At 39.0% G+C, this 115,343-nt stretch carries 98 protein-coding genes and 3 tRNA genes (2 of these 101 cut by a window edge); 33 read left to right on the top strand and 68 right to left on the bottom strand.

All coding sequences use genetic code 11. The annotated features are described in order from the left end of the window. Positions 1 to 140: the beginning of an RNA polymerase sigma factor RpoD/SigA gene (locus ACJJVM_RS04075; RefSeq protein ID WP_298352042.1), read on the bottom strand. 724 nt of this gene lie to the left of the window's left edge; only the first 140 of its 864 coding nucleotides appear in the window; the start codon lies at positions 138 to 140; the stop codon falls past the left edge of the window. Between the two features lie 317 nt (positions 141 to 457). Here ACJJVM_RS04075 and ACJJVM_RS04070 point away from each other — a divergent pair, with 317 nt between their 5' ends. The 3 genes from ACJJVM_RS04070 (at position 458) to ACJJVM_RS04060 (ending at position 2,979) form a co-directional block, all read left to right on the top strand. Then, complete coding sequence (locus tag ACJJVM_RS04070; RefSeq protein ID WP_035327726.1) at positions 458 to 739, top strand: twin-arginine translocase TatA/TatE family subunit; 282 nt, start codon at positions 458 to 460, stop codon at positions 737 to 739. After that, positions 740 to 1,297, top strand: a complete 558-nt coding sequence (locus ACJJVM_RS04065; protein ID WP_405210895.1) for a phosphatase PAP2 family protein — start codon at positions 740 to 742, stop codon at positions 1,295 to 1,297. It begins immediately after the preceding gene. Between the two features lie 137 nt (positions 1,298 to 1,434). Beyond that, positions 1,435 to 2,979 (top strand): S8 family peptidase, encoded by a 1,545-nt coding sequence (locus tag ACJJVM_RS04060; protein ID WP_405210894.1) that lies wholly within the window; start codon positions 1,435 to 1,437, stop codon positions 2,977 to 2,979. Positions 2,980 to 3,089: 110 nt separating this feature from the next. Here ACJJVM_RS04060 and ACJJVM_RS04055 read toward each other — a convergent pair whose 3' ends face one another. The 9 genes from ACJJVM_RS04055 to kynU form a co-directional block, all read right to left on the bottom strand. After that, positions 3,090 to 3,731, bottom strand: a complete 642-nt coding sequence (locus ACJJVM_RS04055) for an O-methyltransferase (RefSeq protein ID WP_405210893.1) — start codon at positions 3,729 to 3,731, stop codon at positions 3,090 to 3,092. Positions 3,732 to 3,797: 66 nt separating this feature from the next. Beyond that, positions 3,798 to 4,889, bottom strand: coding sequence for an amidohydrolase family protein (locus ACJJVM_RS04050; protein WP_405210892.1), 1,092 nt, complete (start codon positions 4,887 to 4,889; stop codon positions 3,798 to 3,800). Positions 4,890 to 4,968: 79 nt separating this feature from the next. Next, complete coding sequence (locus ACJJVM_RS04045; RefSeq protein WP_298328686.1) at positions 4,969 to 5,430, bottom strand: DUF1648 domain-containing protein; 462 nt, start codon at positions 5,428 to 5,430, stop codon at positions 4,969 to 4,971. Further along, complete coding sequence (locus tag ACJJVM_RS04040) at positions 5,431 to 6,210, bottom strand: SDR family oxidoreductase (RefSeq protein ID WP_298352060.1); 780 nt, start codon at positions 6,208 to 6,210, stop codon at positions 5,431 to 5,433. A gap of 58 nt (positions 6,211 to 6,268) precedes the next feature. After that, a complete protein-coding gene (locus ACJJVM_RS04035; protein WP_405210891.1) occupies positions 6,269 to 7,711 on the bottom strand; it encodes an aldehyde dehydrogenase in 1,443 nt (480 codons plus the stop codon). Beyond that, positions 7,712 to 8,158: a RidA family protein gene (locus tag ACJJVM_RS04030; protein WP_035336030.1), complete on the bottom strand. Its 447-nt coding sequence runs from the start codon at positions 8,156 to 8,158 to the stop codon at positions 7,712 to 7,714. It abuts the gene before it with no gap. A gap of 15 nt (positions 8,159 to 8,173) precedes the next feature. After that, complete coding sequence (locus ACJJVM_RS04025) at positions 8,174 to 9,574, bottom strand: FAD-dependent oxidoreductase (protein ID WP_405210890.1); 1,401 nt, start codon at positions 9,572 to 9,574, stop codon at positions 8,174 to 8,176. A gap of 50 nt (positions 9,575 to 9,624) precedes the next feature. Next, entirely contained in the window at positions 9,625 to 10,242 is a 618-nt protein-coding gene (locus ACJJVM_RS04020) for an FMN-binding negative transcriptional regulator (RefSeq protein ID WP_405210889.1), read from the bottom strand. Continuing rightward, a complete protein-coding gene (gene kynU / locus ACJJVM_RS04015) occupies positions 10,242 to 11,504 on the bottom strand; it encodes a kynureninase (protein WP_405212172.1) in 1,263 nt (420 codons plus the stop codon). Before kynU ends, ACJJVM_RS04020 begins: the two co-directional genes overlap by 1 nt. Before the next feature lie 185 nt (positions 11,505 to 11,689). On the opposite strand from kynU, the gene ACJJVM_RS04010 reads away from it, so the two are divergent. From ACJJVM_RS04010 to ACJJVM_RS04000, 3 genes are all read left to right on the top strand, one after another. After that, positions 11,690 to 12,313, top strand: a complete 624-nt coding sequence (locus ACJJVM_RS04010; protein ID WP_405210888.1) for a hypothetical protein — start codon at positions 11,690 to 11,692, stop codon at positions 12,311 to 12,313. 123 nt (positions 12,314 to 12,436) lie between these two features. Continuing rightward, positions 12,437 to 13,594, top strand: a complete 1,158-nt coding sequence (locus ACJJVM_RS04005; protein ID WP_405210887.1) for an MFS transporter — start codon at positions 12,437 to 12,439, stop codon at positions 13,592 to 13,594. Positions 13,595 to 13,684: 90 nt separating this feature from the next. Next, positions 13,685 to 14,326 (top strand): 7-carboxy-7-deazaguanine synthase QueE, encoded by a 642-nt coding sequence (locus tag ACJJVM_RS04000; RefSeq protein ID WP_035336039.1) that lies wholly within the window; start codon positions 13,685 to 13,687, stop codon positions 14,324 to 14,326. Positions 14,327 to 14,545: 219 nt separating this feature from the next. Here the strand turns inward: ACJJVM_RS04000 and secDF are convergent, their stop codons facing one another. The 9 genes from secDF to murC all read right to left on the bottom strand — a co-directional run bounded on the left by secDF (position 14,546) and on the right by murC (position 28,327). Next, a complete protein-coding gene (gene secDF, locus ACJJVM_RS03995; RefSeq protein WP_405210886.1) occupies positions 14,546 to 17,527 on the bottom strand; it encodes a protein translocase subunit SecDF in 2,982 nt (993 codons plus the stop codon). Positions 17,528 to 17,687: 160 nt separating this feature from the next. After that, the gene (locus ACJJVM_RS03990; protein WP_405210885.1) at positions 17,688 to 18,281 is read right to left on the bottom strand and encodes a hypothetical protein; all 594 of its coding nucleotides are present in this window, start codon (positions 18,279 to 18,281) and stop codon (positions 17,688 to 17,690) included. 165 nt (positions 18,282 to 18,446) lie between these two features. Then, the gene (locus ACJJVM_RS03985; protein ID WP_405210884.1) at positions 18,447 to 19,355 is read right to left on the bottom strand and encodes a SecDF P1 head subdomain-containing protein; all 909 of its coding nucleotides are present in this window, start codon (positions 19,353 to 19,355) and stop codon (positions 18,447 to 18,449) included. Positions 19,356 to 19,473: 118 nt separating this feature from the next. After that, positions 19,474 to 20,400: a malate dehydrogenase gene (gene mdh, locus ACJJVM_RS03980; RefSeq protein WP_405210883.1), complete on the bottom strand. Its 927-nt coding sequence runs from the start codon at positions 20,398 to 20,400 to the stop codon at positions 19,474 to 19,476. A 682-nt stretch (positions 20,401 to 21,082) separates the two neighbouring features. Beyond that, positions 21,083 to 22,087 (bottom strand): DUF6588 family protein, encoded by a 1,005-nt coding sequence (locus tag ACJJVM_RS03975; RefSeq protein WP_405210882.1) that lies wholly within the window; start codon positions 22,085 to 22,087, stop codon positions 21,083 to 21,085. 133 nt (positions 22,088 to 22,220) lie between these two features. Further along, a complete protein-coding gene (gene gyrB, locus ACJJVM_RS03970; RefSeq protein ID WP_298352104.1) occupies positions 22,221 to 24,164 on the bottom strand; it encodes a DNA topoisomerase (ATP-hydrolyzing) subunit B in 1,944 nt (647 codons plus the stop codon). Between the two features lie 195 nt (positions 24,165 to 24,359). Continuing rightward, positions 24,360 to 25,496: a DinB family protein gene (locus ACJJVM_RS03965; RefSeq protein WP_405210881.1), complete on the bottom strand. Its 1,137-nt coding sequence runs from the start codon at positions 25,494 to 25,496 to the stop codon at positions 24,360 to 24,362. A gap of 80 nt (positions 25,497 to 25,576) precedes the next feature. Next, complete coding sequence (locus ACJJVM_RS03960) at positions 25,577 to 26,923, bottom strand: hypothetical protein (protein WP_405210880.1); 1,347 nt, start codon at positions 26,921 to 26,923, stop codon at positions 25,577 to 25,579. Between the two features lie 51 nt (positions 26,924 to 26,974). After that, the gene (murC, locus tag ACJJVM_RS03955; RefSeq protein WP_405210879.1) at positions 26,975 to 28,327 is read right to left on the bottom strand and encodes a UDP-N-acetylmuramate--L-alanine ligase; all 1,353 of its coding nucleotides are present in this window, start codon (positions 28,325 to 28,327) and stop codon (positions 26,975 to 26,977) included. 263 nt (positions 28,328 to 28,590) lie between these two features. Here murC and ftsY point away from each other — a divergent pair, with 263 nt between their 5' ends. Beyond that, the gene (gene ftsY / locus ACJJVM_RS03950) at positions 28,591 to 29,544 is read left to right on the top strand and encodes a signal recognition particle-docking protein FtsY (RefSeq protein WP_035327777.1); all 954 of its coding nucleotides are present in this window, start codon (positions 28,591 to 28,593) and stop codon (positions 29,542 to 29,544) included. A 13-nt stretch (positions 29,545 to 29,557) separates the two neighbouring features. Next, a complete protein-coding gene (locus ACJJVM_RS03945; protein ID WP_405210878.1) occupies positions 29,558 to 29,890 on the top strand; it encodes a hypothetical protein in 333 nt (110 codons plus the stop codon). 8 nt (positions 29,891 to 29,898) lie between these two features. Here the strand turns inward: ACJJVM_RS03945 and ACJJVM_RS03940 are convergent, their stop codons facing one another. After that, on the bottom strand, positions 29,899 to 31,023 hold the full coding sequence (locus tag ACJJVM_RS03940) for a serine hydrolase domain-containing protein (protein WP_405210877.1): 1,125 nt from the start codon (positions 31,021 to 31,023) through the stop codon (positions 29,899 to 29,901). Positions 31,024 to 31,182: 159 nt separating this feature from the next. On the opposite strand from ACJJVM_RS03940, the gene rimO reads away from it, so the two are divergent. Together rimO and ACJJVM_RS03930 are read left to right on the top strand one after the other, a co-directional pair. Continuing rightward, positions 31,183 to 32,541 carry a 30S ribosomal protein S12 methylthiotransferase RimO gene (rimO, locus tag ACJJVM_RS03935; protein WP_405210876.1) on the top strand — a complete coding sequence of 453 codons (1,359 nt, stop codon included), beginning with the start codon at positions 31,183 to 31,185 and terminating at the stop codon, positions 32,539 to 32,541. A gap of 108 nt (positions 32,542 to 32,649) precedes the next feature. Then, a complete protein-coding gene (locus ACJJVM_RS03930; RefSeq protein WP_405210875.1) occupies positions 32,650 to 33,894 on the top strand; it encodes a hypothetical protein in 1,245 nt (414 codons plus the stop codon). A gap of 200 nt (positions 33,895 to 34,094) precedes the next feature. Here ACJJVM_RS03930 and ACJJVM_RS03925 read toward each other — a convergent pair whose 3' ends face one another. Beyond that, positions 34,095 to 36,584, bottom strand: a complete 2,490-nt coding sequence (locus ACJJVM_RS03925) for a M14 family metallopeptidase (protein ID WP_405210874.1) — start codon at positions 36,582 to 36,584, stop codon at positions 34,095 to 34,097. A 121-nt stretch (positions 36,585 to 36,705) separates the two neighbouring features. Here ACJJVM_RS03925 and bshC point away from each other — a divergent pair, with 121 nt between their 5' ends. Then, positions 36,706 to 38,301, top strand: coding sequence for a bacillithiol biosynthesis cysteine-adding enzyme BshC (gene bshC, locus ACJJVM_RS03920; protein WP_405210873.1), 1,596 nt, complete (start codon positions 36,706 to 36,708; stop codon positions 38,299 to 38,301). Between the two features lie 8 nt (positions 38,302 to 38,309). On the opposite strand, the gene ACJJVM_RS03915 is transcribed toward bshC, so the two are convergent. After that, the gene (locus tag ACJJVM_RS03915; RefSeq protein ID WP_405210872.1) at positions 38,310 to 39,800 is read right to left on the bottom strand and encodes a hypothetical protein; all 1,491 of its coding nucleotides are present in this window, start codon (positions 39,798 to 39,800) and stop codon (positions 38,310 to 38,312) included. An 83-nt stretch (positions 39,801 to 39,883) separates the two neighbouring features. Further along, a complete protein-coding gene (locus ACJJVM_RS03910) occupies positions 39,884 to 40,342 on the bottom strand; it encodes a tRNA (cytidine(34)-2'-O)-methyltransferase (RefSeq protein WP_405212171.1) in 459 nt (152 codons plus the stop codon). A 149-nt stretch (positions 40,343 to 40,491) separates the two neighbouring features. On the opposite strand from ACJJVM_RS03910, the gene ACJJVM_RS03905 reads away from it, so the two are divergent. Together ACJJVM_RS03905 and ACJJVM_RS03900 are read left to right on the top strand one after the other, a co-directional pair. Next, entirely contained in the window at positions 40,492 to 41,640 is a 1,149-nt protein-coding gene (locus ACJJVM_RS03905; protein WP_405210871.1) for a BamA/TamA family outer membrane protein, read from the top strand. Between the two features lie 87 nt (positions 41,641 to 41,727). Next, positions 41,728 to 43,053: a M24 family metallopeptidase gene (locus ACJJVM_RS03900; protein ID WP_405210870.1), complete on the top strand. Its 1,326-nt coding sequence runs from the start codon at positions 41,728 to 41,730 to the stop codon at positions 43,051 to 43,053. 1 nt (position 43,054) lies between these two features. Here ACJJVM_RS03900 and ACJJVM_RS03895 read toward each other — a convergent pair whose 3' ends face one another. The 9 genes from ACJJVM_RS03895 to ACJJVM_RS03855 form a co-directional block, all read right to left on the bottom strand. Further along, positions 43,055 to 44,071: a glycosyltransferase family 2 protein gene (locus tag ACJJVM_RS03895; RefSeq protein ID WP_405210869.1), complete on the bottom strand. Its 1,017-nt coding sequence runs from the start codon at positions 44,069 to 44,071 to the stop codon at positions 43,055 to 43,057. Then, complete coding sequence (locus ACJJVM_RS03890; RefSeq protein ID WP_405210868.1) at positions 44,062 to 45,054, bottom strand: NAD-dependent epimerase/dehydratase family protein; 993 nt, start codon at positions 45,052 to 45,054, stop codon at positions 44,062 to 44,064. The genes ACJJVM_RS03895 and ACJJVM_RS03890 overlap by 10 nt, the downstream gene beginning before the upstream one ends. Positions 45,055 to 45,144: 90 nt before the next feature. Beyond that, on the bottom strand, positions 45,145 to 45,612 hold the full coding sequence (locus ACJJVM_RS03885) for a sterol desaturase family protein (RefSeq protein ID WP_035336074.1): 468 nt from the start codon (positions 45,610 to 45,612) through the stop codon (positions 45,145 to 45,147). 17 nt (positions 45,613 to 45,629) lie between these two features. Beyond that, positions 45,630 to 46,469: a phytoene/squalene synthase family protein gene (locus ACJJVM_RS03880; protein WP_035336076.1), complete on the bottom strand. Its 840-nt coding sequence runs from the start codon at positions 46,467 to 46,469 to the stop codon at positions 45,630 to 45,632. Next, positions 46,469 to 47,929: a phytoene desaturase family protein gene (locus tag ACJJVM_RS03875; RefSeq protein WP_405210867.1), complete on the bottom strand. Its 1,461-nt coding sequence runs from the start codon at positions 47,927 to 47,929 to the stop codon at positions 46,469 to 46,471. Before ACJJVM_RS03875 ends, ACJJVM_RS03880 begins: the two co-directional genes overlap by 1 nt. Continuing rightward, complete coding sequence (locus ACJJVM_RS03870; protein WP_299148112.1) at positions 47,922 to 48,851, bottom strand: MerR family transcriptional regulator; 930 nt, start codon at positions 48,849 to 48,851, stop codon at positions 47,922 to 47,924. The genes ACJJVM_RS03875 and ACJJVM_RS03870 overlap by 8 nt, the downstream gene beginning before the upstream one ends. A gap of 222 nt (positions 48,852 to 49,073) precedes the next feature. Further along, a tRNA-Leu gene (locus tag ACJJVM_RS03865) sits at positions 49,074 to 49,156 on the bottom strand. A 144-nt stretch (positions 49,157 to 49,300) separates the two neighbouring features. Beyond that, positions 49,301 to 49,373, bottom strand: a tRNA-Lys gene (locus ACJJVM_RS03860). Positions 49,374 to 49,509: 136 nt separating this feature from the next. After that, positions 49,510 to 49,582 (bottom strand) — tRNA-Lys (locus ACJJVM_RS03855). Positions 49,583 to 49,702: 120 nt separating this feature from the next. Here ACJJVM_RS03855 and ACJJVM_RS03850 point away from each other — a divergent pair. Then, a complete protein-coding gene (locus ACJJVM_RS03850; RefSeq protein WP_405210866.1) occupies positions 49,703 to 50,224 on the top strand; it encodes a shikimate kinase in 522 nt (173 codons plus the stop codon). On the opposite strand, the gene ACJJVM_RS03845 is transcribed toward ACJJVM_RS03850, so the two are convergent. After that, the gene (locus tag ACJJVM_RS03845) at positions 50,216 to 50,719 is read right to left on the bottom strand and encodes a phosphoribosyltransferase family protein (protein ID WP_298352168.1); all 504 of its coding nucleotides are present in this window, start codon (positions 50,717 to 50,719) and stop codon (positions 50,216 to 50,218) included. The two genes, ACJJVM_RS03850 and ACJJVM_RS03845, sit on opposite strands and share 9 nt — an antisense overlap. Before the next feature lie 41 nt (positions 50,720 to 50,760). Further along, the gene (locus tag ACJJVM_RS03840) at positions 50,761 to 51,156 is read right to left on the bottom strand and encodes an RNA-binding S4 domain-containing protein (RefSeq protein ID WP_298352171.1); all 396 of its coding nucleotides are present in this window, start codon (positions 51,154 to 51,156) and stop codon (positions 50,761 to 50,763) included. 89 nt (positions 51,157 to 51,245) lie between these two features. Between ACJJVM_RS03840 and ACJJVM_RS03835 the strand changes: the two genes are divergently transcribed. After that, the gene (locus ACJJVM_RS03835; RefSeq protein ID WP_298352174.1) at positions 51,246 to 52,313 is read left to right on the top strand and encodes a hypothetical protein; all 1,068 of its coding nucleotides are present in this window, start codon (positions 51,246 to 51,248) and stop codon (positions 52,311 to 52,313) included. A gap of 72 nt (positions 52,314 to 52,385) precedes the next feature. Here ACJJVM_RS03835 and xylA read toward each other — a convergent pair whose 3' ends face one another. From xylA to pyrE, 7 genes are all read right to left on the bottom strand, one after another. After that, entirely contained in the window at positions 52,386 to 53,696 is a 1,311-nt protein-coding gene (gene xylA / locus ACJJVM_RS03830; protein WP_405210865.1) for a xylose isomerase, read from the bottom strand. Between the two features lie 3 nt (positions 53,697 to 53,699). Continuing rightward, positions 53,700 to 55,184 (bottom strand): xylulokinase, encoded by a 1,485-nt coding sequence (locus ACJJVM_RS03825; RefSeq protein ID WP_405210864.1) that lies wholly within the window; start codon positions 55,182 to 55,184, stop codon positions 53,700 to 53,702. 150 nt (positions 55,185 to 55,334) lie between these two features. Further along, on the bottom strand, positions 55,335 to 55,958 hold the full coding sequence (locus ACJJVM_RS03820; protein WP_405210863.1) for a porin family protein: 624 nt from the start codon (positions 55,956 to 55,958) through the stop codon (positions 55,335 to 55,337). Between the two features lie 98 nt (positions 55,959 to 56,056). Continuing rightward, positions 56,057 to 57,010, bottom strand: a complete 954-nt coding sequence (locus tag ACJJVM_RS03815; RefSeq protein WP_405210862.1) for a transketolase family protein — start codon at positions 57,008 to 57,010, stop codon at positions 56,057 to 56,059. Between the two features lie 47 nt (positions 57,011 to 57,057). Beyond that, positions 57,058 to 57,903: a transketolase gene (locus tag ACJJVM_RS03810; RefSeq protein WP_405210861.1), complete on the bottom strand. Its 846-nt coding sequence runs from the start codon at positions 57,901 to 57,903 to the stop codon at positions 57,058 to 57,060. 112 nt (positions 57,904 to 58,015) lie between these two features. Then, positions 58,016 to 58,408, bottom strand: a complete 393-nt coding sequence (locus ACJJVM_RS03805) for an orotate phosphoribosyltransferase (RefSeq protein WP_038599884.1) — start codon at positions 58,406 to 58,408, stop codon at positions 58,016 to 58,018. A 23-nt stretch (positions 58,409 to 58,431) separates the two neighbouring features. After that, positions 58,432 to 59,070, bottom strand: coding sequence for an orotate phosphoribosyltransferase (gene pyrE, locus ACJJVM_RS03800; RefSeq protein WP_035327849.1), 639 nt, complete (start codon positions 59,068 to 59,070; stop codon positions 58,432 to 58,434). Positions 59,071 to 59,077: 7 nt separating this feature from the next. On the opposite strand from pyrE, the gene ACJJVM_RS03795 reads away from it, so the two are divergent. Next, complete coding sequence (locus ACJJVM_RS03795; RefSeq protein WP_299148126.1) at positions 59,078 to 59,701, top strand: NUDIX hydrolase; 624 nt, start codon at positions 59,078 to 59,080, stop codon at positions 59,699 to 59,701. Here ACJJVM_RS03795 and ACJJVM_RS03790 read toward each other — a convergent pair. The 3 genes from ACJJVM_RS03790 to ACJJVM_RS03780 all read right to left on the bottom strand — a co-directional run bounded on the left by ACJJVM_RS03790 (position 59,669) and on the right by ACJJVM_RS03780 (position 75,598). After that, a complete protein-coding gene (locus ACJJVM_RS03790; protein WP_405210860.1) occupies positions 59,669 to 61,420 on the bottom strand; it encodes a M14 family metallopeptidase in 1,752 nt (583 codons plus the stop codon). The genes ACJJVM_RS03795 and ACJJVM_RS03790 overlap by 33 nt on opposite strands. A 98-nt stretch (positions 61,421 to 61,518) precedes the next feature. Continuing rightward, entirely contained in the window at positions 61,519 to 74,538 is a 13,020-nt protein-coding gene (locus ACJJVM_RS03785) for an HYR domain-containing protein (protein WP_405210859.1), read from the bottom strand. Positions 74,539 to 74,935: 397 nt separating this feature from the next. Next, complete coding sequence (locus ACJJVM_RS03780; RefSeq protein ID WP_405210858.1) at positions 74,936 to 75,598, bottom strand: uracil-DNA glycosylase family protein; 663 nt, start codon at positions 75,596 to 75,598, stop codon at positions 74,936 to 74,938. A 41-nt stretch (positions 75,599 to 75,639) separates the two neighbouring features. Here ACJJVM_RS03780 and ACJJVM_RS03775 point away from each other — a divergent pair, with 41 nt between their 5' ends. Next, complete coding sequence (locus tag ACJJVM_RS03775) at positions 75,640 to 75,759, top strand: 30S ribosomal protein THX (protein WP_035327856.1); 120 nt, start codon at positions 75,640 to 75,642, stop codon at positions 75,757 to 75,759. On the opposite strand, the gene ACJJVM_RS03770 is transcribed toward ACJJVM_RS03775, so the two are convergent. The 4 genes from ACJJVM_RS03770 to ACJJVM_RS03755 all read right to left on the bottom strand — a co-directional run bounded on the left by ACJJVM_RS03770 (position 75,756) and on the right by ACJJVM_RS03755 (position 78,983). Further along, complete coding sequence (locus tag ACJJVM_RS03770) at positions 75,756 to 76,238, bottom strand: hypothetical protein (RefSeq protein ID WP_405210857.1); 483 nt, start codon at positions 76,236 to 76,238, stop codon at positions 75,756 to 75,758. The two genes, ACJJVM_RS03775 and ACJJVM_RS03770, sit on opposite strands and share 4 nt — an antisense overlap. Positions 76,239 to 76,241: 3 nt before the next feature. Then, positions 76,242 to 77,006: a peroxide stress protein YaaA gene (gene yaaA, locus ACJJVM_RS03765; RefSeq protein ID WP_038599903.1), complete on the bottom strand. Its 765-nt coding sequence runs from the start codon at positions 77,004 to 77,006 to the stop codon at positions 76,242 to 76,244. Between the two features lie 336 nt (positions 77,007 to 77,342). Beyond that, a complete protein-coding gene (locus ACJJVM_RS03760; protein ID WP_038599909.1) occupies positions 77,343 to 78,386 on the bottom strand; it encodes an RluA family pseudouridine synthase in 1,044 nt (347 codons plus the stop codon). A 3-nt stretch (positions 78,387 to 78,389) separates the two neighbouring features. After that, positions 78,390 to 78,983, bottom strand: a complete 594-nt coding sequence (locus tag ACJJVM_RS03755; protein WP_035327865.1) for a PASTA domain-containing protein — start codon at positions 78,981 to 78,983, stop codon at positions 78,390 to 78,392. 79 nt (positions 78,984 to 79,062) lie between these two features. Between ACJJVM_RS03755 and ACJJVM_RS03750 the strand changes: the two genes are divergently transcribed. Next, a complete protein-coding gene (locus ACJJVM_RS03750) occupies positions 79,063 to 80,109 on the top strand; it encodes a D-alanine--D-alanine ligase (protein ID WP_405212170.1) in 1,047 nt (348 codons plus the stop codon). A 62-nt stretch (positions 80,110 to 80,171) separates the two neighbouring features. Then, positions 80,172 to 80,669: a pantetheine-phosphate adenylyltransferase gene (gene coaD, locus ACJJVM_RS03745; protein WP_375253482.1), complete on the top strand. Its 498-nt coding sequence runs from the start codon at positions 80,172 to 80,174 to the stop codon at positions 80,667 to 80,669. A 76-nt stretch (positions 80,670 to 80,745) separates the two neighbouring features. Here coaD and ACJJVM_RS03740 read toward each other — a convergent pair whose 3' ends face one another. The 12 genes from ACJJVM_RS03740 to ACJJVM_RS03685 all read right to left on the bottom strand — a co-directional run bounded on the left by ACJJVM_RS03740 (position 80,746) and on the right by ACJJVM_RS03685 (position 89,571). Continuing rightward, on the bottom strand, positions 80,746 to 80,886 hold the full coding sequence (locus ACJJVM_RS03740) for a hypothetical protein (protein WP_157496178.1): 141 nt from the start codon (positions 80,884 to 80,886) through the stop codon (positions 80,746 to 80,748). A gap of 78 nt (positions 80,887 to 80,964) precedes the next feature. After that, positions 80,965 to 81,726 carry a tryptophan synthase subunit alpha gene (gene trpA / locus ACJJVM_RS03735; RefSeq protein WP_405210856.1) on the bottom strand — a complete coding sequence of 254 codons (762 nt, stop codon included), beginning with the start codon at positions 81,724 to 81,726 and terminating at the stop codon, positions 80,965 to 80,967. A gap of 77 nt (positions 81,727 to 81,803) precedes the next feature. Next, positions 81,804 to 83,003 (bottom strand): tryptophan synthase subunit beta, encoded by a 1,200-nt coding sequence (gene trpB / locus ACJJVM_RS03730; RefSeq protein ID WP_405210855.1) that lies wholly within the window; start codon positions 83,001 to 83,003, stop codon positions 81,804 to 81,806. Beyond that, positions 83,000 to 83,608 (bottom strand): phosphoribosylanthranilate isomerase, encoded by a 609-nt coding sequence (locus ACJJVM_RS03725; RefSeq protein ID WP_405210854.1) that lies wholly within the window; start codon positions 83,606 to 83,608, stop codon positions 83,000 to 83,002. The genes trpB and ACJJVM_RS03725 overlap by 4 nt, the downstream gene beginning before the upstream one ends. 17 nt (positions 83,609 to 83,625) lie before the next feature. After that, on the bottom strand, positions 83,626 to 84,015 hold the full coding sequence (locus tag ACJJVM_RS03720; RefSeq protein WP_405210853.1) for a hypothetical protein: 390 nt from the start codon (positions 84,013 to 84,015) through the stop codon (positions 83,626 to 83,628). Next, on the bottom strand, positions 84,015 to 84,794 hold the full coding sequence (gene trpC / locus ACJJVM_RS03715) for an indole-3-glycerol phosphate synthase TrpC (protein WP_405210852.1): 780 nt from the start codon (positions 84,792 to 84,794) through the stop codon (positions 84,015 to 84,017). The genes ACJJVM_RS03720 and trpC overlap by 1 nt, the downstream gene beginning before the upstream one ends. A gap of 1 nt (position 84,795) precedes the next feature. After that, the gene (trpD, locus tag ACJJVM_RS03710) at positions 84,796 to 85,788 is read right to left on the bottom strand and encodes an anthranilate phosphoribosyltransferase (protein WP_405210851.1); all 993 of its coding nucleotides are present in this window, start codon (positions 85,786 to 85,788) and stop codon (positions 84,796 to 84,798) included. Continuing rightward, positions 85,788 to 86,309, bottom strand: a complete 522-nt coding sequence (locus tag ACJJVM_RS03705; RefSeq protein ID WP_299148148.1) for a hypothetical protein — start codon at positions 86,307 to 86,309, stop codon at positions 85,788 to 85,790. The genes trpD and ACJJVM_RS03705 overlap by 1 nt, the downstream gene beginning before the upstream one ends. A gap of 11 nt (positions 86,310 to 86,320) precedes the next feature. Next, positions 86,321 to 86,890 (bottom strand): anthranilate synthase component II, encoded by a 570-nt coding sequence (locus ACJJVM_RS03700; RefSeq protein WP_405210850.1) that lies wholly within the window; start codon positions 86,888 to 86,890, stop codon positions 86,321 to 86,323. Between the two features lie 3 nt (positions 86,891 to 86,893). Beyond that, positions 86,894 to 88,291: an anthranilate synthase component I family protein gene (locus tag ACJJVM_RS03695; protein ID WP_405210849.1), complete on the bottom strand. Its 1,398-nt coding sequence runs from the start codon at positions 88,289 to 88,291 to the stop codon at positions 86,894 to 86,896. 241 nt (positions 88,292 to 88,532) lie between these two features. Further along, complete coding sequence (locus ACJJVM_RS03690; protein WP_298352246.1) at positions 88,533 to 89,105, bottom strand: YceI family protein; 573 nt, start codon at positions 89,103 to 89,105, stop codon at positions 88,533 to 88,535. A gap of 4 nt (positions 89,106 to 89,109) precedes the next feature. Further along, positions 89,110 to 89,571, bottom strand: a complete 462-nt coding sequence (locus ACJJVM_RS03685) for a MarR family winged helix-turn-helix transcriptional regulator (RefSeq protein WP_405210848.1) — start codon at positions 89,569 to 89,571, stop codon at positions 89,110 to 89,112. Positions 89,572 to 89,738: 167 nt separating this feature from the next. On the opposite strand from ACJJVM_RS03685, the gene ACJJVM_RS03680 reads away from it, so the two are divergent. From ACJJVM_RS03680 to ACJJVM_RS03665, 4 genes are all read left to right on the top strand, one after another. Continuing rightward, a complete protein-coding gene (locus ACJJVM_RS03680) occupies positions 89,739 to 90,242 on the top strand; it encodes a redoxin domain-containing protein (protein ID WP_405210847.1) in 504 nt (167 codons plus the stop codon). A gap of 2 nt (positions 90,243 to 90,244) precedes the next feature. Further along, a complete protein-coding gene (locus ACJJVM_RS03675) occupies positions 90,245 to 90,868 on the top strand; it encodes a thioredoxin family protein (RefSeq protein WP_405210846.1) in 624 nt (207 codons plus the stop codon). A 167-nt stretch (positions 90,869 to 91,035) separates the two neighbouring features. Further along, positions 91,036 to 91,341 (top strand): rhodanese-like domain-containing protein, encoded by a 306-nt coding sequence (locus tag ACJJVM_RS03670; protein ID WP_298352257.1) that lies wholly within the window; start codon positions 91,036 to 91,038, stop codon positions 91,339 to 91,341. A 3-nt stretch (positions 91,342 to 91,344) separates the two neighbouring features. Continuing rightward, a complete protein-coding gene (locus ACJJVM_RS03665) occupies positions 91,345 to 91,788 on the top strand; it encodes a rhodanese-like domain-containing protein (protein WP_405210845.1) in 444 nt (147 codons plus the stop codon). An 82-nt stretch (positions 91,789 to 91,870) separates the two neighbouring features. Here ACJJVM_RS03665 and ACJJVM_RS03660 read toward each other — a convergent pair whose 3' ends face one another. Both ACJJVM_RS03660 and ACJJVM_RS03655 read right to left on the bottom strand, forming a co-directional pair. Then, complete coding sequence (locus ACJJVM_RS03660) at positions 91,871 to 93,691, bottom strand: cytochrome c peroxidase (protein ID WP_405210844.1); 1,821 nt, start codon at positions 93,689 to 93,691, stop codon at positions 91,871 to 91,873. Between the two features lie 82 nt (positions 93,692 to 93,773). Then, positions 93,774 to 95,360 (bottom strand): hypothetical protein, encoded by a 1,587-nt coding sequence (locus ACJJVM_RS03655; protein WP_405210843.1) that lies wholly within the window; start codon positions 95,358 to 95,360, stop codon positions 93,774 to 93,776. A 360-nt stretch (positions 95,361 to 95,720) separates the two neighbouring features. Between ACJJVM_RS03655 and ACJJVM_RS03650 the strand changes: the two genes are divergently transcribed. From ACJJVM_RS03650 to ACJJVM_RS03610, 9 genes are all read left to right on the top strand, one after another. Continuing rightward, complete coding sequence (locus ACJJVM_RS03650) at positions 95,721 to 96,167, top strand: Na(+)-translocating NADH-quinone reductase subunit F (RefSeq protein WP_405210842.1); 447 nt, start codon at positions 95,721 to 95,723, stop codon at positions 96,165 to 96,167. 229 nt (positions 96,168 to 96,396) lie between these two features. Continuing rightward, entirely contained in the window at positions 96,397 to 98,031 is a 1,635-nt protein-coding gene (locus ACJJVM_RS03645; RefSeq protein WP_035327914.1) for a TldD/PmbA family protein, read from the top strand. 24 nt (positions 98,032 to 98,055) lie between these two features. Next, entirely contained in the window at positions 98,056 to 99,372 is a 1,317-nt protein-coding gene (locus ACJJVM_RS03640) for a TldD/PmbA family protein (protein ID WP_298352276.1), read from the top strand. A 119-nt stretch (positions 99,373 to 99,491) separates the two neighbouring features. Next, entirely contained in the window at positions 99,492 to 100,112 is a 621-nt protein-coding gene (locus ACJJVM_RS03635) for a DUF4159 domain-containing protein (RefSeq protein ID WP_038599958.1), read from the top strand. A gap of 61 nt (positions 100,113 to 100,173) precedes the next feature. Beyond that, positions 100,174 to 101,175 carry an AAA family ATPase gene (locus ACJJVM_RS03630; RefSeq protein ID WP_405210841.1) on the top strand — a complete coding sequence of 334 codons (1,002 nt, stop codon included), beginning with the start codon at positions 100,174 to 100,176 and terminating at the stop codon, positions 101,173 to 101,175. Positions 101,176 to 101,180: 5 nt separating this feature from the next. Continuing rightward, positions 101,181 to 102,077: a DUF58 domain-containing protein gene (locus tag ACJJVM_RS03625; protein ID WP_405210840.1), complete on the top strand. Its 897-nt coding sequence runs from the start codon at positions 101,181 to 101,183 to the stop codon at positions 102,075 to 102,077. 1 nt (position 102,078) lies between these two features. Beyond that, positions 102,079 to 103,362 carry a BatA domain-containing protein gene (locus ACJJVM_RS03620; protein ID WP_405210839.1) on the top strand — a complete coding sequence of 428 codons (1,284 nt, stop codon included), beginning with the start codon at positions 102,079 to 102,081 and terminating at the stop codon, positions 103,360 to 103,362. Further along, positions 103,362 to 105,599, top strand: a complete 2,238-nt coding sequence (locus ACJJVM_RS03615) for a tryptophan-rich sensory protein (protein WP_405210838.1) — start codon at positions 103,362 to 103,364, stop codon at positions 105,597 to 105,599. The genes ACJJVM_RS03620 and ACJJVM_RS03615 overlap by 1 nt, the downstream gene beginning before the upstream one ends. Continuing rightward, the gene (locus tag ACJJVM_RS03610; protein WP_405210837.1) at positions 105,592 to 107,343 is read left to right on the top strand and encodes a hypothetical protein; all 1,752 of its coding nucleotides are present in this window, start codon (positions 105,592 to 105,594) and stop codon (positions 107,341 to 107,343) included. Before ACJJVM_RS03615 ends, ACJJVM_RS03610 begins: the two co-directional genes overlap by 8 nt. Before the next feature lie 4 nt (positions 107,344 to 107,347). On the opposite strand, the gene ACJJVM_RS03605 is transcribed toward ACJJVM_RS03610, so the two are convergent. The 6 genes from ACJJVM_RS03605 to ACJJVM_RS03580 form a co-directional block, all read right to left on the bottom strand. Then, positions 107,348 to 108,115, bottom strand: a complete 768-nt coding sequence (locus ACJJVM_RS03605) for a TrkA C-terminal domain-containing protein (RefSeq protein ID WP_299148176.1) — start codon at positions 108,113 to 108,115, stop codon at positions 107,348 to 107,350. A gap of 75 nt (positions 108,116 to 108,190) precedes the next feature. Beyond that, positions 108,191 to 108,895, bottom strand: a complete 705-nt coding sequence (locus tag ACJJVM_RS03600) for a ZIP family metal transporter (RefSeq protein WP_038599977.1) — start codon at positions 108,893 to 108,895, stop codon at positions 108,191 to 108,193. A gap of 12 nt (positions 108,896 to 108,907) precedes the next feature. Beyond that, the gene (locus ACJJVM_RS03595; RefSeq protein WP_299148180.1) at positions 108,908 to 110,164 is read right to left on the bottom strand and encodes a sodium:proton antiporter; all 1,257 of its coding nucleotides are present in this window, start codon (positions 110,162 to 110,164) and stop codon (positions 108,908 to 108,910) included. After that, complete coding sequence (locus ACJJVM_RS03590; RefSeq protein ID WP_405210836.1) at positions 110,161 to 111,039, bottom strand: aldose 1-epimerase family protein; 879 nt, start codon at positions 111,037 to 111,039, stop codon at positions 110,161 to 110,163. The genes ACJJVM_RS03595 and ACJJVM_RS03590 overlap by 4 nt, the downstream gene beginning before the upstream one ends. An 819-nt stretch (positions 111,040 to 111,858) precedes the next feature. Beyond that, complete coding sequence (locus ACJJVM_RS03585) at positions 111,859 to 112,374, bottom strand: PepSY domain-containing protein (RefSeq protein ID WP_298352313.1); 516 nt, start codon at positions 112,372 to 112,374, stop codon at positions 111,859 to 111,861. A 286-nt stretch (positions 112,375 to 112,660) separates the two neighbouring features. Beyond that, complete coding sequence (locus ACJJVM_RS03580) at positions 112,661 to 113,224, bottom strand: DUF6642 family protein (RefSeq protein WP_405212169.1); 564 nt, start codon at positions 113,222 to 113,224, stop codon at positions 112,661 to 112,663. 395 nt (positions 113,225 to 113,619) lie between these two features. On the opposite strand from ACJJVM_RS03580, the gene ACJJVM_RS03575 reads away from it, so the two are divergent. After that, positions 113,620 to 115,343 carry the 5' end (the start) of a PAS domain S-box protein gene (locus ACJJVM_RS03575; RefSeq protein ID WP_405210835.1) on the top strand. It continues 1,927 nt past the right edge of the window, so only the first 1,724 of its 3,651 coding nucleotides appear in the window; it begins with the start codon at positions 113,620 to 113,622; the stop codon falls past the right edge of the window.

Raw genomic sequence — 115,343 nt, 5'->3', positions numbered from 1 at the left:
TCACCCGCTTTTATACGTTGTGCGAGTTCTACCTCCTCTTCTGCAGTGATAAGATCTACTTTACCTATCTCTTGAAGGTACTTATCTAGTGAAGCGGTCTCGCGGTTAGTAACCTGCTTGGTGATTTTAAGCTGTCTCATAGGGCTGAAATAAACTTGGGTTGACGTTTGTCTATTATACGAGGCAAAGTTGCAAAATGTTACAAAAATCTTAAAGTTTTTTTTAATTGATTTTTTAGTTATAGCTTAAGCAACTTTTTTAAAATCATTAATGTGTTGATTTTAAGTATGTTGGGTTTTTATAGTTTGTGATTTAAGCAGGTAGACTCTATGCTTTGGTTAATAAAGTATGAAAATCTGATTACGCTTTCGCGAAAGCGTAAAACACATCGTTAATGTGCTCAATAATATTATATAAAGTTTTTAAACCATATTGCTATTAAATATCTTTGTAGTCTATGATAAGTTTACCTCTATTTATTTCTGGTACCGAGATTGCCTTCATTATTTTTATAGTGATTATGGTTTTTGGTGCAGATAAAGTTCCAGAAATCGCACGTGGTTTAGGGAAAGGTATGCGTCAAATTAAAGACGCTACAAATGATATCAAATCTGAAATAACTAAAACTGCAGAGCGTAACGATATAGATCTTGATGTGACTAAGGATATCAAGAAAGAAATAGATAAGGCAAAGGAAGATATAAACGACATCACTGGCCCTATTAAAAGATCGCTCTAGATGTGGGAACAACTCCAGCAATGGGATAGGTCACTATTTATATATCTTAATAGTCTGGGTATAGAAAAATATGACGCCTTCTGGATTTTTGTGACTAAGATTGAGCACTGGACACCGCTATACATTCTCTTTTTCATTCTCTTTTTTATAGTATACACACGCCGTAAGGCATTTATAGGTGTAGGTATTACACTCGTAGTTTTTGCTGTAACTCTTGGTCTGACGGAAATTGTAAAAAATACAGTAGGTAGACTAAGGCCTAATAATAATACAGAGCTCGCAGAGCTTATACGAGTATTACAAACTCCGGGTAACTTTAGTTTTTTCTCTGGTCACGCAGCGGTCTCATTTGCAATGACCACATTTGTTGTACTAGCATTGCGGTCAAGATTTAAATGGGTGTACGTATTTTATATCTGGCCACTACTTTTTATTATGAGTCGCATTCTTGTGGGGGTACATTATCCTGGTGACATATTAGTAGGGGCACTTGTGGGGACTACTATAGGTTTCTATTTTTGGAAATATTTAGGTAAGCAGGTACTTCAAAAGGCTTAAATTAAACATAAGCATAGCTTGTTGATAAAAGCGTATTCTTCAAAATTTTATGTAAAATTTTACGAATTTAATATTATGCACGCATAATTATTAAAATTTTAATACATTGAGGCAGTTTTAACACAAACCCAATCAATATGAAGAAAACAAGCTCCCTAGTATTAGGAATGTGCCTTCTTGCGGCATTCTCTTGTACAAAAGATCAAGATGAAGCGTCAGACCTTATTACAGAAAATGTAGAAGTAAACCTTCAAGATTCAGACGCGTTTTTAACTATCGAAGAGATTAACGCCTTAATCAACCAGTCATTTTATGAAAAACAATCATTCTCTTGGAGTGAAGTCCCGGCCAATGTCCTTTGGAGTGCCACAGTGCACGGAGGTAAAGTTCTTACCATAGGTTATGGTGAAAAAGGTGAAAGCTTTAGAACAGAAAAAAACGATCGCCTTGATGCCACAAGGCTCAGTCTTATGGATCTGGTTCAAAGTAGTGAGCAAGTTGCCAAAAAAGACTTCAGAGTAAAAGAAGATGAGGTTCTTAATGTCGTAGATCTTGAGGTCACAAAGCTGGAAACTATAAGAGAGCTGCTAGCCTCAGATGGAGTGAGGTATTTAGAACCTAACGGTTATTCTTATTACGACATCACTACTCCACAGGGAGCAAAGCCGGCGCCTACCCAAACACGCAGTGCAGGTTGTGATACTAGTGGCAGTAGCCTTAATAGTGCAGATTATAGAAGTATATGGCCTGGAGCACTAGTACCTTGGACGTTTGATCGTCACAATATAGCTAGCGCTTGGGGGCGCTCTCGTGGTGCAGGTATTACAATAGGTATTATAGATACTGGTCTTTCACCTAACCAGCCATTGCTAGGTAACAGTTTTGGAGATGGAGCTTCTATAAATGGAAGAACGGTAGAAAAATATGGAACTTATATAGACTCTGCCTGGTGGTGGTCTAATAATCTAGATGGACCAAATGACCGTTGTGGTCACGGTACAAGTATGGCAGGAGTCGCTGCCGGACCTCGCAATAATGATGGCCTTCCTTCTGGAGTAGCTTATGATGCAAATCTTGTAATGTATAGAGGAACATCTGATGTTGTTCTTAATGATTATCACGAGCGCAAGGGGGTGTCTAACGCATTACGAGCACTTGCAGATAGGAGTGATGTAGACATTATCTCAATGTCTATAGGTTACCCTTGGAGTATAGGTAATGTAAGAGATGCTGTGCGTTATGCATATAGTCGTGGCAAACTCATATTTGCTGCTGGTGGTACAAGTACGAGTGCTACAAACTGGTATCCAGTTATTTTTCCAGCAAGTATGTCTGAGGCTGTCGCAGTGACAGGGGTGACAGATTGGTCTGGAGGTTATAGAGAGTGTGACGTTTGTCACGATGGTAGTGAGATACAGTTTACAATTGTGATGGAGCGCGATAGTAATGATAATAGAACAACACCAGTGATAGGTTTCAATCAGGGGCAACGTGATTATGTAGGTGGCTCATCTGTAGCTACAGCAACTATGGCGGGAGTAGCCGCAATGGTTTGGTCAAAATACCCTAACTGGTCAAGACAGCAGGTTCTTAATAGACTACGCCAGTCATCAGACTTATATGGTAATACGAGTAGTAAGTACGGTTATGGTAATATAGATGCCTATCAAGCTGTGCAGTAAATAGGATGTTTTTTAAATTAGTAAGGTCTCATTGTAACCATCAATGAGACCTTTTTTTATGATGTTTAGAATTACGCTTTCGCGAAAGCGTAATTAAAACGAGTAATACACTACTTCACACGACTCACCGTAAGCCCATCTCTTATAGGTAATAGAACGGTCTCTAGACGTTTGTCTTCATTGAGTAGCTTGTTATACTCCAGTAACACTTTAGTGTCTATGTCTTTCTCATTAAGTGATTCAACCACTTTGCCGCTCCAGAGCACATTATCAGAAAGGATAATGCCACCCTTGCTCATCTTATCAATAATCACATTATAGTAATTAATGTAGTTGCGTTTATCTGCATCTATAAAAACGAGGTCAAAAGTAGTGTCAATGGTTGGAATGATATCTAACGCTTTACCGAGGTGCTGTGTAATTTGTGATCCGTAAGGCGAAGCGTCAAAATGCTTGCGCTGGAAGTCTACAAGTTCTTCCTTAATATCTATGGTGTGTAGAGAGCCTTCTTGTTGTAAACCTTCGGCGAGACATAAGCCAGAGTAGCCTGTAAAAGTACCTATCTCAAGAATGTTTTTTGGGTTTACTAGCTTGCTTATCATACTAAGCACTCTACCTTGGTAGGCACCAGAAAGCATACGTGGTTGTAGTATCTTTTGGTAGGTTTCCTTTGTAAGCGCTTTGAGATGAGCAGGTTCTTGCGCCGAGTGGGCAACCACATAATCATCAAGTTCCTCTGGTAAAAAATGCATTATAAATAAGTTTGAAAGGGCAAAATTACCCATCGTTTTTGAGATAGGTCTAGGTAATGCAATAATTTATTTTTCGCCTAATATTCTTTTCCTGAAAGCTTCCTTGCGCTTCTCATCATCTCCATATAGCCAGCGCACAACATTATCATCCCATATCTGGTCATACTCCTTAGCATTAATAATCTCGCGTTCTAAAGCAAGATCTAATATCTTACCAGGATAACTACTCTGGTTATCGCTTTCCATCTCACCCAGCGGGTATGGATCATCAAGTCCCATAACCACCTGCTTGCTTCCTTGGTTTTCTATTACCATTTTAAGCGAATTTGTATCGTGTACTAGGGTGTCAAAAAAGATATTAGGATGTCCCACAGATTTACGTGGGTGTGTTTTTCCTTCAAAAAGATCTGGCCTTCCGTCAAAACCTTGTATACGTCTCCCTAGATTTATTTGTGCTAGTTGGCCACCGTGTGCAAAGCATACACGCATACCTGGATACTTATCTGCATAGCCATTAAGCGTAAGAAAGTGGTAGGCATCTGCACATTGTGCAAGCATCCAGATGAGGTGAAAACGCCAGTTTGTATTCTGCAGTTTTATAAACTTCTCACCATCGTACGGGTGAATCTCTACTGCGAGATTATACTTGCTTGCAAGTTCAAAAATAGGTTCATTTTCTTCATCAAAAATACATCGCCACGTCCCGATGGTATCCATATAGTGTGTAGGCAAGCATAGTAAATCCATACCTAGCACTTCTACACATCGCTCTATCTCCCATAATGCTCCACGCACAAACCCTGGGTGTACCACAAAACCAGTAGTAAATTTATCTGGGTGATCTTGTTGCACTCGCGCATTAAAGTCATTTTGAAACTTAAGTGCTTGCTTCATTTCCTCTAGACGCAGTCCGTTTCCATAAAGTTGCGAGAGGTTAAGTACCACCGCGTGGTCTACCTTGTTGCGTTCCATCCACTCCAGTTTTTCGTGCAAGAAAAAACTAGAATCTGTCACAGGTCTGCTCCAGTCTTTTTGGAGCATAAACTTTCGGTCTTTGTCTACCCAAAAAATCCCTTTGTCTTTCATAAACTGAGGGATCTCCTCTGGATAGGGAAGTAGGTGAGAGTGGCCGTTTATACGAAGTTTTTTATGTGACATATTGAGTATGCTTTCGCGAAAGCGTACTACGCAATCGCTGTTGTGTTTTTAAAAATACAATTATTATACGAGTACCGCCTTACTCTTTTACCTTCTTGAGTTGTATATAATATAAGACGAGTAGTATAATAAAACCGCCAAAGGTTGCAACCAAAAAATAACTGCTTAATCCCGTCTGTTTACCCACGGCAACTGCCATAGATTGATATACCAACCACCCAAAAAGAAGGGTGCAATATAGCGCCATTTGTGACATAAAGGTTTTTGTAACGGTAACCTGTGCCTCATTTTTAACCCCTTGTTTATGCTTGTTAATCTTTATAGACTTGCCTGTCATAAACTGGAATAGTAAGATAAGTAAGACGCTAAGTGCGGGTAAGATAAAAAGTTCATTTTTTGAACCATATCTATCTACCACCCCAGTCGCATCAAAGTGCATAGGTACCTCGTCTGGAATATCCCCATAATGTATCAGAATCATCGCAAAGGTAACTCCCGCTACGAGCCAACTTAGTATCCAGAAAATCTTTTTAATATCCATCTACAAGCTTTTTGTGCGCCCTCCATCTACTGGGACATTTATTCCATTAATAAATGAAGCGGCTTCACTAGCAAGAAAAACGATTGCATTTGCTACCTCTTCTGGCTTTGCAAAACGTTTTGCTGGTGAAGCGTTTGCCATAGTTTGTGATACCTCTTCTATAGATTTCCCAGTCTTTTTTGCCTTGTTTTCTATAATCTCAGAGAGTCTGCCAGTGGCGGTTGCGCCAGGAAGTACGTTGTTTACGGTGATGCCGTATTGCCCTAGTTCATTTGCCATCGTTTTACTCCAGTTTGCCACGGCACCACGTATGGTGTTACTCACACCTAGCCCATCTAGCGGTTGCTTTACCGAGGTAGAGATCACGTTAATAATGCGTCCATATCCTTCGGCTTTCATTCCGGGAAGTACTGTTTGTGTTAATAGGTGATTGGTTTGTAGGTGTTGTGTAAACGCTTTCGCGAAAGCGGTAACATCTGCATCCACTATTGGTCCACCTGGAGGGCCACCTGTGTTATTGATTAATATGTGATATACATTGCCCGTTGCCGAAACAGCAGCTGCCACCTCCTGCGGATTTGTAAAATCTGCCACCACATAGCTGTGTTTTTGTGAACCGTTATTAGGTAACTGCGTGATTACGGTTTTGAGCTTTTCTTCTGTACGAGCGGCAAGGGTTACGTTTGCACCTTCTTCTGCTAGACCCATTGCGGTTGCTAGTCCGATCCCTGCTGTAGAGCCACAGACGAGTGCATTTTTATTAGTTAGGTTTAGTTTCATAGTATGTGATTGCGAGCGTAGCGAACTAATCTGTTCGAGTGAGCTCTAATTTTATTTTCTAATTATATTTTATACAAACATTCTTTGCTTCAGTAAAAAATCGGAGCGCTTCAAAACCACCTTCACGACCCACGCCGCTAGCTTTCACTCCGCCAAAGGGTGTGCGCAAATCTCGATTCATCCACGTATTCACCCAGACAATACCAGCTTCAAGTGCATTGCTTAAACGCATTGTTCTGTCAAGTTGTTGAGTCCAAACTGTTGCAGAGAGTCCGTATTTTGTTCCGTTTGCTAGTGCAAGGGCTTCTTCTTCGGTGTCAAAAGGCATTATGGTCACCACAGGTCCAAAAATCTCTTCTTGGTTAAGTTTGCAGTTATTACTGTCCACCTCAATAACCGTAGGTTCTAAGTAATAGCCATTCTCATATCCTGCAACGGTTACTCGCTTACCACCATAAAGGACAGTACCTCCGTAAGTCTGTGCGTTATTAATGTAGTCTTCTACTTTCTCAAGGTGTGATTTTGATACGAGAGCTCCAAGGTTTGTTTTCCCTTGTGATGGATGGCCCACGACTAACTCCTTGACTTTTGAAATGAAATCACTTTTAAATCGGTCATAAATAGATCGCTCTACAAAAATGCGACTCCCACAGAGACAGATTTGCCCTTGATTTGCAAAGGAGCTTCTCACGGTTGTGGCAAGCATATCTTCATAATTACAATCGGCAAAAATGAGGTTTGGGTTTTTACCACCTAGCTCTAGTGATAATTTTTTAAACATAGGTGCACACGTCTTTGCGAGATGCGCTCCCGTTTTTGTGCCTCCCGTAAAGCTTATCGCCTTGATATCTTTATGTTCTAAAATTGCTTGTCCTGTTGTGTGTCCTAATCCGTGTACAATATTGAGAACACCAGGAGGAAGCCCGGCCTCTGTACAAATCTCACCTAGCAGATAAGCCGTCATAGGAGTGATTTCACTAGGTTTTGCAATCACACAATTACCAGCGGCTATTGCGGGAGCGATTTTCCAGGTAAAGAGATACAGTGGTAAATTCCACGGACTTATGCATCCCACAACACCTATGGGTTTACGCAGGGTAAAATTCATTGCGTTCATTCCCACACTCTCGTGACTCTCTGCCGAAAACTGAGTGATTGCATTTGCAAAAAACCGAAAGTTACTCGCCGCCCTTGGGATATCTACAGCCATTGCTAGTGATACCGGTTTCCCATTATCGCGACTTTCGGCTAGCGCAAGTTCTTCAAGTCTAGCTTCAATGCCACTTGCGATGTTCATCAAGATGCGACTGCGCTCATCAAGTGTGGTGCTAGACCACTGTGGGAATGCCGCTTTCGCGAAAGCAGTAGCCTCCTCAATATCTTGCGCACTACTATTAGGGGTCTGACCATATACCTCACCAGAAGCTGGCTCATAATTGTCTAACCAATCATTTGATGCTGGATTTTTATAGTCGCCGTTTATGTAGTTTTTGATGTTCATCTATTCCGGCTTATAAGCCATTACCTTAATCTCGACCACCAGATGCGGATGTGGTAGCTGGTGTACGGCTACGGTGGTTCTTGCAGGGCCAGTTTCTTTATTAAAAAACTCTCCGTAGGCTTCGTTGTAACCGCCAAAATCATTCATATTTACAAGAAACGACGTAACATCTACCACATCTTCCATCGTGGCATTTGCGGTTGCAAGTGTTTTCTTGATGTTTTCTAGCACGGCTCTGGTTTGCTCTTTGATATCTAGATGCATTGTGCCCATCTCGTCTATCACGTGCACGCCGGCAAAGGTGTTATCTGCCTTGCGGCTGCTCGTGCCCGAGACAAATAGAAAGTCTCCAGCTCTTTTAATATGAGGATAAGCTCCTCTAGGTGTCACTTTCTTTTCATTAAAAGGATCGCCTTGTAAACGTAGGTCTAAATCTTTATCACTCATAAGTATATGATTTTGTTATATGTTTCCGGCTATGGCATCGTCGTGCAAGATGTCTTCTGTAGCCTGTTGTACTTTTTTTAATTTCGCTTTAAGCGAAAGAGAATCAGGTAGCAATCCGTCATCCAGTAGGTTTAAAATAGCCTTGTTTTGTGCTCTACCGCGCGTCATTGCCTCTTTGTATCCTATCGCCTCGTTAAAAGTTACTAAACTATATTTTGAGTAATACTCCTTTGGGAATTCTTTCTCAAATTGTGTCTCTAGCTTTCTCTTTTCTTGAAACATAGGGTGAGCCGTGTGTTCTTTCATCTCGTGAAAGTTATCTACCGCAAGGTCTGCAATGGCATCTGTATCTGGTTTTCTGGTTTTTTCAAATTCTTTGAAAACTTTCTCCCATCCTTGATCGCCAAATGTATCGAGCGTCTCGTCAAAAACTACCACATCTTCAAAACTAGCATTCATCCCTTGTCCATAAAATGGAACAATGGCGTGTGCCGCATCTCCTAGGATGCACGTTTTTCCAAAGGCGCTCCACGGGTGGCATTTTATAGTACCTAGCGGCCCTACAGGATTTTCTTCATATTCTTTTACCAGTTCTGGCATCATAGGGATAGCGTCTGGAAACTGTCTTGTAAAGTATTCTGTAATTGCAGCTGGGCTATCTAGAGATGCAAAACTATCTGGAGCATCTTCATAATCTATAAATAGCGTTACGGTAAAACTCCCATCTAGGTTAGGCAAAGCAATAATCATATCACGACCACGTGGCCAGATGTGTAAGGCATTTTTTTCAGTTCGGTAACCGCCATTTTCGGCAGGAGGGAAGGTGAGTTCCTTATAACCGTGACCTAAGTAATCTTGCGAGAAGCTGAATAAAAAGTCGCGACTCATATACATACTCTTACGCACTGCAGATCCTGCACCATCTGCTCCTAGAATAATATCTGCAGTGATGGTTTGCTCTTCTTTTGTGTGATAATCTGTAAAGGTTGCCGTAGCATTTTTAAGATCTACGTTTGTACACGCCTGGTTAAATTGTACTTGTAAGGTATCATACTCATCTGCCGCATTGAGTAGCATAATGTTGAGGTCTGTACGTGAGATAGAATTTATGTATTCATCTGTACGTCCAGAATACGGACTAAAAAGGGTGTTACTTTCTTTGTCGTGCAACATCCTTCCATTCATAGGGATACACAAATCTTTTACTCGATCCTCAAGACCTACAAGGCGTATTCCCTTTAAACCTCTATCTGATAAAGCGAGATTTATACTTCTACCGGCATCTTGATGTACGGCTCTTAGGTCTGGACGCTTTTCCATCAAGGTGATTTTATAACCACGTTGCGCCATACGTAAGGCTAGAAGCGAACCGCAAAGCCCAGCGCCTATAATGAGTATGTGTTCTTGTTTTGCCATATTATATTGTGAGTACTAGTGTGATTTCTCCGTTAGTACTGTTTGAATTTTTATTTATTTCTCAAGCACTCCATTTCGTCTGCGACGGCTTTGTCGTTTGGAGTTCCATTTTCGCGTAAGCTAGATACTACAGCAGCGTGATTTTTGTCATTTCTGTTTTGTGACATCTTTTTTACAGCTTCAATACTCGTGATCTCAATCTCAAATGCCACGACGCCGTTTATTTGTCGCAATGTTTTTTCAGAAAGCGTATCCATATCTATTGGATTTTTTTGCGGAGCTTCATACTTATCCATCAATGCTTTGATGGATTTATAAGTGCCTTCCTTATCTAGTAAACGCACAATACCTCTCACTTGTACGGCCGTATAGTTCCAAGTGGATACTTCTTCAAAGTCGTACCAACTAGCCGAAATATAACTGTGAGGTCCATTAAAAATACAGAGCGCCTCTGCGCCATTTTTGAGGTGAGCAACTTGCTCATTCATTTTTGAGATGTGTGCGTGTATGATTTCGGTGCCGTCTGGGCGTTTTGATAATTCTAAAGGGATGTGTGTCGCACACGATTTTCCATCAAGATTTGTGACAAGGATCCCAAAAGCATTCTCTTTTAAGAAACTGCGTATCTCTTCTGGGTTTTCATTTTTATAAATCTCAGGGATATACATTACAGTATCTTTTTGAGTCGTTCTACCATTTCAAATACGTCTTGATAACTATTGTAAAGCGGTGCTGGAGCGACGCGTATTACATCTGGCTCACGCCAGTCTGAGATGACTCCTGCTTCGGTTAGTTTTTTGTGTAAACTCTTATCGGCATTTTTTACTTGAATACTTAGTTGGCACCCACGTTGCGCTGGATCGCTAGGTGTAATGATAGCAATGTGCTCATTGTTGAGTTCGTTTACTAAGAACTCCAGGTAACCAGTGAGTTTTTCAGATTTTGCACGTATGTTGCTCATACCAGCTTCCTCAAAAATATCTAAGCTCGCTTTTACAGCTGCCATACTGAGGATAGGAGGATTTGATAATTGCCAGCCTTCGGCAGTTGGAATTGGGTCAAAGCCTTTGCGCATATTAAAGCGTGTGTCCTTATTTTGTCCCCACCAGCCCGTAAAGCGCTGTATGTTTTTATCTGTATGGTGGCGCTCGTGTACAAAGCATCCACCTAGACTTCCTGGGCCGCTGTTGAGGTATTTATAAGTACACCACACGGCAAAATCTGCACCGCTCTCGTGTAAGTCTGGCATAATATTACCCACGCCGTGTGCAAGGTCAAAGCCTACTTTGCTGCCGTTGTTGTGACCTAAATCAGTGATTTTTTTAATAGGGTAGCACTGCCCAGAATAATAGTTTGTGTTACCAATTAAAAGAAGCGCAACGCCGTCGCCGTGTTCTTTTACAAGTGCTTCTAGGTCTTCATAACGGCATAATTCTTCTCCTTCTCGAGGTTGCCAAAGTATAAGGCTCGTCTCTGGATCGTATCCACGCTGGCGTATCTGACTTTCTACCGCATACTTATCTGATGGGAAAGCATCGCTTTCTATAATTATTTTATGACGTGATGGCGTAGGATTGTAAAACGAAACCATCATCAAGTGAAGGTTTGTCGTGAGGGTATTCATTATCACTACCTCACTCGGTTTTGCACCTACAATGTGTGCCATAGGTTTTGCGAGTTCCTCGTGATAAGACATCCACGGAGTTTCTTCTTTAAAATGCCCTTCAACACCCAGATCTGCCCAGTCATTGAGTTCTTGCTCGATGTATTGTGCGACAGATTTTGGCTGGCAGCCTAGACTGTTTCCGCAGAGGTAGATAAGTTCGTTATCCTCTTTGTCTACTGGTATGTAGAAGTGATTACGGTACTCTTTAAGGGGATCTTTTTCGTCTTGCGCTTTCGCGAAAGCGAGATTATTTTCATACACCATATATGCTGTTTTCTTGAAGAACTGTTGCTTGTCTAAAAATAATGATTTTAAGGGAGAAAATGTCTTTACAAGCATATGAAGCAGCGCAAATGTTCAGCACATTTAAATTGTAATATGTAACGGGGTTTTTCTTACGTTGAGAGCGGAGGTTATTTATATTTGTGGACCATTTAATAATAAACTTTATGAAAAAACTAGTTGTACTACTTTTACTAATTGCAGGTTGCTACACACAGGTTACTGCACAAGAAAAAGAAAAATTTAGATTTGATATACGCCTTGGTTATGCTGCCGGTAATGAATATGGAGATGGTGTCTTATTTAATCTGGAACCTAAATGGTCAATAGATGAAAAGATAAATGTAGGTTTTAGAATAGGTGGTGCGGCACTTGCCGAGTTAACAAGTCCTTCTAATGGAATTGAAGCTTTTGAAACAGATGTCGTTACTGTTTATGGATCATACCTAGGTACAATAGATTATTACTTTTACCATAAAGATGGGTCACCTTTTGCAGTATTTGGTGGTGCCGGGATAGGATATGTTTCTAGTGCAAACGTAATCGCAGATTTTGATGAATATGACGATGCAAATAATATTGAAACCGATAATGGTCTAGGTGGGATGTTGCGAGTAGGTTTTGACTACTTTAAGTTTAGACTTGCTGCAGAGTATAATTTTGCGCCTGAAGGTCAATTACGTGACCTTAATAATAATGAGTTTAGTGCTGTAAAGAATGGGTACTTTGGTATCTCTTTAGGATTTTATTTTGGTGGTGGAAAATGGAAAAATGTAACAGTTCAAGAGTAAATATTACTGACATACTATAATAAAAAGGTCTCTCAATATGGGAGACCTTTTTATTATAAAACGTTTGCGCACAAAATCTTGCGCTATTGTGGTTTGAGTTATAAGATGATTTACTTTTGAGAGATGAACTCTCTGTTTCTCATACTATCAAGAAAAAGATACTTTGCACCCGCTTGGGTTTTTGCTTCACTCAATATTATGATAGGTACTTGGGTGCTTTACATCCCGAGAGTAAAAGAAAAGCTAGGAATAGATGATGGAGAGTTAGGCGTAGCTTTATTCTGTATGGGGTTAGGAAGTCTCGTGTCGCTCACGGTGGCCTCTCGAGTTATAAAGCGAGTGGGAGTAGGGGCATCTACAGTAGTAGGTGTTATTATCTTCTCACTATTGTTTATAATGCCATTACTTGCTCCATCTTATGCACTTTTGTGTGTTTCCTTGTTTTCTGTAGGGCTATTTTCTTGTTTTACAGATATAGCAATGAATGCGCTCGTCTCAGATATTGAAACCGAAGATGATGTGCATATTATGAGTTCTTCTCACGGTTTCTTTTCTATAGGAGGAGCAATTGCCGCAGTGATAGGTTATTTTATAATAGACCTTGTTAAGGTGCCTGTTTATCACGGTATGGGAGCTGCAATTCTGGTCATTGTCACAAATTTGTGGCTTTGCAAAAGTTATATAGCTCATAGAACCCCTATAGATGATAGTCACGGGACACTTAATTTCAATTTACTCAAACCGCTGCTAGGTCTTACCATTATAGCTCTTGTAATTATGGGAAGTGAAGGCGCCATTGAGCAGTGGAGTAAGCTCTATCTAGAAGATATTGTGCAAGTAGCTACAGAAAAAACTGCAGGAATGGGGTTTTTGCTTTTCTCACTGTTTATGGCCATAGGGCGTTTCTTTGGTGATGGGGTGAGTAAGCGTTTTGGGTCCTTCAAAATTATCATAGGTGGAGCTCTTCTTGCGGTTGTAGGCTACCTAGCGGTACTCTCAGCTAGTACCTATGTCACTCTTGTAGGTTTTGCAATTATAGGGCTCGGCTTTTCTGTGATTATTCCTGAGTTGCTTAGACTCGCAGGGAAAGCAAAAGGAGTAAACAGCGCAGACGGTATTTCTTTTGTTGCGGGAGCTGGTTTTATAGGGTTTCTTGCGAGTCCACCATTGGTGGGGTTTTTGGCAGATTTTTCAAGTCTCAAGCTGAGCTTTACGGTGCTAGGTGGTGGAGCATTACTAGCGATGATTATTGGGATTACGCTTTCGCGAAAGCGTAATTAACTCCAACTATAGCTACACGTATGTTAAGGTAAAGTAGACAGTTATTGTAAATAGTTTTAAATCTAGTAGTATTATCTATCTTTGCACGCTATGACAAAACAGGCCCTAGATTCATTACAAGCACAAATAGACCTTGGTGAGATGCTTCCGCTTATGGAGGAATTTTATACCATACAAGGAGAAGGATTCCATAAAGGAACAGCAGCTTACTTTATACGAGTAGGTGGTTGTGACGTGGGATGTCACTGGTGTGATGTGAAGGAAAGTTGGGATGCTGCAATACACCCTCCTACAAATGCAAATACCATTGCCGAAAATGCTGCAAAGTACTCAGATACTATTGTGGTGACGGGTGGTGAGCCGCTTATGTGGGATATGAACCCGCTTACTAAAAAATTAAAGTCACTAGGACTTACAACTCACATAGAAACTTCTGGTGCCTACCAGCTTTCTGGTGATTGGGACTGGATATGTCTTTCTCCCAAAAAACGTATGCTACCTACGCAGTCTGTACTAGAAAAAGCAAACGAACTGAAGGTGATTATCTTTAATAAGTCAGATTTTGACTTTGCAGAGAAGCACGCCGCACAAGTGGGTGAGGACTGTATTTTGTACTTACAACCAGAATGGTCTGTGCGTGATAAAATGGTGCCACTCATTGTAGATTATGTGATGAAAAACCCAAAGTGGAAGGTGAGCTTACAGACACATAAGTATTTAAATATACCATAGTAGGCTTAAAGCTTTAGGCGATATGCCATAAGCCAGTGATACTTTTACGGAGATGATGAAGTTGGTAGCTCAACAGTTTCTGTACTTCTTTGTTAAAAATTTCATCGTCAAATATCCAGCAACTTTATATTTGCTAACAGCTAATTTTCGCGAAAGAACATAAAAAAATCCGCTACTTCTCAGTAGCGGATTTTTTGATTTATTGAGTTTCTTAGAAGCTTATGCTTCTACTTCTTCCTCTTCTTTTTCTTCCTTTAATCCTTTCTTCTGTACTGTGTCAAACATTACAGGAGTTGCGATAAATAGTGAAGAATATGTACCTACGATTACACCTACAATAAGTGCAAACATTAATCCTCTAATAGATGGAGCTCCTAAGAAGAAGATCGCTAGAAGTACGATTAACGTAGTTACAGACGTATTAAGTGTACGGCTTAATGTACTGTTAAGTGCTTGGTTAATTAATTTACCAAATCCTCTAGTAGAACCGTGCTCTTTAATGTACTCACGTATACGGTCAAAAACTACCACGGTATCATTCAGAGAGTACCCAATTACGGTAAGAATAGCCGCAATAAAGTTTTGATCTACCTCCATATCAAATGGCATTATGTTTTTGAATATTGCAAATACACCTAGTACTAACAATACATCGTGGAAAACTGCAGCTACAGCTCCAAGAGAGAATTGCCATCTACGGAAACGTAATAAGATGTATAAGAATACCACAATTAATGAACCGATTACGGCAAAAAGTGCTCCTTTCTTAATATCATCTGCAATAGTAGGACCTACCATATAGTATTCCATTTTACCTACCTGCTTATCATCTGTAGACTTTGCAAAAGCTGCATAGCTCATACCGCTAGGTAAGAATGGTGTAAGTGATGTAAATAGTTGTTGCTCAACCTGAGCATCTATATCTGTACCTGTCTCATCGATACGGTACTTTGTAGTAATCTTTAATTGATTATCTGCTCCAAAAGTTTTTACATCTGCACTTCCAAAATCTGCAACAAGTGCATCTTCTACTTCTTGTGCATTCATAGGTTGGTCAAAACGTACTGTGTACGTACGACCTCCTACAAAGTCAATACCTGCGTCAAGACCTCCTGTTAATAAAGCAGCAAGACCTCCTACGATAAGTACTCCAGAGATAGCGTAAGCAATTTTACGTTTTCCTAAGAAGTCTACATTGTTATTTACAAATAGATTCTTAGTCATACCTGTAGCAAACTCTAGAGACTTTCCGTTTTTACCGTATCCATCTATAAATAGACGTGTGATAAAGATTGCACAGAAAAGTGATGTTGCAATACCTATCATAAGTGTAGTTGCAAATCCTTGTACCGGTCCTGTTCCAAATAAGAAAAGGATAAGTGCCGTTAAGAACGTCGTAATGTTTGCATCAAGAATAGATGAAAGTGCATTGTTAAAACCGTCTTTAATAGCATCTTTTTGAGACTTCCCTTTGCGTATCTCTTCTTTAATACGCTCAAAGATAAGTACGTTTGCATCCACAGACATACCTATAGTAAGTACGATACCCGCAATACCAGGAAGTGTAAGTACAGCTCCAAGACCTGCAAGTACTCCAAAGATGAAAAGGATGTTTACTACAAGTGCGATATCTGCAAATCCTCCGGCTTTACCGTAGTAAAATACCATCCAGATAAGTACTAGTGAAAGTGCGATTAAGAATGATAAGATACCAGAGTTAATAGCCTCTTGACCTAATGATGGTCCTATTTCTTCTGCTTGAATAATCTTAGCAGATGCAGGAAGTTTACCTGCGTTTAATACTGTTGCAAGATCTTGTGCGCTTGCTACCGTAAAGTTACCAGAGATCTCTGTGCTACCTCCTTTAATCTCTTGACGAGCTGTTGCTGCAGAGTAAACATTACCATCTAGTGCAATAGCGATAGCATTTCCTTTTTGAGCAACCTCACGAGTAAGTTTTGCCCACTGGTTAACCCCTTGTCCTTCAAAATCAAGACCTACAGCAGGTTGTTGTGTTTGTGTAAATTGCTGGCGTGAGTCGTTTACAACATCTCCGTCCATATAAGGTGCTCCCTGTCTGTTAGACTCAAGTGCATAAAGACCTACGATGTCTGCTCCTTCTTCTTCTGGCACACCCCAAGCAAACTTCGCATAACGTAAAGACGCTGGGCGCTGCTTGATAACTGCTGGGTTTCTTAAGTAAGAGTTGATTGTTGCTGTGTCTTTTACAGCAGCAAATCCTACAGTAGGTACTTGGCTAAACTGTACAGCTTGCTGGTTTGGGCTAAATATTTTAAATAGTGGTCCAAAATCTTGCTCCTCTTCTTCTTCATCTACATCTTTAAGTAGATCAGATACATTATCATCTAGTGTGCTGTCTTGAGCAACTGCAGCTTCTTTTTTCTCAGATGCAGCAACAAGAGTTCTTAGTGTCTCATTTGCTCCTATAAGGTAGTTAAGAGCTTCACCAGCATAGTGAGTTGTGTAAAACTCAAGTTGTGCTGTCTTTTCAAGAAGACCTCTTACACGATCAATATCTTTTGCTCCTGGAAGCTCAACAAGTATACGCCCATTATCTCCTAGAGACTGGATGTTAGGTTGTGTAACTCCAAACTTATCAATACGATTACGTAATGTTTCAAAAGCAGACCCTACAGTCTCTGTAATTTCACCTTCAAGAACTGTAGCAACTTCAGAGTTGCTCATTCCTGTGTTTACTTTGTCTTCTAGAACAACATTTGCAAAGATATCTGGAGAGGCTAGTTGCCCACCCTGCTTTTCAAATTCTGTTACAAAATCTTCAAAGTAAGTGTTTTGACTATCTTTTTGTGCCTCATCTGTAGCATCTAGTGCTGCGATAAATGCCGGGTCTGTACTGTTGTTAGAAAGACCACCTAAGATATCACGTATAGATATCTGAAGTATCACGTTGATACCCCCTTTAAGATCCAGACCTTTGTTAAGCTCTTTCTCTTTTGCATCATTATAAGTGATGCCAGCAAAGATAGGATTTGCTCCTATGCTGTCTAAGTACGTGCGCTCTATGAGATCTTGTGCATCTGCATCTGTAGGCGCTTGTGCAACGGCATATGCCTTTGCTTCGTCTTCTGTTTTGTTTGTTAAATACGTAAATGATAGTTGGTATAAACATACCAGACCAAAAATTAACGCAAAAACTCTAATGAGTCCTTTGTTTTGCATTTTGCTTTGTTTGAGTTCAGAAAAAGAGTTTTTGTAAACTGCAATTTCTGAAAGTTGATAAATAATTAATTGATAATAATTGCCACTTCTGGGTGTTGAAGCAGCGTTGTGGATATTACAACTAGCCGCTGGCTAGACTGTATATATCTAGGTGAAGTTGTTAAGAAATAGGTCCAGCACGCACTTGTGGTATGCGGTACTGAATATTTTCTAATGCGATAGCATTGTACCTATAAAGAGTATAGGTTGTGTGTGTGTTACTATTTTCTACTTTTACTTGCTGGTTATTAAACGCAGCATAGGTATCAAAGCTTGTAGCACGTGTGGTCTCAGACTTAGGCTCAATAATATGACCCGCTGGACCGTCAAAATCGCTGGTGTCTTGTATTTTGTAAATATCTAGCTTATAGTAGTCTGCGCCATCATCAGTAGGGTAGTGGTCAGGAGTAGTCGTATATGCTTGACTGTTACTTGTTTCGCTAAAAATTTCTTGAATCTCAGATACCTCTAGATCACTGTAGTAGCTCAGTTTTAGTGTTCCATCTATAAGCTTTTCAACTTTGATGTTGCTTACGTCTACATTTTCTAGTTTGCTCTTTACAAGTGCAATTGCATCTTGAGTGTTATGTACATTGTTTTGAGAAGTAGCAAATTTTATGAGAATCTCTTGGTTAGGTACAGTATTTTGCTCCAAGCTTATTCCTAAAATAGCTAGGGCAATAATAAATGTATATAAGTACCACTTGTTTCTCACAAATTGATGTTTATTCATCAAGCGACAAATATAATATTCTCAGGCTAAGTACCCAATGTTTTAAAGACTACTTATTAGTTAATTAAAACGGCTTGTAGACTCCTATCTGCTAGTAGTTTTAGGTGTTACGCTTTCGCGAAAGCGTATGTAGTAGTTTAATAATCTTTAGTCACCATTTGTAATAAATGATGTGATTTCCAGCTGCGGTATCACCCCTGTAGAAATTACTTGTGTAAGGTTGTGCGCGCTTTCTACGGTGAAGTTACCGCTTATTTCGGTTTGTCCACCAGTTATAGGTTGGTTTGCCATAGGTGCTGCATATACTTGATTATCTATCACAATGGCTATTGCAAATCTATCTCTAGCCGCTCTTGTGGTGAGGGTTTCCCACGCTGTAGCAGCTGTATCTGTCATTGCAATGTTTATTGTGGGCTCTCCTACTTGAGAAAAAGATTGTGTGGAGCGTGTTATAAAATTACCGTGCATCGCCGGTTTTCCTGATGAGTCCAGTATGAGTGCATAAAGTGTTATCACACCATTAGTTTCTGGTATACCCCAGGCAAATGTGACATTGAGATTTTCTTTTTGTAGTGCTACCTTTACCTTTTCTGAGTGTAGTGTGCGGTTTACAAGTGCTGTATCCTTTACGTTACTTAATCCTATATATGTTGGATTGTTAGGTAATCCTGCCACAAACACTTCTTTAAAATGTTTGATACTGTAGTCTCTTTCAGGGTCTAGTTCCTCATTATATAAATCGATTATGGAGGGCATTATCTGTTTTATAGATGCGGTCTCGTAGAAGGCAACAGCGCCCGGAGTTTTTAGAAGGGTTCTTATATGTTCTTCTGTTGTTTTAGTTTTTAAACTAATATACGCTTGATTATTACCTACGGCTTCAATCTTAATAGCCTTACTAGATGGGGCTAGTCTATTTTTTATAGCTTCTAGATGGTGCACTGTGAGTGCTTGCGCTGGTGAGGAGACTTCAATTTTAAAGCTATTTTTGGGTTTGAAACTTATACAGGATGCTAAGCTTAGAAGTACGTATAAAAGCGATAATTGTATTTTCATAAAATAATTTCTAAACCGAAGATATATAATAATGAGCGGATTACGCTTTCGCGAAAGCGTAAAAAAAACCTGCTACATTTAAGTAACAGGCTTTTTGTATCGAGTTATGTAGGCTGTATTATAGCTCTAATAATCCGTTAGTTTTCTTAACGCCCTCTGCACTTTCTGCAAGGTGTGCTTTTTCTGCATCGTCAAGTTTGATCTCTACTATTTTTTCGATTCCGTTTTTACCTAGTACTACTGGTACACCGATACAAAGATCAGAAAGACCGTACTCACCATCTAGTAGTGTAGAACAAGGGAATATTTTCTTTTGGTCACAAGCAATTGCTTGTACAAGACCAGATACTGCTGCACCTGGTGCATACCAAGCAGAAGTTCCGAGAAGTTTAGTAAGTGTTGCTCCACCTACTTTAGTATCTTCTTTTACTTGAGTAAGACGCTCGTCAGAAATAAATTCTGATACAGGTACACTGTTGCGAGTTGCAAGACGTGTAAGTGGTACCATTCCTTTATCTGAGTGTCCACCTATTACCATACCGTCTACATCTGAGATAGGAGCTTCTAGAGCTTCGGCAAGACGGTACTTAAAACGAGCACTGTCAAGAGCACCACCCATACCGATGATACGGTTTTTAGGTAGTCCAGTTACTTTGTGAGCTAGGTAAGTCATTGTATCCATAGGATTAGATACTACGATAAGGATCACGTTAGGAGACTCTTTTACAAGACTAGCAGCAACGCTTTTTACGATACCTGCGTTAATACCTATAAGTTCTTCACGAGTCATACCTGGCTTACGAGGTATACCAGAAGTAATTACCGCGATATCACTACCAGCAGTTTTTGAGTAATCACCAGTAGTACCTGTGATTTTTGTATCAAAACCGTTTAAAGAAGCTGTTTGCATTAAATCCATTGCTTTACCCTCGGCAAAACCTTCTTTAATGTCTACTAATACTACTTCACTAGCAAAATCTTTTATTGCGATGTATTCTGCACAGCTGGCACCTACGGCTCCAGCACCTACTACGGTAACTTTCATTGGATATAATTTTTAATATTTATGTTGATTTATAAAGCTTTTCACGGCTGCTACGAAAATACGATATATCCCTCTTTTTATGTAACCTATCGTAATAAAACTGTCTTAAGATATTTCAAAAAAAAATCCCTGTCGCTACAAGTAGTGACAGGGATATAACAAGCTTGAATTCACAATCCAAATGAATCAAATATTATGTTGCTTGTTTTTTTAAACCATTTCAAATACCCAACTTAGAATAGTTTAATAATCAACGTATGATTACGCTGGTGTAAATGTAAGACGACTTTAGAAAAGCGATTGCTTGTTAATACAAACCAGCTTCAAACTTACTTAAATGTGTTTTTAATCGATTAAATATGTATTTTATCGATTAAAAATTTGATTTTAGTCGATAATGTGCATCTCTTGTAAGTAGGCGGTTTTAAAAAAAAATCCCCACTATTAGATAGCGAGGATTTAAGTATGACTAAATTCTTTAAAATTAAACCCCTACATCTAATCATAAGAAAATAGCGATTAGTGCAGAACACTAATCATATACGGGTGCAATTTAAATATTTCTTAAACCTCAAAACATTACGGGATTAAAATCATACCCTCATAATTCTTTTGTGTATTTAATCGATTATAAAGTGTTTTTAGACGATGTTTTTTAAAGTAAGGTTGAGTCATAACGTATTTATAATCTGTAGAGAATTCCTATGTTAGAATTTGTAAATCTCCCTACCGTTAAGATGTGAGATAAGCTCCACTTTGAGAAATGATAGCTCACCCCAATCTCACCTCTTATAGCGATTTTTTGAGTATCAATTTTTTCTACTAGCTGATTTAAAATAGATAAGAACTGACTTTCTTGACCATTGAGCGAAAAATCATAATTGCTCACTGTTATTCCTAAGTTACCCATAAACTCAAATTTCTTATGTCTCTTCGAGGTTATAAATTGAAAAAGCATCGAATTTGAAGCTATATCCATACCATCTACTTCTAGAAGGGGAGTTGTCTCTGCGTCATCTGGATTGTCTATAGTAAAAGCATCTAATTTTATTCTTAAGTCAAACCGAGCGTATGAAGCAGCAATAGCATACTGCAGTGATTCTGAATTTTCTTGTTGAGAGCTGTATTGATTGAGGTTGTGTTTAACGCCTATACCATAAATATTATATGCAGCGTCTTCAATGGGTATTCTAGGGGAATAACGTAGAGTGATCTCTGTCTTTTTCCATAGACCTATAGAGGTCTGTAAAAAGGGGTGGAAAAGCACACTTTGTTGTACACCTTCAAAAGCTTGTAATTCATTAGGTTCATCGCCTATGGTAAAATCAAAAAACGTAGAAGTCTCACCACCTAATGCACTCGGTATGATAGCACTGCTCGAACCGTCACGAATGACGAAATTATTGAAATCCGAATTTGAGACTTCAAAACTACGCTTATTATTGGGAGTAAATAGCGTATTAAAGTGCAAAGAAATTTTGGTTTCGAATAATCCTAATGAGCGGGCATTATCTACCCAAGCTGCAGAAGATTGAAATGAGCTTGCCTCTGCACCGGGTGTAATAAAACCTTCAGAAATATAAACTAGGTCTTGTACTGTGTTTTCTACATCTTCAAAAACAGATTGGGCTTGAAGCGAAGTGCAAATAATTAAATTGAAAATGCAAAGGAGTAGTTTTAGTTTCATAATCATATAGGTTTCAGTAGGAATATGGGAAAATACTATTTATCAAACTATTAGAGAATTGGTAATGCTATTTAAAATAAAAAAAGGCTCTAAACCTAAGTTTAGAGCCTTTTACGTATATAATTAAGAGTGTTTAAGCGTCTATGTTTGCATAGATAGCATTCTTCTCGATAAACTCACGGCGAGGTGGTACCTCGTCACCCATAAGCATAGAGAATATTCTATCTGCCTCTGTACCATTATCTATGGCAACCTGGCGTAGCGTTCTAAACTCAGGATTCATAGTTGTATCCCAAAGCTGCTCTGCATTCATCTCTCCAAGACCTTTGTATCGCTGTATAGATACACCTTGATTCCCTAATCTATCTGCTATCGCATCACGTTCTTTATCATCCCAAGCATATTGCTTTTTCTGACCTTTTTTAACCAAGTATAATGGTGGTGTTGCGATGTATACAAAACCTTTTTCTACTAGCTCTCTCATATAACGGAAGAAGAAAGTAAGAATAAGAGTAGAAATGTGACTACCATCTACATCGGCATCACACATAATAACTACTTTGTGATATCTAAGTTTTGAAAGGTTAAGTGCTTTACTATCTTCCTCCGTACCTATAGTTACACCAAGAGCGGTGAAGATATTTTTAATCTCTTCGTTTTCAAAAACTTTATGCTGCATTGCTTTCTCAACGTTCAAGATCTTACCACGTAGTGGTAAAATGGCTTGAAACTCACGGTCACGACCTTGCTTAGCCGTTCCACCTGCCGAGTCTCCCTCAACAAGAAATACTTCACAAACTGCAGGATCTGTTTCAGAACAGTCAGATAATTTTCCAGGTAAACCACCTATACTCATCACCGTCTTACGTTGCACCATCTCACGCGCTTTCTTTGCTGCGTGACGAGCTTGAGCTGCAAGAATTACCTTTTGAACAATGGTCTTAGCATCATTCGGGTTTTCTTCCATATAGATCTCAATCATCTCTGCCACTGCTTGAGATACTGCAGATGTAACCTCACGGTTACCTAGTTTTGTTTTAGTTTGCCCTTCAAATTGTGGCTCACTAACCTTTACAGAAATAATAGCTGTAAGACCCTCACGGAAATCATCTCCCGCAATGTCAAACTTAAGTTTATCTAGCATTCCAGAGGCATCTGCAAATTTCTTGAGTGATCCCGTAAGACCACGACGAAAACCTGCAAGGTGTGTTCCTCCTTCGTGTGTGTTAATGTTGTTTACATATGAGTGTAAGTTCTCTGCATAGCTATCATTATAAATCATAGCCACTTCTACAGGGACACCATTTTTCTCTCCCTCCATAGAGATAACGTTCCCTATAATAGGGTTACGGTTACCATCTAAGAAACGTACAAATTCTGAAAGACCTTCATTAGAGTGAAAAGTTTCATTTTCAAACTCACCATCTTCTTTCTTATTTCGCTTGTCTGTAAGTGTTACAGTGATACCTTTATTAAGGTAAGCCAGTTCTCTTAATCTTGAAGCAAGCGTGTCATAATTGTACTCTGTAGTTTGCTGGAAGATAGAATCATCTGGAGTAAAGGTAACTTCGGTACCTGTAAAATCTGTATCACCTATAGCTTTTACTGGGTATAATGCTTTACCACGTTCATACTCTTGCTCCCATACTTTACCTTCTTTATAAACCGTAGCTTTAAGATGGTTAGAAAGTGCATTCACACAAGATACACCTACCCCGTGTAGACCACCAGAAACCTTATAAGAGTCTTTGTCAAATTTACCACCGGCACCTATCTTAGTCATTACTACTTGTAATGCAGATACGCCTTCTTTTTTATGAATCCCTACAGGGATACCACGACCATTATCTCGTACCGTGATTGAGTTATCCTCGTTAATAGTAACATCTATAGCGTCACAGTAACCTCCCATAGCCTCATCAATAGAGTTGTCTACCACCTCATATACTAAGTGGTGCAAACCTCTAACTCCTACATCTCCAATATACATCGAAGGACGCATACGTACGTGCTCCATTCCCTCAAGGGCCTGAATACTATCTGCCGAATATTGCTTTTTATTAGCGTCGTCGCTCATATTATAATTCTTAAAATATTGTCTAAAAACAAATATAAAGAAAGGGTCTCCAGAAAGGTCTTAAAAACCCTCGAAAACCCTTGAAGTTATTAACATTTTGTGGAAAAATACAAGCCTCTTTTTAGCGTAATTTGTGAGGTGCATTTTTACGCTTTCGCGAAAGCGGAATTATGATCTTTAAATATCTATAAAGCTTTAATTTTTCATCTCAGTTGGCGCATTGATCTCTGCCTCTGGCGGAATGCGTTTTGCAAGAAATAAAACCTGACCTAAGTGACTCGACTGGTGTTCCATTACGTGAAACCAGGCGTAGTAATTATTCATCCCATAACTAGGTACTTCTTCAAGAAGCCACTCGTCACTTGCAGACTTAAAAAGGGCTTTAGTGCGCTCTCTAACTTTTGTAAACTCCTCTAGATAATAGCTCACAGGCTTGCCTTTAAACTCCTCTTGAGCCTTTTTACCTAAGTCTAAGGCTAGTCCCCACTTTTTGGCTTCCTCTTCATTAAAGCCTCTGTTTTCAAATGTTCTTACTTGGTAAAATGCCTCTGCTGCAGCTAGGTGCATTACGAGTGCACCTATGCGATTTGCATTCTCATCGTGTAGATGATCTATCTCGTGCTGAGACATTCCTTTTACTCTATACTCAACTCGCTCTTTCAAATCATCTAGCATTGATATTAAAACACCTAGCTGTGGAGCATAACCATCTTCAGATTTAATTTCGGCTGGGCCAAAGTCCATAGTTTCGGTACCTTCTCCTGTTATCATCAGGGAGTGTGCTCCGGAAAAAGCATCGCTAGATGATTCTAGTGTGTACTCTAGTACAGAACTGCTGTTTGTGCCGCCTATACCTTCTGCCCAAGAATCTATTTTCTCTCCCTTTGCTGTTTTTTCAAAGTCGGCATTTCCTAGTGGAAAACCTGTCATTATGCCGTTACTGTCCTCTATTTGTAAAGAGAAGTTATCAAAATAGAACGTTCCATCAGATAGCATCAAACCACCTATAAGTAATCGTTCTGCATTTTTACCTATGGTTCCTTCAATGGTATATTCTTTCCACTCTGGATCTCTGATAGGTCTATCACCCATATTATCAAAAAAGCCGTTCTCATTATTCTTCATATCTACTCTGGCCCATAGTCCTGCCCAAGCTGTGGAGTCTGCAATTTCTGCCTTTACAGCTGCTTTAAGAATAAATTTGCGCTCCTGGTCCATACTCATATCTATAGATTGAGAAAAGGCCGTCCAGCTGTTTGATACTTGAGATTGCTGAGCTTTTGCAATAAATGCGCAGCAGAGTAATACGATAAGAGTTGGAATAAATTTCATTGGATTGACTTGATTGAGTTCTTACTGGCTTTATTAGTAGCAAGATAGGGGTTTTGTTACAAAATGATATGTTTGAAAAATCAATGATTAATCAGTACATCTTTGTAAATCATAGGATATTTGGATTTTGCAGAAGCATCATCTCTTAGTTGAGGATGATTATTGTAATCAGTTCTCAACTTATAGATAGCTTTTTTGTAACCTATCATAAATTCTAAATATTCTTCTACTGAAATATCTTGGTTAATGGAAAATACAAACGCAGTATTACTTTGTGCGCCTTCATAGATATATGAGAATATCGAATCTTCGATGGATGTCTTAGTGTTTTTAAATGAAGCAATATTTAAAGTGTCTACGTTTTTATCTAGTATAAATTCTTCAAAAAATCGGGGTGGTGGTGGAGGGGGAGGATAGTCCTTTGAGTTAGACCATTTGTTATAAAGTTCTTTAGATAATACAATATGACGTTTGTAATAAGTTTCTAATAGTGTCCCAGAGTTTGTAATTGTAATTAATATATTATTTGCATTGATTAATAGAAGTTTGTCAAATAATGTGTCTAGTTTATTCCATTTGATAGATTTATCAATATAGAAAACAGCATCATATCTATAATGAGATTGTTTAGATTCTAGGATAGACATCTGGACGTCGTGATAAGTCAAGAAACGATCCCATCCAAAAAATTTGATACTATCATTCTTCTCTGTGACTTTAAATCTAATTTGATTCTGATGTGAATCCATAAATATGTCTTCACTATACTCGATCTCAAGTTTAAATTCTGGAATATTTGCAAATGATCCAGTTATAGCTTGAAGATTGCCTTGCTTATCATAAGTTTTTACGTTACTCAAAGCGATGATAAATACTAGTAGACTCAGTATAGCAAAGTGAATACTCATTTTTGCGATTGTATACCCTTTTAAAAATCTCCTTAGACTTTTTACTTGGTCAAAGAATAAAACTATGGGTAATAATGCTATTGCATAAGCAAACTCCTTAAATACTATGGAACTGTGGGATATTATAATGCTTCCTATTGTGAGGACTAAAATCTTTAAAATCCAGAATATTGCAGTTGGGGTAAGAGCACTTTGGTCATTTATAATTCTCCTTCCAGCTTTTCTTTTTTGACTATTTCTGTCAGTTCCAGAAAAAATAAAAGCTATGCTAATTGTGTTTCCTAGCGCGACAGAAATTGAAGAAAAGAATAGCGCAATATAATTCCGTGTATCTGTATCTAGAGTATTATCTGCGTTATATACAAATGCTAAGTGTACGCTTCTCAGGAGTATAAAAAGATACTGCAAGAAGTAATAGAAGATAACAGCGGTTAAAATCCCTAAAACAATACCTAATAAGAATTTTCTTTTTGAGAATTCTTGTAGCGTTATTTTATGAAGAAATTTCTTTGAACCCAAATGTGTGTTGCTAGATTGTGTCCTAAGTTGGTAGTGATAAACTTGTAATTGTTACACCATCCCCTTAACCTCCTCAAAATCTAAGCCGCCATAATTCCCACTACTCATAAGCAGTATGGCTTTATTTTTAAGCTCTTGTTCAAATAGAAATGCTTTAAAATCTGCGGGGTCTGTAAATATGGTAAGGTCATCACGTTTAAATGCTGCTGCGATTTGCTGCGCTGTGATAGGTTCTAATTTTTTGATTTCGACAGCCTTTGGTGAGTAAAAAACCACCGCCACATCTGCAGCATCTAGTGCTCCTTGATATTCGCTTAAAAACTCAGGATTAAGACTGCTGTAAGTATGAAGCTCTAGGCAGGCTACAACAGTACGGTCACCATATTGTTCTTTTACGGCGCTTGTAGTTGCAGCTACTTTAGAAGGACTATGCGCAAAGTCTTTGTAAATAACCGTGTTTTTACTTTTGGCGATAAGTTCTAGTCGCTTGCTGGCTCCTGTAAAGGTTGAGATGGCTTCATAAAAATCTTCTTCTACAACACCCATATGCTGGCAGATCCATTTGGCACCGGCTAGGTTATTGAGATTATGTTTCCCAAAAACTTCTATAGGCATCGCACCATCTGGAGTTTCTAGTAGGGTCTCACCATCCTCTACCGTGTACTCAGGTGTTTGGTAAGGATATTTTTTAATGTGAGCAGTGGCATTCTCTACTACTTTTACCACATTTTCATCTTCGGTATTGTACACCATTGCACCACCGTTTGTCATTGAGTCTACAAAAATCTGAAACTGCTCCACATAATTGTCAAACGTGGGAAAGACATTAATATGATCCCAAGCAATACCGCTTAGTAGAGCAATATTAGGCTTGTATAAGTGAAATTTTGGTCTGCGATCTATAGGGCTACTCAGATACTCATCACCTTCTAGCACCATAAAATCTGCATCATCTGTCATTCTCACCATCGTGTCAAAGCCTTCTAGCTGTGCACCCACCATATAATCTACCTCTTTATCCCAGTAATGCATCACGTGCAGTATCATAGAGGTGATGGTGGTTTTACCGTGAGATCCTCCTATAACGACCCTAGTTTTGTCTTTTGCACGCTCATATAGATATTCTGGATATGAGTAAATGTTGAGACCTAGTTCTTGTGCTTTGAGTAGCTCTGGGTTGTCTTCTTTTGCGTGCATTCCTAAAATAACAGCATCGAGGTCGCTTGTTATTTTTTCTGGAAACCAGCCAAATGCTTCAGGTAATAGTCCATATTTTTCAAGTCGAGATTTTGACGGATCAAAAATCGTGTCGTCACTACCTGTTACGGTCTCCCCTTTGTGATGTAAAGCAAGTGCTAGATTGTGCATTGCGGCTCCACCTATGGCTATAAAATGAATGTTCATATGTTGTAAAAGTCTTTATCGTAAAAATAAGATTTCGATTCCAAATGTGCGAGTATTATAAGTTCTATTTTGAGTGTGAGTACGCTTTCGCGAAAGCGTAACAAAAACACTGTTACGACTGCAAAAAGGCGTTTGTTTATGCAGAAATATTGACTCTCTGCGAGTTGTCTGTACTGACATAACGACATTCTCAGTAAAAGGCACTATTTTTGTCTAACCGATACCAACGTTCTGCTTACGGAACACAGAAAACGCACAACCAAATGAGTTTCTTCAAGAAAATATTTTCAAAAGAAAAAAAAGAAACCCTTGATAAAGGGCTAGAGAAAACAAAAACGAGCTTCTTTGATAAGATGAGCAAGGCAGTTGCCGGAAAGTCTAAGGTAGATGATGATGTACTTGATAATCTTGAAGAAGTGCTTGTTACCAGTGATGTGGGTGTAAAAACCACGCTTAAAGTAATCACGCGTATAGAAGAGCGTGTGGCCAAAGATAAGTATGTAGGTACAGATGAGCTTAACAGGATACTACGTGAAGAAATTGCCGGTCTACTAAGTGAGACAAACACAGGTAACGCAACCGAATTTGAAATCCCATCGCAAAATAAACCACACGTGATTATGGTGGTAGGTGTAAACGGTGTGGGAAAAACAACTACTATAGGAAAGCTTGCTTACCAGTTTAAAAAGCAAGGTAAAAAAGTGGTGCTTGGTGCGGCAGATACGTTTAGAGCAGCAGCGATAGATCAACTGCAGGTGTGGGCAGATCGAGTAGATGTACCTATTGTAAAACAACAAATGGGAAGTGACCCAGCCTCAGTAGCCTTTGACGCACTAGAGAGTGGCGTAAAACAAGATGCAGATGTAATTATTATAGACACTGCCGGGAGATTACACAATAAGGTAAACCTTATGAACGAGCTTACTAAGGTGAAGCGTGTGATGCAAAAGGTAGTGGGAGATGCTCCTCACGATGTACTTCTTGTACTTGATGGTTCTACAGGTCAAAACGCCTTTGAACAAGCAAAACAATTTACAGCAGCTACAGAGGTGACTTCGCTAGCCGTAACAAAACTAGATGGTACCGCAAAAGGTGGTGTGGTGATAGGAATTTCTGATCAGTTTCAAATCCCTGTAAAATACATTGGAGTAGGAGAAGGTATCGAAGATTTACAAGTCTTTAATAAAGTAGAGTTTGTAGATAGTTTCTTTAAGTAAGCCTTCACTTTTTATGAAACTCGATTTTAGGTGGCTTCCAGAGCTTACGTTGCGCACCTTACGAGTGGTTGCTATTGGTTTCTTATTACTTAACCTGTATAGCGTCTATACAGCATACACTGCAGTTAGGAGTGACCTTGTGCCTAAATATTTAGCGCAGTACACCGCTTTTCCTCACTATATATTTATTGCCTTTTACAGTCTCATTATATTTTATATATGGAGAATCCTTAAAGGAGCGATTGCTTCACAATACTGGTGGGTACCCGTAATTGCGGTGATTATATTTGAGTCTACTAAGTTTTTTATCTACGGTTTCTTGATGTGGGTTAATCCTTTTCAATAATTAAGCTATTAGTTGATAACCTCCATTATTTTTTCCCATAAATCTGTATCAAAACCGGAAGGACCTAATAATGACTCTTCGGTTGCATCGCCTAGGCGTATTACTACCAGTCCTTCACTAGGTAAAACATATACTTTTTGATCATCTTTACCTAAACCAGCGATAAGGTCATCTGGAGCGGTAGGGATTAATTTTCCTGTAAATGTTGTCGTGGTGCCGGGTAGTCTATAGCTGTCTTGCCCATTAAGCCACCAGAGATATCCGTAAGCTTCATTAATATCTTGAGAAGGCGTTGTCATTTCTGTAAAGTATTCGGGATTTATTAATTGGTTTCCGTCCCAATTTCCTTCATTGAGCGTGAGTAGTCCAAAACGCGCCATACTTCGAGCTGTGCTAAAGTATAATCTAAAATAGCCAAAAGGCACCCAGGCACCCGTCATACCAGTTTGTGACTTAAGCTTATTGTCATAGTAGGTATTAAAATCATCGGGTACAGCTGCTGTTACCACGTCTTGTAATAAGGTGTAAAAAGCGTTATGATAGTACCACTCGGCACCAGCATCATTCAGGTACAGCAGACACTCAGGGTCAGAGCAGTTGGTATCGTCTACTGTATAGTCTCCTCCGCTGGTCATCGTGAGTTGGTTACGTATTGTTACCGCCGCTTCTTGTTCTGGAGTCATAGTAGTCCATCCCGTGCCTAGGTAATTGCTGGAAGCATCATTTATAGATAAGTAGCCTTCTTGTTGTGCAATACCTACGGTGTAAGCCGTGAGCGTTTTTGCAGCGCTATTCCAGCGATGGCTTGTGGTTTCGTCTGTATCTTGATAATAATTCTCTACTACTATTTTTCCATCTTTAAGGATGATAAAAGCTTTGCTGTTATTTTCTGCTACATAATCAGTAAGATCTTGTAAGGCTGTAAGATTCCAGTTAAGAGTAGACGGGCTTGTCACTTCCCAAGTGTCACCTGCGATAGGAGGGAAGTATAGATTATTAGTCTCGCCAGTATCATCTGGCTCTTCTGCGATGGTTTCGTCAGTTATAATAATCGTATCATCTGTAATGATTTCATTATCTGTAGTTGAACACGATAGACTTATAAGTAATAAGAAATATAGGTAACGCATCATTGAGGCTTTATGATAGGACTCTAAAATATAAAAAAGGATTAATGTAGCTCTCATAATTAAGGAATTGGCAGTTTTTAGAGCTATCAAAAGGTGTAAAATATCAAGGTGCTATTTACTATGTTATTTGGCTTATCTTTGCACTCCCTTAAAAGGAAGGCTATGCGTACAAAATCATTGAAGAAGAATAAGATAAACGTAGTAACTCTAGGTTGCTCAAAAAACGTTTATGATAGTGAGGTCTTAATGGGCCAACTTAAAGCAAATGAGATGGATGTTGCTCACGAAGAAGATGGTAACATCGTTGTGATTAACACCTGTGGTTTTATAGATAATGCAAAAGAGGAGTCTGTAAACACCATTCTTGAGTACGTAAAGCAAAAAGAAGAAGGTGATGTAGACAAGGTATTTGTTACAGGATGTCTTTCTGAGCGTTACAAGCCAGACCTTCAAAAGGAGATTCCAGATGTAGATCAGTATTTTGGAACAACAGAGCTACCAGGATTACTTAAAGCACTTGGAGCAGACTATAAACACGAGCTTATAGGTGAGCGTATCACAACTACACCAAAAAACTACGCCTACCTAAAAATAGCCGAAGGCTGTGACCGCCCTTGTTCTTTCTGTGCAATTCCTTTAATGAGAGGTAAGCACAAGTCAAAATCTATTGAACACCTCGTAGTAGAAGCAAAAAAACTTGCTGCAAATGGGGTGACAGAGTTAATCCTTATCGCACAAGATCTTACGTATTACGGTCTTGATTTATATAAAAAACGCAACCTAGCAGAGCTTCTTGAAAACCTTGTTCAAGTGGAAGGTATAGAGTGGATTCGTCTACACTATGCATTTCCTTCTGGATTCCCGGTAGATGTACTTGATGTGATGAAGCGTGAGCCTAAGGTGTGTAACTACCTTGATATTCCGTTGCAACACATTGCAGATCCTATCTTAAAATCTATGCGACGTGGTACAACAATGGCAAAGACAAATGCGTTGTTAGAACGCTTTCGCGAAAGCGTACCAGAGATGACCATAAGAACTACGCTTATTGTAGGATATCCTGGAGAAACCGAAGAAGATTTCCAAACGCTGAAGCAATGGGTAAAAGATCAACGTTTTGAGCGTTTAGGATGCTTTACATACTCACACGAGGAAAATACACACGCATATAATCTAGAGGACGATGTGCCAGAGGATGTAAAAATGGATCGTGCAAACCAGATTATGGAGATCCAATCACAAATTTCTTGGGAGCTCAATCAGCAGAAAATAGGGAAGGAGTTCAAGATTGTAGTAGACCGTAAAGAAGGAAACTTCTTTATAGGTCGTACAGAATTTGACTCACCAGATGTAGATAACGAGGTGCTAGTTGATGCGACTAAGTTTTATTTAAAAACTGGAGACTACGCAATGGTAAAAGTAACAGAGGCAGAAGATTTTGATCTGTATGCAGAGCCACTTGTAGCCCTAGAGCGACCACAAGCATTGCACGCAAAACGTGCTACCAAAAATAAGAAGTAGTAAATTAATTTACAAAAAGCCTTTTGGAACAAATGTTTTGAAGGGCTTTTTTGTGTGTAAGAGTTTGTTTGCAAGGCTTACATTTGTAGCACTAAAAAAGCCTTTTTTATGCGTATTATTTATCTAGTATTTTTTGCTTTTATCCTTATCACCTCTTGCAAAGAGTCTAATCAAACTGAGGTTGCCCCAGTAACAGAAAAGCCAGCAATAGCTGCGTCTACTACCAATGCATCACTCACTGCGATACAACTACCCTCTACAGGAAAATCTCATTTACCTAGACTTAAGTCGAGTGGCGGTAAATTACATATGACTTGGGTGGAGCAAGAAGACAAGATGGCAATTTTAAAATATGCTAGTTATGATAGTGCCAAGTGGAGCCAACCTAGAGCCATTACATCTGGAGATAATTGGTTTGTAAACTGGGCAGATTTTCCAGCCCTAGGAGTAAATGGTGATTACGTGCTTACTAATATCCTAGAAAAATCTGCAGAGGGCACTTATGATTATAATATAAAGCTTCAATTGTCAAAAGGCGATGCGGTTATTAAAGATGATTTCCTACTCAATACAGATGGCGTAGATGCAGAGCACGGATTTGTATCTATACAAGCATATGATGGAGGTTTTTATGCTACTTGGCTTGATGGTAGAAATACAAAAAACGAAGACAAGAGTAAAAACCAAATGACGCTCCGCAATGCCTACATAGATTTAGAGGGAAATATAACTCAAGATACAGAGATAGATAGTCGCGTTTGTGACTGCTGTAATACAGCAACGGCTATTACAAATAATGGACCGGTTGCCGTTTACAGAGATCGCTCAGACACCACACCAGAGATACGAGATATGGCAATTGTGCGATGGGTAGATGGAGCGTGGTCAAAACCTATGGTTATAGGTAATGATAATTGGGAACTTAACGGTTGCCCCGTAAACGGACCTGCAATAGCAACCAAAGAAGAAAATGTGGTGGTGAGTTGGTTTACTGCAGAGGGTGATGCTCCTAGAGTGCTCACGGCTTTTTCAAATGATAATGGAGCCTCTTTTGGAGGTGCAATCCGTATAGATAATGGAAACGCAATAGGTAGAGTAGATACAGATTTTATGAGTGATGGAAGCGCCCTCATCTCGTGGTTAGAACCAATGGGTGAAAACGTAGTGCTTCAAGTAGCCCGAGTATATGTAGATGGCACACACGATGCCCCAGTGACAGTAACCAATACCTCTGCCGAACGACAAAGCGGCTTCCCACAACTAGAGGTTGTAGGCGATTCGATTTTTGTCGCCTGGACAGATCTTAATGGTGACAACAGCAAGGTCAAGATGGTACGCTTTGAGATGGGATAGTCTGATTGCACCAATAACGTAACCCACCCACAACAGTGTCCCTCTTCCAAGAGGGAGTCAGGGAGATGTCCGCAAGAGTGAGTAAACAAACTAAAAATTTCTAACTCCAATTCCCACCCTTCAGGGCTGGGGAAAGGCATTGGAACAAAAAAAAATGCCCTGAAATACAGGGCATTTTTTTGTTTTAGTAAGTATTGAAACTACAACCTAAACTTCCCATTATTGGTCAAGAAAATAGCATTGGTAAAGAATAGCTTTCCATTATGCCAGAACGCTCTAAAAAGTGGGTCGTCTACCATATAGATAACGCTCCCGCGTCCCATACGTTCTTCTCCAAAAATAAGAGAGTTGCTTAGTTTTCCTTTTGCCGTTTCTCCTGCAAATCCTGCTACATTCTCTACCTCTTCAGGAATCCACGCAATGTTATAACCGCGGTCCAGGTATGAGTAGGAATTGCTTCCTAGCTTTAAACTGTAGTACGTGTCTGGATAGCCAAAGGCCATAGGGTGCGTCGTATCTACTTTAGTCTTAAAGATAGAACCTGTGATAAAGTTTGTGGTACTTGCATTCTCACGATCTGCATACGGAGTTAGGTTTTCTTTCTTGTCGCTTTTTTCGGTATCGCTGTTGCTGGTATTTCTTTTTATTGAAAATCCAGATTTGCCAGCGAGGCTTCCTACAGCATTTGCTAGTGCAATTACTTTACCGCCACCACGCACAAAATCTTTTACTTTATCAAGGTTACTTTCGTTAAGTACGCTTCCGTACCAGCCGCTAGGCATCACGAGTACATCAAATTCATCAAGATTTACACGCCCTAGCTTATCTGCATTTATAGAAGTCACTGGGTATTGTAATGTCTGTTCAAAAAAGTACCACGTAGCTCCATAACTCAATGATGAGGTTGCGTCTCCTTTAAGTAATGCAATCTTTGGCGGATTGATAAGCTTTACTTGTGACGACCCAAAATCTGGTCCAGAACTTGCAAATGAGGTTGTCGTAGCAGTAAGGGTTCTGTTATGCTTTCGCGAAAGCGTACTCAACACCTCATTAAAATCTTCACGTCCCAGATTATCACTTTTTGTGATGATTAAAGAACCGCGCTCGTAAGAAACTCCATTATTTACAAAGGGTTGCTCGCTAAAACGTACTCTAATGCCTTCCTTAAGAAGTGCCGCTAGAAACTGTGCATCATCAAGACTATTCCACTTCCCGATGTAGCCCGCTACATTTGTGCTTGCTGTGGTTATGTTTGTTTTAAAAGGGCTCGCGGCATTTGCTTTTACCAGTGAAGTACTTGCCACGGCATTAAGACCGTAAGCGTGTGGTAAATTCCACGCGGTGATATCATAAGTGAGCGGTGTGCTTAGTTTTGCATCTGGCTCAAAAAGTGCCTTTACCATCTTGCCCTTTGGCTGGTCGGTACTTATCACCATTGCTGTGTCATAGCTCATACTACCTTGACCGTTTGAGGTGTAGTTAAAACCTGTTGCCTTCCCGTTTGAGGCAAAGCCATAGTTTATCTCGTGCTTGTCCATTAAGTCGGCTAGCGCTTTGAGGTTATCTACATTACCAGAAAGCACGTAGCTTTTATATTTGAGATTGTTGTTATTAAAGTATGCTTTAAACTCTGAGTTGAGTTTTGCAGCATTTTTTACAGAAATCTCTACGGTAGAGAGCCCCGTGGTTTTGTGATGTGCTACACGATCTACTAGCGTGAGTTCATAACCTCGATCTGTGTCAATACCTAAACCGGCACGACCGTGACCAGCCTGCTCATAGGTCATCCCTATTGCTCCCATAAAGGTAGGGTAGGTGTCACCGTAAGAAGGGTAGAGTAAGTCAAAACTCTCTCTTGTAAAAAACAGCCAACCTTCCTTATCAAAATAACGCGCGTGATTTGCTCCTATTTGCGTTTGGAAATCCATCTGCCAGTCTGTGATAATCTCGTGATATGGCTCTGCTGCAGGAGCAAAATAATAAGGATTGTTTATTCCCTGCTCGTGAAAGTCTACGTGCACGTGTGGCATCCACTTATTATATACTTTTAATCGTTGTTGTGATTCTACTTGTGATGCCCACGCCCAGTCGCGGTTAAGGTCAAAAAGGTAGTGATTAGGTCTTCCTCCTGGCCACGGCTCATCGTGCTCTGCAGCTACTTGTGCTGGGTCGTAAGGTGTAGATGCTACTTGGTTAAACCAGTTTGCATAGCGATCACGCCCGTCTGGATTTACACAAGGATCCATAATTATAACGGCATCTTTTAACCATTCTTTTTTTGAAGTAATTAACTCATATAGTGTCACCATAGAAGCCTCTGTAGATGAAGCTTCATTACCGTGCACGTTATAAGAAAGCCAGACTATTGCCTTGTCTGCCGTACCAGAGTTGCCGGTGGCAATACCCGTTTGCTCCAGGTTTGCCTTGCGTATATTTTCTAGATTGCTATGGTTTGCGCTTGTGGTAATAACGGCATATGTAAGGGGTCTACGCTCGTTGGTTTTACCATATTCTTGATAGGTGACTAGGTCACTATTTTCGGCTACGTGTTCAAAGTAGCGCACCACGTCTGAGTGTCGTGAGAACTGCGTTCCTATCTCATAACCCAGAAATTCTGATGGAGATTGTACTTGAGCGGTAAGTAATGTTGTGAGAAATAAGGCGACAAAAAAGCTGTAGATTCTGAGCATTTGGTTGGTTTTAGCAAAAGCTAAAGCTATAAAAAGAGCTCGCCGCAAATCAGCGTTTTAACGTTTTTTTGGGAAAACTCGCAATTTATCAGAATTATCTTTACTATCTAAACCATAATTTATGCCAACTGACTGTCTGCCGTACCGTGAAACTGGGTATTTTTCTAATCTTATTACGAACTATCTAGATCAAGAAGAAGCATTTAAGCCCTTTTATCACAGATTTCCTACCGCAGATAATCTTATTAAACAGGCAGAAGAGAAGGGGCGATTTTTCAGTCCGCTTTCGCGAAAGCGTTTATATGATTCCCTCATCGCGCAATATAAAAGTACAAACACCTCTGCCGAGACACAGCTCAACTTAGAGCATCTTGCAAGCGAAAATACATTTACCATCACGACAGGGCACCAGCTCAATTTATTTACGGGGCCGCTCTATTTTTTATATAAAATTATCTCAGTCATTAATCTCTGCAAGGAGCTTAAAGAGAAAGATCCAGATCGCAATTATGTGCCTATTTACTGGATGGCGACAGAAGATCACGATTTTGACGAGATTAATTACTTCAATTTTCAAGGTAAAAAAGTGCAGTGGAATCGTGAGGACGGAGGCGCCGTAGGTGAACTCTCAACCGATGGACTGGCTGAGGTACTAGCATTGTTTAAAACACAGCTAGGGACTTCAAGAAATGCGGAGTACCTCTCAAAACTTTTTAGTGATGCCTACCTCAATCACGATAACCTGGCAGATGCAACGCGCTATCTAGGTAACGAGCTTTTTGGTGAGTACGGCCTTGTCATTGTAGATGGTAACGACGCGGGACTTAAAGAATTATTTGCTCCTTATGTACAACGAGAATTGCTAGAGGGCGTGTCGCACGCAAAGGTGACACAGCAAACCGAGCAACTCACTGCGCTAGGCTACCAAGAGCAAGTGCACCCTCGTGAGATTAACTTGTTCTACATCACAAAAGGCATCCGTGAGCGCATTATTAAGGTGGATGATATGTATGTGGTAAATGATACAGATATCCGCTTTCGCGAAAATGAGATACTCGACGAGCTTGCTAACCATCCAGAACGGTTCTCGCCTAACGCTTTGCTGAGACCACTTTTTCAAGAAGTGATTTTGCCGAATCTTTGTTACATAGGTGGAGGCGGAGAGCTGGCGTACTGGTTCCAACTGAAAACATATTTTAAAGAAGTGGGAGTTCCATTTCCAGCATTATTACTTCGTAACTCGGCATTAATACGTACCGAAAAGCAACGTACAAAAGCCGAAAATCTAGGCGTATCATTGCCAAATTTATTTCTAAAACAAAACGAACTCATCAACCGAAAGGTGCGTGCCATCTCAAATATAGAGATAGACTTTTCTGCACAACGCAGCTTTTTAAAAGAGCAGTTTAAAGCAATGCACTTACTAGCCGAAGAGACAGATGCTAGTTTTATAGGAGCTGTAAAAGCACAAGAGGTAAAACAACTTAAAGGTTTAGAAAACTTAGAGAGTAGATTGCTGCGCGCACAAAAGCGTAAACTAAGTGATCACGTACAGCGCCTAGTAGATTTACAAAACGAAGTATTCCCAATGCAAAGCCTGCAAGAAAGAAATACCAACTTCTCACAGTTTTATCTAGAATTTGGCGAGCAACTTATCCCTGAGTTAGTAAATGCGCTAGAGCCGCTAGGCGGGGAGTTTACGGTGGTTACTTTGTAAGTTATTTGTTAATTAATTTGTGTTTCGTTTCTAGATATTAAATGTTTTATTTTGGGGTCTAAGACTTTATAAATCTTTTCACCTTTATTTCCAAGTCTGTCATCTGTTTCTATTAATTTATAATTTAACATCTGTTCGATTTGGTTCATCGTAGCTCTAGTTTTTTGATTAAATGTTTGATTAACGTCGTAAACATTAAATTCAATTTTTCGTATTCTTAAAATTTTATTTATAACGCTAGTTACATCCTTATTTTTTCCTGTTCTTGAGGGATAGAGTGATAAGTAGTCGTATCTCTTAGCAAATTTTATTAGACCTTTAGAAACATTTGAGCTTTCAAAATATTCTGATTCTTGATTTGTTGACTGATAATCATAAATATCAGACATACAAGATATTAAGTCCCTTGGTGATTTGTTTGATATTACTACGACTTGATCCATATCACTAGGATTTTCAAATAAATTTTCAAAATACTTCGTGTTACCCGTAAAGTACATTACTCTTTTGTCCATTAAGGGCTTCATATCTTTTGATTTCCAACTGATGTCAATTTCCTTAAACTTGTCAAACCTCACTTTTTTTGAAAGGATAGGTTTTACCTCACTCCACAAGCTAAAGGCTATGGCAATGTCATTTTGTAAAAGTAACTCTGTATCAGTTAATATATCTTGCGTGAAATGCGCAATTTTATTTATATCCTGTTCTAGATCTTGAAATTCATCAACTTTATCAAAAAGAATTACTGACGATTTGTAGTAAGTTTTCTTAACAAGATTATTGAATTTATTTAAAAGTTCTTTAAGTTGACGTTTGTCCGAAATTAAAGTTAATTCAGATTTGGAAGCATTAGTATTAATTGTTTCTAGTGATGAGAGATATTCTTTTTGAGAACTAGATGATATTTCCTGATTTAGATTTAATGATTCACTTATTAAGCTAGATGAAATCATAATTGCACTATCTATAACTGAGTTGGCTGGTTTTATCATCAAATTTATAGCCCTGATAATAAGGTTTTTAGATTTGACTTTTTTTGCAATTTCATATTTATTCTCGTAGTCAGTTTTTGTGATTGTACGAAAGAATAATCTTATAAATAGACTTAATAATTCTTTATCTTCTTTGTTAAACTTATTTAAATAGGTCTTGTTTTGATCTAGGAATATCACGTATTTCGTAACTAATTCTCTTAAAATCAGATTTAAAAGCTCGATTTTATTATTATTTAATCCAATGTTGTCGAACCTGTCAATAATAACTGTGAGTACTTGTTCTTTTTCAAGGTCCCTTTTTAATTTATGGATTATTGACGATTTTCCGTGTCCTCTTTGGCCCAATATAAAACGACTTGTACCGGACTGTAAATCGTCAAGTAACGTATTGTAAAAGGTAGGTTCATAGAAAATTTCGTTATGAAATTCTAATTCTTCTTCAGCAGAAAATTTTGAAAATGGATTTTTCTTAACCCCCAAGTGTTCGTTTAATTTATTAGTCATCTGGATTGATTAATATTCTCAGCTAATATACTGTAGTCTAATTCTTTCAGGTTTCTTTTAAATCAAAAGATATTGTGAGTTATTCACACTTGTTCCAACTGTCTTATCCCCTCATAAGCTACAATTCCCACGGCATTTGCGAGATTTAGGCTTCTGATGTGTTCGCTAAATAATGGGATTTTATAAAGTTGGTCGGGGTGTTTTTCGGTGATTTCTTTTGGGAGTCCTTTAGATTCTTTTCCAAAGACGAGAAATAGGTCCTCTTCAAAAGGAATGTCATAATGTGACTTTGTGCCGTGACTTGAGAGAAAGGCCATTTTCGCGAAAGCGTTCTTATTAAAAAAGTCTTCTGTATTATTATAATACTGTACGTCTAGATGCTTCCAGTAGTCAAGACCTGCGCGCTTAAGGCGGGTGTCGTCTATCTCAAAACCGAAGGGTTTTACAAGGTGCAACTTGCAGCCAGAACCGAGGGCAAGCCTACCTATGTTACCTGTGTTGTTTGGAATTTCTGGATTGATGAGTACAATATTGAGCATAATGTCTTGCTTGATGGGATGTATGGTGTATAAATGGTGCGTGAGATACTAATGTTATCACAAAAACTAAAGCTTGTCACGGGCTATAACCCCCGTCTACAGTATCTTTACCCAAAAATAGCATTTTGAGAGTAAACTACTTCCCCCAAAAATTGATATATCTTATTGTCATCGTACTTTTTACGGTAGGTAATACACAGACGGCACAGGCACAGGATTTTGAAAAAATTAAAGAGTTTTTTACGTTTCATCCTAACCACAAGGCGGTTGCAAAAGACAGTACTTTATATGCATCTAAGTTTATAGCAGCACCAGTAATGAGTTACAGTCCGGAGACAAATTTTGCCTTTGGGACGGGTGCAAAATACTTATTTAAATTTAACGGTAGTGGGGAGGAGACGCGTGTGTCTAATATGCCTATCACGCTGCAGTACACACTCAATAGTCAGTTTTTTGTTTATTCTGGATTTGAGATTTTTACAAACCAAGAGAAGTGGGTGATAGAGGGTAATATCCTTTTTCAAAATTACCCAAGACTGTTTTATGGTTTTGGCACAAACTCACCAGAAAGTGCAGAGGAGGAGTATAATTATTACCAGTTGCTAGTGGAGCCTATCTTTTTAAAGCAGGCTTTCACACGTTACCTTTTTGTAGGTGCCGGTGTGCGATTTAATCACATTTACTCTGTTGATATAGAAGAGGGCGGACTTATAGATCAAACCAGACCTACGGGTTATGATGGGTCTACATCACTAGGTGTTGAGGTTGCAGCGCTGTATGATAACAGAAATAATGTGCTTAATGCTCAAAATGGATGGTATCTCGAGACCACGAGAGGTCAATATTTTGAGGCGCTAGGAGGTACACACAATTTTGATTTGACACGTTTTGATTTAAGACATTACACAAAGCCATTTGCAGATAAAGATGATATTCTCGCATTCCAGATGGTGGGAAGATTTACTCGTGGTGACTTACCGTTTTCTGAGTTTTCGTTTCTTGGAGGTAGTGAGATTATGCGTGGTTATAGAGAAGGCCGTTATGTAGGTAGAGATTTACTGGCAAGTCAGGTAGAGTATAGAAAGACGTTTAAGAACTCTCGTTTTGGCGCTGTACTATTTGCCGGTGGAGGTGATATCTATAATGATGTGAGCGATTTTCAGTTTAAGAATTTAAAACCTACCTATGGAGGTGGTCTTCGTTTTATGATAGATAAGGAAGAGCGTCTTAATCTTCGTTTTGATGTAGGTTTTGGTAGAGGCTCTAGTGAGTTTTACTTAGGGATTGCAGAGGCATTTTAATAGCTAGGAGCTAGTGTAATTTGCATCATTTTATTTTTAGAGATAGGAACAAAATTTCTATATTACTCTGAAAATAATCCTGATACGATGCTTAAACCTGTACTCTTTTTTCTTTCCATTTTTTTAGTTTGTAGTTGTGCTCAACAACAAGAACCAGAAGTTGCCGTAAACCCAGAAACGTACTGGGGAGAAAATCCTTGGCCAGACATTAGAAAGAAGCGTATCAGCCAGCTATTACCGCAAGCACTGAAAACTGCAGAGGTAGATTGCTGGATGACTATTTGTAGAGAAAATAATAATGACCCCATTGCAGATCACATAGGAGGAGAAAATGCTGGTGGTACCGCCGTATTTTTATTTTACAACGACGCAACTGGGTTTCACTCCAAGGTATTCTCACCTTCTGGAGAAGCAACTGCGCTAGATGATCTAGATATACACGAGGAGGTCGTGAGTGTAGAGCGAGGAACCTCTGCTATTGAGCAAGCCTCAGATTTTATCAAAACAAAAGATTTTAAAAGTATTGCTATAAACACATCTTCAAAAAATGTGATGGCAGACCGACTTACGCATACACAGTATGAAGAAATCGCTACTGCCTTAGGTGACGAAACCTCAAAACTAGTGTCCTCTGAAGAGGTGGTGTATGAGTGGTTATCTATAAAGCTACCAGAAGAGGTTGCCATCTTAAAGAAAGCAGCAAAGCTCACTGCCCAGTGGCAGATTGAAGCCTACGAGCAAGTAGTACCTGGCACATCTACAGATGCGGATATTGCAAAATATTTAAAACAAAGAATGACCGAGTATGGAGTGACAGATGGATGGGCTCCTGCTCAAAACCCTAATGTAAATTCTGGGCCAGACCGTGGGCACTCGCACGCTACAGATAAAGTAATTATGCCTGGTGATGTGATACAAATAGATTTTGGCATCAAAGTATATGATAGGTGGGTGACAGATATACAGCGATTTGCATATGTTTTAAAAGAAGACGAGAGCGAGGCTCCAGATGAGATTATGCACTACTGGGAAAGTTCTAAAGCTGGAAATAGGGCAGCACTCGCTGCGATGCAACCTGGGGTAAAAGGAGTAGATGTAGATAGTGCCCAGCGCGTACTTATGGAAAAAGCAGGGTCTGATTATGTGATGTGGAGCACAGGCCACCCTGTAGGCTATGTCGCTCACGATGTAGGGCCTAATCTAGGAGGTTCTCAAGCATCTCACGTAAGACCAGCCTCAGAAAAAGTGATCAAGGAAGGGATGACGTTTGCCTTTGACGGTTTTCACTCTTGGAAACTAGCAGGCGGTGGTGTAAAAACAATGTCTGTAGAAGAGATGGCCGTAGTAACAGAAAATGGAGCGGAGTATCTTATCGCTCCACAAGAAGAACTTGTTATTATCTCAAATAAATAAACTAAGCAAAAAACCAGTAATCTTTAACCGCTTCTTTGCCCCAGGCATCGAGTAGTGCTTGTATTTCCTTCTTACCATCTGGAGAAGAAACTACAATCATAATCTGCGCATTTTCTATAGATGGGACATCTGTAAAAGATTGCATACGTACATCATAAATATCTTTACCTATCTGTTTCTCATTATTAGAAACCCAGTGAAAGGTGTCATTATACGATTGTAAAATCTTAGCCATATCCTTACCATTGCGACCGGCACCCCAGAGTACGAGTGGTCGTGTGTTATCACGGTCTATCTCGTAGAAGAAACGCATTTTCATATCAAAATAGCGATTGTCTTTATACTCATCCCAAGTACGTGAGATACGGTTAGAGCGATCACGCCAGTGGTGAAGTATGGCATCTATCCCTATAACTTTGAGCCCGTGTTTGTACATACGGAAACACAAATCATAATCTTCTGGATAGATAACAGGATCAAAAGCACCTACGGCATCAAAATCATCTTTATGAATCATCCAGCAATGTGACGGGATAACGCACTCTTTATAAATCTGCTGGTAATGAGTGCTTGTTCTTGCCACTTCATTAAGCCAGCGCTCATAGCGTAAAAAACCATCACCTACCTCGCCCTCATCTACAAAGTGCTCTGTACCTCCAGCAATCACGTGCCCTTTTCCATACTTATGCCACTCATTTACGAGAAGCTGAATTTTATAATCTGGCATTTTATCATCAGAGTCCATCCTGTTGAGCAGGGTTCCTCGTACTTCTCTATATCCACATTGTAACGTAGGTATTAATTTATAACCGTCACTTTCAAAAACACGAACGCGTGCATCTTGCTTTGCAAATGCCGCAAGAATCTCTGGAGTCTCATCTGTACTGTGATCATTTACAGCAATAAGTTCCCAGTTTTGATACGTCTGGTTTATTATCGAGTTTATGCAATCGTGCAGATATGGAGCCGTGTCTTTTACGGCCATTATGATAGATACGAGGGGTTGATTTACTGCCACGATTTTGGAAGGTTTTTTGTGATTTCTATAGGGTCAAAAGTACTACTTTCTCTCGCGCCGTGTTCGGTCACCCATTTTGCGGTTTCTTGTAATCCTTGTGCAAGTGTTGTGGCTGGTTTTGGGCTAAAGATTTCTGTAAATTTTGAATGGTCTGCATAGGCGTGTACTACTTCCTCGCGCTGCTCGAGGTGGTTGATAGTCACTTCTTTTTTCATAGCAACTCCTACTTCTTTAGCTAGATCATTTACCGTGTTTTCAGTGTCTGCGCCTATGTTGAAGATTTGGTTGTCCGCTTTCGCGAAAGCGTAACTAGACGCAATATAAGGCGCCACATCATCTATGTAGGTAAAAGCACGGGTTTGATTTCCGTCGCCAAAGATGGTAAGCGGTTCGCTTTTTAAAATCTGATTCATAAATATACCCACTACATTGCGATACTTATCTCCAATGTTCTGTCCAGGCCCATACACATTGTGCGGGCGAAAGATAATATAGTCTAGCCCAAACATTTTATGTGCATTTTCTAGATCCATCTCCACTGCATATTTTGCAATACCATAAGGGTCTTCAGGTTGTGGTTTTTGCGATTCTTTAAGTGGTAATTCTTGAGTTCCATACACAGCAATAGAGCTCGTAAAGATGAACTTCTTTATGTTATGATTAACCGCAGCATTAATGAGGTTGATACTCCCTATGAGGTTATTCTCATAGTTGAACTTACGTATAAAATGGCTCAACCCTTCGGCGGCATATGCAGCTAGGTGGTAGATGTAATCTATGTGATGTTGTGCAAATATCTCATCTATAAGTCTGGTGTCTGTAATGCTACCTTCTATAAAAATCGCACCTTGAGGTACATTGCTTGTAAAGCCGCCAGAGAGGTCGTCAAGTATGATTACTTGGTGATGTAAAGCTAGTAAATGACGAGCAACGTGGCTTCCTATAAAGCCAGCGCCACCGGTAACTAATGAGGTTATTTGCATACTGCAAACTTAGGAAAAGGAATTGAGAGGTGCGTTGTTACGCTTTCGCGAAAGCGTAAAAAAACCACCTTTTACAGTGGTCTTTATATATTATCTTTTGCTTGCTCTCGCTTGCTTAAAATATTTTACTGGAGGAAAGAGCATCCCGAAAGATTCTCCATCTTCTTTACCTAGGTGTTTGTGGTGCATTTTATGTGCTCTTCTTAATGCTTTACCGTACCATCCATTTGCATTGCGAAACAACTTAAATCTCTGGTGGATAAAGATGTCGTGTACACCAAAGTAGGCAAGACCATAGGCAAAAATACCTAAGCCTATAGGTAAACCTATCCATACGCCTTCGTACTGCCACAATAGGAAACAGCCTATTGAAACTAGTGCATAAAAGATAAAGAAGAGGTCATTTTTTTCCCACCAAGAGTTGTGTTTTTTATGGTGGTGGTCCTGGTGTAAAGACCATAAAAAGCCGTGCATTACATATTTATGTGTTGCCCAGGCTAGAAATTCCATAATGACAAAAGTCATAACAAAAACGAAGATCCAAAGTAATGTTTGCATTTGTATAGGGGATTCTTTTATATAAGGTTTAAACGATATTTTACATAGCTACGTGCAAGTAGACTTGCCTTTACGTAGTCTGGTACGCGCACTCTTGTGTTCCTAATTTCGGCAGAGGGAACGCGTTTGAGTTTTGTGAGTAATTTTCTATAATAACGGAAAGCGGTGTACACACCAAACTTTGCTTCTATAGGTAGTCTATTTATACCGGCTAGTCCTTTTGCAAAGTCTTCTTCTATCTCTTCGATAATACGTTGCTTAGAGGCTTCATCAAGATTTACAAGATTTGTATTAGGGAAGTAGGTGCGACTTAGTCCTTCAAAATCTGCCTTGAGGTCGCGTAAAAAGTTTACTTTTTGAAAGGCAGAGCCTAAGCTCATCGCACTGTCTTTAAGGCTTTCGTATTTTTCCTTATCTCCTTTTACAAAAACGGTAAGACACATAAGGCCTACTACATCTGCGCTTCCGTAAATGTATTCCTTATACTCTGCATCTGTGAGATAATCTAGTTTTGTGAGATCAAGGCGCATACTTTTCATAAACGATGCAATGTGTGCAGGGTCTATATCATATTTATGCACGGTCTCTTGAAAGGCGTTGAGAATAGGGTTGAGGCTTATTTTATCTGTAAGCGCGTGCTCAAGATCTTCTTCAAAACGTTTGAATAGCGTAGGCTTGTCATAGTCGTGAAAAGAATCTACAATCTCATCTGCAAATCTTACAAAACCATAAATGTTATAAATGTCCTGACGTATACAGGGTGCAAGCATTTTAGTCGCGCTTGCAAATGAGGTGCTATATGATTGAGTTACAACCTTTGCACAGCTTCTCGATACGGTGTCAAATAGAGATTTCATTATTTAATTGATTTGCTTATTAATTGTGATACAAGCTTACCAGATATGAGGGCTGGAGGTACGCCAGGTCCTGGAACCGTTAACTGTCCAGTAAAATACAAATTTTTAACTTTCTTACTTCTTAAATTAGGTCTAAGAAAAGCTGTTTGTTTTAAAGTATTTGCCATTCCGTAGGCATTTCCTTTATAACTGTTATACTCACTTACAAAGTCATCTACACAAAAAGACTTCTTAAAGATAATATGATTTCTAAAATTTTGACCAGATAATCGCTCTAGTCTTTCCATTATAATATCAAAATATTGATCACGTAGTGCCTGCGTATCTTCTACTCCAGGAGCTATAGGGATTAAGAAAAACCCATTTTCTTTACCTTCTGGCGCCATTGTCTCATCTGATACCGATGGGAAATTTGCATAAAATAAAGGCTCTTCTGGCCAAGCAAGATCATCATAAATTGTTCTTGCGTGCTGGTCAAAATCTGTATCAAAGAACAAGTTGTGATGAGCTACGTTATCAAACTTTTTATCAAAACCTACATAAAAGAGTAGTGATGACGGTGCAAATACACGGCTGTCCCAGTACTTCTCTGTGTATTGTCTATATGATGGGTCTAGCAAAGTCTCACTGTGATGATAGTCTGCTCCACTTACGACATAATCTGCAGTAATGGTTTCCCCATTAACTATAATTCCTTGTACTTTTCCTTGATCTACCAGAATTTTACTGGCACCAGCGCTTGTATGAGTTTTTACGCCTAGTGAGTGTGCCAGCTTAATCATTCCTTTGATGACCTCGTGCATACCTCCTTTAGGGTGCCAAGTCCCTAAGCCAAAATCTGCATAGTTCATAAAACGATAGAATGCAGGTGTGTTGTTAGGTTTAGCTCCGAGAAATAATACTGGAAATTCTAAAATAGAAACCAGCTTTTCATTTTTAAAAGCCTTGCGTACGTCATCACTTATAGTCTTAAAAAACTGATTTACGCGTACCGCTGTTTCTGGAGTTACAAGTTCAAAAGGTGAAAGGCCTGGCTTGTTTACTACATCATTAATAGCAATGTCATAGTTGACTCCAGCATTTTTTATAAATTTTTTGAGTTGAGGAGAGCTTCCTGGCTCTATACGCTCAAACTCTGTAGCTATTTTATCTAGCGTATCACCTATGGTTACAACTTCATCTTTAAACCAAACGTAATAAGCAGGGTCCAGCTTTTCTAACTGGTAAAAGTCTGAAACCTTTTTATTAAAATCTCCAAAAAACTTTTCAAAGATATCTGGCATCCAGTACCAGCTAGGGCCCATATCAAATGTAAAGCCCTCTTCTTTAAGTTGTCTGGCACGACCACCTAGGGTTTGATTTTTTTCATAAAGGTGCACCTCGTTACCAGCTTGAGCAAGATAACACGCAGCAGATAAGGATGAAAATCCAGATCCTATAATCACAATCTTTTTAGGCATACGTAGCAGACTTGTTTTTTATAACATTTACAAATTCTCTTATACTCATCATTATATGAACATTTTTAGGAAGGCTAAGCTCGTCTATTTTACTAGTCATAGCTCCTAAAACATATAAATCTAGTTTCTGGTTACCAAAAAGCTCATTAAACTCATCAAAATATGCAGGTATATCTTCTGCCAGCGGCTGTACAGTAAAGTAAGTTGCAAATGAGAGGTTAGGATGATTTGAAGAGAGGTACTTTAAGTTTGATAACATTATGCTCTGCCCTAAATAAATCACCTTGTAGCCATTTGCAACAAGTTCATAATTTAAAAAGAGTAGACCTAACTCGTGTATCTCGTTTTCTGGTAAGAAAAGTGCAAATGTTTTATCCTTGAGAGGCGGCACATTAATTTGTGTCTTCTCAATATTTATAAGAATCTTTTGCTTAATAAGGTTAAAGATAAAATGCTCGTGAGATGGGTTTATGGTATCCGTTTGCCATAATAACCCTATCTCTTGTAGTAAAGGTATAAACGTCTCATAAAAAATGGTGACAAATGGCTTATCTTCATTAAGAGCGTTATATGTCTTGTGAAATAAGTTTTGATCAAAATTCATCATCGCAATCTTAAAAGAATTGATAGCGTGATTTTCATTTGAGGCACTCGTTTCTGTTACAAGTTTTGCTACTAGCGCAGCAATCTCCTTTGTAGAGTGTTTTGCTATTTTAGAAATCTTGTATTTGTTCTCTGTTAGAAATACGACATTAAGTAATTTTTGTAAATCACTTAAAGCATACGTTCTAATGTTTGTAGAGGTGCGCTGTGGCTCTAGAAGACCGTATCTTTTCTCCCAGATACGTATGGTATGTGCTTTAATACCACTTAAGCTTTCTAAGTCTTTAATACTAAATTTAGTCTTTACGGCATTTTTCATAAAACCCTTATTTACTGTAAAAGTAGCGAATTTACTTATTTTGTTTAATCAAATAGTGTTAAGTTTTAAACAAAATATTAAATATAGCTCTATAATCTAGATTTTATAGCACCTAAGTCTTGTGATTTAATAACTCACTAGTCGCGTGTTTTAAGAAAAGGGACGGCGAAAATTCTTTTTTCAAAAAAAAAAGAGTTAATCATATGATTAACTCTTGTATTGTACCCGGGATGGGACTTGAACCCACACGCAACTAGTGCACACGGCCCTCAACCGTGCCTGTCTACCAATTTCAGCACCCGGGTAGAAAAGCGGCATTTTATCAATGCGGGTGCAAATATAAAATCTTCTTATCAAACTTGTGTGTTAATCCAGAGATATTTTGAAGAAGGATAAAACTGTTATATAAAAAAACCTCTATCGCTAGATAGAGGTTTGCACGTATAAAGTGACCTGGCTGGGGCTCGAACCCAGGACCCTCTCCTTAAAAGGGAGATGCTCTACCAACTGAGCTACCAGGTCGTCATTTTAACGGGGTGCAAATATAAAATCTTCTTTTGAGATTTAATACTTATTGTGCAATTATTTTTGAGAACGTTTTTTTGAGGTTAGTCATAAAAAAACCTCCATCGTTAGAAGGAGGTTTACACTTACAAAGTGACCTGGCTGGGGCTCGAACCCAGGACCCTCTCCTTAAAAGGGAGATGCTCTACCAACTGAGCTACCAGGTCATTGCCTTAATGCGGGTGCAAATATACACTTAATTAATTCTTATTTCCAAGAGTTTTAAATAAAATTTTCAATCTTTTTTTTAGATTAATATATACTTTTGTTTCTCAACAAGTTCGCTTATGAAAATCTATTTAGTAGGTTATATGGGATCAGGAAAATCTACCATAGGACCACTACTTGCAGAAGTACTTTCTTATAAATTTATAGACTTTGATACCTATATTTCTGAAAAAGAGGGGATGAGTATATCTCAAATTTTTAAAAGTAAAGGTGAAATTTACTTTAGAAAAGCAGAATCTCTTTATTTAAAACAACTTTTAGAGGAAGAATCTGAGCAAGTCGTTGTTGCATTAGGAGGAGGTACCCCTTGTTATGGCACAAATCTCCAGGTGTTAAAGGATAGTGATGCGCAAACTGTATATCTCAATTGGCACTTTAAAACACTTGCTCAACGTTTATGGTCTGCAAAAGAAGAGCGCCCTCTTATCGCTAGTATGCAATCTTATGAAAATCTAGAAGATTATGTTAGAAAGCACCTTTTTGAAAGAGGCTTTTATTATAACCAGTCTGATATAGTTCTAAAAATAGAAGATCAAAATCCTCAAGAAGTTGTAGATAGTATAAAGAACTCCTTACTCTAATACAGCAGTATCATTACCTTTTCTAAAAGTTACTTTTACAGACTCATTGAGAGAAGTACTTAATGAAATCCCTTTAAAGTCTGCCTTAACGGGATACTTTTTATGATTTCTATTTACAAGTACGGCAGTTTTAAACCTTTTAAGTGGTACGTTAAGGAAGTGTTTTACACCATAAACGAGCGTTGTTCCAGAATTAAGTACGTCATCTATAAGTATCACAGATTTATCCTTGTATTCTTCTGGTGACATACTGGTTTCTACAGTACCTAATGGATTTTTCTTATCCATAGTCACTTTACAAAGTGTAGTCTTTATAGGAGAAATCTCAGAAAGCACATCTGCAAGGCGTTCTGCAAATTTGTAACCATTATTTGCAATACCAGCAAGAATGATCTCTTCTTCATTTGCATTACTCTCATAAATCTGAAACGCAATGCGTTTTATTTTATGTTGTATTGCTGTGTGATCTAAAATTTTTTCTAACTTAACTTTCATAGCCGAAATTGCTTGGTGTATAAAGATATTTAATAAACTGCTTATTCCTCTTCTTCGCTAGTAAAAAAGGAGTCATTATTGTAAATCTCGTCTATATCTCTACGATCTTTTTTAGTAGGTCTTCCAGAACCTTTCTTGCGGTAATAATCTTTTGAGTATTTGAGTAACTCGAGTTTTTCGAGATTTTCCTTCGGTGTTTTATCTTGCACATACATCCCCACAAGTTTTGCGCCTAATCTACTCTCTGGTAAATCTAAAACTTCAAGAATATAGGTAACTTGATTTTTACGTACAGAGATAGTATCTGTAGGGTACACATCTCGCGATGGTTTTACAGAAGCTCCATTCATTTTTACCTGCCCTTTTTTACAGGCAGCCGTGGCTATAGATCGCGTCTTAAAGTAACGCACACACCATAAATATTTGTCTACTCGCATATAAAAAGGCTTAAAACAGCGTTAATAACTGTAAAGTAATGCGCAAAAATACATCAAAATTGTATCTTGCGCTCCTTAAAATAATATTGATGAAATTAAGAAATTACCTTGGTTTAATACTGGTTTTACTAGTTTGTGTAGCTTGTCCTAACAATGATGACGACCTTATAGAGGTTCCTGTAAGAGACCGTGGAGAGCAGTCTGTAGAAGATGATGAGTTGCTAGTAGAGTATCTTTCTACACACTTCTATAATTATGAAGAGTTTGAAAATCCACCTGCAGATTTTGATTATAAAATAGTTTTTGACACTATAGCTGGTGATAATAGTGATAAAACACCATTAATAAACAGACCAGAGCTTAAGAAAAAGCAGTATAATAGATTTGATACAGATAACTCACTATATATCTTACAAGTAAGAGAGGGTAGTGGAGTAGAGCCTGTAGCAACTTTTACAGATTCCACCTTACTAGCATATGAGGGTTTCAATCTTTACGGAGAAACTTTTGACGCTACTGTTAACCCTATCTGGCTTAACCTTCCTACTACCATAGACGGTTTTGCAAACGGGTTAGGAACTTCTGTAAATTTATTAAGTACAGTTTCAGAAGATAATAATGTAGGTTTTGGAGGAGCTTCAGGCTTTACAGTAGAGCCAGATGGTACTACTTCTTTTAACCAAGATTATGGAGTAGGTGCTGTATTTGTACCTTCAGGTCTTGCTTATTTTAACCAGCCTCCAGCAGATATTAGCTTATACGGATCTATAGTGTTTACTTTTTCTGTTTTTGATGTGGTAATTACAGATCACGATGGTGATGGTATTATCACTATCAATGAAGATATAGATAATAACGGTTTCCTTTTTGACGAAGCAGATAATCCAGATGGAGATGCTGTACCAGCCTTTAGAGATCCTAATGATGATAATGATGGTATCCTTACCAAACTAGAAACTGTTACAGATGAAGACGGAAATTTTGTAAGTCTACTTGATACAGACGGAGATGGTATAAATGATCACTTAGACACAGATGATGATGGCGATGGAAGACCTACAATAGATGAAATTATTGTAAATACTCTTACGGGTGAAATCACTTACACAGATACAGATGGAGACGGTACACCAGATTATCTAGACTCAGATAGCTAGTAGACGGTATACCGCTTTCGCGAAAGCGTAATAAAACCCACATTGTACATCACAATGTGGGTTTTTTAGTTACTATATAAATTGATTTACAATATTTTCAAATAGTTCTTGCTTGCCACTAGTGGGAGTTATTTCTCCTTGCTCTGTGGCAATGGTATAGAGGTCTTGTAGGTTTAATTTGCCTTGTTCAAAGTTGGCTCCCTGCTTTGTGTCAAAAGATGCGTACCTCTCTTGTACCATCTTTTTGTATGGAGATGATGTCAAAATTTTATCTGCCGTAAGAAGTGCTCTTGCAAAAGTGTCTGCGCCACCTATATGCGCATAGAAAATGTCTTCCATATCTGTAGAGTTTCTTCTGATTTTTGCATCAAAGTTTACACCACCGCCTTGTAAACCGCCTGCCTGTAAGAAAACTAGCATAGCTTCTGTGGTTTCTTGTATGTTGTTTGGAAACTGGTCTGTGTCCCAACCGTTTTGATAATCACCACGATTTGCGTCTATACTGCCTAGCATACCAGCCTTTGCAGAAACAGCAAGTTCGTGTTGAAAAGTGTGCTGTGCCAGGGTTGCGTGGTTTACCTCTATATTCATTTTAAAATCTTTCTCTAGGCCATATTCCTTTAAAAATCCTATGGCTGTGGCAGCATCAAAATCGTATTGATGTTTCATAGGCTCCATAGGTTTAGGCTCAATAAAGAAGTTGCCTTTAAAACCTTGTGACCTTGCATAATCCCGTGCCATTGAAAAAAATTGTCCCAGATGATCTAGCTCTCTACCCATATCTGTGTTGAGGAGTGACATATATCCCTCGCGACCACCCCAGAAGACATAATTCTCACCATTTAATGCTATAGTAGCATCTAGAGCTAGCTTTACTTGACCTCCTGCTCTTGCTAGTACCTTAAAGTCTGGATTACTAGCAGCACCGTTCATATACCTCGGGTTTGAAAAGCAGTTTGCTGTGCCCCACAGGAGTTTTATGCCGGTAGCGGCTTGTTTGTCTTTTATATAATCTACAATTTGAGATAATCGTCTTTCAGACTCAGAAAAATTTGAGCCCTCTTGTACTAAGTCATAATCGTGAAAACAATAGTAGTCAAACCCCATTTTTTCAATAAATTCAAACGCCGCGTCTGCCTTTGCATAAGCTGCCTCCATTACATCAGAAGGTTCATCCCACTTAAAACTCTGAGTGCCTGGGCCAAACGGATCTGAACCTTGCCCACAGAAAGAGTGCCAGTAGGCAATAGCAAACTTAAAGTGCTCACGCATTGTCTTTCCAGCGACTACCTGATCTGGGTTGTAATATTTGAAAGCCAGAGGGTTGTCAGAAGTTTTGCCTTCATAATTAATACTATCTATTCCTTTAAAATAAGTTGCCATATGCTATAATGTGTTAATTGTATCTAAGAGTTTCTTTTTCCAGTTTAAATAGGCCTTTTTGTATGCTTTATTATCTTTAATGGGTTTTATGGTTTTAATGTGATCATTACCCTTTATTGCCTTACTAAATGGTGTAAAATTATTATCGATTATTAAGGTAGCTCTCGCTGCCCCTACAGCCCCTGTTGTGTCATATATTTCAATTTCTTGACCTATAAGTGTAGCGACAGTTGTTGCAAATATTTCTGACCTAAAAAGGTTGTCATTACCTGCTCTTATTACTGTTACTTGAGTCTGGTCATTTTTAAGAATTTCCATACCGTAAACAAAAGAAAAGGCAATTCCCTCAAGTGCTGCACGATACATATGACTTTTGCCGTGTATGTTAAGGTTAATATCTAAAAATTGAGTACCTATATTTTTATTGTCTAGCATACGTTCTGCTCCATTGCCAAAGGGTAATACCACAAGGCCATCTGAGCCTATAGGTGCTGTGGCGGCCTGAGTATTCATATCATTATATGAAACTTCGTTAAATGTATTTTTAAGCCATCTGTATTGTATACCACATCCATTTATATTTAATAATCTTCCTACTGTGGCATTTTCTCTTGTGTAGTTTACGTGTGCAAATTGATTTACTTTACTTATTTCTTTAAAGTGCTTTTGGTCTGTCACTGCATAGATTACTCCAGAGGTACCAGCAGTAGCCGCAACCTCACCTGGTTTTAAGATGTTGAGAGATAATGCATTGTTAGGTTGATCTCCGGATCTATATCTAACTGTGGCACTTGTAGTGAGGCCAGTCTCTATAGCTGCATCTTTTGTTATATTTCCTTGATTTGTAAAATTTTGAGTGATTACTGGAATCAATGAGTGGTCGAGATTATAATGATCTAGAAGCCCTGTAGCAACGCTATTTGAAGAATAATCCCACAAAGTCCCTTCGGTAAGTCCGTTTATAGTCGTAGCATATTGCCCTGTGAGCTTATACGCAATGTAATCTCCTGGTAAGAGTAATTTATAAGCTTGTTTATAGATTTCAGGCTCATTGTTTTTTACCCAGTTTAATTTTGAGGCGGTAAAGTTGCCTGGAGAATTAAGTAGGTGAGTTGCGCACCAGTCGTGTCCTAACTTTTCATATGCTTCTTTTCCTAGGTCAACAGCTCTACTATCACACCATATAATTGCATTGCGTAGGGTTTTGCCTTTTTTATCTATAAGAACAAGACCGTGCATTTGGTAAGAGATACCTATAGCGGTGATAAGATTTTTATCCACCCCAGTATCTTTTATGATATCTCGTGTGGCTTTGCAAATGTGTTTCCACCAAGTCTCTGGACTTTGTTCTGCCCAGTCACTATGGAGCGCAAGTATTTCCATCTCTTGAGCCGGCTCTTGGACTGTCTTTATACTTTTTCCTGTAGCCCTATCTATAAGTGCTACTTTTATAGAGGAGCTTCCTAAGTCGTATCCTATTGAGTACAATGTATCTATGTTTGATTATGCGATAGTAATGTAACGATAATTTGTCATTGCTCATAGGGTTGTAAATTAGTATTAACTATAACGTTTTCGAAAAAGAACATAAAAAAACACCCCAGATGAGGTGTTTTATAACAGTTTTTGAAACGTGTTTTAATTCTTTTTATCAAAAGCGTATGAGAGACTTAAAATCCACTGTGATGGTCTTGCATCTACTTGAAAACCTACACTGTTATCTTCAACTTGTGACTCAGTGATAATCGTATTATCTGTAAAGGCACCTTCATATCTTACATCTATACCTAGCTGGCCTAGTGTTACACCTACACCTAGTTGATATCCTACAGTAAATGAATTTTCTGGATCTTCAAAATCTATATTTACCTCTTTAAATCCATTTTCAAGGATGTATTGAAATGACGGTCCCGCCTTGATATTAAGTGGGCCTATTATGTCAAATCCTACGAGAAGCGGAATGTCTATTTTTGAAAGTTCATAATCATATACGTCTGAAGATACTCCGTCGTTTGTGTATTCTGTATTGAGCTTTGTATATAACAGCTCTGGTTGTATAATGAGCCCAGCAAACTTTGCCTTGTAAAAAACACCAGCGTGAAAACCGGTTTTGTTTTCTTTACTAAAAGTACTGTTTGTAAACTCTGACTCTAAGTCACCTACAGACCCATAATTAAATCCTCCTTTAATACCAAAGCCAGTACTCTGGCTCAATGCTGTAATACCTGATAAAAGTAATACGGCGACAATGATTTTTTTCATAATTGAAATTTTATCGATTAATGTAAAGACAAATAAAAAGGCAGTATGTTACAATCATACTGCCTATGTTATATATCAAAAACGTTGGGTATACGTTATTATTTTCTTGAAATCACTTTTTCTACTTTCTTAACAATCGCGTTTGCATTAAGACCATATTTCTCCATAAGTTGTGCTGGAGTTCCACTCTCGCCAAAGGTGTCTTCTGTAGCGACATACTCTTGTGGTACTGGATGCGTAAGTGATAGCTCTCTAGCAACACTCTCACCAAGACCTCCTAGAAAGTTATGCTCCTCTGCAGTCACCACACATCCAGTCTTTTTTACAGACTTAATGATTGCCTCTGCATCAAGCGGTTTTATGGTGTGTATGTTTATTACATCTGCCGTGATTCCTTTCTCGTTAAGGACTTTGCAAGCCTCTAGCGCTTCCCATACTAGGTGACCAGTTGCAACAATTGTCACATCATTACCTTCTTGTAATTGTACGGCTTTACCTATTTCAAATGTTTGATCTGCTGGAGTAAAATTAGGTACTACCGGACGGCCAAAACGTAAATAAACCGGACCTACGTGGTCTGCAAGGGCTATTGTAGCGGCTTTGGTCTGGTTATAGTCACAGGTGTTTATTACTGTCATACCTGGTAACATTTTCATAAGACCTATGTCTTCTAGTATTTGGTGTGTTGCACCATCTTCACCTAGCGTAAGACCCGCGTGAGATGCACAAATCTTTACATTTTTACCGGAGTAGGCTATAGACTGTCTTATCTGGTCATAAACACGACCTGTAGAGAAGTTTGCAAAAGTACCTGTAAAAGGTATTTTACCTCCTATGGTAAGGCCTGCGGCGATACCCATCATATTTGCCTCTGCGATTCCTATTTGGAAAAAGCGCTCAGGATTTTCATCTATGAAGGTTTGGATTTTTAAAGATCCTATAAGGTCTGCACAAAGAGAAACCACATTTGGGTTTGTTCTACCTAGTTCTGTCATTCCTGCGCCAAAACCTGATCTTGTGTCTTTACTGCCTGTATTTTCGTATGTTTTCATTGTAAAAGTTTTTGGTACGCTTTCGCGAAAGCGTAATAAGAAAAGGTTTAGTAATCGCCTAGAGTTTCTGGATTTTGCTCTAGTGCACTAGCGAGTTGCTCATCATTAGGAGCTTTACCGTGCCAGGCGTGAGTGCCCATCATAAAGTCTACACCGTTACCCATAACTGTGTGTAATAACACACAGACAGGTTTACCTTGACCAGACGCGGCTTTTGCCTCGTTCATTCCCGATACAATGGCCTGAATGTCATTTCCTTTTTCTATATCTAAAACAATCCACCCAAAGGCTTCAAACTTCGCACGCACACTTCCCATATTTAATACGTGGTCTGTGCTACCGTCTATTTGCTGGCCATTGAGGTCTACAGTTGCAATAAGGTTGTCCACCTTTTTTGCAGAGGCATACATAATGGCTTCCCAGTTTTGTCCTTCTTGTAACTCACCATCACCCATAAGTGCATAGATGGTATGGTTATCGTTATTGAGTTTTTTTGCTTGAGCGGCACCTACGGCAACGCTTAGTCCTTGACCTAAAGATCCAGAGGCTATACGTATACCAGGTAGTCCTTCGTGTGTAGTAGGGTGACCTTGTAGACGTGAGTCTAATAGTCTAAAGGTGTTAAGTTCTTCTACCGGAAAATATCCAGAACGAGCTAGTACGCTATAAAAAACTGGAGAGATGTGACCGTTAGATAAAAAGAAGAGATCTTCTTCTATACCATCCATATCAAATCCTTCTTTACGTTCCATTAGTTCTTGATAGAGAACCGAAATAAATTCTGCACATCCTAAGGATCCTCCAGGGTGACCTGAACTTACTTTGTGTACTTGTCGTACAATGTCTCTGCGCACTTGTGTTACAAATGCTTCTAGCTTATTAATATCTGCCATTTTGGGTAAATTTTATCACGTAAAAATAAGCATATAAAAAAGTCCTACCATCTAGATTGCTCAAGATTGTAGGACTTCTTTGATTTTTACGAAATATTGAATTTAAACTGCTTTATGCAATAACATCCATATTTTCTGAAAGTGTACCTATAAATTTTGTGATAGGTCCTTTTACCATCATTGCCATCATTGCATTAAACTCACCTTGAAAAAGGAGTTGCACTTCTGTTTTTGAGGCTTCTAGTTCTTTAATATCTGCAGTGAGCTCAAAAGGAATTTTGTCACTTGCAGCTCCTAGTACTACTTTACTGTGTGGTATACCTTCTTTAAGATCTAATACAATCTCTGGCATTCCTTTAAGACCAAATAAGAAACGGGTATCGCTTATTTTTTCAAATTTGGTGTTTTCTGGCATTAATTTTTCAAAATTCTCAATGTTCATCAAGAAGTTGTACACCTCTTCTTGAGATTTATCTAAAGTTTTTACTGGGCTCTCTAAGTTCATTTAGCTTTTTTTAATTTGTATAATTATCCCCAGTTTGCTGGGTCTTTACGCCAGTTTTCTAAGGTTTCTTGCTGCGCTTCTGTTATGAAGTTTGTATCGCGAGCTTGTAATAATAGGTGCGAGTAATCACTTAATGTATTAAGTGCTACGCCAGCTTCTTCAAAATTTGTAGCAGCTGTGTCAAACCCATAAGTAAAGATGGCTAGCATCCCTTTTACATTCATATCAGAATTTTTAAGAGCTTCTACTGCCATAAGGCTACTCTTACCAGTGCTTATAAGATCTTCTATCACGACTACATTACTGTTAGGCTCTAGGTGACCTTCTATTTGATTTTTACGTCCGTGCTTTTTTGGTTCAGGGCGTACATAAGCAAAAGGTACATTAAGATAATCTGCAACAAGCATACCAATACCTATCGCTCCCGTAGCAACGCCTACTATCGCATCTGGCTTACCGTAGATAGACTCTACTTGTTTTGCCATCTCTTGATGTATGTAGTTACGTATTGCTGGGTACGACAGTGTGATACGGTTATCGCAATAAATGGGAGATTTCCAACCAGAAGCCCACGTAAAAGGAGTTTGCGGTTGTAGTTTTATTGCATTAATTTGCAAAAGCAATTCGGCAGTTTTTTTTGCCGTTTCTTTGTCTAAAATCATATTGCAAATGTATAAAGTTTTTGTCAATGATATTCCTATTATTCTATCTACCGAAAAGGTAATAGGTAAACAGTATAAGACGATTCCGATTAAGACGGTTAAGATTAAAAAATTAATCAAAAAACTGTATGATGGAGAACAGCTATACATCAATCTATATCACCCTAAAGAAGAAAAACTTCTTAAACATTTACGCAAGAAGCTTAAGCTCGTGATAGCTGGTGGTGGTCTTGTTTATAATGACAAAAAGGAAATTCTTTTTATACACCGCAACGGCAGGTGGGACCTCCCTAAAGGAAAGATAGAAAAGAAAGAGGGCATAGAAGAATGTGCTCTGAGAGAAGTAGAGGAGGAGACCGGTGTAAAAGGACTTACTATTAAGAGACCGCTTGAGATTACTTATCACGTTTTTAAACGCAACGGTAAATTTAGACTTAAAGAGACTTTCTGGTATGAAATGCATACAAGCTCTACAGAGGCTCTTGTACCGCAAACTAAAGAGGGTATAAAAAAAGCAAAGTGGCTCAACTTTGAAAAAGCACAAAAAGCGCTTGATAAATCTTACGAAAATATCAAGCTCATCTTCCCGAGTACATATCTAGTTAAGCATCCTAACGATAGGGTAGCGTAGGTGCGCTTTCTCATAGTTAGGTGATTTTTTATGAAGCCAGTCTAGCTGGGCATACCAGTTTTCGGCAAATTGCGGTTCTAGTGATTTTTTGAGGTTAAATTCAATTTGTAACTGTGGGTTGCGTTTAAGGACTTCGAGTGCTTTGTCTTCCCACACATATGGTGAGAATCCTTCCTTTTGTTGCAATATGGTGTCAAAAAAGTTCCAGTTAAAGAAACTGTCTGTTGCCTCTGGCTCGAGGGTTTCTAGCAAGTAGCGTATTCCATCTTGATCTGTAGGCACGAGATAGCCGCCTTTTGCCACAGTTACTTCTTGGTTGGTAGTTTTTACAGCTGTGTTGTAGTGTAAATAATGACCCTCGTAAGCACTCTTGCGAGTGTCATAGGTATCTATGTGATATACTTCTCCCGTAAACGTAGAATCTTTTTTAAGCTGTTCGAACTTAATGTTGTTGTCTTTGAGAATAAGAGCAATGTCCCGGTACCCTCTAGGTATCACATATGCCTTAGGTACACGTATTTCCTTAGTAGGTTTAAAGTAATCGTAGTAGGTTACTTCCTTTGTGAAAGGCTTTGTTTTATCATATTTGAGGCGTTCTTTTCCTGTGATTTTACTTGGTATCATTTCTCCCTCGTAGCCTAAAAATTCTAAGGTTGTGGTTTTTGTTGTGTCTAGAGCAAATTGTACGGGGTAAGTTTCCGCTTTCGCGAAAGCGTTAAAAGCCTCTGCACGTATTTTTTTTATCTGATCTCCGTTTTGAGCAGTGAGTTTTAATACACTTTTCATTAACTCATATGTACCTTCTACACGTGGTTTATAAGGCTTAAGCATATGTGTCTCTACCATAAGGCCTATGGTGTTCCATAGTGATGTAAAGCCTGTTGAGTAGCGAGGGTAGTCCATAAACTGGCTAAAACCTTTTTCTGGAACGCTATTAAAAACGTTTACATAAGGAGTGATTTCCCAGTCTTTACTCTTAAGATCTTTTTCAAGCATAGGCTGAAAGGTGTCGTGCACGTAGTTACCTAAAGCACCGCCTAGCTTATTGTGTTGTGTAAAAAGATGCGTGAGGGTGTACTGATAGTCTGCGCCATTACTCACGTGATTATCTATAAAAACGTCTGGTGATATCATATGATAGATTTCTGCAAAGGCTTGTGCGTTTTTTGTGTCACGTTTTATAAAATCACGGTTGAGGTCGTAGTTTCTTGCATTACCTCTAAAACCATATTCTTTTGGCCCATTTTGATTTGTACGTGATGTACTGTTGCGATTAAGAGCACCTCCTATATTGTATATGGCGATGGCACTTACCCAAGTATCTTCTGGTGCCTCTATCTTGCCTTGTGCGAGGTCACGCATAAGCATCATTGTTGCATCTATACCGTCTGACTCTCCCGGGTGAATGCCATTATTTATGAGAATACGGCGCACATCTATATCATCAGAAAACTCACTATCAAAACTACGATTAGGATTAAAGGTGACTAGCGTGAGGGGCTTACCTGCATCTGTCATTCCTACTTCGTAGGTTTTTATAGATCTGTATGCCTTGTCAAGGTCTTGATAAAATGTGATCACCTCATCATAAGTAGGTGTTTCTGTACCACCGCTTTTTTCAAAGAGGGTTGTAAAGTCTGTATTATCTGGGTTGTCTTTGTGTTCTCCACAACTTAAACTAAGAATAGAGATGGCGATGAGTACGATAACTTTTTTCATATGGTGGTTGGATTGTGCTGTGAAGATACAAATTGACAAAAAAAAGGCCCCATCTTCTTTTTAAAAATGAGGCCTAAAGCAGGGAGATTGGTTAGTTGTTATTTTTTTACAACTCGTTTTACAAGTTGTGTTTGCCCTGCCGTTATGTGCATAAAATATACTCCAGCTTCATAATATCTGAGTGATATGTTTGTGTTTATACCGCTACTAGATAATTCTATACGCTCAACAATACGACCTCTTATATCTGTTATAACCATATAATCTAGTGGAGTATTACTCAAGTTTTTGAGAGTAATGTCTCCTCGCGTAGGGTTAGGGAAGAGTATGATGTCGCTTTCGCGTAAGCTTAAATCATCTACACTTAGCGGGTTGTTAGTCACTGTGATTGTAAACTCACAGGTAACCATATTTCCATCTTCGTCAAAACCTGTAAGCGTTACCGGAACCTCTTGAGGAGCATCTATGATCGTGCCAGCAACAGGTTGTTGAGAGACGTTTGTAAAGGTGCCACCACCACAGTTATCTGTAAGTGATTCTATGTAGTTTTCTATCTCATAAAGGTCAAAGAGATCTGCCTCTACGGTAAAATCTTCTTGACAAGAGATGAGTCCAAAATCATCTGCATCTACAAGAACAGTCGCTTCACAAGTGGCAGTGTTTCCATTTTGATCTGTAACGGTGAGCGTCACGATATTTTCTCCCACATCTGCACAACCAAATTCTGTTATGTCTAGGCTGAGTGTTACCTCTCCACCACAGTTGTCTGTACTACCATTGTCTAACATATCTGGTGTTATACTAGCTGTACCAGTATCCTCATCAAGTATAACAACAATGCTTTGACAGATTGCCGTAGGTGGAGCCTCATCTACTACAGTGACATTTACTGTACAAGTGGCTACATTGCCTTTTGCATCTGTAACAGTAATATTTACAACATTTTCGCCTAGATTAGAACAATCAAAAGTGTCTACGTCAAACTCAATATCTGAAGTAGGCGTACAGTTATCAGGAACACCTAGAAGATCGTCATCTGGATCTGCAAAGCTTATCTCAAATCTCAATAGTTGACCAACGTCACCTTGTGTATTATCACAGACAGATAGACTCCAGTTTCCATTTATTTGTTCACCAGCAAAAGTATCTGCAAAGGTTCCTCCTTCTGGAGAATAAATTCCGTTTACAAGACCTGTTGCCATTGTGATGTCTTCTCCATCATCATCAAAGGTTGCATTTTCATAGCCCTGTGCATTTCCGCCATTACCTGCAGAGAGTACAAGTTCTGTACCTTGTGGTGATGTAAGGGTTAAGTCTAGGTCGCCTACAAAAGAGTGATCCAGATCTACAATGACCGTAGCAATGCGATAGGCGTCACCTATAGTGCCCTCAAGATCTACTGCTGCTGTAGAGGTGGTAGGTCCTCCGGCACAATTTGTACCTCCTGTACCCGTCATCGGGATACTTTCTGGCACTCCGTCACCAGTAAAAGGAATACCCTGTACAGGTACTAGGTTACCTATTACATCTTCTGGAGTAAGAATTGCGATACCATTTTCATCTAGTGAGATGAATGCATCCATACATTCTGGTGTGGGTGCAGTAACATCTATTACTGTCACAATCGCTTCACAAGTAGCCGTATTGCCAGCATTATCTGTAGCAGTAACTATTACCACATTTGGACCGGTGTTTGCACAGCCAAATTCTGATATATCTAATTCTAAATTATCTATAAGGCAAGTAGAAGATGTATCTGCAAGTACATCTTCTGGTATAATGGTAACCAACCCATTCTCATCAAGCTCAACAGTGATATCTTGACAAGTGATTTGCGGTATAACACTACTTGTAACCGTTACAATAGCCTCGCAACTTGCTATATTTCCATTCTCATCTGTAGCCGTGAGGGTAACCACGTTTTCACCAAGATTTTCACACGTAAATGAATCAATATCTATACTTAAAGTTACTGGCGTACAGTTATCACTTGTGCCACCATCAATATCTTCTGGAGTTATGGTTGCCATTCCATTTTCATCTAGTGCTATCTCAATATTTTGACAAAACATTCTAGGTGCTAGATCATCTATAATTGTGATTGTAAAAGAACAAGTATCTAGGTTACCATTACCATCCTCTACAGTAAAGGTGTTAGTAGTGGTACCTACGGGGAATGGGTTGCCGCTTGCAAAACCAGCAGTTTGTGTAACAGTACCACCGCCAACACAGTTCTCATTTGTAAATGGTCCTTCGTAAGAAATAATTGCCCCACAACCCGATGCCGCATCAGAAAATACAATTTCTGCAAAACCTGTATTTCCATCTCCATAATTAGATAGTACTTCCATACGGATTGTAGTTGCCGTAATAGGGGTGAATGTAAATACCTCTGGTGCTCTCGGTGCGTTTTCTTCGGCTTGCGCGAAAACTGTAGGCGCTCCCTCTACATCTATAAACGTACTACCATCTATACTATAAGAAATCAAAACATCTCTTATACCTGAAGTTCCATCTGGCCCCGGACCACCACCATTTTGATTCCAGAAAGAGAATCCGCTCACGGTTGTTTCTGCTCCTAAATCAAAATCAATTGTGCCAGTACTTCCTTCTCCTATCCAAGAATTTTCTGGAGTAGAAGGAGCGTGATCTGTAGTAAGGCTAGGAGAGGTGTTTAGGCCTGTTCCGTCTATTGCATTTGTAAGCGTACTACCAAAGGCGCTATTATATGTTGTAGTTGCTCCCGTAGGTACAATAGGGTTAGAAATTTCAGATAGATTTATAACCAAATCTTCTGGACAGGTAATTTCTATCGGTTGGTTATTAACTACTGTTATCACTGCCTCACAAGTAGCAGTGAGACCTTGCTCATCTGTTACTGTTAGAATAACATTGTTTTCACCTAGGTTATCACAAGTAAACTCAAACACATCTAGTTCATAAGTTAGTTCGCCACAAACAGCAGTACTGCCTCCATCTACTAGTACTGGGTCTACGGTAATCATTCCTTCTTCATCTAGTTCTACTGTAATGTTTTGACATACAGCTGTAGGTGCTATGTTGGTTTCGACAGTGACAATAGTTTCACAAGTCGAGCTATTTCCATTTGCATCTGTTACGATAAGCACTACTGTATTTTCACCTAGTTGCTCACAAGTAAATGAATCAATGTCTATAGCGGTAGTAATATCACCACAGTTATCAGAACTTCCATTGTCAATATCATCTGCGGTAATGGTTGCGATACCATTTTCATCAAGCACTATAGTTATAGGTGCGCAAACGGCTCTTGGCGCTACATCATCTATTAGTGTGATTGTAAATGAGCAAGTAACCTCATTACCATTAGTGTCAGTTGCTATAAATGTATTTGTAGTGGTGCCTAGCGGGAACGGACTACCACTTTCAAAACCAGCTGTTTGTTCTAAAGTACCGCCACCCAGACAATCAAGATTTTCAAAAGGACCATCGTAGTTTACAATAGCGCCACATCCATCTGTTACATCTGCAAAAGCGACCTCTGCTATTCCTGTGTTACCATCTCCATAATTGCTTTGTACATCAAAGCGTATGTAGCGAGCGGCAACCTGAGTAAATGTAAATACCTCTGGACCTACAGGTTCTGAAGTAGTAACCTGAGCGAATAGTGTAGGCGCTTCAGGAAGTACTGTATATGTCACGTTATCTAACGAGTAGAGTATAGTTACATCTTGAATACCAGAAGAACCTTCTGCTCCAGGACCTCCACCGTTTAAATTCCATAGAGAGAATCCATTTATAATGGTTTCTTGTCCAAGATCAAAATCTATACTACCGCTCGAGCCAGTACCTATAAAAGCATTACTAGGTGTCGAGGCTTCGTGATTTACCATTAAGCTAGGAGACATCTCAAGACCAGTCCCATTAAAAGCATTTGCAAGCTCACTTCCAAATGCAGGACTAAATGATGTCGTACCATTAGAAACTTCTACAGGCATCAATACCTCAGAAAGATTAAGTACAATATCTTCTGGACACTCAATATTAAGCGGCTGTGTATTCTCTACAGTCACAATAGCTTCACAGGTCGTAAACTCGCCACTAGGGCTCGTTGCAGTAAGTAATACTATATTTTCACCTAGTTGCTCACAAGTAAAGGTGTCTTGATCTAGTGTAAGCTCAAAAGTGCCACAGTTTGAGAAGCTACCTCCATCTACTTGTTCTGGGGTGATGATTGCCATTCCGTCTTCATCTAGTTGTACGGTAAGGTCCATACATACAGCAATAGGAGGACTGTCACTTATGACAGTAACGATAGCCTCACAAGTAGCGATAAGACCATTACTATCAGTAACGGTAAGTGTCACTGTATTTTCTCCTACATTATCGCAAGTAAAAGTATCTGTATCTATTGATAATGTAATATCACCACAGTTATCTGTACTGCCTCCATCTATATCTTCTGGTGTAATGCTGGCCGTACCATCTTCACCTATTTCTATAGTAATCGCTTGGCAAACAACTCTTGGTGCTACATCATCTATAATGGTGATGTCAAAAGAGCACGTTTGTACGTTACCGGCACCGTCTGTAACTTCAAAAGTATTTGTGGTTGTTCCTAACGGGAACGGGCTTCCACTTGCAAAACCTTCGGTTTGTACAAGTTCACCACCTCCAGTACAAAGCGCATTTGTAAATGGTCCTTCGTAAGTGACAATTGCCCCACAACCTGACGGAGTATCGGCAAAGACTATTTCCGCGAAAGCGGTATTACCATCTCCATAATTATTCATCACCTCCATACGAATCACGGTAGCAGCAATTTGATCAAACGTAAATAGCTCTGGCGCAGATAACTCACTTGTCGTTACTTGAGCAAACGTAGTAGGAGCACCCGGTATGGCAGTGAAAGTTGTGCCATCTGTAGAGTAGAGCATTGTTACCTCTTGTATACCAGAAGTGCCATTTGCACCAGGACCACCACCATTTTGATTCCAGAAAGAGAAGCCACTTATAAGAGTCTCTCCTCCCAGGTTAAAATCAATTGTACCAGAAGTTCCTGAGCCTATAAAAGAATTACTAGGCGTGGTAGCCTCGTGGTTTGCTGTAGTACTAGTTGTGGTACTTAATCCCGTTCCATTTGTAGCATTTGCTATATCACTACCAAAGGCAGGGCTAAAGCTCGTTGTTGTACTACTTATGGTTACAGGTTGTAGTACTTCAGATAAGTTTAGAATGAGGTTTTCTGGGCAAGTAATAGTTACTGGCTCGTTATTAACTACAGTTACAATAGCCTCACACGTTGAGGTATTGCCTTGAGGATCTGTCACTGTAAGTACAACGGTGTTTTCGCCTAGATTCTCACACGTAAACTCTGTGATATCTGCTTCATAGGTAAGTGGTCCACATACAAAGGTGCTTCCTCCATCTAGTAAGGCAGGGTCTAATATACCTACACCAGTAGCATCAAGTTCTAGTGTGATGTTTTGACAAACTGCAACAGGTATATTAGGATTTTCAATAGTCACAATTGCTTCACAAGTAGAAATTAATCCATTACTGTCTGTAACGGTTAGGGTTACTATATTCTCTCCTACATTCTCACAGCCAAATTTATCTATGTCTATAGCAATGCTCACATCACCACAATTATCCGTACTACCTCCATCTACATCTGCCGCCTCTATAGTTGCAGAGCCTGTTTCATCTAGTTGTATCGTGATATCTTGACACACTGCTCTTGGCGCTACATCATCTATCACCATAATATCAAAAGAACAGCTCAGAGTGGTGCCATTTGTATCAGTTACCTCAAAGGTATTTGTGGTTGTACCTAGTGGAAAAATACTACCACTAGTAAAACCTGCCGTCTGTACAAGCTCTCCACCACCTAGACAATCTACATTTGTAAAAGGACCTTCATATACAATTGCTGCACCACAACCTACCGTTGTGTCTGCAAAAGCAATTTCTGCAAATCCAGTATTGCTATCACCATAATTACTTAATACTTCAAAGCGTATAACAGTAGCTGCTATTTGTGTAAAGCTAAATGTCTCTGGAGCTACATCTTGTGATGATAACGCTTGCGCGAAAACTGCCGGCGCTCCATCAACCGGAACAAAGGTTGTCCCATCTACCGAATAAGAAATACTTACATCTTGAATTCCTGAAGAGCCATTCGCACCTGGACCACCGCCGTTAAGGTTCCAAAAAGAAAAACCAGTTATTGTTCTTTCGGTGCCGAGATCAAAATCTATAGTTCCCGTTGTGCCTGCTCCTATAAAGGCATTGTCTGTTGTAGTTCCATCGTGAGTCGCAGTAAGACTTGGTGAAGTCGCAAGACCAAGGCCATTAATGGTATTTTGTATACTACTACCAAAGGCTGAATTAAAACTCGTTGTCACATTAGTAGGTGTAATAGGCTCTAGCACTTCAGAAAGATTGATAATCATATCCTCCGGACAGGTTAGATCAAGTGGTTCATTATTTTCTACAGTAACGATTGCTTCACAAGTAGTGCTATTTCCAGAGGCATCTGTGGCAGTGAGTATCACTGTATTTTCTCCTAAATTATCGCAAGTAAAGGTTGTTATATCTGTACTAAGTGTAAATAATCCACAAGTGGCAAAGCTTCCACCATCTATTTGATCAGGAGTCAGGGTTGCTGTGCCATCAGCATCTAGTAGTAGTGTGATATCTTGACAAACAGCAGTAGGAGCAACGCTCCCTAATATAGTTACAATAGCTTCACAAGAAGATGATAGGCCGTTGCTATCTGTAACTGTTAAGGTAACTATATTGTCTCCTACATTATCGCAGGTCAATGTATCTGTGTCTATTGACAATGTAATGTCACCACAGTTATCTGTACTGCCTCCGTCTATATCTTCAGGAGTAATTGCTATAGAACCCGTTTCGTCTACCTCTAAGGTTATGTTTTGGCATACAGCTCTTGGCGCAACATCGTCTATTATAGTGATATCAAAAGAGCACGTTTGTACGTTTCCTGCGCCGTCTGTCACTTCAAAAGTATTTGTGGTTGTTCCTAACGGAAATGGACTTCCACTCGCAAAACCTTCGATTTGAACAAGTTCACCACCTCCTGTGCAGAGCGCATTTGTAAATGGTCCTTCGTAAGTGACAATTGCCCCGCAGCCTGACGAAATATCGGCAAAGACTATTTCCGCGAAAGCGGTATTACTATCTCCATAATTACTCGTCACTTCCATACGTATTACCGTAGCCGCTATCTGATCAAAAGTAAAAATCTCCGGCGCCGAAAAATCATTATCTGTGACTTGTGAAAAAATAGATGGAGCACCTGGTATAGGGATGAAGTTTGTTCCATCTGTGCTATAAGAAAAGACAACATTTTGAACACCAGAAGAACCATTTGCACCGGGACCACCACCATTTTGATTCCAAAATGATAGTCCGCTTACAAGAGTCTCACTGCCAAAGTTAAACTCTAATGTTCCAGCAGTACCAGTTCCTATAAAAGAGTTGCTCGGAGTTGTAGGCTCGTGTGTAGCTGTAGTACTTGGAGAAACTGTGAGCCCTGCGCCGTTTGTAGCATTTGAAAGTTCACTGCCAAAGGCAGCCGTAAAAGTTGTAGTAGTACTTGTAATCGCTATAGGTTCTAGCGCCTCAGAAAGATTAAGAATAATATCATCTGGGCAAGTTATGGTTACCGGTTCATTATTTACTACGGTAACTATCGCCTCACAGGTTGAGGTATTCCCTTGAGGGTCTGTAATTGTAAGAACGACGGTGTTTTCACCTAAATTTTCGCAGGTAAATTCTGTAACATCTGCTTCATAAGTAAGTGGTCCACAAATAAAAGTGCTTCCTCCATCTAATAGTACAGGATCTATAATTGCTATGCCCGTAGCGTCTAGTTCTATAGTTATGTTTTGACAGATAGCCTCTGGTATATTTAGATTTTCTACCGTTACAATCGCCTCACAAAATGAGGTATTTCCATTACCATCAGTTGCAGTAAGGGTTATTATATTTTCACCCACATTTACACAGCCAAATTTGTCTATATCTATAGACAATGTAACATCTGTACAATTGTCTGCAGTACCTCCATCTATATCTGAGGCAAGTATAGAAGCACTGCCCGTTTCATCTAGTTGTATAGTAATATCCTGACATACCATATCTGGTGCAACATCATCTGTTATCGTTACATCAAAAGAGCAAGTGATGATATTACCAGCACCATCATCTACTTCAAAAGTATTAGTAGTAGTGCCCAGTGGAAAAGCACTTCCCGATGCGAACCCAGCAGTCTGAGTAAGTGTACTTCCAGGGAAACATTCTTGATTTGTAAACGGACCTTCATAAGTAATCACTGCACCACATCCCGAGGTGGTATCTGAGAAAGCAATTTCTGCAAAGGCAGTATTTCCATCTCCATAATTAGATTGTACTTCAATACGTATGGTTGACGCCATTACTGGTGTCCAGTTAAATATTTCTGGTGCGGCAGCAGCATTTGGTATCACTTGCGTGAAAGAAGTAGGCGCCCCAGGAATAGGTGTAAAGTCTGTTCCGTCTGTTGATGATGAGATAATCACATTTTGAATACCCGAAGTTCCATCTGCTCCTGGACCTCCGCCATTTTGATTCCAAAAGGCAAGTCCAGAAACGGTTGTCACAGCACCAAGAGAAAAATCTATGGTTCCAGTAGTTCCTTCACCTATCCACGAGTTGGTATTACTTGATGGTGCGTGCTCACTTTCTAAAGATGGGAAAGCATCAAGCCCTGTACCGTTAAAGGTGTTATTGAGACTTGTACCAAATGCCGTAGTAAAACTAGTAGAAGCCGAGTTAGGAATGATAGGCGTAGCGACCTCAGATAGGTTAATGTTTATATCTGCCGGACAAGTAATTACGAGCGGCTCATTATTTTCTACGGTAACAATTGCGGTACAGGTATCTGTATTTCCAGAAGCATCTGTCACGGTAAACGTTACAGTATTGTCTCCGAGATTCCCACAGGTAAATTCTTGTACGTCTAGTGATAATTCTACGGCAGTACCACACGTAGATCCTGAGCCATTATCAATGTCTGCAGGGGTGATACTTGCGATACCATCCACAAGCTGAATAGTGATATCTTGACAAACGGCCACCGGTAGTTCATTAGAGGTAACCGTAACAATCGCCTCACAAGAAGCGCTGTTTGCATTTACATCTGTTGCTGTAAGCGTCACAGTAACTGGCGTACCCACATCTGCGCAAGTAAATGTATCTTGATCAATGCTCAAGGTTACATCTCCACAATTATCTGTAGTGCCATTATCAATATTGGCAGCTGTGATTACAAAGTTTCCTGTCTCATCAAGTACCACTTCGATATCTTGACATACCACATCTGGTGCAACATCATCTGTTATCGTTACATCAAAAGAGCAAGTGATGATATTACCAGCACCATCATCTACTTCAAAAGTATTAGTAGTAGTGCCCAGTGGAAAAGCACTTCCCGATGCGAACCCAGCAGTCTGAGTAAGTGTACTTCCAGGGAAACATTCTTGATTTGTAAACGGACCTTCATAAGTAATCACTGCACCACATCCCGAGGTGGTATCTGAGAAAGCAATTTCTGCAAAGGCAGTATTTCCATCTCCATAATTAGATTGTACTTCAATACGTATGGTTGACGCCATTACTGGTGTCCAGTTAAATATTTCTGGTGCGGCAGCAGCATTTGGTATCACTTGCGTGAAAGAAGTAGGCGCCCCAGGAATAGGTGTAAAGTCTGTTCCGTCTGTTGATGATGAGATAATCACATTTTGAATACCCGAAGTTCCATCTGCTCCTGGACCTCCGCCATTTTGATTCCAAAAGGCAAGTCCAGAAACGGTTGTCACAGCACCAAGAGAAAAATCTATGGTTCCAGTAGTTCCTTCACCTATCCACGAGTTGGTATTACTTGATGGTGCGTGCTCACTTTCTAAAGATGGGAAAGCATCAAGCCCTGTACCGTTAAAGGTGTTATTGAGACTTGTACCAAATGCCGTCGTAAAACTAGTAGAAGCCGAATTAGGAATGATAGGTGTAGCGACCTCAGATAAGTTAATGTTTATATCTGCCGGACAAGTAATTACGAGCGGCTCATTATTTTCTACGGTAACAATTGCGGTACAGGTATCTGTATTTCCAGAAGCATCTGTCACGGTAAGCGTTACAGTGTTATCCCCCAGATTCTCACAGGTAAATTCTTGTACGTCTAGTGATAATTCTACGGCAGTACCACACGTAGATCCTGAGCCATTATCAATGTCTGCAGGGGTGATACTTGCGATACCATCCACAAGTTGAATAGTGATATCTTGACAAACGGCCACCGGTAGTTCATTAGAGGTAACCGTAACAATCGCCTCACAAGAAGCGCTATTTCCATTTACATCTGTTGCTGTAAGCGTCACAGTGACTGGCGTACCTACATCTGCACAAGTAAATGTATCTTGATCAATACTCAAGGTTACATCTCCACAATTATCTGTAGTGCCATTATCAATATCGGCTGCTGTGATGATAGCATTACCTGTTCCGTCTAGAAGAACCTCAATGTTTTGGCATAATACATCTGGTGCTACATTATCGGTAATAACAATATCAAATGAGCAGGTTTGCGTTCCGCCACTGCCATCTGTAACTTCAAAGGTATTTGTGGTTGTTCCTACTGGGAAAGCACTTCCGCTAGGTAATCCTGCTGTTTGTGTTACTTCACCACCACCATTACAGGCAGCATTAGAAAATGGCGTTACATAAGCTACTAGTGCACCACAACCTGGTGTATCATCAGAAAATGCTACTTCCGCGAAAGCGGTATTACCATCTCCATAATTTGATTGTACTTCTATGCGAATGCTAGAAGCAATAATAGGTGTAAAGTTAAAGACCTCTGGAGCCACAGGACCATCTCCAGTTACTTGTGCAAATACTGCTGGTGCTCCTGGAATAGGTGTAAAATCTGTTCCGTTTGTTGATGATGAGATAATGACATTTTGAATGCCCGAGGTTCCTGATGCACCAGGACCTCCGTTGTTTTGATTCCAAAAAGAAAAGCCACTTACGGTCTGACTACCACCTAGATTAAAAGTGATTGTGCCAGAGGTTCCTTCACCTATCCACGAGTTTGTAACTCCAGAAGAGCTGTGGTCAGAATTGAGATCTGGAAAAGTGGTAAGTCCATTACCATTAAAAGTATTAGTAAGGCTCGACCCAAAGGCAGTGGTAAAGCTTGTACTTGCAGATGAGGGTATGATAGGTGTTGCCACTTCAGAAAGATTAAGCGTAATATCTGCTGGACAAGTGATGGTTGTAATACTGTTACTCTCTACCGTAACGATTGCTTCACAACTTGCTGTATTACCTTGATCATCTGTAACCGTAAGTGTAACGGTATTAACTCCTAAATTTTCACAGTTAAATTCTGTGATGTCTGCGCTTAGTATAGGAGCTCCACAAGCTACAGTACTACCATTATCAATATCTGCAGCTACAATGGTTGCTACTCCTGTATCATCAAGGCTTATGGTAATATCTTGACATATTACGGTGGGTACTACAGTATTTTCTACTGTGATAATAGCCTCACAGGTAGCACTATTACCAATGTCATCTGTTATGGTTAGAATTACGGTATTTTCTCCTATATCTGCACAAGTAAAATCTGTTATATCTAAGGTTGGGGTCGCCGTACCACAGTTATCTGTAGAGCCATTGTTTATTTCTTCAGGAGTGATGTTAACAGAGCCCGTTGCATCTAGTTGTACCGTAATATCTTGACAAATAGCGATAGGAGCCACATCATCTATAATGGTAATATCAAAAGAGCAAGTTGCTGTATTTCCGTTTCCATCATCTATAATAAAGGTATTTGTAGTTGTACCTATGGGGAAAGGATTTCCACTAGCAAATCCTGTTGTTTGAGTAACGGTGGCTGCCACACAATTTGTAGCTACTATAGGTGCATCATAGGTGATGACTGCTCCACAACCATCTGTAATACTAGAAAATATGATTTCTCCCAGACCTGTGTTGCCATCTCCATAATTAGATAATACCTCTATGCGTATAGTCGAGGCTTCGATAGGTTCAAAAGTAAATTCTTGCACTGCGGCGTTATCACTCGCTATTACTTGTGCAAATGTTGCAGGAGCGCCTGCAATAGGTGTAAAATCTGTCCCATTTGTAGAAGCACTTATGATAACATCTTGTATGCCAGAGGACCCTGCAGTACCAGGGCCACCTGCATTTTGATTCCAGATATAGATTCCATTTATGCGCTCTGTACCGCCTAAACTATATTCTATAATACCAATAGTACCACCACCTATAAAGGAGTTTGCAGGCACTGTAGCGTCGTGAGTTGCAGTAAAACTTGGAAATTCTGATAAGCCACTACCGTTATATGTATTATTAAGCGAACTGCCGAAAACAGTTGTGAATGATGTAGATGCAGAGACAGGTGTAACCGTCGCAACATTCTCAGAAAGATTAAGTATGATATCTGCCGGGCAGGTAATATCAAGTGCTCCTGCCTCTACAGTTACCGTTGTAGTACACGTATCTGTATTTCCTGCAGCATCTGTTATGGTGAGCGTTACCGTATTATCACCTATGTCAGAACAGTCAAAGCTGGTTATATCAAGTGATAATACAGCGTCTGGACAATTATCTGAAGAAGGTGTAACGGTATCATCCACATCTGCTGTGGTAATACTTGCAAGGCCATCCCCATCTAACGTAATTGTAAATGGAGCAATACAGTTTGCCACTGGAGCTTCATTATCTGTTACTGTAACTGTGAAGGTACAAGTCGCCACTCCGTCTGGATCTCCAGTAGCCTCAAAGGTTACTGTAGTATCTCCCACAGGAAAGAAGTCTCCAGATGCTGGACCTTCTATTTGTGTAACCGTAAAGGTTGCCGTTCCATCCGGATCGTTTGGTGTAGGCGTGGCAAATGTGACATTTGCACCGCATAGTCCGGCATCATTTATTTGTGTAATAGGTGCAACAGGACAGTCTGTAAAAGTCGGTGCGGTTTGCGCAATGGCAGTCGAAAAGATACCACATACCAAGAGTATGCGTATCGCAGTAGTAATTTGTTTCATATTAATCCCCCAATTAATGAAGACTAAATGTATACACTATAAGTGGTTTGTATAAAGTGAGTTAGGTCAGAAATTTCCGTCAGAAATCGCGCAATAGGCTAGGGGTAAATGCCCTGTTTAGCTCAAATCAAATACTATTTATATATACGCTTTCGCGAAAGCGTAATTCTTCTCACATCGCGCATTAAGTACGTCTATAAGGCATATTTGAGTAGATGTCTCACGTCACTTTCTGTAAGACATTAAAAACTTGCTGTTATAGCTTATTGCCCCTTTGGTAAATACGTATTACACAATTTGATGCAATAATCGCTATACACTTTACCGAAATGAGATGCGTGGTCACTGTTTTGATAAACAAATAATTAGTCGCTTTTTAAGTGATGTAATCTAGCTTTTAGAAAAAAGGAGTGTATTGTAATACTCTAAAATCTATGGTGTTAAAGTCAGGATTTTCTGTCTTTAGTTTTTTATAAAGAGCCAGGCTTCCCACGGCTCTATTTGCTGCTCCAGATGGTGCTGTGAGTGATACCGTTTTGATAGTACGACCTTCCCAGTCAAAGTTGTGTACTCTAGGTACTACATCGCTTACAACCTTAAGGCGCACCTGTTTTTCTTTACAAGCTTTTCTAAAGAAATACTCTGGGCCATTTTTACTGTTTCCGCCGGTAAATAATAGAGTGTCTACTTGTGTATGTTTAGAGAGATAACCAAAGATATCGCGCAGTGTGATGTTACTCATCCCTACGTCTGAGGCATCTATTTTTTGTCTCTCTGAAGAGGCTACAATGTCACAAACACCTATGTTTCTTGATTTTAGAAATGCCTTGCGCTGGTTTATGGCTTCTGCCGTAGTCTCAAATGTGAGGTTTAAGTCAAAAATTTTATTAAGTATGGGCCACAATTGCCCGTCTATGCTACCGTAACTAAAATCTACATCACCCACTTTTAAGTCACCCGTTGTAAAGCGTGGTGGCGGTAATGTACCCACAATAAGCTTGGTTGCTTTCTCTAGATTAAATGGCGGGTAGGGATGTGTATGCTTAAAAGGTCTTGACATATGCTCGTAAAGTTCGTAAATTGAAAGGAAACAATAGCATTATGGGACGCGGAGATAAAAAATCACGACGAGGCAAGATAAGTAGAGGGACCTTTGGCGCACGCCGCCGAAAGAAAGGACGTAAAAAAGCTAAAGAAGCTGCAAAAATGGAGAAGGTTTAACCTTTTGCTTTTAGTCTTTTTAAAATGCGTAGTTGTTTTTTGTCTACCTTTTTTCTAAGCATATTCCCAGAACAGAGACTGGTTGTATGTGCATTTTTATCATCTACCAGCTGTGGAAATCTATCATTAAAATGTGAACTAGCTCTTGTATACATTAAGTAAGTCAAACCTTCACTAAATACATAGCCACAACTACTTCCAGAAGCTTCAGAAAGTATCTCAATCGTGCTTTTAGAAAAAGAGCCCTTGTACTGCTTGATAATTTCAAAGGTATAACGCACGGGATCTCCGCTACTGCGCTTGCGTGCTTTATTAAGTACTTCTTTCTTTATAAGATTACCGCTAAAAACGACATCGGCTCGTTTGTACTTTTCTGTAATTTCTTCTTTTTTTGAAACCTTCGGGTCTTTTGCACAGGTGCAAGCAATTACTGGTACACTAGTGAGAACAAACAGCGCTATAATTAGTGATCTTAGCATCGATTACCTTGTAAATACAAATTCGTTTTTATCTTCATTAGACTCTTCTGCGCTGTAGGCGTAGCCGTCATAATCAAAACCTTTGAGACCGTCTATTGTGTTTACATCCTTATCTATAATATAACGCACCATCGAGCCACGGGCTTTTTTTGCAAAGAATGAAATAATCTTGAGTTTCCCGTTTTTAAAATCTTTAAAGATAGGTGTGATTACGGGTACTTTGAGCTGCTTAGGTTTTATAGATTTAAAGTACTCTTGACTCGCAAGGTTTACAAAAAGCTCATCATCTTTAAGTTCTTTATTAAGCGCTTCGGTAAGGGTGTCTCCCCAAAACTCGTATAAATTTTTATTACTGTAGTACTCTAGTTTTGTACCCATCTCAAGGCGGTAAGCCTGCATTAAATCTAGCGGTCGTAAGATCCCGTACATCCCACTTAAAATACGTAAAGTGTCTTGAAGTTTGTCAAGCTTTTCTGTAGGTAGGGTATAGGCATCAAGTCCCGTGTATACATCACCATCAAAGGTGTACACGGCTGGCCTCGCATTCTTTTTTGTAAAAGGAGTGGTAAAATCTTGGTATCGCTGGTAGTTTAAGTCTGCAAGCTTCTCACTGATGTGCATCAGGTCTTGAATCTCTTTTTTTGTCGTATTAGAAAGCTTGCTGTTAAGCTTTTCTGCTTGCTCTAAAAACTGCGGCTGTGTAGCACGCGTAGTAGGTAGCTTATCTTCAAAATTAAGTGACTTTGCTGGCGATACAACGATTTTCATAGGTGTTTTTCTTTTGTATCAAAGTTAGCAATTATGTCTTATAATTAAGTGCTTGGCTATTGTTTTTGGTTATGGTGGGATTGGTAGTTTAATGTGGTATTTGATTTATAAAGATGTAAGATTTAATAATACCAAATGTTCAACATCCCTCTAAATCTCCCTTCAAAGGGAGACTTCTAGCTCTTTCCCTTTGAAGGGGAAGGTTGAGCTAGGTGTTTATCTGTATTTAAATATTACTACCAAAACTTACGTAAGTACCACAAAACAAAAAAGCAACCCTAGAAAGAGTTGCTTCTTGTTGCTATGAGTAAGCTTTCGCGAAAGCGTAAAAAAATCTTATTGCTCTTTACTATGTACGGCATAGGCGCGCCACTTTTCTATACAGCCCGCCATATCTTCTGGTACGGGGGTTTCAAAACGTTTGTACTCGCCTGTGGTGGGGTGCACAAAACCTAGTGTTTTTGCGTGTAGTGCCTGGCGTGGTAATATTTTAAAACAGTTTTCTACAAACTGCTTGTACTTTGTAAATGAGGTTCCTTTTAATATTGCATTACCACCGTAACGCTCATCATTAAAAAGGGTGTGACCTATGTACTTCATATGCACACGTATCTGGTGTGTGCGTCCAGTCTCTAGCTTGCAAGCCACCTGAGTTACATATCCTAGGCGCTCTAGTACTTTGTAGTGTGTAACAGCAGGTTTTCCTTGCTCCTCCTCATCATCTTTAAAAACGGTGTTCTGAAGGCGGTTTTTAGGGTGACGACCTATGTTACCTTCTATCGTACCCTCATCATCTACCACGTTACCCCATACGATGGCCACATACTCACGCTCTGTCGTTTTATTAAAAAACTGCTTTGAGAGGTGGGTCATCGCGTGCTCCGTCTTTGCTACCACTAGAAGACCGCTGGTGTCTTTATCTATACGGTGTACAAGTCCTGGGCGCTCGCTAGAGTTATTAGGTAGATTATCTATGTGGTGTATAAGTGCATTAATCAAGGTGCCAGAGTAGTTACCGTGACCTGGGTGCACGACCATACCGGCAGGCTTGTTTACCACGAGAAGATCATCATCTTCATAAATAATATCTAGTGGGATATCTTCTGGAGTGAGTAAAAACTCGTGTGGCGGGTGCTCAAACATTGCGCGTACCACATCTCCTGCTTTTACCTTGTAATTTTGTTTTACAACTTTGTTGTTTACTTGTATGCTACCATTTTTGGCAGCCTTTTGTATTTTATTACGTGTAGCATTTTCTACAAAGTTCATTAAGAACTTATCTACGCGTAGCGGTTCTTGACCTTTACTGGCAGTAAAGCTATAATGCTCATATAGCTCATCGTCTTGAGGTTCTGGACCTATGGGTTGTTCTTCGTTCATTGTTTAATTATCGTCAGATGCGTTATTAGAAATAGCATCTCGGTAATCCCCTTTACCATTACCTAGTACGAGGTCTATCACAGATGTTTTTTCTAAGCGATCTCCTGCTTTTACTTTTTTTCCTTTGTGTCTCAAGTCTCTTACCTCGTCTTCACCTATCCAGTCTACGTAGGTGATTTTTCCTATTTTAAAACCTAGGGCTTTAAGTGTAGGTTCTGCCTGGCGGCGTGTTTTTCCCACAATAGGAGGGATGGTCATTTTTTGATAACCAGAAGGGTTAAGCACTAAGTATATCTGTCTGTTTTCTTTTACAAATTTACCAGCGTTAGGCTCTTGATCTATGACAGAGTACTTAGGGTAATCTGGGTTAAAATTTGCACTGTCTATGATAAAGTAGCGCAGCTCTGCATTTTCTAGTTCTTGACTCACGAGGTCTAGTGTCATCCCTTTTACATTAGGCACGGCAATGCGCTCATCGTGATTTGTGGTACTACCTAACCACCATCTGGTGATAAAAATTAAGGCAATTACGATAATGATGGCAAGGGCGATTTGTTTTACAAATGCTTTGCTTACTAGAAATTTTACAAAACTCATAAATGGGATGTGGTTAGAGGTGCAAATATATAAAATTGACAGCCTATTTGGCGTAGGTATGATTATACCTATTTTTACAATGTACGTTAATGAGATAGATTTAGTTGTCTCCTTTAAAATTTTCACGAAAGTGCAGAAAAAAAATATCGCCGTTTTAATGGGTGGCTACAGTAGCGAGTATAAAATATCGCTTAACAGTGGTGCCACCGTAGTAGCCTCTTTAGATAGAGAAAAATACCAAGTATATGCCGTGCACATCCTTATCGATGGGTGGTTTTGTGTGGTAGATGGTGAACGATTTACGATAGATAAAGGTGACTTTAGCTTTAAGGACGCTTCCGCGAAAAAGGTAACATTCCAAGCTTGTTACAATACCATACACGGAACGCCAGGCGAGGACGGAAAATTACAAGCCTACTTAGAATTGCTAGGAATCCCACAGACAAGTTGTGGTTTTTATGAGAGTGCAATGACGTTTAATAAGCGTGACACGCTAAGCGTATTGAGTTCATATGGCGTGCCAATGGCGCAATCTGTATACGTAAATAAGGGCGATGAGATTGATATGCCTTTTAAAAATTCACTAGCCTTAAAAGTGGGCTACCCTTGTTTTGTAAAGCCTAACCGTGCAGGTTCTAGTTATGGAGTGAGTAAGGTGTACAAAGAGGGTGATCTTATAGCGGCGCTAGATAATGCCTTTAAGGAAGATAATCAGGTTTTGATTGAGTCATTTTTGAGCGGGACAGAAGTATCTGTAGGAGTGTATGATTTTGGCAATGGGGCAGAGGTGCTTCCAGTTTGTGAGATTGTACCAGATGGAGACTTCTTTAGCCTAGAAGCAAAGTACTCTGGAAAATCACAAGAGATTGTGCCAGCAAGACTAGATGAGCGTGAGACGGCAGATGTGCAGGGACTTACAAAGGGTATTTATGAATTGCTGGGTCTTAAGGGAATTTGCCGCATAGATTTTATCTTTCACGAGGGTAAACCACATTTTGTAGAGGTAAATACTAATCCTGGGTTATCAAAGGAAAGTATCATCCCAAGAGAGTTTAAAGCAGCAGGATTATCACTTACAGAAGTTTTCGGCAAAGCTATAGAAGTAGCAATTAGAAATAACAGTTAAATTTACAGAGGTAGTATCCTTGAGATTCTCGCTTTTGCGGGAATCACATTAAGATTAAGATTATGAAAAGAAAGGCAGTATTTCCGGGGAGTTTTGATCCCATTACACTTGGGCATTACGATATAATAGAACGAGGTCTTACGCTCTTTGACGAGATAATACTTGCTATAGGTGTCAACTCAGATAAAAAATATATGTTTTCTCTAGAGCAGCGCAAGCAGTTTCTAGAAGATACGTTTAAAGATGAGCCACGCATTAAAGTAATGACCTATAAAGGTCTTACTATAGACTTTTGTAAAGAGCAAGAAAGCGAGTTCATTTTAAGAGGACTGCGTAATCCTGGAGATTTTGAGTTTGAAAAGGCAATCGCCCATACTAACAGAAAATTATCTGGTATCGAGACCGTATTCTTACTTACGAGTTCTGGTAAGAGCTATATATCTTCTTCCATAGTACGTGATGTAATACGTAACGGTGGTGACTGCTCTGGTCTGGTACCCGATGTGGTTGAGCCTTGTGCAAATAAAATCTGGAAAGAGATACAAGCAAAAGCAAAATAAAGCTCAAAACCTTGATCCATAAAAAAGCCGCCCACTGGGCGGCTTTTACCATTTATATATATAATCTAAAACCTAATTACTTCTTATTCTGCTGTTCTTTGATGGTCTTTTTATCGATATCAAAGTCGTTTGTAGTTTGATTTATATTCCCCGTTGGATTGGTCGGGTTAGTTTGCTCTACTTTTCTTTCAAATTTACGTTCCATAATCTTTTTCATTTTTAAGTTGATATAAAGATAAAAATCACGGTTGTTAATTCGTCTTAAAGGCTTGTTAGTCTTAGGTTAAAGTGTTGATTATCTTATGGTTTCTACAAAGCTAGCCACACTGTTTGCTCCATTCTTAGTAATATGCTTTATAAAAGCACTTCCTATAATGGCTCCTTTTTGATGGGTAGTGGCTGCCTTAAAAGTTTCCTCATTACTTATCCCAAAACCTACAATCTGCGGATTGTTAAGATTCATAGCTGCAATACGTTTAAAGTAATCTTCTGTGCTGTTACCAAAACCGCTAGTAGCGCCCGTCGTACTCGCACTACTCACCATATAGATAAACCCATCACTCGCGGCCTCTATCTGTTGTATACGCGCGTCACTAGTTTGTGGTGTGATTAGGAATACATTAATAAGTCCGTACTTTTCAAAAATCTCTTTATACTCCGCTTCATATTCGGCTAGTGGTAAGTCCGGCATAATAATACCATCTATCCCTATTTCTTGACAACGCTTACAGAATTTCTCAACCCCATATTGTAACATCGGGTTAAAGTAACCCATCACAATAAGTGGGATATGTATGGTCTCACGAATACCGTCTAACTGGCTAAACAACTTTTCGGTAGTCATCCCATTATGAAGTGCGGCAGTACTTGACTCTTGAATAGTAGGTCCATCTGCCAGCGGATCTGAAAATGGTAATCCTATCTCCACCATATCTACACCGCTTTCTTGAAGCTGCGTTAGGACAGAAACAGTATCATCTATGGCTGGATATCCAGCAGTGAAGTATAAACTTAGTAGCTTTTTATCTTCTTGTAATTTTTCTTTTATTCTATTCATCTGAATACATATTTTGTCATTCCTGCCTAAGCGGGAATTAATATTGATGTTTATTTCGCTTTCGCGAAAGCGTAGTTCTATAAATTAAAATATTCTATAAACGTATTTAAATCCTTATCACCACGTCCCGAAAGATTGATCACTACGATATCGTCATTTTTGAATTTTCTAGTTTCAAAAATGGCAAGTGCGTGACTTGTCTCGATTGCAGGGATAATACCTTCTAGTTTACTGAGCTCTAGTCCAGCGGTCATCGCATCTGCATCTGTGACAGAGATAAACTCCCCACGCCCAGAGCGGAAGAGGTTTGCGTGCATAGGTCCTACACCAGGGTAATCAAGACCAGCAGAGATAGAATAAGGCTCTGTAATCTGCCCATCGTCTGTTTGCATTAATAAGGTCTTACTCCCGTGTATAATACCCTCGCGTCCTAGTGCAGATGTTGCAGCACTCTCACCAGTATCCACTCCTTTACCAGCAGCCTCTACCGCAATGATACCCACTTCTGGTTCATCAAGATAATGGTAATATAATCCAGCGGCGTTACTACCACCACCCACACAGGCTACTACATAATCTGGATTTTCTTTTCCTTCTTTTTCTAGCAACTGCTTCTTAGTCTCCTCAGATATCACCGACTGAAAACGAGCCACCATATCTGGATAAGGGTGTGGTCCCACCACAGAACCTATGATGTAATGTGTGTTTACTGGGTTATTAATCCAGTCGCGTATTGCTTCGTTAGTCGCGTCTTTTAAGGTCCTACTTCCAGACATCGCTGGTCGCACGGTTGCTCCTAGCATTTTCATACGAGCCACGTTAGGCGCTTGGCGCTCAATATCTACAGCGCCCATATACACGATACACTCTAGTCCCATAAGTGCACACACCGTTGCTGTTGCAACACCGTGCTGTCCCGCGCCAGTCTCTGCGATAATGCGGTTCTTACCTAGTCGCTTAGCCATAAGAATCTGGCCTATGGTATTATTTACTTTATGAGCTCCGGTATGACAGAGATCTTCCCTTTTGAGATATACCTTTGTGCCATACTTATCGCTAAAGCGTTTTGCATAATAAAGTGGTGTAGGACGACCTACATAATTTTTTAAGAGTTGTTTAAACTCTTCTTGAAAAGAAGGCTCCTGCATAATTTGCACATACTGAGAGCGCAGTTCTTCTACATTAGGATAGAGCATCTCTGGAATAAATGCTCCGCCAAAGTCTCCGTAGTACCCTCTCTCGTCTGCCTGGTAACTGGTGTTATTTTCTAGTATCATAGCTGCAATACTTTTTTAAATTCGGTTAATTTTTCAATATTTTTTAATCCTGGTTTATCCTCAAACTTGCTATTTACGTCTAGTGCGATAATAGGCAAATCTGTTGCCAGTATTTCTTTTACTTTTTCTACTTCTTCTAGTCCTATGCCGCCACTTAAAATGATAGGCGTTTGAGAGGTGTAATTTTTTAACACACTCCAGTCAAAGGTGTAGCCGTTGCCTCCTTTTTCTTTTCCCTTTGTATCAAAAAGGAAAGCATCTACAAGGCCCTCATAAGGTGTGAGCTGCTCAAAGTAAAAACTGTCTTTGATTCCAAAAACTTTCCAAATCTTGAGGTCTCGACTGTGCTCGACCAGACAACCTTGAAGTTCTTTTATGTATTCAGGGGATTCGCTCCCGTGTAACTGAATTACGTTGAGGTTGTGCTGTGTTATTTTCGCTTTCGCGAAAGCAATATCAGCATCTACAAAAACTCCTACGCGGTCAATTCCCTCAGGTAATTCTGGAATCTCTAGGTCGCCAAAATCTCGTTTGCTCTTCTCATAAAATATGAAGCCAAGATAGTCTGGCTGCAACGCAGCGACCTCTTGTGTGTTATATTTCATACCGCATATTTTGATTTTCATTTTGCGTCTTTCTCTATGAGATTATCTAATATTTCTTTTGCTTGTGGAGTAAGGAACTCTCTAGTGAGGGCAACTTCCTTAGTGCCTTGAGCGAGTATATAATCTCCCGCAAAATATTTTTTCTTAGTCAGTTTTGAAAAAGCAAGCTCTTTCTTTCCGATGCCAAAAAAACCTTTTATGGTAATACTTGATTGATTTATTTGGAGCCATCCCTGACGTTTTAATATTGCATAAACTATGAGATGTAAAATTCCCCAAGGGAAAAACCAATCAAGAGCACCAAAATCACCTTCTATGATAATGGTTATAAGTCCGAGTATGGTGTAAGCCAGGCCAGTCCAGAGGTAGTAGCGTAGCTGCTTGTTAGAGTAAGGAACGTTTATCATTAATCTAGTTGCTTTATAAAAGTTGCTGCGCTCTCTCCTGGGTTATCTGTTTTCATAAAATTTTCACCTATAAGGAAACCTTGAAAACCGTGTGGCTTTAATTCCTTGATCGCCTCTACAGAACTGATACCACTTTCTGACACTTTTACAAACTCATCTGGAATTTGCTTGATGAGTTCTTTGCTCGTCTCTAGGCTTACCTCAAAGGTTTTTAGGTTTCGGTTATTGATGCCTAGCATATCTACAGAGGGCATAATGGACTTCTGTAATTCTTGTTCATTATGAGATTCACAAAGCACATCGAGACCAAGACCTTTTGCAAAGGTTGAAAACTGCTCTATTTGCTTTCGCGAAAGCGTAGCTGCAATAAGTAATATAGCATCTGCACCGTAGGCTTTGGCTTCAAGAATCTGGTATTCATCTACTATAAATTCCTTACGCAATAGCGGAAACTGTGCTGCTGCTCTGGCAAGTAATAAGTCGTCTAGCGAGCCGCCAAAATATTTTCCATCTGTGAGTACAGACATCCCGCTCACGCCTGCCTGCTCATAACCGCTTGCGACATCTTGCACGCTCAGGCTGTTGTTTATAACAGACTTGCTAGGAGACCTTCTTTTATGCTCTGCAATAATTCCAGAGCCTGCGGTTATTGCTTTTGCAAGTGATGCCGTAGCTCTCTCAAAAAGCACAGATTGCTCTAGCTGGCTCACAGGGATGAGACTTTTTCTTAAAGCTACTTCCTTGATTTTATCTGCTGTAATTTTATCTAGTATCGTCATCTTAGTTGCTTAGGGCTTGAAGTTGTTTGAGTTTTTGTGCGGCTTTACCAGAGAGTAAGCTCTCTTTTGCTTGTTCAAAACCTTGTAAAGGTGTTAGCCCTTTTACAGTCGCAATAGCCATCCCAGCGTTTGCACACACCACATTATTTTGTGCCTGGGTACCTTTACCAGAAATTACATTTGTAAATATTTGCGCCGAAGACTCAACAGAGTCACCACCATAAATATCTTTTTGAGCGTGTGCATTTACACCAAAATCTCTAGGTGTGAGCATAAGCTCTGTTTCATTTGTAATAGCCTTTGTAGCTCCTGTAAGTGATATCTCATCATAACCGTCTAGGGCGTGCAGTATGGTAAAGTTTTTATCTCCTTTTTGATATAAATATCCATACATTCTTGCGAGTTCTAGGTTAAAAACTCCCACTAGCTGGTTGCTCGGGAATGCGGGATTAACCATAGGGCCTAGCATATTAAAAAAGGTTTTTACACCTAGCTCTCGACGTATAGGGCCTACGTTTTTCATAGCAGGGTGGAAGAGTGGTGCGTGTAGAACACACATCCCTACCTCATCCATAGAGCGCTTCAAGAAGTCCTTGTCATTACTAAATTTTATGCCTAGATACTCCATCACATTACTACTCCCACTTACAGAGCTCACTCCATAGTTACCGTGCTTAGTCACGTGCACACCAGCACCTGCTGTTACAAAGCTAGAGAGTGTCGAGATATTAAAAGTGTCTTTACCATCACCACCTGTACCACAAAGATCTATGGCATTATACTCAGAAAAATCTACGGCAAGGCAAAGATCCAGCAAGGCATCTCTAAAACCTTCTAGCTCCTCCACCGTAATGCTACGCATCATATAAACGGTAAGAAAAGAAGCAATCTGACTCTGGTTGTATTTACCCTCAGAGATGTTTACGAGAACCTCACGGCTTTCGGCTTTTGTGAGTTGGTCGTGGTTAATTAATCTATTAAGTATGGTTTTCATTATTTAGGCGTGTTGATGTGAACAATAATAGGGTCTGCTTTGTCTTTCTTTATGTTTTGCAATCCTATTGTTGCTAGTTCTTGATCTGTTGCTAGTCTTGAACTAGCTTGGTTAAGTGCTACGTAATTGTAAACTCCCTTTGGTGTGCTTGCTATCCAGCCTTTTGTAAGTGGTGACTTTCTTACAGAAGCAGTCTCGCTTGTAAATCGTTGCAAGAAACCTAATGCGCTTTTACGCATATCTTCTTTACTGGTTCCCGTAGGGAAAATAATATAGGTTCCGTTTGAAAAAAGTACCCAGTTAGGTCGCTTAGGACTTACACCAAGTTTTGTATTAAAAATCAGGTTTTTATAGACATCTACATTCTCATCTTCTACCACTTCTTTAAGAGGCTCAGGTTCGGCTTCTATTACGACCACGGGTGTCGCAGGTTTTGTAGTTTCTTTAGGTGTTGATTTTGTGCTCTCACAACCACCTATTAATAGAAAACAACTTGCTAGTAGAAATAATGTAAATCTCATCGTATATAGTATTAACTAATCACCCAATTTTTAATCATTGTTTTTCCTTCTGGAGTAAGTACAGATTCTGGGTGAAACTGTACACCGCGTATATCAAGTTCTCTGTGACGCAGTGCCATTATCTGGCCATTTTCATCTACCGCAGTAACTTCTAATGCTGGCGGAAAATCTTCTGTAGCTACCACCCACGAGTGGTAACGCCCTACGGCTATTTCTTCACCAAGGTCTTTAAAAAGTACTGTATCTGGCTGCGTGATACTCACTTGTGTTGCGACACCGTGAAAAACCTTATCTAGATTGATAAGCGTGCCTCCGTACACTTCACCTATGGCTTGTTGCCCAAGGCAAACGCCAAGTATAGGTTTTCTTCCTCCATAAGTTTGTATTACTTGCTTGAGCAGTCCAGCTTCTTCTGGAATACCAGGGCCTGGAGAAAGTAATATTTTATCATACTGCTCGCACTCTTCAAGCGCAAACTGGTCATTACGTTTTACGGTAACGATGCAATCTAATTCTTCTAGGTAGTGCACAAGGTTGTACACAAAGGAATCATAGTTGTCTATTACTAATATCTTTTTCATTGTCTAAATATCTTCTGCGATGTCAAGTGCTTTATTAAGCGCTCCTAATTTGTTGTAAACTTCTTGTAATTCTTTAGCGGGATCACTGCCAGATACCACTCCAGCACCTGCTTGCCAGTGTAGGGTGTGATTTTTACTTAAGAAAGAACGTATGATAATAGCGTGATTAAAATTACCGTAAAAATCCATAAAACCTATCGCTCCGCCGTAGAAGGTGCGATTGCGGTTTTCATACTTCTCAAGTAGCTGCATTGCCATATGCTTAGGCGCACCACTGAGTGTTCCTGCTGGAAAGGTGTCTGCTACCACTTGTAAGGTATTGCTACCCTCGTGCATTTGTCCCGTTACCTTACTCACGAGGTGTATCACGTGTGAGAAAAACTGCACCTCACGATAGGTGTCTACCTTTACATCGTGACCATTGCGTGATAAGTCATTACGAGCAAGATCAACGAGCATCACGTGTTCTGAGTTTTCTTTTTCGTCTTTGGCTAGTTCTTTTGCAAGTATGGCGTCTTGCTCATCATTACCGGTACGTTTAAAAGTACCTGCAATAGGGTGAATCTCTGCGAGACCATCTTGCACAATAATCTGAGCTTCTGGTGATGAGCCAAAGATTTTATAATCTCCGTAGTCAAAATAAAATAGATATGGCGACGGGTTAACACTGCGCAAAGCTCTGTATACATTAAACTCATCTCCGGTAAATTGCTGAGAGAAACGTTTACTAGGCACAATCTGAAAAACATCCCCACGCTGGCAGTGCTTTTTACAAGTTTCTACGAGTGCTTTATAATCGGCATCTGTGATGTTGCTGGTGAGTTCGTTCTTTCGGTTGAAGTTAAACTCTGCAAAGTTTTTTGATTTTAAAAGCTGCTCAATCTCATCGATATTATTGTCTCCCGTTATGTTGTGACAAAATATATGCGCCTCATTATTAAAATGATTAATAGCGATAATGTTTTGGTAAACGGCGTAGTAAATATCCGGTATGTGCAGATCTCCTTCTTTTTTGGCGATTTCTATATCTTCAAAGTACTGTACAGAATCATACGATAGGTAACCAAACAAGCCATTGTTAATGAATTTGTGTGCTGTCTTTGTAGATGAGAACGCTTTCGCGAAAGCGTCTAAAACCCCCACAACATTAGTCTCTGCTGTGATTGTAATTTCCTCCTTCTTGCCATCGGGAAATTGCTGTGTGATTATACCATCGCCCACGCTTATAGAGGCGATAGGGTTGCAGCATATGTAAGAGAAGCTATTATCATTTGCGTGGTAGTCACTACTCTCGAGCAGTAAACTATTAGGAAAACGATCGCGCAGCCTTAAGTATACCGATACAGGAGTGATGGTATCTGCTAGGAGTCTTTTTGAAAATGTAGTTAATTGATATTTCATTTGTTACATATTGTTTTCTCAAAATTGAGAACAAAAAAAAAGCCTGTCGTAAAGACAGGCTGTATATGAATGGTACATAGGTGCGTGCTTACGACAACGATTGTTGTGTAATCCACCACCAAGTATGTACTGTATTGTTTTTCATTTATGATGTAAAGATAGGGAGCGATTTTATAATAAAAAAGCCCAATGGATAAAAAATATACACTGAGCTTTTTACGGGGGAATAATTAGGAAATTATTAGAGTGTCAAGCTCACTGCAAGCTCAAAATTATCTGAAATAGCATTGTCTTTTAAGTTGTCAAAAAACGATGCAGAGCCATAACGTACACCATATTTTGTGCGATCTACATTAAAAACGGTAGTGGCTACGCCATTCTCTATAGTCATATTAACCTTTGTAGGAAGTGTAGTTCCTTTTATAGTGAGGTCACCTACTACGCTGTAACCGTTACCACTTTTTGCTACTTCTGTGATAACAAATGTAGCCTCGCTATGGTTTGTAGTATCAAAGAAGTCTGCAGAGTTTAAGTGTCCTTCTAGTTTTTCTTTTCCTTCGCCAGCTTTTAAGTCTGTTACCGCAATGGTAGTCATATCTACTACAAAGTTACCACCTACTAGCTGGTCACCATCCATTTCAAGTGTTCCAGACTTTAGGTTAATAGTACCTGTGTGTTGTCCTAGTACCTTTTTACCAGTCCAAGTAATAGTGCTTTCTTTTACGTTTACTGTTTTTTCTACCGGTTCTGTGTTTGCAATGGCTCCAGTGGTTACGATAAGAGCTAAGAATGCTGTTGTGATTTTCTTTTTCATTTTTCTAATTTTTAGTTTCTGTTCTTAGTTTATTGAGCAAGTTATTGAGCTGCTCTATCTCATTATTGTCTAGTTGAGTAGTTATTTTATTTTCGGCTTGAGTCACAACTCTGTCTAACTCATTAAGTAATGACAAGCCAGCCTCTGTAATTGTAATTTCAATTTTACGACGGTTTGAGGGGCACGTACTGCGATTTACAAGTTCTTTTTTGAGTAGTTTATCTACTAGGCGTGTTGTGTTACTTGCTTTTGTAACCATACGGTCATTGAGAGTAGATAGGTTTGCAGGTTTTCCTTTTTGCCCACGTAATATGCGTAATACATTAAACTGCTGTAATGATATATCATAAGGCTTTAATGCCATTAATAATATATCATTAGACCATTGTGCTGTATAGGCTAGGTTGATAATAAGCCTTTGTGAGGGCTTGAGACTCGTGGTTTTTATGTGTTCTTCTATTGTCATTACAATATTTGTATATACAAATGTATTATTATTTTGCAATAGAATATCTATGTTTAGATATTTTTAACGTTAAACAGCCTTGGGTGTTTTTCCATTATCTTAACAATCGATTACTAAAGTCTGTTAATAGGTGTTTAAAAAATTGATTATCAGTATAATTTTGTGCAATGCGATTTTTATTATTCATATTGGTTCTCAGTACTATCTCTTGTAAAAAAGAAGTAGAAACTAAAGCATATAATTATGTAGAAGGGGCAGATATAAAGATGTTTGATTATAACGAGCTTGATAGTTATATAAAAAATCATCCATCTGAGACACTTGTGGTAAATTTTTGGGCTACCTGGTGTGCTCCTTGTATTAAGGAGTTACCAGCTTTTGAAAAACTAGGAGATACTTATGCAGATCAAGATGTGAAAATTCTTTTAGTGAGTCTTGACTTCCCAGAACAGATGGATCATCTCAAAGCATTTGTAGCAAAAAAAGAATTGCAATCTGAGGTTGTGTTTTTAGACGATGGAGATGCAAACAGATGGATACCTAAAGTAGATAAGAACTGGAGTGGAGCCTTACCGGCAACACTTATTATAGGTGATAAAAGAAAACGCTTTTATGAACAATCATTTACATATGGCTTGTTAGAAAGTGAATTGAAATATATATTAAATTAAAAATGAAGACTTTTAAAATTTTAACACTACTTGCCTTAGTGGTAGTTGTTTCTGCATTTGCAGCAAATGCCGTTGTAAAAAGTGCAAAGAGCGGTTACAGTATAGGTGATGATGCAACAGATTTTTATCTACGTAATGTAGATAACAGTATGGTATCGCTTAAGGATTATGAAAATGCCAAAGGGTTTATAATAATCTTTACGTGCAATACTTGTCCATTTTCTATAGCAAACGAAGACAGAATCATTGCATTAGATAAAAAGTACAAGTCACTAGGCTACCCGGTGATAGCTATAAATCCTAATGACCCACACATTAAACCTGGAGATAGTTTTAAGTCTATGCAACAACGAGCACGAGAAAAAGGATTTACATTCCCTTATTTACTTGACGATGGGCAAGAGGTATATCCAAAATATGGAGCTACAAAAACCCCTCACGTGTATGTGACTCAAAAAAAGCAAGGGAAAAATATAGTAAAATACATAGGAGCTATAGATAATAATACACGTGATGCGGGAGCAGTTACAGAACGATATGTAGAAGACGCTGTAGATGCCTTACTCGCCGGAAAAAGTGTACAAGTAACCGAAACAAAGGCTATAGGATGTTCTATAAAATCATAGACTTAAAATAACTAGATACTACATAAAAAGGTGAGCTATTGCTCACCTTTTTATGTTTTACGTAGCGTATTTAAAATATGTAATATGCCTCAAGCCATATTCAGTTTAATAAAGTAAATTTGAAATATAACAAGGGTACACTACCGTACTTATAATAAAGAAGAATTATGAAAGATCTTACAATCCCAGAATGGGAAGAAAAAATCGCTCAAGATAAAGACGCCGTAATACTAGACGTGCGTACAGAAGAAGAAACAGAAAATGGTATCATAGAAGGAGCAAAGGTTATAGATATATACCAAGGCCAAGGCTTTATAGATGAGGTAGAAAAACTAGATAAAGATAAAAACTACTACGTTTATTGTCGCTCTGGAGCACGTAGTGCTCAAGCGTGTGCACTTATGGGACAGCTAGGTTTTGAGACTACATATAACTTGCTAGGAGGCTATATGGCCTGGAGCGAAAATAACTAGAGTATGAGAAAGAAAGTAACTCACATTTGTAGTGTTATTGCAATTATGATGATGGCTTTGTCTTGTAACCAAGCGACCTCACAGCAAGCATCGCCAGAAGCTTCAGTTAGTGAAGTGCAAGAGCAAAAGGTAGTCATCAATCGCATTTCTTCAGATGAGCTTGAGACAGCGATGAGTGCTCAAGAAATCCAACTGGTAGATGTACGTACCGACCGCGAGTGGGAGAGTGGCCATATTAAAGGTGCAAAGCATTTTGAGATGAACAATGCAAACTGGCAGTCACAGCTAGAGACTCTAGATAAAGATGAGCCCGTATATGTATATTGTGCAAAAGGTGGTCGTAGTGCCAGATGTGCAAAACAACTAGAAGAGGCTGGTTTTACTGCCATTTATGATCTTAAAGGTGGTCTTACCAGCTGGAAGGCTAGTGGCAAGGCCGTAGAGTAACACATACTCATAAAAAGTATAAACCCCATCTTAGTAGGATGGGGTTTTTTTACGCTTTCGCGAAAGCGGAATCTATATCAATCTAATACACTTCATCAACATTAGTCGCTGTAAGTGTTTTAATAAAAGCCACCAGATCCTGAAGTTCTTGCTCTGATAGATTAAGATTATCAAAGGGAAGCGTTTGATGCTCAAGGTCAAACCCTAGGCCACCACCGCCACCTTTATTATAAAAATCCATAACCTCTTCTAGCGTGCTATATACACCGTTATGCATATAGGGTCCAGTTACTGCAGCGTTACGTACCGTAGGTGTTTTAAACATCCCCTTGTGGAGCTCTTCTTTAAAACGCCAGTAGTAACCTAAGTCATCATCTAGCATTTTATTTTGTGCGGTTTCTGGTACGCCTATTACTTCGCGCTCTGTCTCTGCATAAAATGGTGGTACTGTACCATTAGTAAGTGGCATAAAGTGACAAGTTGCACAAAGGGCTTTCCCCATAAACAAGTTCATACCTCGTTGCTCACTTGATGTAAATGAACGCTCATCGCCACGCATATTTTTATCAAATTTTGAGTCAAAACTATTGAGCGTACTTACATATGACGAGATGGCTTTTATTACATCAATATTTCTTTTTGAAACACCTCCATATGCCTCGTCAAAAAGTGTGATATACGTACTGTCTTTTAGTACCTCTTTTGAAAACTCGTGCACGTTTGAGTTAAACTCATCCTTGTTTGTAAAAACAGAAGATACTTGATCTATTAATGTAGGAGAGCGACCGTCTGCAAAGAAGTTTTGCTGGAAAACGGTATTTATGAGGGTAGGTGTGTTGCGCTGTAAATTTTTACCTGCGTTAGAGAGGTTTACGACCATTCCATCTGTGTAGGCCTTTGCTGGAATGTGACACGTAGCACAAGCCATTGTACCATTTGCAGAGAGCTTATCATCAAAAAACAATTTTTTACCTAAGGCGATTTGAGCCTCTGTAGGATTCTTATTTACGTTAGGAGTAAAGAATTCCGTATTAAAACTGTTATTTTCAAAAAAGGTAGGCGCATCAAAGTTAAAAGGTGTATTTGTTGTCCCTTCCCATAGGTCGCTAGTTTTTCTTATAGCTACCCAAGTTTTTGTAATAGGAGAGAGGTGAGTGCTCACAAAGGTATAACGGTCAAAGCTATTATAATCTGTATTAGAACTCATAAAAGCTATTGCTTTGTCGACCTGATTTATAAAGGTCTGGTCTAGTGTGGTATCCTTCTCTTTTATGATAGGTTGTATCGTTACTTTATAAGTGTCTACAAGGTTTTGTAATGAAGCAGCACCTTCTGTAATGCCTAGTTGGCTTACAGGTGTGTCAAAACCAGATATAGAAAAACTAAGTACACGTAACAGTTGCTGGTGTGTAGCTATAAAATAGCGTTGTGGTGTAAGAGCTCGCTTTTCTATATTCTTTTTTAGAGTAGCGAGTAGGCCTGTGGTAATCTTTAGTTCTTTTTTGTATTGTGGAGTTGGTGTTCCTCCTTCATAGATAGATTCTTCTATCTTTTGTAGACCTACAGGATTCATTGTGCGGTCATTGTCCTCTTTATAAATAGGTAAGGCCGGTCCATTTGCACGATGACCTACTTCTGGGTTGAGGTAAGAGGCGTAGGGTTCTGCTTTTTTAAACGCAAGTCTAGCGTTGTTAAAAATCTTTTTGGCATCTGGATGTGATGCCGTAATCTCATTAAGAGAGTCAAGACCTGCGAGGGCATTATTTAGTTCTTGTAAGTAAATAGCTCTTGCAGCTTCCCAGTCTGGGGCTATATTTTTTTTATATGAAGTGTCTTGCTCTTGCTTGCAAGAAAGGGTTAAGGGTATCGCTAGTAGGCAAACTAATAAACGTAAGTAATTCATAACAATGTAATTATAATTAAAGCGCAATCACCTTAAAGGGATTGCGCTTTTAGTATTTCCGAATGGCTAATCCGGGAGGATATTATCTAGGTAAACCTTTAAGTAAAACTACTTGAGATGCTTGGTTATCTTCATATGTAGAGTTGATATGTCCATCAAGTCCAGCAAAGTCACTGTTTCTCCAGTAATGTGGCTGTATGTTTAATATAAAAGTGTTAGGCACTCCTACTTTATCTGATATATCTAGAAGTGCTCCAAACTCTCCACTAAGTCCTGTGCTATTATCATCTGCAAGGTCTTGACGTACTACAAGCTCAAGTACTTGCTGTATGTTTACACCATTTAAGTCAGACTGGTAGATGTATGCTGCGTGACCTCTAGAAAAAGAGTTAGGATCTTCTTGTACATATACAAAGTTCTCAGTTACAGTGATATTATCTGGGCTTTGTAAAGCTGCCAGGTTACCATCTTGATTGTTTGTATCTGTATTACCACTTATGATTTGAGTAAGTTTACCTTCTAGTGGGTTTGTTTCATCTAGGTTTAACTTGTATACCGTTCCCCAGTCATTGTAAGTACCTTGACCTGGACCACGACCTGTAACTGCAAAGTATACGTTTCTACCATTTGCATCAGATCCTTTTTGGTAATCTACATCTTCTACTCTCATAAACTGAGAAGCAAATACGTCATTACACGCGCTTTCCATTTCATTTTTAGTAAGAGCAGCACCGTTAGGTATCTCAACAAACTCTACGTCATATTCTGTCTGGAAGTCTAGTGAAGACTCGTTGTAAGCAGTGTTAGGAGCAACATCTACAACGTTACCAGCACCGTCACCTACTTGCTTAAGACGTAATACGTAAATAGAACCACCTGTAAAATCTGCATCACTAGCAGTAGAGTAGTACATAGATACTTGACCTTCTGAGTTACTAGAGTCATCATCACCACCTACTATTACTGTAGCACCTGGATAAGCGTTTTGTGGTAATGGAGTTGCGTTTTCCCAAGAGAATTCTCCTAGTGCATCAAGACCAAAATCTGCTTGAGGTGTTGGAGTAGACGTTCTAGGGTCTATAGCCTTTACATCATAGTGTATACTTTCTGAAGCACTTAAGAAAATGTCTTCTGTACCACCGTGTATATCTGCTTCCCACATAGTAGCACTACACTGGCGTGCAAAGTCTGCTACTCCAGAGTCTAGTAAGTAATCTCCAGAGATAGGCATTAAGTTCTGGTCAAAACGGATACGTGCAACTGCATAACTGTCTTCACAGTTTGTTACAAATATGTAGTCTTCTCCATCTTGTAAGAATCCTGCACCATCTGCAGATCCTGCAAGTTGAAAATCTCCTCCTATTACATCTGGAGTAGATACAAGTGAGAAAGCCTCTACGTAGTTAAACTGTGAGCTCATTGCTACAAGTGGAGCCGTAGGAGACTTGTCAGAAAACATAGTTTCTCCTGGTTCAAAATCTTCTCCATCTACACCATCTTCTCCATTTGACCCGTCTGCACCGTCTTGTCCATCTGCGCCATCTTGTCCGTCTACACCGTCTATTCCGTCCAGACCATTCATTCCATCTACGCCATCTTCACAACTTGTGAAAGCTGCTGTTGCTGCTACAAAAAGCAGACTTAAAAAAACTGATTTGAAAGTTTTCATTGTAAAATAATTTTTTTTGAGTGGTTAATTTGTGTGTTTGTATGAGGGTCTAAATTAGAATTGTATCTCTTTTTACAGGTTAATTAAGCGTAGCTTTTATATTAAATTGATGTGTATTTATTGTTACTGATTTTACATTAATTTAAAGACAGATTTTACGTAGAGTTAACCTTTTGGTTTTTTGATATTTCTATTTTATACGGGTAAAACCTATCATTATTGAAGGGTCATTTTTAGATTGGACAGACCTTTCGGCAATGAGCCGCTTTACTTTTAAGAGTTTGGTTTTCGCTTTCGCGAAAGCGGAATGCATCTTTTAACACCGCTTTTAAGTGAGATGTCGTAATTTTAAAAGAAAAAATGACGCCTAGATTAGAACAAGCACTTGATAAATTGTACACTGCGTTATACACGGGGAAGCTCAATCCCGAGTGTTGTACAGCTTGCGCGGTGGGTACTATATGTGACACGGTAGATGCCTGGAAGCACTTTACAGACACACACGGCTCTTTACAGCTTAATTATGTGGGGAAGGTTAATGAGGGTTTTGGCCGCAGGCTTTATGGATATCTCCCTAGCGAGCTATTAGAAATAGAAGCCGTTTTCTTAAAAGCGTGTGGGTATGAGTTACCGCTTACGCGAAAGTCAAAACGACCACAACATCCTACATCGCAAGAAACCTTATATAATGGTATGCGTGCCGTTATTGCTTTTTTATGTGAGCTAGATGGTGTAGAAGATGTTATGGAGATTGAACAGAAGTTACTACATACAAACCTAAGCTCTGTAACACACGCTACGGTTTAAACCTTAAAAAGTAATCCTCTTACTGTTTGTGATTTACGATATTTAAAAGACACCTTTTTGACATTTAAAAGAGGTGTCTCTGGGTGAGTATATCATAGGTTTAAGAAAATTTTAAGTTTTTATTAGCATAACGATTTTAGCTAGATTTCGTATTAATTCTGATATTATGGTGCTTTTAACATTATTTGTTAAGAATATCTAACAAACGCAATCTAATACAGACAATCTTATGAAAAGAAGAAACTTTGTCCAACTAGCCGGAATGGGTGCTGGTGCTGTGATGATGCCTTCCCTGTTAATGGGAAATAACATCCCTACAGAGGCACTCCTAGAACCAGGAATGGATATACTAATGAAAAAACAAATGGCAGATGTTGCTCTTAACACAGCAAAAAGCCTAGGAGCTTCTTATGCAGATGCTCGTATAGGTAGATATCTCAACCAGTTTGTACGTACTAGAGAAGATAAAGTACAAGGGGTTGTAAACACAGAGTCTTTTGGAATAGGAGTGCGTGTGATTGCAAATGGTACTTGGGGATTTGCATCTACAAATGATGTCTCACCAGACGGTATTAAAAAAGCAACAGAGCAAGCAGTCGCAATAGCAAAAGCAAACTCAAAGTTTCAAACAGAGCCAGTAGTACTTGCACCAGAGGCATCATATGGTGAAGTCTCTTGGAAAACCCCTATCAAAAAAGATTTTAAAGAAGTGCCAGTTTCAGAGAAAGTAGATTTACTACTCACTGCAAATGCTGCTGCACAATCTAGCGGAGCAAACTTTGTAAACTCTGCCTTGTTTATGGTAAATGAACAAAAATATTTTGCCTCTACAGAAGGTTCGTACATAGATCAAGATGTACATCGCATCTGGCCTACATTTGGTGTAACTGCTGTAGGTGGAGGTAAGTTTAAGACTAGACAAGCTATGAGTGCACCTATGGGAATGGGGTATGAGTATCTAGATGGTCTTGCGTCAGAAAAACTAGAAGGTCCAGAAGGGCTTAAATTATATAGAGGCAGCTATGATATGGTAGAAGATGCTACCACTGCAGCAAAGCAAGCAAGAGAAATGCTTACAGCAAAGTCTGTAGATGCTGGTAAGTACGATCTTGTACTAGAGCCTAACCACTTAGGATTAACCATACACGAGTCTGTAGGTCACCCTACAGAACTAGATCGAGTACTAGGATATGAAGCAAACTATGCAGGTACAAGCTTTGCCACTATAGATAAATGGAAGTCTAAAAACTTCAAGTACGGTAGCGACCTTGTAAATATTGTGGCAGATAAAACACAAGTAGGATCACTAGGAGCCGTAGGATGGGATGACGAAGGTGTAAAAACTAAAAAGTGGGACATTATACGTAACGGTGTACTAGTAAACTATCAAGCAATACGTGATCAAGTAAAAATGATAGATCAAAACGAGTCTCACGGTTGCTGTTATGCACAGAGTTGGAATGATGTTCAGTTCCAGCGTATGCCTAATATCTCTCTAGAGCCTGGTAAAGAACCATATTCTATAAACGATATGATTAAAGATGTAGAAAAAGGAATCTACATAGCCGGTAGAGGATCTTACTCTATAGACCAGCAGCGTTATAACTTCCAGTTTGGAGGGACGATGTACTACGAGATTAAAGATGGTAAGATAGCAGGTATGCTTAATGATGTTGCTTACCAGTCTAACACGCAAGAGTTCTGGAACTCTTGTGCTAAGATTTGTGATAAGGATGACTATCGTCTTTTTGGTTCTTTCTTTGACGGGAAGGGGCAACCATCACAAGTAAGTGCAGTATCTCACGGGAGCTCGACTTCAAGATTTAATGATATTAATGTAATTAATACCGGGCGTACGGTATAAGTCTAACTTTTAAAAGAATAAATAATGGCAATATTTTCAAAAGAAGAGGCTAGAAAGATATTAGAAAAAGCACTAAGCTTTTCTACTGCAGATGCCTGTGTAGTAAATCTAGGTGGAAGCCAGGGAGGTAATATACGTTATGCTCGTAACTCGGTATCTACAGCGGGATATCAATCTAACCAGAGTCTTGCGGTTACTGCAAGCTTTGGTAAAAGATCTGGTACCGCAACTATAGATGAGCTAGATGATGCATCGCTCAAAAAAGTGGTACAACGAGCAGAGGAGCTAGCAAAACTATCTCCAGAAAACCCAGAGTATATGGAGCCACTAGGCCCACAACAATATGATGAATCAAAAACCTTTGTAGAAGCCACGGCAAACATTACTCCAGAGTATAGAGCAGAGGTTGCAAATAGTAGTATTACCCCTGCAAAAACAAAGGATGTAACAGCTGCAGGATTTCTAGATGACGGTCAAGGCTTTAGCGCAATGATGAACTCAAACGGGCTATTTGCATATAATAAGTCTACAGATGTGAGTTTTACAGTAACGATGCGTACTAATGATGGTACAGGATCGGGATGGGTGACTAGAGATTATAATGACATAAATAAGTTTGACTCTTCTGAGGCGTCACAAGTCGCTATAGATAAAGCTGTAATGTCACGACAAGCAAAAGCAATAGAGCCTGGTAAATATACTGTGATATTAGAACCATCTGCAGGACTTGGATTATTACAAGGCTTAGGAAGATCACTTAATGCCCGCTCTGCAGATGAGGGACGTAGCTTTATGTCTAAAGAAGGCGGAGGTACAAAACTGGGAGAAAAAATAGTAGATGAGCGTGTAAACCTATGGTCAGACCCGCTTAATGATGAGGTGCCAGCAGCCACTTGGAATGGAGCAGGTCAACCACTGAAGAAAACTACCTGGATAGAAAATGGTACAGTTAAGAATCTTGCTTATGGAAGATACTGGGCAAAAGAAAAAGGTGTTGAGCCAGTTCCTTTCCCAAGTAATTTTATAATGGGAGGTGGTGACGCATCTCTAGATGATTTAATAAAGAGTACAAGAAAGGGAATCTTAGTCACAAGACTGTGGTACATACGCTCTGTAGATCCACAAACGCTTTTATATACAGGTCTTACCCGTGACGGTACTTTTTATATAGAAAACGGAAAAATCAAATACCCAGTGAAGAATTTCCGCTTTAATGAGAGTCCTATTATTATGCTTAATAATCTTGAGACCCTCGGGAAGCAGGTACGTGTAGACGGTAGTTTAATCCCTTATATGAAGGTGAGAGACTTTACGTTTACCAGTCTTTCAGATGCGGTATAATATAATATAGTTGATAGGAAACTGGTTACGGCTTTAAGCGGTAGCCAGTTTTTATTTTAAGTACGCTTTCGCGAAAGCGTAATACAAACAATCACACTTTACATAAGTTACATAAGGTAATGCCTAATAAATTTTTCTTCACACGCTTACAATACGAATCTGGAGATTGGGATGTAGACCAGCGTATGCCGTCTAACTTGCTTAACTCTCTGGTAGAGTACACCACGCTAGATGTAGATACAAAGGAAAATATCATAACACTGGCTAGTGATGATATTTTTAAATCGCCCTTTTGCTATATCTCTGGGCATAAACTGGTGCAGTTTTCTAAGAAGGAAAAAGAAAATTTTAAACGTTATGTGGAGAATGGAGGCTTTGTCTTTGCAGATGATTGTAACCACGATATAGACGGCCTATTTGCAAAGTCTTTTGAACGACAGATGGAGGAAATTTTTGGTCAAGATAGCCTCAAAAAAATTCCTAATGATCACGAGATTTATAATGTCTTTTTTGAATTTGAAGACGGTCCACCCACCACCTCACAAGAGCTTAACGGCTGGGGAGATGACCTCGTGCACGATTACCTTAAGGCAATAGAGATAAATGGGAGAATAGGCGTGCTGTATAGCAATAAAGATTACGGCTGTGAGTGGGATTATGATTTTAGAAACAAGCGCTGGTATAAAATAGACAATACCCGTTTTGGGGTAAATATTGTGATGTATGCCCTTACCTCATAGTATCGTTTTAATGATGCAGTCTTGCGAGCCAAGAAATAACCAATTTTAAATTGAAAATTGAATGAAACAAGAGTTAGTCACACTACAGCAGGAGGTAAATAGTCTTACTTCAAAACTAGGTGATCTTAAAAAAGAAATAGCAAAGGTTATCATAGGCCAAGAAGATACAGTAGAGCAGTTACTTATCACATTTCTAGCTGGTGGTCACGCTTTACTAGAAGGAGTCCCAGGGCTGGCAAAAACACTTATGATAAGGACCTTATCACAGGCTATAGATCTCGACTTTAAGCGCATACAGTTTACACCAGACTTAATGCCGTCAGATATTGTAGGTACAGAGATTCTAGAAGAAGATCATAGCACCGGTAAAAAATCTTTTGAGTTTAAGAAAGGACCCATATTTGCAAATATTATACTGGCAGATGAGATTAACAGAACCCCGCCAAAAACACAGGCAGCGCTGCTAGAGGCAATGCAAGAGTTTGAGGTTACCTATTCTGGTAAAACCTATGAACTAGAGCGCCCGTTTTTTATACTTGCAACGCAAAACCCTATAGAGCAATCTGGAACATTTCCTTTACCAGAGGCACAACAAGATCGTTTCTTATTTTATATAAAAATAGGGTATCCCACAGCAAGCGAAGAAAAGCATATTTTAAAAAGTACAACAGGTGGAGTAAAGCAAAAGGTACAACCCGTACTAAGTGGTGCCGAAATTTTAAGATTACAAGAGCTTGTAAGGCAAGTACCTGTAAGTGATAGTCTTATAGACTTTGTAAGCACCATTGTACGTGCAACACGACCAGAGACTACCACAAATGATTTTGTAAAGCAATGGGTAGGCTGGGGAGCAGGCCCCAGAGCCGGGCAAGCTATGATACTCACAGCAAAAGCAAGAGCACTATCACAAGGTCGTATAGCAGTGACACTAGATGATATTAAAAACGTGGCTCTACCAGTACTTCGTCATAGAGTGATTGTAAACTTTAAAGCAGAGGCAGAGGGTATTACTTCAGATACGGTGACGCGTCAATTATTAGATCATACAGACTTTAGCGCATAATATTTATGGCAAAAGACGATTATAGAGCACTTCTTAAACCAGATGTAATTAATACAGTTTCTGGTTTATCACTCATCTCGCGAGTAATTGTAGATGGGTATCTCTCTGGCTTAAATAGAAGCAGGCGAGTAGGAGCTGGTCTTGAGTTTAGCCAGTATAGAGGGTATGAGCCTGGTGATGACCTGCGACTTTTAGATTGGAAAATGCTCGCACGTTCTGGACGCTATTATATCAAGCAATCTGAGATTGACACCCATATAACTGTAAAGTTTATTGTAGACACTAGCGCCTCAATGCTTCATAAAGAAGAAGGGTTATCTAAAATGGAGTATGCAAACGTACTCATTGCTAGTCTCGCTCATCTAGCCCATTCTCAGGGAGATGCAGTGGGTTTACTTACCGTGAATAACAAGCAGTTAGAAACATTACAGCCAGCTACGGGAAAATCACATTTTAATAGATTTTTATACCAATTACTCAAGCTCAAAAATCAAGGAAGCTGGCCAGAGCGTATAACTAGTGATCAACTTCATAATCGTAGCCATAGAGAGCTTGTATTTTTTATTACAGATCTCTATGAGCAAAGCGAAGAAATTACAACTATGATTACTGCCTTGAAGACCTCTCGCAATGAGGTTGCAGTCATTCATCTTTTAGGAAAGCAAGAGCTCGAGTTTAATCATAAAGGGCAAGTAATTTTTGAAGATCTTGAATCTGGAGAAAAAGTAAAAGTAAATGCCAGAGATGCCCGTGCTCAGTACGTACAGGCTATGCAATCATCAATGACAATAATTAAAGAAAAGCTCCTGTCTAGTGGTGTAGGTTATGATCTTTTTACATTAGACAAACATCTAGGAGAGGCATTACAGCTCTTCTTAAAAAAACGTGCAAACTTAATCTAGTATGACGCTCCTACAACCTACATATCTCTGGGGTCTACTAGGATTGTTAATCCCTATAGCCATACACTTGTGGAGTAAACGCAAAGTAAAAACAATACAGGTAGGAAGCACGCAGTTTATAACAGAAACAAAGTCAAAACAGAGTAATAGCATACAGATTAATGAGTGGTGGTTGCTGCTGCTGCGCTGTTTACTTATCGCTATACTCACAATCATACTAGCACAGCCTTATACAACACATACACCAGATCCAGTAGCGGTAGCTTATGTTTTTGAACCCTCACTTATAGACACGCAAGAGGAGCAAAGTCGTTTTAAAACACTACCCTTAGATGATAGGTTTTTATTAAAAGAGGGATTGCCTAAGTGGGATCTAGAGACAGAGATACCACCTAGTAAAACCATACCTAGTTACTGGCAACTTGCACAAGAGATAGCCGCCCTAAGAGCAGATAGTGTGGTTGTATTCTCACAAAATCTCGTTCAAGGTATACAAGGTAAGCGACCTAGCTTAGGTAAACATATAAACTGGGTGTCTATCACATCTCAAGAAGAGAAGGAAGTCCCGTTTTATGCAATACAAAATCAAGATAGTATCACTGTACTTTCGGCAGTAGGGGGGAGTGATTATCACGCTTTCGCGAAAGCAAAAAAAGCAGCATCACAATTTGCGGTTAAAGATGGTACCATCTCAATTACTGAAAACGATACAGAGCGACTGATACCCGTTATAAAACAAGATACTATAACGGTAGATGTAATTTATAACAGCTCTTTTGCTACAGAGGCGATGTACTTAGAATCTGCATTAAGAGCAGTTAAAGGCTATACCAGAAAACCTATAATCATTAATATTTATAAAGGTTTAAAAAGTGCTTCAGACCCGGCAACAGATTATCTAATATGGTTGTCTAATGAGGAAGCGCCAGAAGTTGATATTCCAGTTTTGAAATTTGAGGAAGATCTATTTTCAAATAATATAGTAAAGACTATTTCTGGAACAAACTATACAAATCTCACCCAGAGATTATCACCAGAGGTGGTGATTGATAAGAGGCTAGTAGAAGGTGTGTTGCACTGGCTTTCACTAGATGCGGCTGTACAAAGTGATTTTGATAGACTTGATAACAGATCGCTTGCAATGAGTCAGTTTACACCAAATATGGATGCAAGTAGCTCTATGCCCAGCAAAGAAGTTAAAGCCTCTCTTGTGGACCCATTATGGTTACTGCTTATAGTTATGATTATAATAGAACGTGTTATTGCAAAACTTAGAAAACAATAATGCTCGAGGGAAAAAGACATATAGCAAAGTACACGAGCCGCTGGCAATTATTGCTAGTAGTACAGGGCTTGCTGTATGGTATAGGAGCAGGTGTTTTCTGCTGGTTGTTGAGCAGGCAGTTAGGGGTGTCTATGTTTGTATTTGCTCTAGTGTCTGGTCTAGCGATGTTAGTATTAAAACCGTGGCGCATTACGGCTACCACAGTAAGTGAGTATCTAGATTATCACCTTAGCAGTGCAGAGTATAGTACTAGTCTATTATTTACAGAAACAACAAGTCTCTCAGGCTTAGGACAATTACAACAGCATAAGGTAAGTACTGTTTTACAAGAACAAATAAACACCATACGCCCAAAAACAAGTGTAAAGACAGCAGCTATTGTTGCATTTATGCTCATAGGTGCGGCGTACGTGGGTTCTCAATTTATTGTTCCTCCGGTTTTAGATAATGGTGATTCTCAAAAGGAGGTGATACAATTACAGTCTACAGATTCCATCACGCCCTTGCACGCACCGCCGATGTTAAAACAACAACAGCTCACTATACAGTATCCATCATATACTAAACTAGCAAGTCGTACCACGAGTAGTATGAATGTAAAGGCTGTAGAGGGTTCTAAACTTTTTTGGAGTCTAGATTTTGAGGGTTTTGTAAAAGAGGTCACACTAGAAGGTCTAGGGACGGGCAAAAAGTTTAATTTAAAAACGACTAACGAGAACTCACTCAGAGCTTCTGCCAGTTTAATTCCTACTACATCTGGTTATTATAATTTTAATTTTATTGACAGTCTAGCTGGTGCATATACATCAGATATTTATGCGATAGAAGTGGTGAAAGATCAACCTCCTGCCATTACCATAAAAGATATCGCTCAGTTTACAAGTTTTGAGCATACAGACCGTAAAGTGATAGATTTTAGTGCCTTGATTACAGATGATTTTGGTATCGAGAGTGCTCAAATTATAGCAACTGTAAGTAAAGGAGAAGGGGAGTCTGTAAAGTTTAGAGAAGAAAAAATAGCTTTTGATGCACCCATAGCTAAGGGTATAAAAACTATGACCGCGACAAAAAGTATTAGTCTAGATGCCTTAAAAATGGAACTAGGTGATGAGTTATACTTCTATGTAGAGACAAGAGATCAAAAGACACCAAAGCCAAATATCACGCGCAGCGAGACCTTCTTTGCAGTGATTAAGGATACGGTGAGTGATGGTTTTGGGGTAGAAGGCACGATGGGAGCAGACCTAATGCCAGATTATTTTAGAAGTCAGCGGCAACTTATAATTGATACAGAAAAACTTATAAAAGATAGAAACACACTTACAAAGCAAGAGTTAACAAATAGGAGCAATGAGCTTGGATTTGACCAGAAAGCCTTACGTCTTAAGTATGGTAAATTTATGGGTGATGAGGACGACTCAGGTATAGGAGTTGCCCAAGATATAGATATGAGCGATTATGATGAAGATGATCCTACGGCCGGCTTTCGTCACGATCACGATACAGAAAATGAACACAACCTTGTAGAAGAAGACCACGAGCACGAGCACGAAGAAGAACCTGGGGAAGAAGAAGAAAAAGAAACCTCCCTCTTTGAAGATTACCTGCATAATCACGACGACCCAGAGGAGTCAACACTTTTTACAGAATCGCTGCGTGGCAAGTTAAAAAATGCAATGGCACAAATGTGGGATGCAGAGTTACATCTCAGGCTAGCAGATCCAGATACATCTTTGCCTTACCAGTATAAAGCTTTAAAACTCATACAAGAGATAAAAAACAGTGCACGTATTTATGTGCACCGCATAGGTTTTGACCCTCCACCTATAAAAGAAGATAAGAGACTCTCTGGAGAGATTAAAGAGATAACAAACGTCTTTAAAAAAGAAGATTTTGATAATAAAGACCCTTATGTGTCTATGAGAGAAAGCATAGAGATATTAGAAAAAAGATTACAAAATGAGCGAGAACTTACGGAGGAGGATAAGACCGCTTTCGCGAAAGCGGGAGAAGAACTTGCACAACTAGCCATCTTAGAGCCCTCTAAGCATCTACTTACTTTACAAAAACTCAAATGGCTCACAGAAGATAAGAAACAACCTAAAACCGTGATACAATCTGTACAAAAAGGACTTCTTGAGGCACTGCCTAGAGTTTCAGAAACTCCTAAAAACCCAGAAGGGTACACGAGTAAGCTAGAATCATTATTTACAAAAGAGTTACAAAAACGTGATTGATACAATACATTTTTTACGTGAGCATCTTATTTGGCCTACAGTGATAGTTGTAGTGTTGCTCTGGATTTTATTTCTCTGGAAGGAATATAAGACAGTTACAACCACGAGGTTTATCATACGTGGTATTGTTGCTCTACTAGCATTGAGTGCAGTGGCTACCTTATTTTTAGAACCTGTAACTTTTCAAAAACAGGTAAAGGGAGTAGCCGTTTTAAAGACAGCAAATTTTGATTCAAATCTAATAGATAGCCTTAAGAGTACAACTCCAGCGCTAAAAACAATTACCTATAAAGAAAATCAAAATCTACAGCCACAATTAGACTCCATAAGTGAGCTCCATATCTCAGGTGATGGGGTTGCTATTTATGATTTGTGGCAGTTTAAAAATAAGAAAGTCTATTACCATTCTCACAAAACCACCTCTGGGATTATAAAACTCGCTTATGATACAGAAGTATTGCTTGGAGATTCACTTACTGTAACTGGTCTATATAAAAACTCTTTTTCTAGTAATACCGTATTACTACAAGAGTCTGGAGCACGCGCTATAGACTCTGTAAAAATCTTAAATCAAGATGAGACTGTTTTTAAATTACAAACACTACCCAAAGCAAAAGGAAATTACCTCTATCATATCATAGTTAAAGACAGTCTGGGCAAGATTATAAGTTCAGACCCGCTTCCGTTAACAATAAAAGATCGTGGTCGCTTGCGTGTTTTAATGGTGAATACATTTCCTACGTTTGAGACTAAATATCTCAAAAACTACCTAGCAGAGAGTGGTCACGAGGTACTTGTGCGTAGTCAGATTACAAAAGATCGTTATAAGTTTGAAAATTATAACCGTAGCCAGCAAAGCATTTACAATTTTACACGTCAAAACCTTTCTGAATTTGATGTTATAATTACAGATGTGAGCACGTATAATGGACTCAGCCAGCGCTCAAAAAATGCCATTAATTACCGAGTAGAAGAGCAGGGTGTAGGACTACTTCTTCAAGCAGATGCCAGACTTATAGAGCAGGGGTCAAAATTTGGTTTTCGCTTTAAGCGAAAAAATATAACAGCATTACAGCTTCCTTCTTGGCCTAGAGTAAAAATACCAGTATACCCTGCCACACTTACAAATGGTGCTCTTGTTGAACCTATACTAGCAACAAAAAATGGCATCTTAAGTGCCTATGCACAAAAGGGAACAGGACGCATAGGTACTCTACTTGCTGAAGATTCTTTTCAATTATTACTAAGTGGTAATGAGGATGTATATCACTATTTATGGAGTACGGCGCTAGGTAAAATAAGCCAGCAACCACAGTCGCTTGTACAGTGGTCACTCAGTGATTATATGGCATATATTGATGAGCCGTTTGAATTTAATTTGCGCACAAGTATACCATTGCCAAAGGTTGTAATGAATAATGATGTAGTAGTACCCCTTGTACAAAATGTGACGCTGCAAGATGAATGGTCTGGTACAATCTACCCTAATGGTGATGGATGGGTAAACCTCAAGGTGGCGCAGGCTCCCGCTTCTCTAAAGGCTATGTATGTTATAAATGATACCGCGTGGAGGGCAAAAAAGGTGTACAAACAAATAACAGAAAATGCTTCCTTTTATAAGAATGAGAGCAGTCTTTCTTCAGAAAGTTCTATACCTGTACCGGTTACAAAATGGTGGGCATTTATAGTTTTTATTCTAGCAATGGGTTATCTATGGCTAGCACCTAGAATTTATAAGAGCTAGATGCCTAAGATTTCTTTATCTTTTGCTCATCTGTTGCAAGTCTTTCTTCTTCTTTTTCTACAAACTTTTGATGTTCAGACTGTGCGTAGTGATCTTTTTTTCGGCTATAGATGCTTTTGATACCTTCTGCTTTTCCGTAAATAGTGACCTTGTCGTGAGGTAACATTTTAAAGTTACCAGACGGTGATCCAAAATAGCCTACGCCCTCACGCTCTACTCCTAGTATAGTGATTCCCTCCTCACGTAAGTCTAACTCTTGTAATGTGCGATGACACATCCAGCCATCATCATCTACCTGTGCTTCTATAATTTTATAGTCGTCTTTGAGGTGTAATACAGCAGCATAATCATTAATCTCAAGATCTGTATATTTTTTAAGCATCTTATTTATGATACGTGATAGCCCCCTGTCTACCCAAGCGCTCCTTATACCTAACCATAGTACAATCATTCCTCCTACTATAATTAGAAAACCATAAAGTCTAGAAGCATTAGACTCTGGTAATACAAATGTGAGGATGAGTGAAGACATTGCTGTTACAATACCCGCGTTACCTATGAGCATAAGGTTATAGATAATCTTACGTCTCACAGGGTGATTCATAATATTCTCTGTTTCTTGAGTGCTTAAACCAGCACCTGTGTAAGCAGATCTTGCTTGAAATTTGGCACTCTCGCTAGATAGGCCTGTATGTACAAGTGCGATAGTCGCTATTCTGGTAATGAGTACCGAGAGTGTGACAATAAGAAAAAGGGATACTGCTGCAATCATAGTAATATATTAGTATGTACAAAACTAGCTTTTATAAAGAAGCTTATTTATGAGTATTAAGGCCTTAAGTAATACTTATCCTCCTAGGGTGTTAAGGTAAAAAGCAAGTACTAATCCTATTGCTGTTGCTAGGCCTGTCCAGTATTTATCTTCTTTAAAAGCCTTTGGAAAAACTTCAATTGCTAGTGAAGCCACGACCGCTCCTCCAGCAAAACAGCGTATAAGGTCTAACGTGTCATTAGACACCTTGTCAAAGAAAAAATAGCCCACAAGTGCTGCTATAGATAACACAATTGCTGTGGCTGTCCATAACCAGATAATAGATTTTGAAGATCTACCATCGGCTTTCATTTCTTTTGCTCCACCTGCAGCCTCGGGTAGATTAGATAGTACAATAGAGCCAGATAGCGCTGCTACCGTGAGTGGGTCTGCACTTATAAGTGCAACTCCCAGTGCTAAGTTTTCTGGTAACCCGTCTAGGGTAATCGCAGCAAGTAAGCCTGAGCCACCGCTACTGGTACTCCATTTTTCTTTAACATAAAAATCAAGAATGGTAAATACAATAGCACCGGTAAAAACAGCTATAAGTGGTGTGATTATAGGCTCTTTTTCTAACGCCGGCTGTATAAGCTCAAGTACTGCAGATACCATAAGCGCTCCTCCTGCGAGTGCAACTAGAAAGCCTTCAGTTTTATTAGAAAGCCTACCATATACTCCCCATAGTGCGCCTGCGATAAGAGCAAAAGAAACAACGCAGATTACAATGATTGTAGTTAACATAATGTGCTAATATTATTTTTGAGTTCTTTTAAAATAATCTATGACGTGTAAACTTGTAAAACCGTGTATGAGTATACTAAATAGAATAACGTAGCTCACAATGCCAAAAAGCTCATCATAATCGGTAAAATTTCCTTTCATAAGAGCATAGCTTAAGTAAAAGAAACTACCTATGCCTCGTATTCCAAAAAAGCTTATTGCCCATTTTTTTGGTCCAGAAAAGTCTGTTGTGAGCATTGCCAAATACCCAAAAATAGGTCTCAAAATAAGTACAAATGCTAAACTTGCTATGACTCCCCAAATATCTGTATAAGAAAGAATACCAGACACAACAGCTCCACCAAAAAAGATAGTCCACAAGGCAACTAGTAATTTTTCAGTTTCTTCGGCAAAGTGAAGCATTGTTGAGTTTATGTTATCATCAGAATTTTTATCACAATGAAACTGCATAAACACCCCAGTAGCAAAAACGCTTAAAAACCCGTAGGTGTGTAAAACCTCACCTATGCCGTATGAAAAAAAAGTAAGTGCTACTGCTATAAAGCCATCTAGTATATATCGCTGGTGTTCTTTACTATGATATTGTACTACCCAACTGTATACATAACCTATAAATGAGCCTACGAGTATACCTCCTATAATCTTAAATAAGAAATAATAACCCGTAAAATGAAGCCAATCTATCTCTCCAAAGCTTGAAGAGTTACTCCATAATATAGCCAGAAAGACAAAAGGAAATGCAAACCCATCATTAATACCAGCCTCTGCTGTGAGCGTGTATCTTAAGCCAGTATTACGCTTTTTAAAATCTTGACTTTCTTCTAGCTGTAACTCACTTGCAAGTACAGGGTCTGTTGGTGCTAGAACCGCTGCTAGTAGTAGTGATACGGGGCCGTTGAGCCCTAATAAATAATAGGCAATAAGAAATACAGCCACCATAAAAAGAGGCATCGTGATCGCGATGAGTGATAGTGGTTTTTTCCAGTCACTCCATTTATAACTTGTACCTATTTTAAGACCTGCGGTCATTAAACTTATAATGACAATTACCTCACTCACAATTTTTCCAAACTCTAGTTCCCAAAGAGGATCTGGCCAGGGCAGTGGGGCACCCAGGTAGTATAAACACACCCCGAGTAATAGTAAAGGAATGATGTATGTTATTTTAAGCTTTTTTGAATACACAGGTATAAATGCCATAAGGGATATAGCAAGTCCTGTAAATGCAAGGGCAGGGTAGTATGACGAGATTTCTACTAGAGCTATCATTCTTCAACTTCGGTTTCTATAGTTATGGAGAATTGCTCTTGAGGAACCAGTTTTGTATAGGTGCTTTTTTTTGTGATGTCTAGTGATTCGTTTTCAGCGTCTGGTAGGCCTAACCAGGGTTCTATACAAACATAATCTGCTCCAGGTTGTGCCCACAGGGCTAGATGAGGATAGCCTGTAAATCGTATGACTAGGCCTTTTGTTTTTGCGCTTTCGCGTAAGCGTACCCAGCTATAATCTATTTCTGAAAATATGAGTGCGTCATCATTAAAGATAGTTTTTGACAAGGGTAGCAAAGCACCATTTGTTTCTACCTTTCTCATTGTAGAGGTGAGTAGGCCTTGATTGTTAAGAGTATGTGATGAGCGCTCTTGCACCTCTGGAAATTCTATAACATAGTCAGAAAGTGCTTTTGTAGCCGTTACGGGACAGGCGTAAGCAGTGTGACCACCACAAGTAAAATACATAGGCTCGCTGTCTAGATTTACTACGTTGTAACTCATAAGTAAGCGATTATTTTCTAAGGTATAAGTAATAGTAAAAGAAAACTTAAATGGATACAAGTGGTGAGTTGCCTCACTATGCGTAAGTGTATAAGAGCAAGAGGATGCACTAAGTTGTTTAAACTCAAAAGCATCATTATCTCTAGCGATACCGTGCTTAGGCATAGGGTATTCTTTGTCTTTGTAAATGATTTTATCACCTTTTATAGTTCCTATAGCAGGAAAAAGTGGTGGTGAGCTACTTCTCCATACATCTGGATCTATCTGCCAGATATATTCTTGTCCAGTTTTATTGTTTTTTAAAGAACGTATTTCAGCGCCTTTTTCAATTATGGAACACGTGAGTAGCTCATTTGTAATGATATGAAACATACGGGGTTTTTATTGTGATGGTACTTAAAGGTAGTATAATTTACGGCAAGTTGTATGGTGCCTTTATAAGAAATACGCTTTCGCGAAAAAGTTAAACTGCTTTTAAATAGTTCAAAAAATAATAAAACCGCTATTTGTAAATAGATATGATGGGTCTGTGCTTTTTATATACTCAGAAGCAAGAAATGTTAGTTTTTGAAATAAAAAAAAGGCTACTTGAGGGTAAGTAGCCTTTTACATCAATATGATTACGCTTAGTACGTCTAACAAATCAATCAATACTCAATCACATTGAAAAAAAGGGGCATTAATGCTTTCTTATAGAATCTCTTTTGGTCTAATTCAAATAATAACTGGTATGCTTATTACTTAGAGAGCCTATATTCTTTTTCCTTACAAAAAAACTTTAGGTTGACAGTAGGTGTCTGTTTTTTGTATTAACAAATGTAGATATATGTCTGACTATGAGAGGTTGAGTGATGTTCTTGAAGTTTGTGTATGGATAAACTGTGAGTAATTACAGATAAAATACACAGAAGAAAAGAGTTTTGAAATTAAAATGTACTATCTCCGTATTATGAAAGAGTGGTATGCCCGTTATGATATGAAAGTATGTATGAAAAACTAGAGCTGAGGTTTATGATGTATTACTAACAAGAAAAAGCATAAAAAAAAGGTACCCATAGATGGATACCTTTGCAAATAAAATAGTTTAAATACCCCTAATAATTTAAACCGTGGCAATAATACTAGATTTTGGGTTAGGTATTTTACGGATTTCCTTTTTTTGGGGTAAAAAAATTAATTTTTTTTTGACTCCTATATAAAGAGTAAAATGATGGTGAGAATAAAACCGCCTATTGCAAAGAGAATTCCTTTTCTGAAAATGGGCATTTTTGGCGTGTACATCCAGAATGCAGAAACCACAAAAAATAGAAGTGATGCTCCAAAGAAAATATTTAAAAAGTACACAGGACTCTTTGTTGTTGCCTTATGGAGGTGCTCCATTTTATCGAGTATGAAGGGAAGTTCCATCTTGCGAGTGGTTACAATACCGGTGTCTTGATTATAAGATCCTCCTTTAAAATAGAAAACAGCTCCCTCGGTTTTAGTGACTTTTGGGTTTTTGCGCAATTTTGAACTCAACTCGCTAGAGGTAAGCTTAGGCTCCATTTGCTTTTCTGTAATCACTTCGTGTTTTAAGAAATCTGTATTTCTATACACCATTACAATACCACTTATGGCATAGACGGCCATAATACCGGCTAGAAAGAAACCTAGGTATCTATGTATTGAACGTACTTTTAGTGAAAATGGGGTTTTGCGTTTTGCCATAATAATGTATTTCGTAAAGTCTTTAGACTATGTTTATAGAAAAAAGATCAATCTGTTTTAAAAATTAGTGTGGCAAATGTATCATTTAGACACCGCAGAACAAAGAGAATTATTGCGGTAAGTACAAGATATATTTCCATACGTATATCTTGGATATACGGTCATATTTTTGGGAGCGACGGTGTTTTTTTAAGCGTGTTTTGTTAGTTATTTAAGAAATAACATTAATGCAATCTTTTTTTTCGCAAAAGAGAGCCTCGTATTCTTGAGCTTCTAGAAATGGTTATTAATAATATAGTCTAAAATCGAGTAGTTTACAAAGTTTATAATGCTTTTGAAACATCATTTCTACTACCTCTTTGTAATCATCATTTTCTTGAAACATATTAAAAAAGACTCTGTCTATAGTGTTTGAGCTAGAGAAGGTATCATTGCGCGTTCCATACCCAGAGATGGCCCTTGCTCCCGTAACATCTAAGAAGTATTGTGACTCCTCATCTGTAAGATCAAGAGCTTTTCTGTTTGAAAAATGGATGATCTTACCCGTCATTTTACCTTCAAAAATTTCGGCAATTTCCTCAATGCTATAGTAGTAGTCATTAAGCATAATATTATTGGGCTGGCCAGACATAATGAGGTAAATAATTTCATAATCCTTAAAATGGTGGTCATCATAAATGAGCGCATTTAAGCTATCTTCGAGTCCCTCTATGGTATCGCAGCTTTTATAAATACTCGTAATACCTTCGGTTAGGGCAATTTCTTCTAGCGTCTTTACAACCTCTGTGGTCACTTCCTTATCTACATCTGTAACAGCTTCGAGGCAGTAAATAAATTTTTCAGCTTCGATATAAGGTTCTTTGTGCGATTGAATTTCATTCATAGTAGAGTAAAAAATTAAGTTACTATAACTTAAAAATGATGCCTGATGTAGGTTTTTTTTGGGTTACAAAAATAGAATAAAACTATTTTGATAACCCTTTATCATCACGACAAATGTTGAGAATAGATATAGAATTTTATACCTCGTTGTTTATTCAATATTGTAAGTAATTTATGATATTTTGATTTTTATATACTGCTATAAACTAGTTTGATGCAGATGATATTACCTTTTATTCCGCTTTCGCGAAAGCATAAACCTATTTTTATAAGATTATGCGTGTAAAATGCGATTATTTTTAATAGTTTTATTTTTAAAATGCAGTATGTAAAGCTGTTACCCCATAAAAATGAGCGATTGATATGGCAAAAGCTATAAAAGAAATGATGTTTGATAAAAAGCCTACTTATGAGGATTTAGAAAAACAAATAGAAGCTTTAAAGTTTGAAAATGAACAGGTTTATAAAAAACTTTATGACAACTCTACTATCTCTATCTGGAATGAAGATTTTACGCTCGTATTTGAAGAAATAGAAAAAATTAAAACACTCAAGATTGTTGATGTCAACAAGTACTTAAATGAAAATCCAGAGGTCGTATTTTTATTACTAGAAAAGTTAAAAATAAATAGTGTAAACCAGGCTACTTTGAAAATTTTCAGAGCTTGTAGTAAAGAAGATTTTTTAAATAATGTACATAGAACCTTTGGCAATGGAGCAACAGAAGTTTTTATAAAACTTATAGTAGCCATTTGGAACAATAAAAAAACATTTTCTTCTGAGGTAAATTATAAGACTCTGGATGGTGACGAGTTTGCTGCTATGATATCTCTAAACATACCACAAACATTATTAGAACAAAAAACCGTCCCTGTTACTATACAAGACATAAGTGCGCTTAAGGAGGCAGAGTATGCCAAAAAAAGATCTATATCAAATCTACAACAGGCTCAAAAAATAGGAAAAATAGGAAGCTGGGAATGGGAGTGGAAAACAGGTGCTGTTTACTGGTCTGATGAAATGCTTAATATTTTTGGACTTAAAAGAGGAGAGATTGACCTCACAAGTAAGAACGTGGGTAAATTTATTGTAAAGGAAGATAGAGAAAAAGTAAATGATATCATTAGAGGGCTTTACAAGGGTAAAGGTATGAAGCCTTTTAAATTTAGAATATTAAGGTCTAATAGTGAGATAAGACATTTAAATATTCTAGGGATAGAGGTTGTAGATGGAAAAGTTTTTGGAGTTACACAAGACGTAACAGATAAAGAGAAAATTGAAAATGATCTTAAAGCAGCTCAAGCATTAGGAAAAGTAGGTAGCTGGCTATTTGATATCGCTACCCAAGAAATAGAATGGTCTAATGCAATGTTTAATATATGGGGTCTTGACTCATCTCAAGGCGCGCCGCAATATGATGAATTACTAGAGAGTGTTCATCCAGATTATCTAGATTTATGGAATAATTCTGTGCAAAAAGCTATAGAAAATGGTACACCTTATGATATAGAACATAAAATATGTCTTCCCGATGGTAATGAGAAAGTGGTAAGATGTATATGTGAACCTGTACTTTGTCCTAACGGAATGGTTATAAGTTTAAAGGGTACAGGGCAAGATGTTACGGAACAAAAACTACTAGATGCTGCACTTGTAAAAGCTAAAGACAAAGCTGAGGAAAGTGAAAATCATCTCAATAACATTATTAATAACATAGGTGATCCTGTTTTTGTAAAAGACAAAGAGAGTAGACTACTTATTGTTAATGATGCATTTTGTACACTCTATGGATATAATAGAAATGATATAATAGGTAAGACTCTAGGTGAAGGATTGCCTAGTGAAGAAACAGGACCCGTGTTTGATATTGACAGGCAACTTGTTCTTGACGGAATAGAAAATGTTACCGAAAAAAACGCAGTTATCAGAGATGGTAAGTCAAAAAGAATATCTACTAGAAAAACGCGCTTTATAGACTCTGAGGGTAATGTGTTCATAGTTGGAGTTATACACGATATTACCGAGCGCTTTAAAACAGAAACCATAATAAAAGAGGCAAAGGAACGTGCAGAAGCAAATGAAAGACG

Source organism: Dokdonia sp. Asnod2-E02, from assembly GCF_045063915.1.
Lineage (GTDB): Bacteria > Bacteroidota > Bacteroidia > Flavobacteriales > Flavobacteriaceae > Dokdonia.
Note: the sequence above shows the minus strand (reverse complement) of the source record. Positions and strands in the feature narration are given on the sequence as shown.

Bases quoted from the DNA above. Each gene is read 5' to 3' on its own strand.
- murC (WP_405210879.1), bottom strand. From the start codon at position 28,327: ATGAACATTCATTTTATAGCCATAGGTGGAGCCGCAATGCACAATCTA.
- coaD (WP_375253482.1), top strand. From the start codon at position 80,172: ATGAAAAGAAAGGCAGTATTTCCGGGGAGTTTTGATCCCATTACACTT.
- ACJJVM_RS03780 (WP_405210858.1), bottom strand. From the start codon at position 75,598: ATGTCAAGACCTTTTAAGCATACACATCCCTACCCGCCATTTAATCTA.
- bshC (WP_405210873.1), top strand. From the start codon at position 36,706: ATGCCAACTGACTGTCTGCCGTACCGTGAAACTGGGTATTTTTCTAAT.
- ACJJVM_RS03750 (WP_405212170.1), top strand. From the start codon at position 79,063: ATGTACGTTAATGAGATAGATTTAGTTGTCTCCTTTAAAATTTTCACG.
- ACJJVM_RS04040 (WP_298352060.1), bottom strand. From the start codon at position 6,210: ATGAAACTAAACCTAACTAATAAAAATGCACTCGTCTGTGGCTCTACA.
- gyrB (WP_298352104.1), bottom strand. From the start codon at position 24,164: ATGAGCGACGACGCTAATAAAAAGCAATATTCGGCAGATAGTATTCAG.
- ACJJVM_RS03900 (WP_405210870.1), top strand. From the start codon at position 41,728: ATGCTTAAACCTGTACTCTTTTTTCTTTCCATTTTTTTAGTTTGTAGT.
- ACJJVM_RS03590 (WP_405210836.1), bottom strand. From the start codon at position 111,039: ATGTTTCATATCATTACAAATGAGCTACTCACGTGTTCCATAATTGAA.
- ACJJVM_RS03685 (WP_405210848.1), bottom strand. From the start codon at position 89,571: ATGACAATAGAAGAACACATAAAAACCACGAGTCTCAAGCCCTCACAA.
- ACJJVM_RS03925 (WP_405210874.1), bottom strand. From the start codon at position 36,584: ATGCTCAGAATCTACAGCTTTTTTGTCGCCTTATTTCTCACAACATTA.
- ACJJVM_RS04045 (WP_298328686.1), bottom strand. From the start codon at position 5,430: ATGGATATTAAAAAGATTTTCTGGATACTAAGTTGGCTCGTAGCGGGA.
- ACJJVM_RS03690 (WP_298352246.1), bottom strand. From the start codon at position 89,105: ATGAAAAAGAAAATCACAACAGCATTCTTAGCTCTTATCGTAACCACT.
- ACJJVM_RS03705 (WP_299148148.1), bottom strand. From the start codon at position 86,309: ATGAGATTTACATTATTTCTACTAGCAAGTTGTTTTCTATTAATAGGT.
- ACJJVM_RS03645 (WP_035327914.1), top strand. From the start codon at position 96,397: ATGAAAAGAAGAAACTTTGTCCAACTAGCCGGAATGGGTGCTGGTGCT.
- yaaA (WP_038599903.1), bottom strand. From the start codon at position 77,006: ATGAAAATCGTTGTATCGCCAGCAAAGTCACTTAATTTTGAAGATAAG.
- ACJJVM_RS03605 (WP_299148176.1), bottom strand. From the start codon at position 108,115: ATGATTGCAGCAGTATCCCTTTTTCTTATTGTCACACTCTCGGTACTC.
- ACJJVM_RS04050 (WP_405210892.1), bottom strand. From the start codon at position 4,889: ATGTCACATAAAAAACTTCGTATAAACGGCCACTCTCACCTACTTCCC.
- mdh (WP_405210883.1), bottom strand. From the start codon at position 20,400: ATGAAAGTTACCGTAGTAGGTGCTGGAGCCGTAGGTGCCAGCTGTGCA.
- ACJJVM_RS04065 (WP_405210895.1), top strand. From the start codon at position 740: ATGTGGGAACAACTCCAGCAATGGGATAGGTCACTATTTATATATCTT.
- ACJJVM_RS03810 (WP_405210861.1), bottom strand. From the start codon at position 57,903: ATGGCAGATATTAATAAGCTAGAAGCATTTGTAACACAAGTGCGCAGA.
- ACJJVM_RS03695 (WP_405210849.1), bottom strand. From the start codon at position 88,291: ATGAAATATCAATTAACTACATTTTCAAAAAGACTCCTAGCAGATACC.
- trpD (WP_405210851.1), bottom strand. From the start codon at position 85,788: ATGAAAACCATACTTAATAGATTAATTAACCACGACCAACTCACAAAA.
- ACJJVM_RS04025 (WP_405210890.1), bottom strand. From the start codon at position 9,574: ATGGCAAAACAAGAACACATACTCATTATAGGCGCTGGGCTTTGCGGT.
- ACJJVM_RS04005 (WP_405210887.1), top strand. From the start codon at position 12,437: ATGAACTCTCTGTTTCTCATACTATCAAGAAAAAGATACTTTGCACCC.
- ACJJVM_RS03820 (WP_405210863.1), bottom strand. From the start codon at position 55,958: ATGAAAAAAATCATTGTCGCCGTATTACTTTTATCAGGTATTACAGCA.
- ACJJVM_RS03615 (WP_405210838.1), top strand. From the start codon at position 103,362: ATGCTCGAGGGAAAAAGACATATAGCAAAGTACACGAGCCGCTGGCAA.
- trpC (WP_405210852.1), bottom strand. From the start codon at position 84,794: ATGACGATACTAGATAAAATTACAGCAGATAAAATCAAGGAAGTAGCT.
- ACJJVM_RS03585 (WP_298352313.1), bottom strand. From the start codon at position 112,374: ATGGCAAAACGCAAAACCCCATTTTCACTAAAAGTACGTTCAATACAT.
- ACJJVM_RS03630 (WP_405210841.1), top strand. From the start codon at position 100,174: ATGAAACAAGAGTTAGTCACACTACAGCAGGAGGTAAATAGTCTTACT.
- ACJJVM_RS04070 (WP_035327726.1), top strand. From the start codon at position 458: ATGATAAGTTTACCTCTATTTATTTCTGGTACCGAGATTGCCTTCATT.
- ACJJVM_RS03845 (WP_298352168.1), bottom strand. From the start codon at position 50,719: ATGAAAGTTAAGTTAGAAAAAATTTTAGATCACACAGCAATACAACAT.
- ACJJVM_RS03915 (WP_405210872.1), bottom strand. From the start codon at position 39,800: ATGACTAATAAATTAAACGAACACTTGGGGGTTAAGAAAAATCCATTT.
- kynU (WP_405212172.1), bottom strand. From the start codon at position 11,504: ATGGTGTATGAAAATAATCTCGCTTTCGCGAAAGCGCAAGACGAAAAA.
- ACJJVM_RS03875 (WP_405210867.1), bottom strand. From the start codon at position 47,929: ATGCCTAAAAAGATTGTGATTATAGGATCTGGATTTTCATCCTTATCT.
- ftsY (WP_035327777.1), top strand. From the start codon at position 28,591: ATGAGTTTCTTCAAGAAAATATTTTCAAAAGAAAAAAAAGAAACCCTT.
- ACJJVM_RS03680 (WP_405210847.1), top strand. From the start codon at position 89,739: ATGCGATTTTTATTATTCATATTGGTTCTCAGTACTATCTCTTGTAAA.
- ACJJVM_RS03890 (WP_405210868.1), bottom strand. From the start codon at position 45,054: ATGCAAATAACCTCATTAGTTACCGGTGGCGCTGGCTTTATAGGAAGC.
- ACJJVM_RS03880 (WP_035336076.1), bottom strand. From the start codon at position 46,469: ATGAAATCTCTATTTGACACCGTATCGAGAAGCTGTGCAAAGGTTGTA.
- ACJJVM_RS03650 (WP_405210842.1), top strand. From the start codon at position 95,721: ATGACGCCTAGATTAGAACAAGCACTTGATAAATTGTACACTGCGTTA.
- ACJJVM_RS04020 (WP_405210889.1), bottom strand. From the start codon at position 10,242: ATGTATATCCCTGAGATTTATAAAAATGAAAACCCAGAAGAGATACGC.
- ACJJVM_RS04060 (WP_405210894.1), top strand. From the start codon at position 1,435: ATGAAGAAAACAAGCTCCCTAGTATTAGGAATGTGCCTTCTTGCGGCA.
- ACJJVM_RS03760 (WP_038599909.1), bottom strand. From the start codon at position 78,386: ATGAACGAAGAACAACCCATAGGTCCAGAACCTCAAGACGATGAGCTA.
- ACJJVM_RS03675 (WP_405210846.1), top strand. From the start codon at position 90,245: ATGAAGACTTTTAAAATTTTAACACTACTTGCCTTAGTGGTAGTTGTT.
- ACJJVM_RS04030 (WP_035336030.1), bottom strand. From the start codon at position 8,158: ATGAGTGATAAAGATTTAGACCTACGTTTACAAGGCGATCCTTTTAAT.
- ACJJVM_RS03795 (WP_299148126.1), top strand. From the start codon at position 59,078: ATGTATAAAGTTTTTGTCAATGATATTCCTATTATTCTATCTACCGAA.
- ACJJVM_RS03835 (WP_298352174.1), top strand. From the start codon at position 51,246: ATGAAATTAAGAAATTACCTTGGTTTAATACTGGTTTTACTAGTTTGT.
- rimO (WP_405210876.1), top strand. From the start codon at position 31,183: ATGCGTACAAAATCATTGAAGAAGAATAAGATAAACGTAGTAACTCTA.
- ACJJVM_RS03665 (WP_405210845.1), top strand. From the start codon at position 91,345: ATGAGAAAGAAAGTAACTCACATTTGTAGTGTTATTGCAATTATGATG.
- ACJJVM_RS03775 (WP_035327856.1), top strand. From the start codon at position 75,640: ATGGGACGCGGAGATAAAAAATCACGACGAGGCAAGATAAGTAGAGGG.
- secDF (WP_405210886.1), bottom strand. From the start codon at position 17,527: ATGCAAAACAAAGGACTCATTAGAGTTTTTGCGTTAATTTTTGGTCTG.
- ACJJVM_RS03850 (WP_405210866.1), top strand. From the start codon at position 49,703: ATGAAAATCTATTTAGTAGGTTATATGGGATCAGGAAAATCTACCATA.
- ACJJVM_RS03815 (WP_405210862.1), bottom strand. From the start codon at position 57,010: ATGAAAACATACGAAAATACAGGCAGTAAAGACACAAGATCAGGTTTT.
- ACJJVM_RS03655 (WP_405210843.1), bottom strand. From the start codon at position 95,360: ATGAAAACTTTCAAATCAGTTTTTTTAAGTCTGCTTTTTGTAGCAGCA.
- ACJJVM_RS03975 (WP_405210882.1), bottom strand. From the start codon at position 22,087: ATGAAACTAAAACTACTCCTTTGCATTTTCAATTTAATTATTTGCACT.
- ACJJVM_RS03625 (WP_405210840.1), top strand. From the start codon at position 101,181: ATGGCAAAAGACGATTATAGAGCACTTCTTAAACCAGATGTAATTAAT.
- ACJJVM_RS03930 (WP_405210875.1), top strand. From the start codon at position 32,650: ATGCGTATTATTTATCTAGTATTTTTTGCTTTTATCCTTATCACCTCT.
- ACJJVM_RS03660 (WP_405210844.1), bottom strand. From the start codon at position 93,691: ATGAATTACTTACGTTTATTAGTTTGCCTACTAGCGATACCCTTAACC.
- ACJJVM_RS03640 (WP_298352276.1), top strand. From the start codon at position 98,056: ATGGCAATATTTTCAAAAGAAGAGGCTAGAAAGATATTAGAAAAAGCA.
- ACJJVM_RS03755 (WP_035327865.1), bottom strand. From the start codon at position 78,983: ATGAGTTTTGTAAAATTTCTAGTAAGCAAAGCATTTGTAAAACAAATC.
- ACJJVM_RS03595 (WP_299148180.1), bottom strand. From the start codon at position 110,164: ATGATAGCTCTAGTAGAAATCTCGTCATACTACCCTGCCCTTGCATTT.
- xylA (WP_405210865.1), bottom strand. From the start codon at position 53,696: ATGGCAACTTATTTTAAAGGAATAGATAGTATTAATTATGAAGGCAAA.
- ACJJVM_RS03985 (WP_405210884.1), bottom strand. From the start codon at position 19,355: ATGAAAATACAATTATCGCTTTTATACGTACTTCTAAGCTTAGCATCC.
- ACJJVM_RS03870 (WP_299148112.1), bottom strand. From the start codon at position 48,851: ATGAAAAATGCCGTAAAGACTAAATTTAGTATTAAAGACTTAGAAAGC.
- ACJJVM_RS03600 (WP_038599977.1), bottom strand. From the start codon at position 108,895: ATGTTAACTACAATCATTGTAATCTGCGTTGTTTCTTTTGCTCTTATC.
- pyrE (WP_035327849.1), bottom strand. From the start codon at position 59,070: ATGATTTTAGACAAAGAAACGGCAAAAAAAACTGCCGAATTGCTTTTG.
- ACJJVM_RS04010 (WP_405210888.1), top strand. From the start codon at position 11,690: ATGAAAAAACTAGTTGTACTACTTTTACTAATTGCAGGTTGCTACACA.
- ACJJVM_RS03720 (WP_405210853.1), bottom strand. From the start codon at position 84,015: ATGATAAACGTTCCTTACTCTAACAAGCAGCTACGCTACTACCTCTGG.
- ACJJVM_RS03700 (WP_405210850.1), bottom strand. From the start codon at position 86,890: ATGAAAAAGATATTAGTAATAGACAACTATGATTCCTTTGTGTACAAC.
- trpA (WP_405210856.1), bottom strand. From the start codon at position 81,726: ATGAATAGAATAAAAGAAAAATTACAAGAAGATAAAAAGCTACTAAGT.
- ACJJVM_RS03670 (WP_298352257.1), top strand. From the start codon at position 91,036: ATGAAAGATCTTACAATCCCAGAATGGGAAGAAAAAATCGCTCAAGAT.
- ACJJVM_RS03635 (WP_038599958.1), top strand. From the start codon at position 99,492: ATGCCTAATAAATTTTTCTTCACACGCTTACAATACGAATCTGGAGAT.
- ACJJVM_RS04035 (WP_405210891.1), bottom strand. From the start codon at position 7,711: ATGAACATCAAAAACTACATAAACGGCGACTATAAAAATCCAGCATCA.
- ACJJVM_RS03620 (WP_405210839.1), top strand. From the start codon at position 102,079: ATGACGCTCCTACAACCTACATATCTCTGGGGTCTACTAGGATTGTTA.
- ACJJVM_RS04000 (WP_035336039.1), top strand. From the start codon at position 13,685: ATGACAAAACAGGCCCTAGATTCATTACAAGCACAAATAGACCTTGGT.
- ACJJVM_RS03840 (WP_298352171.1), bottom strand. From the start codon at position 51,156: ATGCGAGTAGACAAATATTTATGGTGTGTGCGTTACTTTAAGACGCGA.
- ACJJVM_RS03965 (WP_405210881.1), bottom strand. From the start codon at position 25,496: ATGAAATTTATTCCAACTCTTATCGTATTACTCTGCTGCGCATTTATT.
- ACJJVM_RS03885 (WP_035336074.1), bottom strand. From the start codon at position 45,612: ATGCAAACATTACTTTGGATCTTCGTTTTTGTTATGACTTTTGTCATT.
- ACJJVM_RS03940 (WP_405210877.1), bottom strand. From the start codon at position 31,023: ATGATGCGTTACCTATATTTCTTATTACTTATAAGTCTATCGTGTTCA.
- ACJJVM_RS03805 (WP_038599884.1), bottom strand. From the start codon at position 58,408: ATGAACTTAGAGAGCCCAGTAAAAACTTTAGATAAATCTCAAGAAGAG.
- trpB (WP_405210855.1), bottom strand. From the start codon at position 83,003: ATGATACTAGAAAATAACACCAGTTACCAGGCAGACGAGAGAGGGTAC.
- ACJJVM_RS03740 (WP_157496178.1), bottom strand. From the start codon at position 80,886: ATGAAAAAGATTATGGAACGTAAATTTGAAAGAAAAGTAGAGCAAACT.
- ACJJVM_RS03785 (WP_405210859.1), bottom strand. From the start codon at position 74,538: ATGAAACAAATTACTACTGCGATACGCATACTCTTGGTATGTGGTATC.
- ACJJVM_RS03770 (WP_405210857.1), bottom strand. From the start codon at position 76,238: ATGCTAAGATCACTAATTATAGCGCTGTTTGTTCTCACTAGTGTACCA.
- ACJJVM_RS03945 (WP_405210878.1), top strand. From the start codon at position 29,558: ATGAAACTCGATTTTAGGTGGCTTCCAGAGCTTACGTTGCGCACCTTA.
- ACJJVM_RS03725 (WP_405210854.1), bottom strand. From the start codon at position 83,608: ATGAAATATAACACACAAGAGGTCGCTGCGTTGCAGCCAGACTATCTT.
- ACJJVM_RS03790 (WP_405210860.1), bottom strand. From the start codon at position 61,420: ATGAAAAAAGTTATCGTACTCATCGCCATCTCTATTCTTAGTTTAAGT.
- ACJJVM_RS04055 (WP_405210893.1), bottom strand. From the start codon at position 3,731: ATGCATTTTTTACCAGAGGAACTTGATGATTATGTGGTTGCCCACTCG.